The sequence below is a fragment of the Marinobacterium lacunae genome, assembly GCF_000705555.1.
In the GTDB taxonomy this organism is placed as follows: Bacteria; Pseudomonadota; Gammaproteobacteria; order Pseudomonadales; family Balneatricaceae; genus Marinobacterium_D; species Marinobacterium_D lacunae.
On the sequence record NZ_JMQN01000057.1, the window covers coordinates 1 to 115343 of the forward strand.

Genomic DNA, 115343 nt, shown 5'->3' on the forward strand with positions numbered 1-115343 from the left:
ACCTCCTTTTGCCTAACGCCGCACACAGGGGCCGGCAAATAAGCGCAGCGTTTTGGCGGTCCCAGCGACCAACGGGAGCGACTGCTGTGCCTTGTTATGGGTGTACTTGCACCCAGTCTGTTTCTTCATCATGGAAACCCCAAGAGCTGCTTTCTTTTTCTTTTATAACGCAGGCACCACATTTGCTACCCAAAGCAGACGCGAAATCACTTACGTTTTTATTCTCTGGCCCAGGATACCCGCCGAACGAATGAAAAAACACAAGCTCAAATCCTTGAGTTGAAACCTGTTTAATCGAGAAATAATATACCTGTCCTTTACAGTAGCCTATGCCATCATCACAATGGTTGTAACCAAGCTCATTGGCTGTCTCTTCAATTATTTCATTTGAGACATTCTCTGCTTTAACTGATTTATTTTCATATTGCAGGTGTTTATAGAACTGTGCCTCACCACATCCGGCAAGTAACAATATGAAAAAAACTATTAGCGGTTCTCTCACTCTAATTTTACCCATAACAGCCTGTTAATGGGGCCTTCGGCCCCATAATAATTATTAGGGGGTAAACCCCTTTAGTTCCTGATTAATTTTGTCTGGAATTAGTAACCCTCTGATTCCACAATCAAATTCAATATCCATAAGGCCGCTCATCCTCTCGCGGGGTATTCCCTCTCGACGTCCACCCTTCCAGAGGGTATAACGTCCCGCACACATTTCATGGATGAGGTGTTGCACATGGCGAGGTCGCCTTTTCTCAGATTGGTCGAAGATTTCATGCGGGTACAGCGCTACAGTCGACGGACGATTGATTCCTATCTGTACTGGGTCAAGCTTTTCATTCTGGTCTGCAGTAAACGTCATCCATCTGATTTTGGTGATGACGAGACCAAGCGTTTTCTCACCTATCTGGCAACCGAATGAAATGTCTCGGCAGGTACTCAGGCCTTGGCGTTGAATGTAACTGTATTTTTCAAGACTAAGTTCCTGGGGTAAACAGTAGGCGACTTGTCGGGTTTTAACCGCTCCCCGCGACAGCGCAAACTGGCTGTGGTTTTGACCGCTGCTAAAGTTACGGCTTTGCCGTCGCAGCTTAACGGCCTTTATTACCTGATGGCGGCGCTTCTGTAAGGTTCGGATTTGCGCCGTATCAAGCTGGTGCGTCTGCGAATCAAGGATATCGATTTCGACTACCGACAGATCCGGGTGATGTTTGGAAAAGGCGGCAAACACCGGTTGGTGACGCTCGCTGAGGAGTTGCTGGTTCCCTTGCGAGAGCAGGTGAAAATGGTAGAGGTGGTTTTTCCGCGCGACATGGTGATCGAGAACTATATCGGCGTCTGGTTGCCGGATGCATTGGCCCGCAAATATCCCTCTGCGCCTTTTGACCTTGGCTGGCATTATCTCTTCCCTGCGTCTCGTCTGAGTGTCGATCCTGAAAACGACCGTCTACGGCGACACCGCTTCGATGAGCATAACCTTAATAAACTCGTGAAGAAAGCAGCTCAAAATGCAGGGATTCGAAAGGCGGTATCCTGCCATACATTGCGACACTCCTTTGCCACTCATCTTCTGCAGTCAGGCGCCGATATTCGGACAGTACAACAACTGGGCCATGCCGACGTAAAGATAAAGGAGATCTACGCTCATGCGCTTAAGTCAGATGCACACCCTGCTCATCCTGAGTGATCCGTCCTGCCTTCATAAGCGAGCCAAGCGCCATCTTGTAGGCTTTCTTGCTCACGCCGAAGGTGTCGCGGATCGCGTCTGGTTCGCTCTTGTCGCCTAGGGGGCAATGGCCGTTGTGGGCTTCGAGGTAGTCGAGGATCTTCTGCGCGAGCGGATCGACACGGGCGTAGCCCGGTTTATCCAGCATCACATCAATCTTGCCTTCGGGCGTTACCTGCTTGATAAAGCCAGTGAGTTTCTGGCCGGCACGCACGTCGCGGAACAGGTCTTGATGGTGCAGCAGGCCCTGATAACGGTGATCGATAATAACCTGATAGCCGAGATCCGTACGGCGCAGTATGAGCAGCTCGACAAGCTGCCCCACGCTCAGGTCGGTCGGGCTCTTTTCAAGGAAACGTTCGGTTTTCGCCGAGGCGGCAATGCGGTCGGTGTTATCGATATAGAGATAAACAGTACACCAGTCGCCGACGGTGAGCGGACGTAACTGTTCGCCATACGGCAGGAACAGCTCTTTGGGCATCCCCCAATCCAGAAAGGCACCAACCTTGTTCACATCGGTAACCTTGAGGCTTGCAAACTCACCCACCATCGCTTTCGGCTTGCGGGTTGATGCAACCAGGAAATCGTCCGAATCCAGATAAACGAACACCTGCAATCGGTCGCCCAGCTGGCACCCTTCAGGCACCTCGCGCTTAGGCAGCAGGATGCCACCGGCATCGCCGCCATCGAGATAGACGCCGAAGGGTACTTCGCGCACAACTTTGAGTCTGTTGAGTTTTCCAATCTCGATCACGTATCTGTCTCTTTCGCGGGTGGGCATCATTGGGGCGTTACTGTAACACGGCATAATCCTCGCCACGAAGGGCTGGCGATCTAAAGCAGTGAGCGCAGGTCGAAATCAGGATTGGCGGCATCGTCCGGTTTGGGCGATACACCGGCCTGAATCAGCCGCCGGGCGATCATGTGATCAGCCGGTGCGTTGAGTGTTTCAACGGCCACGAGTTGCTTCTGTGCATAGCAGAATACGGAAAACCGGCCGCTGTGCTCGTCACCCCGAATCACTTCAAGGTCATGATCTGCCGACAAGCCGGCAATCTGAAGTTTAGTATCGTACTGGTCACTCCAGAACCAGGGCACTGCACGGTATTCGTCACGCATGCCCAACAGGGTGCCTGCCGCGTGCTTGCCCTGCTCAACCGCATTTTGGATCGACTCCAGTCTAACCGAACGGTTGTACAATGGGTGATGGAAACGGGCTATGTCCCCAGCGGCGACAATATCGGGGTGTGAAGTTAGACAGTACGCATCTACCTGAACCCCGTCACTACAGGCAAGGCCGGCCATCTCTGCCAATGCCACCTCTGGCTCGACACCTATCCCTACCAGCACTATATCTGCTGCGAAAAACTGACCGTCATCCAGCCGCACCCCGCTGACCTCTGCGTTGCTGACTGCAATTTCGGTAACTCTTGCCCTGTTTTCAATCTGCACGCCCTTCCCGCTGTGCAGTTGCTGCAGGTAAGACGCAACAGGCGTACTGGCCGAGCGTGATAGCAGTGTATCGGCCCGATCAAGGAGGGTTACCTGTTTTCCGGCGGAGGCAAACGCGCAGGCGGCCTCCAGCCCGATAAAACCACCGCCGATCACCACGATGCGCCTGGCCTTAGTCATCGCCTCGCGCAACGCCAGGGCGTGGTGAAGCGAATGCAGGTAGTAAACGCCTCTGGCATCGCTACCGGGCACTGCCAACCGGCGCAGCCTCGAGCCCATGGCCAGTGCCAGTTTTTGCCAGTGCAGTTGGGCGCCGTTTTCAAGGCTGAGTGTGTGCTGCGCGGGGTCTATGGAGATGACTTTAGCGCTGCTAAGCCGCTCAATACGCTGTTTGGTATAAAACCCGGCATTGCGCTGGACAAGACGCGCTTCATCCCACTCCCCTTTTAGAAACTGCTTGGACAGTGGCGGGCGCTGATAAGGAAGACCGGCTTCGGCGTTTAATAGCTGTAGTCGGCCTTCATAGCCTTTTCGCCGCAGCGCCTCGGCGATGCTTAATCCTGCGTGGCCGCCACCGACAATGACGATGCCCGCATCGGTCATATCTGTGTATCCGGCAGGTTGATCACCATGCCGTCAAGCTCCGATGTCAGCTCTATCTGACAGGACAGCCGGCTGTTCGACCTGCGCTCGGCGGCCGTACATTCAAGCATCTCGTCTTCTGTTGCACTGGGCTGTGGGACTTTGTCGATATAGCGCTCGTCGAAATAGACGTGACATGTCGCGCAATTGCACGCACCGCCACACTCGGCCTCGATGCCTTCAACGCCATTTTGAAATGCCGCTTCCATCAGGCTCCAGCCCTCCGGCGCTTCAACTTCGTAGCGGCGTCCATCTGCTTCAACGTACGTGATTTTGACCATCTTCTCATCCTGTCTGGTGGGTGTGCCGTCACGTTCGGGCACAGGTCCGCAACAATGCCAGGAAAGGCATCTGTTATACCTTAGAAGATAGAGTCAGTAGGGCCGGTCTGTCCATTCCGGCCCCACTGGCTACGGCGATTAACCCTTAAAAATCAGGGCTTTTCGTTTGCGAGGAAGAACCAGGTATCAAGTACCGAGTCCGGGTTGAGCGACACGCTTGAGATGCCTTTCTCCATCAGCCAACGGGCCAGATCAGGATGATCTGACGGTCCCTGACCGCAGATACCGATATATTTTCCGGACTTGCGGCAAGCGTCGATCGCCATGCCCAGCAACTTCTTGACTGCCTCATTACGCTCATCGAACAGGTGCGCGATGATGCCGGAGTCACGATCAAGGCCAAGCGTCAGCTGGGTCAGGTCGTTTGAGCCGATGGAGAATCCGTCGAAGTGTTCCAGGAACTGTTCAGCCAGCAAGGCGTTGGACGGTATCTCGCACATCATGATCAGGCGCAGACCGTTATCACCGCGGCGCAGACCATTGTCGGCCAGCAGATCGACCACCTGCTTCGCTTCTCCGGGTGTGCGCACAAACGGCACCATGATTTCGACGTTGGTCAGTCGCATCTCGTCACGCACACGCTTGAGTGCGCGGCATTCGAGTTCGAAGCAATCGCGGAAGTCGTCGGAGATGTAGCGCGCCGCACCGCGGAAACCGAGCATCGGGTTCTCTTCGCTGGGCTCGTAACGATCACCGCCGATCAAATGGCCGTATTCATTGGATTTGAAGTCAGACATGCGCACGATCACCTTCTTCGGATAGAAGGCGGCGGCCAGCGTCGAGATACCTTCGACAAGCTTGTCGACGTAGAAATCCACCGGGCTTGCATAACCGGCGATGCGACGTTCGATGATCTGTTTTACATCACGGGGTTGATCGTTGAAGTTCAGCAGTGCCTTGGGATGTACGCCGATCATGCGGTTGATGATGAACTCAAGACGCGCAAGGCCAACACCGGCATTAGGCAGCGCCTGGAAGTCGAAGGCACGGTCTGGGTTACCGACGTTCATCATGACGTGGAACGGCAGGTTCGGCATCGACCCGACACTGTTGGTCTGGTGTTCAAAAGCCAGCTTGCCTTCATAGGCGCGGCCAGTATCGCCTTCCGCACAAGATACCGTCACGTCCTGGCCGTTGCTCAGTCGTTCGGTCGCATCACCACATCCGACGATAGCCGGAATACCCAACTCACGAGCGATGATCGCTGCATGGCAGGTGCGCCCGCCACGGTTGGTAATAATGGCGGCCGCACGCTTCATGACCGGTTCCCAGTCCGGGTCGGTCATGTCGGTGACCAGTACATCACCGGGTTGCACTTCGTGCATCGCATCCAGTCCGCTGACGATGCGCACGGGGCCCGAGCCGATACGATGACCGATGGAACGGCCTTCAACCAGAATCTTGCCTTTTTCCTTCAGCAGGTAACGCTCGATTACCGTTGCGTTGCCCTGACTGCGCACGGTTTCAGGACGCGCCTGAACCACGTACAACTGGTCGTCATCGCCATCTTTGGCCCACTCGATATCCATCGGACGGCCATAGTGCTTTTCGATGATCACGGCGATGCGTGCAAGCTGCTCCACATCGGCATCAGAGATACAGAAGCGCTGACGGTCTTTCATCGGAACATCGACGGTTTCAACCGCGCGTCCCGCAGCGCCATCGTCGGTGTAGATCATCTTGATCGCTTTAGAGCCCAGGGTGCGGCGCAGAATTGCCGGAGTTCCCTGCGCCAGCGTCGGCTTGTAGACGTAAAACTCATCGGGGTTTACCGCACCCTGTACGACAGTTTCACCAAGGCCGTACGCGGCGGTGATAAAGACAACATGCTGGAAGCCTGACTCGGTATCCAGCGTAAACATGACGCCGGATGCGCCGGTTTCGCTGCGCACCATCTGCTGAATACCGGCAGAGAGTGCCACTTCAGCGTGGGTAAAGCCTTTATGTACACGGTAGGAGATCGCTCTGTCGTTATAGAGGGAAGCGAACACCTCTTTGATAGCGTGCTTGATGTTCTCAAGCCCGCGAATATTCAGGAAGGTTTCCTGCTGACCGGCGAAAGACGCGTCCGGCAGGTCTTCTGCTGTAGCAGAAGAGCGAACGGCAACTGCCATTTCAGGGTTATTGGCGGACATTTCAGCCCAGGCCTGTTCGATCTGAGCGTCCAGCTCGGGCTGGAATTCGGCATCCATGATCCAGCGGCGGATCTGGCTGCCGGTCTCGATGAGCGCGCGGGTATCTTCCGCATCGAGCTCATTGAGTGCCGAATTGATTTTGTCAGCGAGGCCACCATGTTCGAGGAAATCCCGATACGCCTGTGCAGTTGTCGCGAAGCCACCCGGCACTCGCACACCTGCATCACTCAGCTGACTGATCATCTCTCCAAGGGAGGCGTTTTTACCGCCAACCTTTTCTACATCCCCCATGCCTGCTTGATCCAGGCGCAGTACGTATTGCCGCAAAGCCGTTTCTCCTGAGTTGAACGTCTACCTGAATAATTATTGTTATTTTTACTGAAGGCATGGATGATAACCTAGCTGAAAACAAAAATCGCCGGTTCGAAAAAATGTAATTTTTTTACAAAAATCGCCGAACCTGCCGCCAAAATACCCGTACAGAACTGATCGGGATTTGACCGATTTTGAGCCTCGCAACATGAAAAGAACTGCGTTTTTTATCTCCGATGGAACCGGTATCACCGCCGAAACGTTAGGTAACAGCCTACTCTCCCAGTTTGAAGGCATTACCTTCCATAAAATCACCCTGCCCTATATCGACACTGTGGAGAAAGCACAAGCGGCGGTTGAGAAGATCAACGCTGCCAGCGAATCGGATGGCGAACCTGCCATCGTGCTCGACACCATCGTTAATGAGAATATTCGTGATCTGCTAGCCAGTAGCAACGGTTTCAAGATCGATGTGTTTTCGACCTTCCTCAAGCCCCTGGAGAAAGAACTCAAGACGCACTCCTCCTACACCGTCGGCAAGTCTCACGGCATCATCGAGATGAACCGCTACAAGGACAGGATCGACTCGGTGAACTTTGCGCTCGACAACGACGACGGCGCACGCACTCAACAGTATGACCGTGCCGATATTATCCTTGTCGGCGTATCCCGCTGCGGGAAAACGCCAACCTGTCTCTATATGGCATTACAGTTCGGCGTGCGCGCGGCCAACTACCCGCTCACCGATGAAGATCTTGAATCACCCAGGCTTCCTGATGTGCTGCAAAAGTACCGGCACAAGCTCTACGGCCTGACAATCGATCCGTTTCAGCTAGCCGCCATCCGTCATGAACGCAGGCCAAACAGCCGCTATGCGTCGCTTGATCAGTGCGATTTCGAGGTGCGCACAGTTGAGCGCTTGTTCCAACAGCAGGACCTGCCGTTTATCAATACCACCAACTTCTCCATTGAGGAGATATCGACCCGCATCATCGCCCATACCGGGCTGATTCGCCGGCTTAACTGAGCCCTCTTTCGCATCTCATGTCGATATGCGGGATCCCGTCTTCATCGTAGATCCCGCTTATTGCATCAAATCCAAGCGATGCATAAAACGACTGGAGGTGGGCCTGGGCCGAGACCAGAATAGCCTGCCCCGGCCACCGCGCCTCGCACTCAAGCATGGCCTGCTGCATTAATATTCGCCCAAGCCCAATCCCGCGAGCGTCCGGCGCCACCACCACCCGCCCTATGCGGCTTCCGCTGATCCCCTCAGGTGCAAACAGACGTGCACCGGCGACCAATCGGTCTTCGTCGTAGCCGCAAAGATGCAGCGCCTGAGCGTCGCGGCCATCAATGTCCGGATAGGGGCAATTCTGCTCTACTACAAATACCTGCTGTCTTAGCGCCAGCCACGCCTCAAGCTCATGAAGGCTAAATGCACTGTACAGGCGCACCTGCCACTGAATTGTTGAATCAGGCATTTATACTGTTTCCATAATGATGCAATAGAATACAAAACCTTATCGATCCCTTCTGGCATAATGACGGGTTTCTAGAACAGTCTACAGGAGTCCCTATGCCCCTGTCCGAGCCGGTCGAACGCACCCTTTCTCATACCCGCCAGGTTAGCTGCCGGGGTTATAAACGCACAGACGGCCTTTGGGATATCGAAGCTTACCTGCTCGACACCAAGTCCTACGATATGGAGATGCATGAAGGCGGACTGCTGCCTGCCGGTCAGGCACTCCATGAAATGGCGATCCGAATCACCGTCGACCTGGACCTCAACATACTCGAAGCCGAAGCAGTTATGGATCACACACCCTTCAGGATGTGTCCGTCTATCGCCGAGCGTTTCAGCCTACTGAAGGGTTTGCAGATAGCACCGGGGTTTACCCGTAAAACCCGGGAACTCTTTGGCGGCACGCAGGGCTGTACGCATCTGCTTGAGCTGCTGGGGCCGCTCGCCACCACGGCCTTCCAGTCGACGCATCAAGAGCGCCAATACCTTGAGGACTGGCACACAGGCTCCACACCGCCGCCGATGCTGAACAGTTGCCACGCTTTCGCTCAAGACTCGGATGTCGTCAAGTCGTATTGGCCCATGCACTATGATCCGAACAAGAACGAAGGCTAAGCTTTTATTGTTTTAAGGAGATAACACGATGCTGATTCATCCCGATCGATCGCTGCTCCTGTTGGTCGATGTGCAGGAAAAGCTGGTGCCGGCCATCGATGACGCCGCACACCTTATCGATAACTGCGGCTGGCTGACCGATGTGGCCAATCGACTGCACATACCGGTTATCGCCACCGAACAATACCCCCAAGGCCTGGGCGGTACGATTGAAGTACTGCGCCAGCGCGTACCGCAAGAGCAGATCTTCGCCAAGATGGCGTTTTCATGCGTGTCTGAGACGGCCTGTGCCGACGCCATCAACAGCGTGAAAGCCGAACAGATAGTAATCGCGGGTATTGAAGCCCATGTGTGCGTACTGCAAACGGCCATGGAGCTCAAGCAGCAGGCCCGTGAGGTTTTCGTGGTCGAGGATTGCGTCGGATCGCGCAGCCCCTCAGACAAGGCCGCCGCCCTGGCCCGTTTGCGTCAGAACGGCGTACAGATCGTGACCCGTGAAATGGTCGCCTTCGAGTGGCTACGCAAAGCAGGCGATGATCGCTTCCGCCAGATCAGCCGCGAGTTTTTGCGCTAGAACACCTCAGGCACACAAAAGCCCGCACCGGCAGAACCGATGCGGGCTTTTTAATGAAGGCGTATCAGGAGACCTCTGCGCGCTCTTTCGCGGGCGACTCCTCCGCTCCGTCGGCGAATATCACCTCATCTTCAGGTGCATGCTTGCCAAACAGCTTAGGACGCTCAATCAGGAAATACAGGATCAATCCGATCGCCACGGCATACACAGTGGACTTAGGATCCGGCATGGCGAGGGTAACCGCCACAATGCCGGCGACACCGCGCTCGGTCGGGTTCTTCAACTGCTCCATACCCACCATGATGCAGATATACGCCGTCAGTATCAGCGTTAGCGACAGCGCGATGGGCAACACCGGCTTGAACAGCGTGACCAGCGGCAGAATGAACAGCGCTACGAAACCGGTCACCCAGAAGGAGCCTCCACCGCTGTAGATCGAGTCCATCGCCTTGCGACCCATGGCGTAGCGCTCGGCAACGGTCGCATGAGCGGCTGTCCATAGCGGCCCGGCCAAGCCTGGCCAGGGTGCCAAAAATGCGTGCAGCAGGTTACGCAATGCAGTCACAAGGTGAACACGGTCTACGCTGCCGTCGATCTTCTCATCGGCACGCAGGTGGTCGATTCGCTTAACCAACGTAAAGCCGACAATGATGTCACCGAAGGCAATAACATAGGCGATAACCGCCGTCGGTATCGCCAGCAGGAACACATCCCAACCCGGAAAGCCGACAGTGAAGGTCAGGTACTGCCACATCAAGGCGAAATCGGGCTGAGTGATACCCCACTCGATATTGGGCGTCGCGTACTCGCCAGAGGTCCAGCCAATGACCATGGCAATAACCATCCCCGGAATCATGCCGAAGTTGGCGATGCGCTTGGCCAGCGGGCTTGCGTTTACAACGTTTTTGAACGAGAGCGAGAACAGAATATACGCGGAGATGATCGCGCCCAGCAGTAGAGAGATCGGTGTGGAGTCGATACGCCCGCCGGTTTTCAGCTCACCCATCAGTGCAGCGATACCAGCGCCGATGATAATGCCCGATTTCAGTGAGTTGGGTATGACATCGACAAGCTTCGAACCCAAACGGGTCACGCCCAGAAAGAGGAAGATCAGCGTCACTTCAAGCTGCAGCGCAAACATCGCTTTGATCGCCTCAGGCCCCGGTTCAAATCCTTTGAGGTACAACAGCACCACCGGTATTGCAGGTGTAATCCAGCCCGGCACCAGCGGTACACCCAGCAATGAAGGCAGGATATAACCCAGGCCTGCTATGAACGTGAAGGCCAGCGCCGCCTCATATGGCATGCCCAGATAGGTTTCCAGCAGCGGGATCATGGCCAGGCCGACCACAAACATGATCAAGCCCTGAATCACTTCGGGCATCTCGAGGCGGTAATGGATAAGCGGTAATCGTACCTGGAATGGACCGAGCGGCCAGTACGGCTGCTCCGCGCCATGTTCGCGGTTCAGAATCGGCATATTGGTTTTCCTTTATTCTTGTGTATGCGTTTAGCGGAGTACAGCGCTAGTAGACCCTCTGAATGCGTCGCAAATTTTTCGCAATCCCAACGAAATGTAACGGCTCCACGCAAAAAAACGGGCGCGATTAGCGCGCCCGAAAGCAGCCAGGAATGGGGTGCCTGGTCATCACCATGAGTCCGTGAACCCTTACATCTCTTTGGTCCGATTGCGCAGCATGAACTTCTGTATTTTCCCGGTTGAGGTCTTGGGCAGTTCACCAAATACGATGGTCTTCGGCACCTTGAAGTGCGCCATGTTTTCACGACAGAACTGGATAATCTCTTCGGCCGTAACCTCTCCGTCCGCCGCTATAAACGCACAGGGGGTTTCGCCCCACTTCTCGTCGGGCTTGGCGACAACAGCGGCCTCCCGCACTTTCGGATGGCGGTAGAGGATATCCTCGACTTCGATACTGGAGATGTTCTCGCCGCCGGAGATAATCACATCCTTGGAGCGGTCCTTGATCTCGATGTAGTGATCGGGGTGGCACACCGCCAGATCGCCGGAATGGAACCACCCACCTTCAAACGACTCTTCAGTGGCAGTCGGGTTTTTCAGGTACCCTTTCATCACCAGATTGCCACGCATCATCACCTCACCGATGGTAACGCCATCGGCCGGTACCGGCTCAAGCGTCACGGGATCAGCCACCATCAGCCCCTCCATCACCGGCGCCTTCACACCCTGACGGGATTTCAAGCGCGCGCGCTCGGTCAGGCTGCGCTCGTCCCACTCATCCTTCCATGCGCAGATTACACTGGGGCCGTAGGTTTCAGTCAGGCCATAGACATGCGTAACCGAAAAGCCAAGCTCCTCCATACCTTCGATAACCGAGGCTGGGGGCGCAGCTCCTGCGGTCATCACTTTAACCTTGTGCTTAATCGAAGCCTTCAGCGCCTCGGGCCCTGAGTTCAACATATTCAACACAATCGGCGCGCCGCAGAAGTGGTTCACCTTCTCATCGCGAATCAGCTCGAATATTGGCTCGACACGCACCTGACGCAGACAGACGTTGGTGCCGCTGATCGCCGCAATTGCCCAGGGGAAACACCAGCCGTTGCAGTGAAACATCGGCAACGTCCAGAGATAGACAGGGTTATCACTCATACCCCATGACACGATATTGCTCAGCGCATTCAGGTAGGCACCGCGATGGTGATAGACCACGCCTTTTGGGTTGCCTGTGGTGCCCGATGTGTAATTGAGCGTGATGGCACGCCACTCATCATCCGGAGGCAGGTAATTGAAACTCTCGTCGCCCTTGTCGAGCAGTGCGTCATAGGTCATCTGGCCAATCAGCTCCCCCCCTTCATACTGAGGGTCGTCGATATCGATCACTATCGGGTGGCGCGACATCAGCTTGAGCGCACGGGAGACAACTTTCGAGAATTCGCGATCCACCAGCAGTACACGGGTTTCCGCATGCTCCATGATGAAGGCAACCGCCTCAGGATCCAGTCGCGTATTGATGCTGTTAAGCACAGCGCCACTCATCGGTACGCCAAAGTGAGCCTCATAATGCTCAGGAATGTTGGGCGCGATGATCGAAACGGTCTCGCCAGGATTGATTCCCAAACGCTGAATCGCACTCGCCAGACGGCGGCAGCGCATCCAGGTCTCGTGCCAGGTGCGTCTCACGTCACCGTGAACGATGGCGGTGCGCTGGGGGTGCACTTGAGCGGAGCGCTCAAGAAAGCTGACAGGCGTAAGCGTGGCGTAGTTTGCGTTATTCTGATCGAGCTGCTGATCAAAGATACTCGTGGTCGTTGCAGACATATGTAAGAACCTCGTTATTGTTATCTCTGCCGGCGTACTGGAATTGAGGGGTGGGGCAAGATAGGGAAAGACACTAGGACAGGAGTTTTTCGACACTTTTGCCGAATTCTAACGAAATGTATCAAGCCGCTTTTCAGGGGTACAAACTGGGATAATATGGTGCGATACGGGCAGAAAACGCTTCAGGGCAAACCCTGATAGCCACTATAACAACCGCCGTGGATCTGTACGTGCTCAAATCCAGCCTCACTCAACGTTTCTTACTGGTCATGTTCGCCATCATCGCGGCGATCATTGCGGCGTTCTATCTCTACTCTGTCCCCCTGATCAAAAGCAAAGTGTTCGAAATCGAGCGAAATGCCAGCCGCATTGCGCTCAATAACGTATTCGAACTGGCCGATAAGATGTATTCCAGCTCCGAGGAATACCGCCAGCAGGTGCTGGAATCCCACCGTCAGCGCCTGCGGGCAGTGGTCGACTCCGCCGCCTTTTTATATTCAAAGCAGTACACACTGGCCACGCAGTCGGGCATGACGGACGTACAGGCGCGGGACTATGTTTTCACCCAGCTGAGCGATCTCACTTACGGCGATGACGATTACGTTTGGGTCGCCGATGAAGACTTTATGCTGGTGTCACACCCAGACCCTGCCTACCGCGGGCGCAGCGTTTACGAATTCGTCGACGAAAGCGGTCACCCGATCATTCCATCCGTACTGAAAGCGGCTATCGCCGACGGAGAAGGGTTTTATAACTATCGATGGAACCGCCTGAACGAAGAGCGCAAGCTGGAGAAGTTCTCGTATGTGAAGTATTTCCCTCAGTGGCACTTCGTGCTTGGAGCAGGCGTCTACATAGACGATGTTGAAGCGGAGGTATCGGCGCGTCGCGAACGTGCGCTTGCCGAACTTCGCGAAGCACTCGCCGAGATCAAAATCGCCAGCACAGGCTATCTGTTTATATTCGACGGTAGCGGCCGCATGCTGGTACACCCTAACCAGAACATCGATGGCGCGATGTTCCGTACACTTAAGAATCCGGTAACCGACAACACCATCCTGCAGGAGCTGATTTCGGTCGCCGAGACAGGCAAAGAGCTGTACTACAAATGGGACAGGCCCACCGATCCCGGCAACTACATCTATGAGAAGGTTTCGCTGGTGCGCTACCTGCCGGGGTTCGACTGGTATATCTGCTCAAGCATCTATCTGGACGAGCTGCAGGCAAGCTCACAGGTGCTAACTGATCGCATCATGGTGATCGCGACCATCGCCCTGCTTGCGGCCAGCATTCTCGCCTTTGTCTTTGTCAACGTTGTCACCCGCCCCATACGACACTTGTCGGAAACCGCCTCACGGATCAGCAGTGGCGAGATGGATGCCACCACCAAAATACATCGCGATGACGAGATCGGTGTTCTCGCCAGGGCCTTTGATCGCATGGTGGACCGGCTTCGACAGAACATCAGCCAACTGGATGAAAAGGTCGGCGAGCGCACCCGGGAACTGGACCAGCGTAACCGCCAGTTGAGTCAGGCGATGGACGATATAAGCGCCGCCAGTCAGAACCTTAAACTTGTCGAAGAGCGCCAGCGCTTAATACTCGATGCGCTGCCGGCGCAGATCGCCTACATCGACAACCAACAGAACTATATCTTTGTGAATGAGGGGTATGTTGCCGCGTTCGGCCTGTCCAAGCAGGACGTCATCGGCAAACACCTGCGTGAGGTTATCGGCACACGCATGTATGAAGACATCATCCCGCAAGTTCAAAAAGCGCTGCACGGTACAACCAGTACCTTCGAGTATCCGCTTGAACTGAACGGTGAAACACGCATCACCAAACGCACCCTGATGCCGTTCGATCCTGAGCCCGGCAAGGTGCTCGGCCTTATCAACCTGTCACTGGACATCACCGCAGAGCGCGAGGGAGAACGCCGTCTTCAGGTCGCCCAGCGCATGCACACCGTTGGACAGCTGGCGGGCGGACTCTCTCATGATTTCAACAACTTGCTATCCATACTTCAAGGAAATCTTCTCGCCATTCAGGACAACCCGGCAACGCCAGCCGAGCTTCTGCGCCATATAGAACCCGCCATACGGGCCACCCGCCGAGGGGCCGACATTACACGACGGCTTCTCGCCTTTGCTCGACGCCAGCCACTCTCGCCGAGCCGGATCGACCTGTATGCACTCATGACCGAATGCACGGCACTGATCGGGAGTTCGCTTCCCTCTAACATCACGCAGATGATGGTCGCCGATAAGGACCTACGGCAACCGCTTGCAGACCCGGGCCAGCTTGAAGATGCACTGGTAAACCTCGCCTTCAACGCCCGTGCAGCGATGCCGGATGGTGGCGAAATCCGTTTTCACCTGTCCAATCGCAGTGTCACCACCACCCTGCTGCTCGATGAACAGGTCGACTTTGGCGAGTATGTCGAGATTACCGTCTGCGATACCGGATGCGGATTCAGTCAGGAGGCGATGGAGCGGGCGTTCGAGCCCTTCTTTACCACGCGCAAGATGGAAAACTCATCAGGCCTTGGCCTGAGCATGGTGTATGGTTTCGTCAAGCAGAGTAACGGCTATATTGCCCTCTCCAACCACACAGGAGGCGGTGCCTGCGTGACGCTGCTATTGCCAGCCTCTGCTCCCGTCAAGCAGGCCATGCCGGCATCCTCCGACACGCCAAACGATGAGAGCACTAGAAGCAAGGGCCTGATACTGCTTCTCGATGATGAAGACGACGTCCGCGAAGTCATACGGGACCAGCTCTCGGGACTCGGCTATCAGGTCATAGAGTGCCGCGACCCGACTGAAGCCTGCGAATTGATCGACACCCTTCCTGATTTGAAAGGCGTCGTCAGTGATATAGTGATGCCCGGCGATCTGAATGGATTCGATGTTGCCAGACACCTGCGCATGTCACACCCCGACGCGGCTGTGGTCCTTGTCAGTGGTTTTGCCTCCCGTCATGACGAGCGCCCCGACGACTGCAACATGCTGCCGATGCTGCGCAAGCCCTTCACCCGAGAGCAGCTTGGGCACGCCCTGCAAAGCCCCAAAGCACGCCAGCCCCTAAAGATGGGCACTGATAACTAGAGAGACCAAGGTGCAAAAGAAACTCGTCTACATCATTGATGATGAAACCGATATCTGCGAGCTGATCTCGGCCGAACTCATCCGCCACGGCTACGACACCCGTACATTCCAAACCGGCGCCCAAGCAACCCATGCGCTCAATCGCCGCAAACCCGATCTATGCATCATCGACCTGGGATTACCCGACATGGACGGCATATCGATTGTGCGTCAGCTGTGCGACTCGCTGGGGTTGGGGGTCATCATCATTTCGGGCCGGGACAGTACCAGCGACCGCGTACTGGGGCTTGAGTTCGGCGCGGACGACTACCTGATCAAACCGTTCGACCCGCGTGAACTTGTCGCCCGGGTTAACAGTCTGTTCAGGCGTCTGGAGCATATCGAAGCCGCCGCCAGTCGCAGCGACAAGTCACGCAAGGCGATGTTCGCAGGCTGGCTGTTTGATCCGAGCACGCTCACCCTAAGGCACCATGATCAGGGCAGAAACGAAATACTCTCAGCCTCGGAAGCAGCGCTCCTTACGCTACTTCTGCGATCACCGCGACAGATACTTTCGCGCGATCAACTGCTGCAGGGGTATGCCGATCCGTTCGACCGGAGCATTGATGTGCGCATGTCGCGCATTCGGAAAAAAATCGAGAAAGAACCGCGCCACCCCACCATCATCAAAACGGTGTATGGCGCCGGTTATATTCTGACATCTGAGGTCGAGTGGCGTAGCGAGTAATCATCACAGCGTGGCGGTACGCGCTAGAAAATCGTCAGGGTCAATCACACCAACCATCGTCATATCAGGCCGCTGCTGACCGGTTTTATCGTAAAAGAAGAGTACCGGCGGCCCGAAAACCTGATAACGCTGATTCAACGCCTTGGAATCGGCGTCGTTCGCCGTCACGTCGACCTTGATCAGTTTAAAGCTGCTTAAACGTTGCTGCACACCTGGGTCGGCGAAGGTGACATATTCGAGCTCAACGCAGCTCACACACCAGTCTGCGTAAAAATCGAGCATGACTGGCTGCCCGGCGCTGCGCGCCTGCGCCAGCAGTGGCTCAAGTTGCTCTATCCGCGTCACAGTCGTGAAGCCGAGTTCGGAGCGCGCACGTCCTACAGCACTCGACTGTCCACCCTGACTGGCAGCAAACCCCTGTAGCGGGTAGACAAGGCTACGCCCGCCGGCCAGCAATCCGATCAACAGCGCCGCACCGTATACGAGCAGGATCATGCCAAAGCCTTTCCAAAGTCGGTGCCAACCGTTGGCATGCTCACCGAGACGCTCGAACACGTTCAGGTACACCGAACTGATAATCAGGATGACACCAACCATCACCATGGTGACCTGAACCGGCAGAATGCGATCGAGCATCCAGACCGCCATCAGAAGCAGTACTACGCCAAACGCGGCCTTGACGCCCTCCATCCAGCTACCCGCCCGAGGCAGCAGTTTGCCCGCTGAAGCTCCCACCACTAACAGTGGCACGCCCATACCCAGCGACAGAACAAAGAGTGCAGCGCCACCCATGATCGGGTCACCGGTTTGGCCGATATAGATCAGTGCGCCAGCAAGTGGCGCCGCCATGCAGGGGCCGACAATCAATGCCGACAGAAGCCCCATCACGGCGACACCCCAGATCGAACCGCTCTTTTGGTGCGAGCTCACTTCGCTCACGCGGCTCTGCAGCCACTTGGGCATTTGCAGCTCGTAGAACCCGAACATCGACAGCGCCAGCAGTACAAACAAGCCCGCAAAAACCGATATTACCCAAGGATTTTGCAACGCCACCTGCACATTGGCGCCGAACAGACCCACTACCACACCGGCCACCGTGTAGGTCAGTGACATCGCCAATACATACACCAATGACAGCAGGAACGCGTGTGCGGTGGTGATCTTGTGGCCGTGCCCGACAATGACACCAGAGAGGATGGGTATCATCGGGAAAACGCAGGGCGTCAAAGACAGCGCCAGCCCCGCCAGGAAGAACGCGCCCAACACCGCAACAATGGAGGTGCCAGCCAGCAGGTCGGCGAACACGTCCTGCTCGGATACAGGGATAACCGGCGGTGAAAGTGTGCTTGCGGGCTCGGCAGTATCGGATTGCTCAGGCAGCGCCCCGTCATCATCGGACCAGCGCAACCCAGAGGCCGCCACCAGATCCGTCACTTCGACGGTTTTCGTGACAGGCGGGTAGCAGATGCCGCCCTCCCAGCAACCTTGATAGGTAACCGTCAGTTCGCCCTGATCCCGCGCGCCTTCCGTTCCAAGCAGCAGACTTACCCGCGCCTCGTCGTAATAGACTTCGACCTGACCGAAAAGTGGATCATCCTTGGTCACCGAGGGTGCATTGCGGCGGTCGACTACGGAAATACCCTCGCCGGGTGTCACCACGACCTTATCGAGGTACAGGTAATAGTCCGGCTCGATCTCCCAGACCAGATCTACTTGCCCCGGTCCTTGTGCGTCGGCGTGCAGTACGTATGCTTCCTCCACCGGCAGGGGCTGGGCGTTGCTGCTTTTGATCGAATCGAAAAGCCCCGCGTGTGCCAGGGTCGAGATAAACGAGATGACACTGAAGGCAATCAGGCTTGCCAGTCGAAACATGATCGAACGACCCATCGTTGTCATAGCACGCAAACGCTTATTCCTTATTCCACCCAAAAAGATCGATGACAATATGACCCTGAAGCTTTGTCAGGGTTCGCCTCGGAGGCTCGACAAGTTTACCACTGATCCCCTGCGCAGGCGTGAGGTACATTGCCGCAGCACATAAATGCGACCGTTAATGTTATATGAAACCGGATTCGACCGAAGGAGACCTGTAATAGCGCCGTGGATATGGTAAAAAGATTCACCTCGGTGTCAGATGACGCCTTACCTTATTGCCGTCAGGATAGGAACATGACAGATATACGCGTAGAAGACCTTAACATCGAATCGACAACGGCACTGGTAACTCCGGATGAGCTGAAGGCGAAGCTGCCGCTTAGCGACAAGGCCGCCGACATGGTCATGAATGGACGCCAGGTGATCAAGAATATCCTTGATCACGAAGACAAGCGCCTGATTGTCGTTGTCGGCCCCTGCTCCATTCACGATCCGGAAGCAGCGCTGGAGTATGGTCGTCGCCTCAAGGCGCTGGCTGACGAGGTCAAGGATACGCTCTATCTGGTGATGCGCGTGTATTTTGAGAAGCCACGCACAACCGTGGGTTGGAAAGGTCTGATCAACGACCCGCACATGAACGACTCCTTCGATATCGAGGAGGGTCTTCATATCGCGCGCAAACTGCTGCTCGACCTGACCGAGATGGGTCTGCCCCTTGCCACCGAAGCGCTTGATCCGATCTCTCCGCAGTATATTCAGGACCTGATCAGTTGGTCGGCCATCGGCGCCCGCACCACCGAATCGCAGACTCACCGCGAAATGTCGTCCGGCCTCTCATGCGCCGTAGGTTTCAAGAACGGCACCGACGGCGGACTCGATGTGGCGGTCAATGCCATGAAGTCGGTCAGTCATCCGCACAGCTTTCTGGGCATTGATGCCGAGGGCAAGGTGTCCATCCTGCGCACCCGCGGTAACCAATACGGGCACGTTGTTTTGCGCGGCGGCAATGGCAAGCCGAACTACGATTCGGTCAGCGTTAAACTGTGCGAACAGGCGCTTGAGAAAGCCAAGCTGGTTCAGAACATCATGATCGATTGCAGCCACGCGAACTCCAGCAAGGACCCGGGCCTGCAGCCGCTTGTCGCCGAGAATGCGGCAAACCAGATCCTAGAAGGCAACCGCTCGATCATCGGCCTGATGATCGAGAGCAACCTGGAGTGGGGCAACCAGTCCATTCCTGAAAAACTGGAAGATCTGAAGTATGGTGTATCGGTTACCGATGCCTGCATCGACTGGAAAACTACCGAGAACAGCCTGCGAGAGATGAGCAACAAACTCGCAGAGGTGTTGCCCAAGCGTTAACACACCCGGGGCCTGCACCCTGCGGGCCCCTCAACACCCCGCCCGCTCCGCAGCCCCACCCGACCCAACCAAATCCGGACTATAAAAATGACAGCTTCAACCAGCCGTCAGCACGGCATAATACTGGCCACCGTCGGCGTATTGGTACTCAGCTTTGATGCATTACTGATCCGTTTGGCACACGCCGACGGTGCCGATGTCGGTGTATGGCGCGGCACACTTGTAATGCTCTCCGCAGGCTTTATCTGCTTCCTGAGACGCAGGTCCATTCGATGGCCCGACAGCCGGCGACTTTGGTTAGGCGCATTCGCTGCGTCACTGCTTTATGGCGTGAGCTCAGTACTGTTTGTACTCTCAATAAGCCATACGCAAGTGGCCAATACGGTGGTAATCCTCGCGAGTTCCCCTCTATTCGCAGCCGCAATCCCCTGGATCCTGTTTCGTGAGTCAACCTCGAAACGCACGTTAATCTCGATTCTTGTGGCTATCGCAGGGGTGCTCTGTGTGTTCTATTCATCGCTCGGTCAGGCGGGCCAACTAGGCGATCTGCTTGCCCTATTGCTGGCATTTGTCATGGCTTCGGCGCTGACACTGTTGCGGCGTATGCCAGAACTGCCTCGACTACCACTGGTCGCAGGCTCAGGACTTGTCACGGCACTCATGTGTCTGCCCGTCTCGACACCCTTTGCACTGGAGCCATCAAGCTACGGTTGGTTGGCGCTGATGGGTTTGCTGCAAATGCCGCTGGCCTCGCTCCTGATATTCAGCGCCACGCGCCACTTACCCTCAGCAGAGGTGAGCCTTTTTCTTCTAATTGAAACCGTTTTAGGCCCGGTGTGGGTATGGTGGATTCTCGGAGAGTCGCTGCCTGGCCCGACCCTGCTTGGGGGCGCTCTTATAGTAGGCGCTATAACGATTAATGCCGTGTTGTCGCTTCGTCAGCAAAGAGGTGTGCAAAAAGCCGCATCGCCGACAGTATAAATAGATGAGTTTAATTCAATAAATCACCGACAAAGCATCATTTGTCGCCGGGGGCATTCGACTTTAGGATAACAAGCATTCGGAAGGGGCGTGCATCCTGTTGTTGTTGTTGGGGTACACGCGCGGATGTAAGGATTCGATCCCGCGCTCCTTTCGGTTTTTTTTGCTTTTCCTTGCGTTTATCTCTAGTTATCGTATCGCCGCACACACTGTGCGGCTTTTTTTTGTCCCCCCTCCACCGCACAGTTCACACAAGCGCTTATTCGACAAAGCCAACCTTCTGCTTTTGCTCTGCTTTGCGATCATACATTCTGTCATCCGCAATCATGATCAATTTGTCGACGGTATCCGAATCGTTCGGATAGATCGCCACACCGATGGCGGCTGATATTTCGACCGGGCTGAACATATATTGAAAGGGCTCTGCCAACGCTCTTTCGATCTTACCGATAACAGACTCAGCAGCGGTTACTGACTTGACCCCAGGCTGAAGCACCATAAATTCATCACCGCCGGTGCGCGCTACCGTGTCCGATGAACGCACTATGTTTTTTAACCGCCGTCCAACCTCAATCAGAACAGCATCGCCCGCAGAGTGCCCCAGATTGTCATTGATCTCTTTAAATTTGTTGAGGTCGATAAAATACAGCGCAAAACTGATATCGGTTCGCTCGTGCAAACCGGCCAACTGGTTGATCCGCTCAATCATCAGGCGCCGATTGGGCAGACCGGTAAGGTGATCGTGCATCGCCTCCCCCTCACTGGCATGGTAAAGCCTAACCAATATGATCAGGAGTACCGTAAGGACGATGAGGAAACTGTATCCGACAATCCGTGCGACATACTGCCCCATCCAAAACGCCCCAGACGTAGCATTAGGCTTGGCTGCGATAATCCAGTGACCATTCGGGAAGGAAATTCGCATTTTCGCGATGGCCTGATCATAGATGTCAGCACTGCCAAAGACCATATCGCCCGACTCCCCAGCCCCATCGCGTCCCTTTATCGCGATAACGTAACCGGAAACATCGTTTTGGATACCCGACGAACGAAACAGCGAGTCGGCATCAAGCACAACGGAGGAAAGCCCCCAGTATCGAGACCCCTCGACTCCCTCTGGGTGGGTAAAGATCGGCGTGCGCGCAATCAAGCCCAACCCGCCCTGAACCAGCTTCAGGGGGCCGGCCAACACCATGCCGCCAGAATCGATCGCTTTTTTGACCGCCGGCCACTGCTTCTCGTTTTTACGATAGTCGAGCCCCAGAGCAGCTTCATTTCCATGGAGGGGGTACACAAAACTGATCACGTTATCCGGTGCCAGTCCTATATTGCGCACATGCTCCGTGCCCCTGACAATCTCGGCGGCCAGTGCCTTCCACTGTTCTGGGTCATTACGGGGCTGAACCGTCACATAACTGATAAGGCCACTGCTGAGGTAGAGCACACTGTTGATTTCAGACTCCAGCTGGGCCCGAAGCTGAGATATCACGCCGAACGCTTCGGTGCGTTGCAATTGGAAGGTACGATCGGTAACGACTTTTTGCAGCGATTCGGTAATGCCAACACCAACCAGAATCAAAAGTGCAATCACAGCATAAGGAATGAGGCGGTGTCGTCTTTGGCTATAGTTCAACGGCAAGTAACTCCTACCCAGCGATCCTGCCTGTGAATCAAAAATGTAACAACCTGGCTACTATATTAACCCTAAATACATACCGCTCAACTAAAAAAGCCCGCATACGCGGGCCTAAAGCGAGCCGGTAGAGCTGACAGGGACCCTCCGGCTCAGGGAATACGCCGTTAAGATAGCCGGCAACTCCCAAAAATGTGTAACGCGGACCTGTCTGTCGCTTAAGTCCTCAGAACGTATCGCCCGGGATGCGTACCCAGCCTTCCATCAAGACGCGCGCACTGCGGCTCATCACCGCTTTGGTAGCGGTCCATTCTCCATTGACGACCTCTGCCGCCGCCCCCACCCGCAAGGTTCCTGACGGGTGGCCAAACGTTACCGCATCGCGCTCGCCCCCTCCGGCAGCCAGATTGACCAGTGTTCCCGGCACCGCCGCCGCTGTCGCGATTGCCACAGACGCGGTACCCATCATCGCATGGTGCAACTTGCCCATGGATAATGCTCGCACACACACATCGATATCGTCCGCGGCAATCTGCTTGCCACTCGATGCTTCATAGGCTGTCGCGGGTGCTACAAAGGCAATTTTCGGCGTGTGTTGACGGGCCGCCGCTTCGTCAATGTGGGCGATGAGGCCCATTTTCACAGCCCCATACGCGCGCATTGTTTCGAACCGTGCAAGGGCTTCGCCGTCTGAATTGATATCCTTTTGCAGCTCGGTGCCGCTGTACCCTATATCGGCGGCATTGAGGAAGATAGTCGGGATACCGGCATTGATCATCGTTGCCTTGAACGTACCGATGCCCGGCACTTCAAGGTCATCCACCAGATTACCGGTTGGAAACATGGAACCCTCTCCATCGGCCGGATCCATGAACTCGATCACAACCTCCGCAGCCGGGAAGGTCACACCATCCAGCTCGAAATCACCGGTTTCCTGCACTTCTCCATTGGTGATCGGTACATGGGCGATGATGGTTTTACCGATATTTTTCTGCCAGATCCGTACCGTGCAGATACCGTTTTCCGGTATCCGCTGCTGATCGACAAATCCGGAGGCAATGGCAAATGCACCGACCGCCGCCGTCAAGTTCCCGCAGTTGCCGGACCAGTCGACAAACGCCTTGTTAACGGCCACCTGTCCAAACAGGTAGTCCACGTCATGATCCGGCTGCGTACTCTTATCGAGAATGACCGTTTTCGAGGTACTGGAGGTTGCCCCGCCCATGCCATCTATCTGCTGGCCATAGGGGTCAGGACTGCCGATCACCCGCATCAGGATTTTGTCGCGAGCCTCACCCGGCTCTCTGGCGGCTTCCGGCAGATCCTGACGACGGAAGAAAACGCCTTTTGAAGTGCCGCCACGGATGTAGGTAGCGGGTATTTTAATCTGGGGTACACGCGCCATAACACTCTACCTTTCTATTGGGCTTACGGCTCCGCCGCCAATGGCAGCGAAGCCCCCCGTTGCTATTTACGCCTGGCCCAGGAAGTCCTTGGCGAATCGCTGCAGGACGCCACCGGCGTTGTAGACACTCACCTCGGCTGCAGTATCCAGACGACAGGTGACCGGCACTTCAACCACCTCACCGTTGCGACGGTTGATCACCAGTGTGAGATCGCAACGCGGTGATATATTGCCTTTGATGTCGTAGGTTTCTGTACCATCGAGGCCCAGTGTCAAACGTGTCGTACCCGGCTTGAATTCAACCGGCAACACGCCCATACCGACCAGGTTGGTGCGGTGTATGCGTTCAAAGCCTTCCGCCACGATGACTTCAACCCCTGCCAGACGCACACCTTTTGCCGCCCAGTCACGGGACGAACCCTGACCATAATCAGCACCGGCAACGATAATCAGGTTCTGTTTGCGGCCCATGTAGGTTTCGATAACCTCCCACATGCGCATCACCTTGCCTTCCGGTTCGAGACGCGCCAGCGAGCCCTGAATAACCTCGCCGTTCTCATCCCGGCACATCTCGTTGAGAAGTTTCGGGTTTGCAAGGGTCGCGCGCTGGGCGGTCAAGTGATCACCACGGTGGGTCGCGTAGGAGTTGAAGTCCTCCTCCGGCAGGCCCATCTTGGCCAGATACTCACCGGCTGCACTGCTGGCCAATATAGCGTTTGAGGGCGACAGGTGGTCAGTGGTGATGTTGTCCGGCAGCACAGCCAGCGGCAACATGCCCTTGAGTGTACGCTCTCCGGCCAAAGCACCTTCCCAGTAAGGCGGACGGCGGATATAGGTCGACATCGGACGCCATTCGTACAGCGGGCTCTCAGCCTCTTCCACTTCGCCAAGATCGAACATCGGGATATAGATCTCTTTGAACTGCTCGGGCTTAACAGACGACGCAACGATGGCATCAATCTCTTCGTCCGTCGGCCATAGATCCTTCAGCGTCACCGGATTTCCGTTCTTGTCGGTACCCAGTACATCCTTCTCAATATCGAAGCGGACGGTACCGGCAATTGCATACGCCACAACGAGCGGCGGCGACGCGAGGAACGCCTGCTTGGCATAGGGGTGGATACGTCCATCAAAGTTGCGGTTACCGGAAAGTACAGCGGTGGAGTAGAGATCACGGTCGATGATCTCCTGCTGGATTTTCGGGTCAAGCGCGCCTGACATGCCGTTACAGGTCGTGCAGGCGTACGCCACGATACCGAAGCCGAGTTTCTCAAGCTCAGGCAACAGCCCCGCATCTTCCAAGTAAAGCCTTGCAACCTTGGAACCCGGCGCAAACGAGCTCTTGACCCAAGGCTTGCGAACCAGCCCCAACTCGTTGGCTTTCTTGGCTAAAAGGCCCGCGGCGACTACGTTACGGGGGTTGGATGTATTCGTACAGGAGGTAATTGCGGCGATGATGACTGCACCATCCGGCAACAAGCCCTGCTCTTCCTCTTTGCGCGCCGCAGCGAGCATCGCTTCGTCGGCAATACCGCGCTCATGCAACGCAGTCGTCGGCAGACGACGATGCGGATTCGACGGCCCCGCCATGTTACGTACGACGGATGACAGATCGAACTCAAGCACACGCTCGTATTCAGCACCGACCAGCGCATCAGCCCAAAGGCCGGTTGTCTTGGCATAGTTCTCAACCAGCTCAACCTGTTCAGGCTCACGGCCGGTCAGCGTAAGGTAGTCGATCGTCTGCTGATCGATGTAGAACATCGCCGCCGTCGCGCCGAACTCTGGACACATGTTGGAGATGGTTGCGCGGTCGCCAACGGTCAGGCTGGCGGCGCCGTCGCCGAAGAACTCTACATACGCACCCACCACACGCTCCTTGCGCAGGAACTCGGTCAACGCCAGAACGATATCGGTGGCGGTGATGCCCGGCTGGCGTTTGCCTGTGAGCTTGACTCCGACAATATCCGGCAGGCGCATCATAGACGGATGCCCCAGCATGACGGTTTCAGCCTCAAGGCCGCCCACACCGATAGCGATAACCCCCAACGAGTCCACATGGGGTGTGTGGGAGTCAGTACCGACACAGGTATCGGGGAAAGCAATGCCTTCACGCGCCTGAATCACCGGAGACATCTTCTCCAGGTTTATCTGGTGCATGATGCCGTTACCGGCCGGGATTACATCCACGTTTTTGAATGCGGTCTTGGTCCATTCAATAAAGTGAAAGCGGTCTTCGTTACGACGATCTTCGATGGCGCGGTTCTTCTCGAACGCTTCCGGATCAAATCCCGCAGCTTCTACGGCCAGCGAGTGGTCGACAATCAGCTGGGTTGGCACCACAGGGTTGACCTTGGAGGGGTCACCACCTTGTTCTGCGATCGCATCGCGAAGGCCGGCCAGATCCACAAGCGCCGTCTGCCCAAGAATGTCGTGGCAGACCACACGGGCCGGATACCAAGGAAAATCCAGATCGCGCTTGCGCTCGATAATCTGCTTCAATGAGTCGGTCAGCGCCTCGGGTTCACAACGACGCACCAGCTGCTCGGCCAGTACGCGGGAAGTGTACGGCAGTTTTTCATAAGCGCCCGGCTGGATCGCTTCAACTGCCGCTCGGGTGTCGAAGTAATCCAGCGAACTGCCGGGAAGGGCTTTGCGAAATTCAGTATTCATAGCGTCGGGAATCCATCGAAGTCGTAGTGTGAGATGAGAGGCGGACAAACTGCTGCCCACCTCTTCCCTTGTGCATGTTGCCCCTGCGGCTCGAACGGCCGCTTGGGTTCAGGGGATTACGCGCGTTGTTCGATCGGCACCCATTCAGCCGCTTCAGGACCTGTGTAGTCTGCCGACGGACGAATGATGCGGTTATTGGCACGCTGCTCGATCACATGCGCGGTCCAGCCGGCTACGCGCGAGCATACGAAGATCGGCGTAAACAGTTCGGTCGGAATACCCATGAAGTGATAAGCAGACGCATGGAAGAAGTCGGCGTTGCAGAACAACTTTTTCTCACGCCACATAACCGCTTCGACACGCTCGGATACCGGGTAAAGCACGGTGTCTCCCACCTGCTCAGACAACTGCTTCGACCATTTTTTGATAATGGCATTACGCGGGTCCGAGTCACGGTAAATCGCGTGACCAAAGCCCATGATCTTCTCTTTGCGCTCAAGCATGCCCATGATTTCGGCTTCCGCCTCATCAGGTGATTTCCAGTCCTGGATCATCGCCATCGCCGCTTCGTTGGCACCGCCGTGCAGCGGTCCACGCAGGGTACCGATTGCACCGGTCACGCAGCTATGGATGTCCGACAAGGTCGAGGCACACACACGGGCAGCAAAGGTAGACGCGTTGAACTCATGTTCGGCATAGAGAATCAGCGAGGCATGCATCACGCTCACGTGCAGTGGATCGGGCTTGGCGTCGTGCAACGTCCAGAGGAAATGCTCGCCAATGGAGTCGGCGTCGGTCTCGGTATTGATACGCTTGCCGTGATGAGCAAAGTTGTACCAATAGTTAATGACCGACGGGAATACAGCCAGCATGCGGTCGATCTTGTCGTACTGCTCACTGAACTCCTGTTCTGTCTCCAGGTTGCCCAGCATAGAGCAACCGGTGCGCATGACATCCATGGGATGAGCATCAGCGGGAATCTGCTCCAGCACTTTTTTCAGTGCGTCGGGCAAACCGCGCAAGCCCTTAAGCTTGGCCTTGTATGCGTCGAGTTCAGCCTGATTCGGCAGTTTGCCGTAGATCAGCAGGTACACGACCTCTTCAAACTGCGCTTTGTCAGCCAGTTCCTTGATGTCATAACCGCGGTAGGTGAGCCCCGCGCCGGTTTTACCGACAGTACACAGCGCAGTTTCACCCGCAGACTGGCCACGCAGCCCAGCCCCACCCAGTTTCTTCGCTTCAGCCATGGTTATCTCCTAATGCTTTCAAAGCGTCTAACGCGCTTTTTAATATTCGACGCCGTCTTTACTTGTTTTTGCCTTCGGCAAAGAGCGCATCCAACTTCTGCTCGAAGTCGTGGTAGTTGAGGAAATCGTAGAGTTCCATGCGCGTCTGCATGGTGTCGACAACGGCTTTCTGATCACCGTCCTTGAGCAGGTGCTCGTACACGTTCAAGGCAGCCTTGTTGGCGGCGCGGAAGGCGGACAGTGGGTACAACACCATGGTTGCGCCGACCTCACCAAGCTCACGCTTGTTGAACAGGGGGGTAGCACCGAATTCGGTAATATTGGCCAACAGATGGGCACCGTTGATACCGCTTGAGAAGGCCTGATAGTCGTCCAGGGTATGGACAGCTTCTGCGAAGATGCCATCGGCACCCGCCTCAAGACAGGCCTGGGCACGCTCGACAGCAGCGTTCAGACCTTCCATCTGGAACGCATCGGTACGCGCCATAATAAAGAAACTGTCATCGGTTTTGGCATCAACGGCCGCTTTCACGCGATCAACCATCTCATTCAAGGAGACGATCTCTTTGTTGGGGCGATGCCCGCAACGTTTTTGAGCAACCTGGTCTTCGATATGAACAGCAGCGGCACCGCCTTTGATCATCTCTTTAACGGTGCGCGCGATATTAAAAGCACCACCCCAGCCGGTGTCGATATCGACCAGCAGCGGCGTGTCGACAGCACTGGTGATGCGACGCACATCTTCCAACACATCGTTCAACGATGTCATGCCAAGGTCTGGCAGGCCATATGAAGCGTTGGCGACGCCGCCACCAGACAAGTAGATAGCCTGATGTCCCACGCGTGAAGCCATCATTGCATGGTAAGCATTGATGGTACCAACGATCTGCAGCGGCTGGTTCTCAGCCAACGCTTTACGGAAGCGCGCACCCGCAGTCAGTTTCTCAGCCATTTTGTTCCCCTTGAGGTTGCTCTTTAGCATTCAGCTTCTCCTCAATGTTCTGGCGTGCGGCACTGATATGCCGGCGCATCAACATCTCGGCCAACTCTGCATCCCGCGCTTCAATCGCATCAATGATCTGACGATGCTCCTTAAGCGCACGCTTGGGACGCGAGCTGGATACGCTGAACTGGTAACGGTACATGCGTACCAGGTGGTATAGATCGGCGCCCAGCATCTCTTGAAGCTTGGCGTTCTTGCTGCCCTGAACAACGCGGTAATGGAAATCGAGATCGCCCTCTTTCTGAAAGTAGGACCGTCCCTCGCGCTGTTCAATGGAGAGTTCGTGGTTGTCGAGCAGGGATTTGAGACTGTCGATCTCTTCCTGCGTCATGTGTTCCGCCGCCAGACGGCAAGCCATGCCTTCCAGCGCTTCGCGAACCCGGTAGATCTCGATCAACTCCTCGGCCGACAGCTTGACCACGCGGGCACCGATGTGCGGTTTGCGCTCAACCAGACGCCAGCCCTCAAGGCGTCGAATCGCCTCCCTCAGAGGGCCACGACTGATGCCGTAGGTACGCGCAAGCTCCGGCTCGCTGATTTTCTGTCCCGGTAAGAGATCACCTTTAACGATGGCCGTTACAATCTGCTTGCAAACCCTGTCTGCCAGCGTCCGGCTTTCTTGATCGATCTCGAGGACTTCGCTTTTTTTAACGTCGGTATTCATCGCAACCCTTTCAAGATTGTCGACAATGTTTGAATGACGCCACCTTACAGGCGTAAAAAATGACCGTCAACCGAACTTGTCGTATAAATTGTCAACATCAGACAAAAGTATGATGGTAGGAATTATGGCCCATAGGGGGACAACTTACACGTTTTGTAAGTGTTTAAATGCAGGCTTTAACAATAGAACGGCCACTCCCGCCAAGCGGGAACGGCTCGTCGCACGCTTATCCTAAACGAGAGGTAAATCGCTCAAGCTCTGCATTCATGATGCGGGCTATCTGGCGGGGCTTCTGAAAAGGCAGGGAGTGATCGGTGCCGGCAACATGAAAGTAGTGCCAGTTAGGCATGCCATCGGCCAAATGCATATGAAGCTGGTGCATGAGCTCTACGCTCTGCCCGCCTATAAAACTGCTGACATCGCCTTGCGCTGCCAGTACCGACTCACGATCAACATCGCGGATCGCTTTCGTGACGGCATCCAGCGCATTGGCGAAGCCTTCGGGTCGCTGGCCAAGCCGGGCAATTGTCAGACGCTCGGTCTGCTCGGTAATCCGGCGATTCGGTGAAATGGTGTCCAGAAACTGCCGTATACCGGTTTCCCGGTTGTCGGTGCGCAGGTAAACAGCAGCGTCAGAATAACGCTCCCGCAACTGGACAGTTGATTGCCAGTCAGGTCGATCAAGCGCTGCAGACTCCAGAAGGAACTGCTTTTGCACCCTGTCCGAGTGCTGCTGTTTATATAGCATCGAAACAAGTCCGCCCAGCGAGTATCCGCCCAGATCAAACTCCCACCATCCCAGGTGATCAACCAGCGCACCCAGATCAGCAACCAGCTCCTGAACCGTAAAGGCATGCTCCTGCTCATCGGCGTAATGAGTTTCACCGGTACCGCGCATATCCGGCACAAGAATCTCGGACCAATGGGTTAAAAACGATTGCAGCATTTCCCAGGTATCACGGCCACCGACTCCCGCACCGTGAACGAGGACAAGGCGGCGCCCACTCTCCACTGCGGGATGACGGTATAGCCGATACGTCAAATGCTGATCGGCCAGCTTAAGTATTCGCTGTTCTACGTTGAATTGCGGCGCTTTCATCTACCCTCAATCTCATTCGGCCTACATCTCGGTGCGCCATTATAGCCTCCCGAGGCGACGACAGGGTCGCATGGTGACTATGGCAGCGTTAAAATCAATCTTTTACGTTGGAATCATGCCGCGTGATCAACAGCTACCCTCTACCCTATCCTCTTGACCCCTTCTCGGTATTTGAGCGCGTGCGCTCGCTTGGCGACCCCGTAATGCTGGACAGCGCACACCCGGTCACAGACTCGCGTTTTGGGCGCTATGACATTATCGCCGCCTCACCCGATGTATTGGTGCGGTATACACGAGGGGAAACGTCGATACGCCGACAAGGGCTTTGGCAAGCGGTAGCCGGCGACCCCATTACGTTGCTAAAACAGCTGCAGGCGGAGATAGCTCTACCACCTGACAGTGCACTGCCAAGCTTCAGCGCAGGCCTGATTGGCCATTTCAGTTATGATCTCGGCCGGGCGTTCGAGCGGATGCCGAACACCGCTCAGGATGACCTTGCACTTCCTGAAATGCGCGTCGGGCGCTACCTGTGGTCCGTTGTTATCGACCACCACGAACGCAAAAGCGCTCTAATGGCACACGATAAAGCCGATGCGCGGCAAGTGACCCTTTTGCGTAAACTTTTACAGGAGCCCGCTTCCAGCGAGTCAACGACACCTTTCCGGCTTACATCAGACTTCGAGAGTAACCTCCCGGCACCTCAGTATCGCGAGGCTTTCGATCGCATTCAGGCCTATATCCGGGCCGGCGATTGCTACCAGATCAACCTGACCCAGCGTTGGAGCGCGGCCTGTGAAGGCGATCCTTTCAATGCGTACAAGGCGCTACGACAAAAAGCAGCAACCCCTTTCGGGGCGTATATAGAGTCAGACGACGGCACAATTCTGTCACTCTCGCCCGAGCGTTTTCTTAAGGTATCGGCACGTGGCGAGGTAGAAACTCGCCCTATAAAGGGCACACGCCCGCGTGGAACCACACCTGATGAGGACAAACTTCTTGCCGACGAACTGGCCTGCGCAGAAAAGGACCGCGCCGAGAATCTGATGATCGTCGACCTGTTGCGCAACGACCTTGGCAAAGTCTGCGCGGCGGGAAGCGTCAAGGTTCCTGAGCTGTTCAAGATCGAAAGCTATCCCAACGTCCATCATCTGGTTAGCGCTGTAACCGGTCAATTGGCTCAGGGCTACACAAGCCTGGATTTATTACAGCACTGCTACCCCGGCGGCTCGATAACCGGCGCACCGAAGATACGTGCCATGGAAATTATCGATGAACTAGAGCCCCATCGCCGGGGTATTTACTGTGGCTCAATCGGGTATATCAACGCCGACGGCGCCATGGACACCAGCATCTGTATTCGCACACTGCTGGTAGAACACGGGAAGATCTATTGCTCGGCTGGCGGCGGAATCGTGGCGGACTCCGATGCCGATGCCGAGTATCAGGAATCGTTCGACAAGGTTAACAATCTACTGGATACATTAAAGGGGCTCTAAAGCCCCTTTAATGTATTCGTTCCAAGCGAAGCGATTACAGCGTCAGATCCCGATTACTGGCCTTGAGGAACTCCTTCTTGAGGTCTTCATAGCTATGCACAGCCGGGAACTGAGGAAACTCCGCAATAACGTTATCCGGCGCATGGAACAGGATCCCCTTCTCCGCCTGTGCCAGCATGGTGGTGTCGTTATAGGAGTCGCCTGCCGCAATAACGCGGTAGTTGAGCAGCTGGAAAGCCCGAACCGACTGCCTCTTGGGATCTCGCTGACGCAAGGTGTAGTCAGTAATGCGCCCATTACCATCCACTTCCAGCTTGTGGCACAGCAACGTGGGGTAACCCAGCTGCTTCATGAGCGGAGCCGCAAACTCATAGAACGTGTCCGACAGAATGACAAGCTGAAAGCGCTCGCGCAGCCAGTCAACAAACTCTTTCGCCCCTTCCAGAGGGCTCAAACGGCTTATGGTGTCCTGAATTTGGGGAAGCGTCAGACCATGCTGATCAAGAATGGAGAGCCGCTGCTTCATCAGCACATCGTAATCAGGTATATCACGCGTTGTGGCTTTAAGCGCCTCGATGCCGGTCTCTTCGGCAAACGCAATCCAAATCTCAGGAATAAGAACACCTTCCAAATCAAGACAAGCCAGCTCCACGCTCATTCTCCGCTCTAATTAAAAACAGTGGGCCACTCTACCCCGAAGCGTGTTGTGCTTTCAACGCAGGTAATCGATTGCCACAATACCGGCCAGATGGGAGTGCAGCACAACGTTTCCATATGCGGGATTTGGTTATCCAACCCGCACCGACTCTCAGCACGCCCCAATTCCCTTAATATTGCATATTGAAAACGGACCGGACGAGAAGCAATGAAACTTTGCAAACTAACCTGCGACACAATTTTGGCTCGTGCGCTTGAGGCTGCCTCGAAAATGGATTGCGCCATGAGCATTGCGATCTGCGATGCCGGTGGCCACCTGCTCCAGTTCTGCCGGATGGACGGTGCCTTTGTAGGCTCCGCCGATATCGCCATGCGTAAAGCCAATACATCAGCAATGTTCAATGCACCCAGCGGAGTGTTGGGCGAGCTTGTGCGCAAGAAAGCACTCACCGGATTCGAGCTTAGCAATGACGGCCTTATGCTGTTTGGTGGCGGCCTGCCTATCCGAATTGATGGAGAACTGATTGGCGCTATCGGTGTATCAGGCGGATCCGCGGAGCAGGATGTGGATGTTGCTACCGAAGCACTGGAGGTCCTTCAATGAGCCGCACACTCAGGGTAGGTGTGGTAGATCAGTCACCGATTCATGATGGCAACCCTGCAGAACAGGCGTTGAGAAACAGCGTCGCGCTTGCCAGACATTGCGAGGAGCTGGGGTTCAGCCGCTACTGGATCGCTGAGCATCACAATACCCCAAGCTATGCGAGCCCTGCCCCCGAAATACTGATGGCTGCGATTGCAAGCCAGACCCGATCCATTCGCGTGGGATCTGGCGGGGTGATGCTGTCTCATTACAGCCCGCTCAAGGTCGCGGAAACGTTCAGCTCTCTGCAGGCGCTTTTCCCTGAGCGAATCGACATGGGGATCGGTCGTGCACCGGGCGGCAGCAGTCTGTCTACTCACGCACTCGCGTATCCGGGATACCCTGCCGATGGCGAGCTTTATCCAGAACAGCTCAGCGATCTTCTGGCACTTGTTCGTAATGCCCTGCCTCACGGGCACCCCTATCAGGGGCTTCGCGCCATGCCCGGCACCCGGACGCCCCCCGCACCCTGGGTGCTCGGATCAGGTAGTGCCAGCACTCAACTGGCCGCCTCGTTAGGCGCAGGTTTTGTCCTGGCTCTTTTCATCGGCACCGAGTACCGCTCGCCAGACATTATTCGAAGCTATCGAGATGCCTATCGCCCGGGCGGGTTTGACTCGAAGCCCAATGCAATGCTGGCGACCGCAGTTATCTGCGCCGACTCCCTGGAAGAGGCACGACACATAGCCGCCACCCATACGTACTGGAAGGTCCAGGCATTCTTGCATGGCAACCGAGAACCGTTACGAGCACCTGAGCAGGTCCACAGCCTCTACAAACAGCTGAGTCCGGCTGACCAGGCCTACTATGACGAAACGCTGAATTCGATGATTCTCGGCACGCCCGAACAATGCCGCGAACAGCTCGAAGCGTTGTCAGCGCAATATGATGTGGACGAGATTCTTGCCATCAATGTGACCTATCGGTTTGCCGACAGACTCAAGAGCTATGAATACCTGTCCAGCGCAATGGAGTTAAGTCAGCACAAACAGACTACAAAGGCGCTCAGCTGCGCGAGTTAGCCAGGCAGCCGGTCTTACATGACCGGCAGTTCAAGACCTTCGAAGAGCGCATCGACCTCAGCCCGGTTATCGCAGGCCTGAACCTGACGTACCACATCGGGAGTGAGGTGCGGTGCGAACAGACGGATAAAGTCATACATGTAGCCGCGCAGGAACGTCCCTTTGCGGAAACCGATTTTTGTCGTACTGGCCTCGAACAGGTGGCTGGCATCCAGCGCAACCAGATCGTCATCCACCCCAGCCTCGTGCGCCATGGACGCCACGATACCGACACCCAGTCCCAAGCGGACATAGGTTTTGATCACATCCGAGTCCACCGCGGTGAACACCACCTTGGGTTCAAGGCCGTGATGACGGAACGCATCATCAAGTTTGGACCGCCCGGTAAACCCGAACACGTATGTCACAATCGGGTACGCCGCCACATCTTTGAGCGTCAACTCCGACACCTGCGTCAGCGGATGTCCTTTCGGCACCATGACCGAACGGTTCCAGCGGTAACAGGGCATCATGATCAGGTCACTGAAGTGCTGCAGCGCTTCGGTCGCGATGGCAAAGTCTACCGTGCCATCCGCCGCCATCTCCGATATCTGCATCGGCGTGCCCTGATGCATATGCAAGGACACGTCCGGATACGCCTTGATAAACTCGTTAATGGCACTCGGCAATGCATAGCGAGCCTGAGTATGCGTTGTCGCGATAGATAGACTGCCTTTCTTCTCGTCGCTGAACTCCTGCGCAACCTGCCGAATACTTTCGACCTTTTGCAGAATCTCTTCCGCCACAGAAAGGATTGCCTGACCGGCTGGCGTTACACGCGTTAGATGCTTTCCACTGCGGGCGAACACCTCCACACCCAATTCATCTTCAAGCAGACGTATCTGCTTGCTGATGCCGGGCTGAGATGTATACAGACTCTGCGCGGTAGCGGACACATTCAGATCATGTCTTGCCACTTCACAGATGTATCGCAATTGCTGAAGCTTCATTACAGCGCATCATCCATTTTCTGTAATCAAAAGAACATTTTCATATAACAACAAAGAATATGTATAGCAGCGCGCTGTCGCAACGTCTATCTACACAGCTTTCACTCAAAGACGTGCGCTAAGGCGCCTTATCTCTTCATCCTGAGTTACGAGGCGCTTTTCCAACGCAGTGATACGTGCCTGCGCTTTCATCGCTGCCTCTTCACGCTCTTTCAGCTGTGCTCTCAACGTATTTTCACGGCGCGCAGCATCACTAGCGCTGGTGAGAGAGCGCTGACTTGCACGCTGCAACTCCTCATTAAGCTCTTTAATCTTATCTTCCAACCTTTTGTTTTTGTTAGTTTCAGCCAGAAGAGAGCTGCTGGTTTTCGTCAAATCCCGATGCTGAGATCCTACATTTTGCTTGATTGCGTTAAGCTCTGATTCCAATGCCTTGATCTGACTCGCCTGCGTTTCGATCTTGACATCCTTGCGGGCCAGCTCGCCTTGAAACTCGTGCACGTCCCGCGTCAGCGCCGCTTCCTTACGCCCAGCTTCATCCCTTACCTTGTCCAGCATGCCTCGGTAGTGACGAACCTCGACTTCAGCCTTGGCATGAGTCTCCACACCTTTACGCTGCTCATCCTTCATGCGCTGTTCGGCACTGCGACGATACTCTTCATACTGCTTGCGTAACTGGCTGAGCTCATGCTCGAGATTAGCGCGCAGCTGCTCCTCACGCTTACGCTCGTTCGTCTCCGAAGCCAGCGAGTTCTTCAGCACCGCGATCTCCGCCTCCAGAGACTTTCCATGCTGTTCGGACTCTTCCAGACGGATACCCAGTTCGCGGTAGCGCGCTTCAAGCTCCTGATAGACGCCCTGAGACTGACGCAGCGCCTCTTCATTTATGCGCCGACTCTCCTCTTCACCAACGTCATACTGCTGGCGGTCACGGTTCACGTTCGCGTTGGCTTCCTGTAACGCTTGCTGCCAGACACGCAAGAATGACTGAGCCAGAGAATCAGGAACATCCATGAAAGCTTTGGAATTTCGATTACCGAGTTGGACACGCCCCGGCAGCCCCTGCCACCAGCGCTCAAGCACTGTCTCAACGTGGTTTTGATCCAGATCCAACTGCGCAGCAATCCCTGCCACATCGGGACGGGCTCCATTCATGAGCATATGGTCAGCCGCGGAAAAAATGCGGGACTGATCACGTTCGTTCACATTCAACATCCTGATCCTGTTTATCTCTGTTCCTGAGCCTCGGCGCTGGTCACGAGCTTTTCAAGCGCTTGCGCAACTTGAGCGTCCAACGCCGCCTCCACCTTTAGAGGTGTACCATCCGGTAATTTCAATTCAAGTGCCGCCGCGTGCAGCATCAGGCGACGGAAACCCAATTCACGATACTGCTGATTGATGGCATCGACACCATATTTCGGATCGCCGATGATTGGATGCCCGACAAACTGCGTATGCACACGAATCTGATGCGTACGGCCAGTTCGTGGACGGGCTTCGATAAGCGTAGCCGAGGTGCCATAACGCCTCAATATACGAAAGTCGGTCTGAGACGGTTTACCTTCGGCATCGACCCTTACAAAGCGCTCACCCGATTTAAGCTCGCCTCTAAGTAACGGAGCGTCCACACGCTTGTCTTTGCTCTCCCAGCGCCCCTGGACCAGCGCATGGTAAATCTTCTGCACCTTGTGCTGGCGCAGCAGCTCGTGGAGATAGCGCAACATTGATCGCTTCTTAGCGATCATGATGCAACCGGAGGTGTCGCGATCCAGACGGTGGACCAATTCAAGAAATCGCTGATTCGACCTTAACTGCCGAACCGCCTCGATAAGCCCAAGATTCACGCCACTTCCGCCATGAACCGCGAGCCCCGACGGTTTGTTAATTACCATCAGCGCATCGTCTTCGTAGACGACCGCGCTTTCGAGATGCTCAAGCAGCTTATCCCCGACCACAGGCGCGTCACCTTTTTCAGGCAAGCGCACCGGTGGCACGCGAATGAGGTCCCCTGCCTGTAACTTGTACTCGGGCTTGATCCGCTTTTTGTTGACTCTCACCTCGCCCTTGCGCAGGACTCTGTAGATCAGGCTCTTCGGCGCGCCTTTAAGTGCGGTGCGTAGGAAGTTGTCGATCCTTTGCCCACCCTGATCCTCTTCAACGGTAATAAACTGCACCCCTTTCTGGATGCCTGTACTCTCATCTGCCATCAGTTACTGATACGTCCGTTCGTTGATGCTCTTAGGGTTAGCTGTTATATTCTAGCGATGCCGCAGGCGGTTGGCTTTAGCTATTTTTGAATCCAGGTCGCCGGCCCCTCACCCACACCTCGAAGCGTGGCCGCGCACGATCCGATCGGCGGCAGAGATTGATGGTTTCTCACGAAATCAAACCTTATTTTACGTAACGCTTTCACGGCCTTCGCCTGATATCGAAGGCCCAGTTGAAGGTGGAGACGCACGCTGACCCGGAACCTGCCTATCAGGCAGCCACAGCCAGCAACTATAACGACAGAGGTCTGCGTTTCCTCCACCGCCGATATAAGAGCAGTCGCCAAGGCGGCCGCCCGCGCGCGTTGCCCGGACTACCAATAGCCCGGACAGCCGCCGCGATCAGAAAGACTGGGCATCATCTTCACACTCCGGTGCAGCAACCGGCGGTGGCAGCGTTGCGTGTTGCTGAGAACGCATAACAACATGAAGAGAATGCTCATTAACGCAACTCAACCCGAAGAGTTGCGCGTGGCTCTGGTCGATGGCCAGCGCCTATTTGACCTGGACATCGAGTCCGACAGCCGCGAACAGAAAAAGGCCAACATCTATAAAGGCCGTATAACCCGAGTAGAACCAAGCCTTGAAGCGGCCTTTGTCGATTACGGCGCCGAGCGTCACGGTTTCCTCCCGCTCAAAGAGATCTCCCGCGAATACTTTAGTAAGCAGCCCGAACGCGGCCAGCGTCCCAACATCAAGGACATGGTCAAGGAAGGCACTGAAGTTATCGTTCAGGTTGATAAAGAGGAGCGCGGCAATAAAGGCGCGGCACTGACTACCTTTATCAGCCTGGCGGGCCGTTATCTGGTACTGATGCCCAACAACCCGCGTGCAGGCGGAATTTCACGTCGCATAGAAGGCGACGAGCGCACGCAGCTGAAAGAGGCGCTGGCTGGCGTCAATATTCCCGATCAGATGGGCGCTATCGTGCGCACAGCAGGTATCGGTCGCAGCAGTGAAGAGCTGCAGTGGGACCTGGATTACCTGATCACCCTCTGGGATGCGATTACCGCAACAACCGGACGCTCTGCGCCCTTCCTGATTTACCAGGAGAGTAATGTCGTTATCCGTGCGATTCGCGACTACCTGCGTTCTGACATTGGCGAGGTACTGATCGATGATCCGATCGTTTACGATCAGGCTCTGCTGTTCGTCCGCCAGGTAATGCCGAGCTACGAAAACCGCATCAAGCTCTACAAAGAGCAGGTTCCGCTGTTCAACCGCTTCCAGATCGAAACTCAGATCGAAACCGCATTCGAGCGCGAGGTCAAACTCCCGTCCGGCGGCTCTATCGTCATCGATCCGACCGAAGCCCTTGTCTCTATCGATATCAACTCGGCCCGCGCCACCCGTGGCGGCGACATCGAAGAGACAGCGCTCAATACCAACCTTGAAGCCGCTGAAGAGATCGCTCGCCAGCTGCGCTTACGCGACATCGGCGGCCTGATCGTCATCGACTTCATCGACATGACGCCGATCAAGCATCAGCGTGAGGTCGAAAAGCGTCTTGGCGATTCACTCAAGCTTGATCGCGCCCGCGTTCAGATGGGCCGCATCTCGCGCTTCGGTCTTCTTGAGATGTCACGCCAGCGACTGCGCCCCTCTCTGGCGGAGTCTCGCGGCCATGTATGCCCGCGCTGTAATGGCCAGGGTACTATCCGCGATACCGAATCCCTGGCGCTCTCGATTCTCCGACTGATCGAAGAGGAGTCCGCCAAGGATCGTACCGCGCAGATCCGCGCAATCCTGCCAGTCAGCGTCGCAACCTTCCTGCTCAACGAAAAGCGTCGCGAGGTTCACGCAATCGAGCTGCGCAATGAAGTGCAGGTTGTTATTGTACCGAACCCGAATATGGAGACCCCGCACTACGAAGTGGTTCGCCTGCGCGATGACCACAGTGTCTCCACAACACACGATCCCAGCTATACGCTTCAGCCCGAAGCCGTTGAGGAGCAGCCCGAAGCTGTAGCTGCCCCGACAAAACGCGAAAAAGCAGCTGTTCAGGCCGTGATTCCGACTGCTCGTGCACCGCAGTCTGCAGCAGACAATACACCGGCCGAACAGGCTGAAGCAGAACCCCAGGCCCCCGCTCCCGTAACCCTCTCGTTCGGCGAGCGTGTCGTTGCGACCCTTGGCCGGCTGTTCGGAAAGAAAGCTGAAGAGCCGAAGCCCGAGCCGAAGAAGGAGAGCGAGGACGAGAAACCCGCCAAGACAAGCCGCGACAACCGCAGCCGCAATAGCCAGGGTAAATCACGCCGGCGCAGTGACGATCGTCGAGGTGATCGTGGCGAACGCGGAGACCGCCGCCGCTCCCGCGACAACGACGAGATCATTACGATCGAGCAAGAGAAGGCGCTGCCGACAATCGGCGAAAAGAGCAACGAGGACACCGCCGATCAGGATAAAGGAGACGGCACCGGTCGCCGTCGCCGCCGTCGCAGCCGCCGTCGCAGCGACAACGACTCTGCCGCCCAGTCCGACAATCAGGATCAAGGCAACCAGAGCAAACAGGCCCTGGACGTTGACAACAGCTCAACAGACAACAAGCCCGCTGATGCTGCAGCGAGCGAAGGTGACGAAAGCCGTAGCCGCCGCCGTGGTCGCCGTCGCCGCAAAGGCGACGAACGCACAGCTCTGCGCACCCCGATAGAGGGTCAGGAAGAGATCGTAGCAACCGCCAGTGCAGACACTTCATCCAACGATGAAGAACAAACCGCTGAAGCAAAGACTGATGTAACCAGCTCGCCCGAGACCGCTTCAGAGCAGACCGAAGCGCAGTTAGCGGCCGAACCTGAGGCAGCGACTGTCGGCGAAAGCGAAGGCAAGCTGCCGGAATCTCCCGTGGACACTCCAGCACCTGATGCAGCGGTAACCGACGTGGTTGAGGCAGAAGCGAAAGCCGAAACCGCCGATCAGGCAGCTGCTGAAACTACAGAACGCTCAGAAGCTACGGACGGCGTCATTGCAGAAGATGATTCGACCTCTCCCGCAGAGGAGACAACCGAAGCCGTTATCGAACCGTCCGAAGCTCTCGAAAGCGAAACACGCGAAGAAGCGGTAGTGGCGGAACAAGCAGCTAAAACCAGCGAAGAAGCGGACCAGGCTGTCGCTGAGACAACTGTCGAAACTGCGACTGTAGCCGCTGATACTGCAGAGGACGAGAAAGCGGAAGAGACTCTTGAGCAAGCTGAGCTGGAAGAAAAGCCTGCATTGACTGAAGAGCGCGCAGAACCCGCTTTAGAAACAGCGGACATCCTGCCTGTCTCGGATGAGAGCCCGACCAAGCAGCCTGAGCAGAACGAGAGCGACGCTGTCGCGACCGAAAGCGCTGAGCAGGAAGAAGCTGCGACCGAGGCCGCACAAGAAGAGGGACAGCCTGCACGCCGGCGCAGAAGCCGTCGCGCGCCTAACGATCCTCGAGAAGTGCGTCGCCGCCAGAATCAGACAGAGGCTGAAACCGCCGACTCCGATTCAAACAGCGAAAGCTGATCTCGGAAAACGCACTAAAAAGCCCGCCAATTGGCGGGCTTTTATGTTTTAACGCGTTATGCAGACAATTGAGTTAGGCTTCAGCGCTTTTTACGGGTAGAAGCGTGGTTCAATCTCAAGCTGCACACCGAAATGCACCTGAATATCCTCACTGATCATTCCCGCCAGCGCCTCTATCTGACGACGATCACCCTTACCGTAGTTGACCAATACCAGCGCCTGGTGCTCGTGGACACCAACACCCTCTTGCCGGAAACCCTTCCAGCCTCGCTGATCAATCATCCAACCCGCTGCCAACTTGAAGCCATCGCCCTCGGCGTATGCAACGATATTGGGGCATTTCGCCTTGAGCGTTTCATACTGCGACATCGAAACAACCGGATTCTTAAAAAAGCTCCCGGCGTTTCCCAGAACCACCGGATCCGGCAGTTTTTCACGCCTAATACGACAAACCGCATCGAATATCGCTTGCGGTGAAACCTCAAGCCCCGTCTCGATAGCATCCCGCAGCGGCTTGTATGTCACCACACATTCAGCTACACGGCTGAGCAGGAAACGGACTCGGGTAATTAAATACCGGTCATAGTGGCGCTTGAATACACTGTCTCGATAGGCAAACTCACAGTCTGCATTTTTCAGCCAAAAACAGCGGCGCTGCTGCCAGTCATAAACCTCGACAGCTTCGATTCGGTCTTTCACCTCAACGCCATAAGCACCTATATTCTGTACCGGCGCCGCCCCCACACAGCCAGGTATAAGCGCCATGTTTTCAAGGCCATAGATACCCTGACGCAACAGACTCTCTATCGATGAGTGCCACTCCTCTCCCGCTCCGAGCGTGACACGCACACGATCACCGCCCAATTCTTCACACTCAATGCCAGCAATGGCGACCTGAGCGACCACGCCTGGCACCTGACGCCCGAGTACGAGATTACTCCCCCCGCCAATCAACAACAGCGGGCTGGGATTTTCGTCAAGACTGGCGTGAAGGGCGTGTATATCGTCCACCGACTCAAGACGGACGAAACGTTCGGCTATAGAGTCAAAGCCAAAGGTATTCAGTGCCTTTAGGGGAACATTCCGCTGAAACACCAGACTCAACCGAGCAACTCCTCGCGCAAATGACCCAGAAGTCCATCTGCTGCAGCCTCAACAAGATCCAACACCTGCTCGAAGCCTTTATCTCCGCGCGTATAGTAAGGGTCCGGCACCTCGGCATTTTTCATACCGGCAAAATCAAGAAATAACCCGAGATGGCCATCAAAATCTGCGGGACAAATCGACTTCAGGTTATCCAGATTCTGCTGATCCATTGCGAGAATGTAACGGTAGCGGGAAAAATCTGCCTGATCGACAGCCCTCGCCCTCAATCGGGAGAGGTCGTATCCCCTGCGCGCCGCGATAGCAGCGCTGCGCGAGTCCGGCGGATTGCCGACGTGATAGGCAGCCGTTCCCGCCGAATCAACGACCAGCATCGAAGCCAGATCCTCATGCTCCTTGAGCTTTGCATCAAAAACGCCTTCGGCCGTCGGAGAGCGGCAGATGTTGCCCAGACAGACAAAGAGTACGCCCGTTTGGCTCATCACGCCCTCTCCAATAGCTTCTGCAGCCGTTCCAGATCTTCGGGCGTATCAACCCCAGTTGGCGGCGCTTCGAGCGCCTCCTCAACGTGTATACCAGCACCGTTATAAAGTGCACGTAACTGCTCCAGGCACTCGGTCTGTTCCACAGAGGCCGCAGGCCAGGCAACGAAGTCGTTCAGTAGCTTTACACGGTACGCATAGAGACCGATATGCCGCTGCCAATTGAAGCCTTCCGGCAGATGATCAAGCTTTTCACCTTGAGCAAGCGCGGCGTCACGCGGCCAGGGAATAGGTGCACGACTGAAGTAGAGCGCCATACCCCGGTGATTGGTGACAACCTTGACCACATTCGGATTCATCAACGCTTCGACACTTTCGATAGGCTCAGAGAGGGTCGCGATACTGGCTTCAGGTACTGCTGCCAGATTGTGGGCCACCTGATTGATGATCCTCGGCGGAATCATCGGCTCATCACCCTGTACGTTAACAACGATATCGTCAGCGTAAAAACCGAGCGTTTTCACCACCTCCTGCAGACGATCCGTTCCAGACGGATGATCAGGCCTCGTCATGCAGACCTCGGCTCCGAACTGGGCGGCAGCCTGGGCTATTCGCTGATCGTCCGTTGCGATGACAACGCGTTTGGCTTCGCTTTCACAGGCACGCTCGTAGACATGCTGGATCATAGGCTTGCCAGCAAGCTGCGCCAGCGGCTTACCCGGGAAACGGCTGGATGCAAAACGAGCAGGGATAACGATGGAAAAGCTCATGGTTGATCTCACTTTTTCTCAGGCAAGCGCTCTTCAGCGGTAAGGGTGCGCGCCTCGCTTTCCAGCATAACCGGAATATCGTCGCGAATCGGGTATGCAAGTCCGCTGGTACGGCATATCAACTCATTGGTCTCGCGATTCAATTCGACCGGCGCCTTGGACACCGGACAAACAAGTATATCAAGCAGTTTCTGGTCCATTACGGACTCCCATATTTCTGTTTCAAACTATTCAACCGGCTATCCAGCCATGACTCGAATCCATTATCGAATTGAGCCTCTACGCGCAATGACCAGCAACCGGAAGGCGCCCAGCCTCTGCATTTAACTGCGTCTTTCTCAGTCATGATAAGCGGTAGCGCAGGACTCAGACGCAACTGCTCGTGAGAGAGTTCCGCATGATCCGCCAATGGATGTTCAATTGGATCGAAACCCAGTGCACGCAGGGTATCGAAAAAACGTGCCGGATGCCCGATACCGGCCAACGCGTGCACCTTTCGTGATTCGCTCCACTGATCGGGCGAAACCTTCTGCCCGCTGGCCAATTCAATCAGGCAAGCAGGTTTAAGACGCATCTGCGTGGCACCATTAAAAGCAAATGCCCCTGCCCCGTTGAGTATAACGCGATCAACCTGCAATAAGCGCTCGGGAGGCTCTCGCAGCGGCCCCTCTGGCAGACATCGACCATTGCCAAGCCCGCGTCCGGCATCAATAACCGCGATCTCCACATCACGTGCCAGCGCATAATGCTGAAGACCATCATCGCTGATTACAATGTTACAGTCGCCGCTCTCAAGCAAAGCGCGCACGCCAGCCGGTCTGTCAGGGTCAATAAAGACAGGCACACCTGTGCGCTGAGCAATCAGACAAGGCTCATCTCCCCCATCAGCGACTGAGGTTTCCGGCGTGACTGGATATGGATAATAGGGTGCCTTGGCACCATACCCACGACTCACCACTCCGGGCCGGTAGCCCCTTTCTCGAAGCATCTCGATAAGCGCCAGCGTTACCGGGGTTTTCCCGCTACCGCCGACCGTAATATTGCCTACTACGATGACAGGCACTGGCGCACGCCACTGCGCAGCTGTTTTTGACAACCGGCGCCTGGCAGAAAGAAATTGGAATAAAAGAGAAACAGGCCGCAGCAGTTTCAGCCAGCCTGCGCCCCGGTACCAGCTGTGCTCAAGCGACATCAGCGTGATTCCGGCACTCGGGTCGTGATACTAAGTTTTGAAAAGCCAAGCTGCCCTGCCACATCCATGGCCGTCACAACCGACTGATGCGAGGTACTTCCGTCCGCTGTAATCACAAACGGCAGACTTCGATCATCCCCCGCTATCTTCTGAATAGCCCGTTTGAGCGTAACGGCCTGAGTATTGACCAACGGTTGTCCATTGACGCTGTAATTACCCTCGGCATTGATCACCACATCAACCGACTGCACGTCGGATTGCGCCTGAGCGGCAGACGCCTCGGGAAGGTCAACCTCCAGATGAGTTTCCTTGGTAAACGTCGTGGAAACCATAAAGAAGATCAATAGGAGAAATACCACATCGATCAAGGGCGTGAGATTAACACTCACCTCTTCTCGACGTTGACGCTGGAACCGCATTCAGACCCCCACCGATCCAGAATCAACGAAAATCGACATCGCGCTCACCGTGAACGATCTCTACCAGTTTTATCGACTCCTGCTCCATTGTCAGGACGAGGGTATCGACCTTGCGCTGGAAATATCGATGTAATACGAGAGTCGGTATCGCGACTGACAGACCCGCGGCAGTGGTAATGAGCGCTTCTGAAATACCCCCTGCCAGTACGTTGGCATTACCCGTACCCTGAATCATGATCTCAGTGAAGACCTTGATCATTCCGATAACGGTACCCAGCAGCCCCAGCAAGGGCGTTATTGCCGCGATGGTGCCAAGACTGTTTAAAAAGCGTTCAAGTTCATGGACTACCACTGTAGCGGCTTCCTGAATGCTCTCTTTCATCACTTCCCGGCCATGGGATGAGCTATTAAGGCCGGCCACAACAATCAAGCCCAGCGGGCTTTCCTGCTTGATGATGCGCATTCTTTCGGGTGTCATCTCGCCACTGCGGACAAGCTCCCACACCTGAGCCAGCAGCCCCCTGGGCACTACGCGAGAATAGCGAAGGGTAATAAATCGTTCGGTGATGATGGCCAGCGCCAGTATTGAACTGCCGATTATCGGCACCATCAACCAGCCACCTGCCTGAATCAACTCAAACACTGCGCATCCTCCTGACCTGAAGAGGCCCTACTTTACCACAGCGCCGCCAACCCTGAGTAGGGCGTTAACCCGCTGTCCAGTAACGTTTTTTCACCTCTCGCCAAGCATCGCTCCGACAGGATTCCTCCGCGTGGATAATCACAGCACCATCGGTCGCCGTATCAAGCACCTGGGCACCGGCATGGCGAACTCGATCAACCACCTCCGGCGCAGGATGGCCGAAGCGGTTAAACATCCCGCGGCTGAAAATAACCGTCTCCGGCTTCAAGGCTTCCAACCAGAGCCCGGAGGTGGAGGTCTTGCTGCCATGATGGCCCGCAATCAGCCAATCGACTTTCGGCAACTGAGCCCGGGCAACAAGATCACGCTCCCCAATCTCTTCGAGATCACCGGGTATCAACAGCACACAGTTACGACCTTCAACCACCACCACACACGACTGACCGTTATCGTTCACCCTCGCACTTTTGGAGGCTTGCATGTAACGAAAGCGAACTCCTCCCATAAGGAGATCCCCCTTCTCAGCGCAGCCTTCAGCACTCATGCGCTCCTTCAGCGGCTGGCCGACCACTAGCGCTTCATAATCATATGCGCTCACATAAGCCGACAGCCCCCCGCTATGATCCAAATCGTCATGGCTGACCACCAACTGCTCCACCCCTTCGAGATTCCGGGCGCGCAGAGACGGCGCTATTGCGGAATAGAAAGCCGCCCCCCCGCCGAAATACCCAGGCCCCAAGTCGTATATGACTCGACCATCACCGGTCTCGACCAGTACCGCCAGCCCCTGCCCCACATCGAACACAGTCGCCGTAAAATTCCCCTGAGCAGGCAATTGAGTCTGTGATGCCAACAAAGGTGCCATCATGCAAAGCGATAGCCAGCGCCATTTGAGAGGCAACGGCAGCAGCCACCAGACGACGGCAATCACGGCCAATACCGTGGCGCCGATGCCCACCTCAGGAAGAGCCAAGTACAAGCCCAGGTCCTGACGCATCGATGCAATTACAGCCCAAAATAACTGGACTCCCCACTCGATCAATTCAGCAGACCACTGAACCCCAGAGAGTGCAGTCGGTAGCAGGAACGGTAGTGCCATCACCAAAACCGACACGCTTGGAAGCGCGATGAAATTCACCATCGGTGCCAGAAAACCAACCTGATGAAAAAGCACAGCTGTAATCGGCAGCATCCCGACAAACAACTGGCCTTGCATCCTCCACCATTGCGCCATCCGGTGACGCCACTCTCCCCCTACCTGAACCAACCATATCAGGATTGCAACCGCTGCAAATGACAGCCAAGCCCCCGCTTCAACAACCGCCAGGGGCTGCATTAGCAATACGAGTGCTAACGCAAGTCGCCATCGTTTCCACGCGCCGAACGGATGCAGCCACCACTCGCCTGCAATGAACGCAATCACCATGATCAACGCTCGCTGCACGGGAAGCCCCATACCCGCAACACCCGCATAGGCAACGCACAAAAGTAGCGACAGCACCAACCCGACGTGTCGTGCATACCTAACGTTGAAACCGGCAAGCATCGGCAACACCAAGAGCACGCGCCCCAGGAGCAAGCCCACCCCCGCCATTACCGCCACATGCAGCCCACTTACAACAAGCAGATGAGCCGTTCCCGTTTCGCTCAACAGGCGCCACTGATCAGGCGTCAAGGCGGAGCGGTCGCCCAACGTAATGGCACGCAAGGTAGGTGCAACATCCGGCGTAAAACACCGGTCGATGGCATCTGCGATGTACTGACGTATAGCCGCTACAGACAGTCCTGATGCCTGTCGAGCGACAAGTTGTCTGATATAGCCGCGTGCATCGATCGACTCACTCAAGTAACGCCTCTCGGCATCAAAAGAGGATGGGTTACTCAGACCCCGGGGAGGAAAGAGCCTTACAACCGCCTTCAGGCGGTCACCCGCTTTTAACAACTGGTGCGCATCATAATAGGACAGATGGATACGCCTTAACCGCTGCAGCCGCGGATCATCGCTGTCCACCTCAACCACACGAAGCGTAAAACGTTGGCTGCGTGTTTTGGCGACCGGAAGTTGATCGATGATCCCTGTAATGCCCACATCGACACGAACCAGAGCATCGGGTAGACGGTGGTACAATTGCCATCCGCCCCACAAGGCGGCCAGCAGTACCCCAAATAGAAAATGTGCGGTAATCACCCTAGCGCGGCGGATAACCGCAAGCATTGCCGCAAGAAATAGAACAGGCGTATATGAGAGATCAGGCAGCCAAGCGACTGCCAGCAATCCACTGATAAATGCGATCATCCTTGATCTTCACTGTTGGCTTACGCAATCACTGTCGGCATAATTGCCCCACAAAATGAGTGAACGCCCTAATATGCCGCGCAAAATATTCAAGAAATACATGCCGGATCAGCACAAGCTACGTGCCCACCCGTCCCTGCGCTGGCTCGGCGACCATCTTCACAACCCCAACCTCTGGCACCTGACCCGCAAATCCGTGTCACGGGCCTTTTTGGTCGGAATTTTTTGTGCGTTTCTCCCGATTCCGGGACAGATGCTGGTTGCCGCCGTGCTAGCACTTTTGATGGCAAGCAACCTCGCCGTATCCATCGGTTTGGTGTGGCTTACCAATCCCTTAACGATGCCACCCATCTTTTACTTCACCTATCGAATCGGCGCCTGGCTTCTGGATACCCATATTCGGGATCGCATCAATTTCCACTGGGATCTGGCATCCCTCCAAACGGAAATTGCAGCGATCTGGTGGCCCTTACTGCTGGGCTCGGTCCTGACCGGCGTTGTTCTGGCACTGCTCAGCTATGTCTGCATCCAGTGGTTCTGGATCTGGCACGTCAACCACCACTGGAAGAAACGAAAGCCCGGGCGCTTTCGTCAAAAAGACGATCAGGCTGACTGATCGCTCCAGTGCTGCAGCTTACCGTCAACAATCTCCACCGCTCTGTCCATCCGCCGAGCAAGCGCCAAGTCATGTGTCACGGTGATGAACGCAATACCAGACTCTTTGTTGAGCTTATCGAGGTACTTTTCCACCTCTTCTGCAGTATGTCGGTCGAGATTACCCGTAGGCTCATCCATCAGCACGCAGGCCGGCCGGCATACCAGCGCACGCGCGATCGCCACACGCTGACGCTCACCGCCGCTTAACTGGCCAGGCTTATGCTTCACTCGGTGGCTAAGCCCCACCCGTTCGAGCAACATCTGCGCCTCTTTTCGCGCATCGCTTGCCGATTGCCGAGCAATCAGCAGCGGCATAGCTACATTCTCCAGCGCAGTAAACTCATTAAGCAGGTGGTGAAATTGATACACAAAACCAAGGTACCTGTTTCGAAGAGCAGCTCGACGCACCTCACTAACCTGGAACAAGGCTTCACCCGCCACTTCCACCTCTCCACCATCAGGCTTATCCAGGCCACCGAGAATGTTAAGCAACGTGCTTTTACCACTGCCCGATGAGCCCAGAATTGCCAGACGCTCACCAGCGGCGACTCTCAGATCAACGCCCGAAAGCACCGGCACTTCGCTACTACCATCACGGTAGCTCTTATGCACTCCGGAAACGCTCAAAACCGGATTACTCATAACGCAACGCCTCCGCCGGCTGTGTCCTTGAAGCCCGCCATGCGGGATAGATAGTGGCCATAAAGCTTATCGCCAGAGCCGACGTTGTGATCAAACTGACGTCACTCCACTGAAGTTCGGAAGGCAGATAACTGATGAAATAAACGTCAGCCGACAAGAACTGAATCCCGAATACGTGCTCTATCCACTCGACAAGATCGGTAACGGTCAGCGCCAGAGTGATCCCAAGCAGCACACCCAACAGCGTTCCGACAAATCCAATCACCACCCCCTGCACAATGAAGATTCGCAGTATGGTGGCAGGCGTCGCGCCCATCGTTCTCAAGATCGCGATATCCGCCCTCTTGTCCGTCACAACCATGACCAGTGTGGACACTATATTGAACGCAGCCACGAAGACGATCAAAAACAACAACAGGCCAATCATGCGCTTCTCTAGCTGGATAGCCTGGAACAGGTTGCCATGGGTACGCGTCCAGTCACTGGCGCTAAGCATCCTCGGTTGCGCAAGTTTTCGCACCAACTGCGGAGCCTGAAACAGGTCTGAATAGCGCAAACGAAGCCCGTCCACGGAACCGGGCTCCATGCGCTTGAGGCGCGCAGCGTCATCCATATTGATATAGGCCAGATTGGCATCAAGCTCGGCACCTACCGAGAATATGCCACTTACCGTAAAGCGCTTCATGCGCGGGGTAATTCCGGCCACACTCACAGAGGCTTCGGGTAATACCAGTGTCACCTTGTCACCCACCTGCGCGCCAATATAGCGGGCCAGCAAATCCCCCAAAATAATCCGGTACTCGCCCTGCTCAAGGTCTTTAAGACTTCCGCGCTTAAGATGATCGCCGATGATCGAGACCTTCGGCTCCTCTTCGGGACTTATGCCGTTCACGAACACACCCTGCACGCGCCCTGCATGCGTCAACATTCCCTGAGCCTGTATGAACGGGGCAACACCCTCAACACCTTCACTTTTGGCAATATCGGCCTCGAGCGCCTGCCAATCGCTTAATGGTTCACCGTAATTCCCCACGGTGGCATGAGGCACCATACCCAAGATGCGCTGCTTCAATTCTCGATCAAACCCGTTCATCACCGACAGCACCACGATGAGAGCAGCAACACCCAGCATCAAACCAAGCATTGAGACCAAAGATATGAATGAAATGAAATGATTGCCACGTTTTGCAGCGGTGTAACGCAGACCGACAAACAGCGATAGCGGTTTATACATTGAACGCTCTTTATACCCGCTGTCGGCTAACAGGCCGACAGAATATTTGTTTATACTCAACGGCGACGAACCGAGAGTCATAAGGAGCCCGCTGTGGATCAGGACCGCCGACAATTCTACCGCATCGACCACCCGGTCGTATTGGATTATAAAATCGTATCCGAGTCGGAGGTCGCAGGCTCTTCGCAACCCTACCAGTTCAACGTCTCACCCTATTTTCTGCTTCAGAGCCAGCTATCGAGCATCGACGCCGAATGCCAGCATCTGGTCTACAAAATCGCAGAGTCTACCCCACATTTGGCAACGTATCTCCAGCACCTGAACAAGAAAATAGATTTAATCGGTCAGGCACTGTCTGACAGCCAGATTGAATTCGATCCCGTTAAATGCCAGACCATCAACCTGAGCGAGGGCGGACTCTCCTACACTAACGAACAAGCACTGGAGATCGGCACGCTTCTGGCTATAAAGCTTGTGTTCCCCGAGAACAGCCTCGGACTGCTCCTGTACGCGGAAGTTCAGCGCTGCGAGAAAAAAGAGGAAGCCTTCGATATCGGTATCGCCTTCCGCAAAATGCCGGAAAGCTGCCGCACCCTGCTGGCACGCCTGATCATTGAAGCACAGTCGCGAGAACGCCAGGCTCAACTCAATGACTAAATCTAAACCGTCAAAAAACAGCGTTCTCCATCACTTGGGTGTTGCTGTTGGCTTAACAGGCCTTGGCGCCTGGTTTATGGCGGGTCGCGAGCTCGGGTTTCTGGACTGGGCTACACGCGTCGCCCCTGATGGTTATTCTGGAGCCTCACTGATGCTGGCGATTATGGTGATGATGGCGCCTGCCTTTGGCATCTGGACGCTCTTTAATCGCTGGCTGGAGCGACGGCTGGACATAAAGGGCCGCTACATGGAGGATGAATATTATCGCTCGGACGAAGCATCGCCCCCCCGGGATGGCCGCTGACAGCAGAAGTAAAAAAGGGGCGTAAGCCCCTTTTTAACACAAGTAAACCCTTACAGGTTTTCGATGCGGTTCAAGCCTGCAATGGCAGCGACACGATACGCCTCAGCCATTGTCGGGTAGTTGAACGTTGTGTTGATAAAGTATTTAAGGGTATTGGCACTGCCTTCCTGATGCATGATCGCCTGCCCGATATGAACGATCTCGGATGCCTGATCGCCGAAGCAGTGAATACCCAGAATAGCCAGCGTCTCGCGGTGAAAGAGTATTTTCAGCATACCGACCGGCTCACCTGAAATTTGGGCACGTGCCGTGTCCTTGAAAAAGGCCTGCCCCACTTCGTAAGGCACGGCTTCAGCCGTAAGCTCCTCTTCCGTTTTACCGACTGAGCTGATCTCCGGAATCGTATAGATGCCGGTAGGCACCTCATTGATATACCGAAAGTCTTCACCGTTGAGCATATCGGCAGCCGCAGCACGCCCCTGGTCCAGGGCTGCCGAAGCAAGACTTGGCCAGCCCACAACATCACCAACGGCATAAACGCCTTCACACTCAGTGCGATAATGATCATCTACCGCAATCTGGCCACGGCTGTTGGCCGTCAAGCCGATCTTCTCGAGCCCAAGGTGAGCGGTATTACCGGTACGACCGTTACACCAGAGGAAAGCATCTGCCCGGATGCGTTTACCGGATTTAAAGTTGACGATCACACCGTGAGCATCGCCCTCAACCGACTGATACTCCTCGTTGTGACGGATCTTAACTGCGTTGTTGCGCAGGTGGTAACTCAATGCGTCAGATATTTCGCTATCCAGGAACGAGAGCAGACGATCACGTGTATCGATCAAGTCCACCTTCACGCCAAGCCCGCTGAAAATCGACGCGTATTCACATCCGATAACCCCAGCACCGTAGATCACAAGCGTGCGTGGCGTGTGGCTGAGCTTGAGAATAGTATCGGAGTTATAGATGCGCGGATGGTTGAAATCGATGTCATCCGGCGAATAAGGACTGGAACCCGTCGCAATCACGACGTTCTTCGCGCGCAGTACCTCACGCGCCTCGGAGCGCCCCTCAATTACAATCTCACCTTTGCCACTGAACTGGGCACGTCCGAAAAAGACGTCGACACGATTGCGGGCATAGAAGTTCGTACGCAGCATGACCTGATTAGAGATCACCTTCTCTGCGCGGTTCAACACCTTCGGGAAAGAGAACCAGCGAGGCTCTCCGATATCGCGAAACATGGGGTTGGTGTTGAATTCGATGATCTGCTTGACTGAGTGTCGCAGCGCCTTCGACGGGATCGTGCCTTTGTGCGTACAGTTACCGCCAACGGTATCCTGCTCCTCTACAACGGCCACACGCCTGCCTTTTTTAGCAGCGCTCATCGCCGCCCCTTCTCCGGCAGGTCCCGAACCGATAATCACGACATCATAGTCATATACAGCCATTCAACTCCCCTTCTACGATCTGCAATGCCAACCCGGCACCAAGATACACCTTGCCACCGGGTGAGCCCATTACGCTTTGGATTTATAGATATAGTGTTTAGGTTCTTGCTTTTACTTCGTAAGCCAACTCATCGTCTACAGGCTGAGCGGCATCAGCACCCTTTTGACGCTTCTGTTCCTTCTCGCAGCGCGCCTTATCCCCCCCGCAGATATCGCACGCGGTCTCCATTCCCAGTGCACTCATGCCCCCGCATGAACCGGCGATAGGCTTGCGCCCCATCAGCACGCCGATCGACATCGCACCGATAATGACCATCAATGCAACAAAAGTCAGAATCATGATATCCATTACTTAACCTCCTTCAGGAAAGCTTCAAACTCTGGCGTTGATATCTCCCTGAACCCGTCATTTTCTTTGACAATAAAAAATGCCGCAATCTTCCTTTCTCGGGCAAAACGAAGACCTTCGTCCTCACCCAGCACCATCAGCGCCGTTGCCATAGCATCAGCGTCCATACACTTGGGCATCAACACGGTGACAGACGCCAGTCTGTGACGAATAGGATAGCCTGTTCGTGGATCGATCGTATGAGAAAATCTCACGCCATCCTGCTCAAAGTAGTTGCGGTAGTCTCCTGACGTGGCGATTCCGATATCCTTGACCTGAATGACACGCTCAACCTCGCGCACACCCTCGACAGGGCTCTCTATAGCCACCCGCCAATCACTGCCATCTGGCTTAACGCCCCGTGCACGCAACTCTCCACCGATCTCGATCAGGTAACTTGAAACACCGTTCTGCTCCAGCAACTCAGCGACCTGATCCACCCCATAGCCTTTCGCGATGGATGACAGATCCACATATTGCTCACCGGACTTGGTCAATTGGCCATCCTGCGAAAGCGTCAGCGCATGATAGCCGACCCTTGCGCGTAGCGTCTCAAGATCGGCCGGCTCTGGGGCTTTCACAACACGCCCATCAGGCCCAAACCCCCACAGATTCACCAAAGGCCCAACCGTCACGTCGTAAGCACCGCGCGTTTCTTCACTAAGTGTGAGTGCTGCACGAACAACATACGCAAGGCCACTGGAAAGCTTGACCTGACTCCCGGCTGGAGCCTGATTGAACTGCGAAAGCTCAGAGTCGGGAATATAGGTCGACATGTGCTGATTGACATCTTTGAGCAACGCACCAACTTTCGGTCTAAGCTCCTCAACCCTGTCCTGATTGGTATCCACCCAGCGCACGCTGAAACTGGTACCCATTGTCAGTCCGTCGAAACCGATGACCTCAGGTCCTGGCTTACCCTGACAACCCGTAAGAACGAAAACGGCCAGCAGCAACGCTGCTGGCCATCCCAGACTGGATATAAGTCTGCGCATCCCTATCAACCACCGAAGTCGTCAAGCAGGATGTTTTCACGCTCCACGCCAAGATCCAGAAGCATCTTGATCACGGCGGCGTTCATCATTGGCGGCCCACACATGTAGTACTCGCAATCTTCAGGCGCATCGTGATCCCTCAGATAGTTTTCGTACAACACGTTATGGATGAACCCTGTATAACCGGTCCAGTTATCCTCAGGAAGCGGATCGGACAAGGCCAGATGCCACTTGAAGTTCGAGTTCTCTTCCGCCAGCTTGTCGAACTCATCCACATAGAACGCTTCACGCATGGAGCGAGCACCATACCAGAAGGAGATCTTACGCGTAGAGTTCAAACGCTTAAGCTGATCGAAAATGTGAGAACGCATCGGCGCCATACCCGCACCGCCGCCGATAAACACCATCTCGTTATCAGTTTCACGAGCAAAGAACTCACCGAACGGTCCGTATACAGTGATTTTGTCACCCGGCTTAAGGCTGAAGACGTAAGAGGACATCTGACCCGGCGGGATACCCTGGCTACCCGGAGGCGGAGACGCGATACGGATGTTGAACTTAACAACACCGCGCTCTTCCGGATAGTTCGCCATCGAGTAGGCACGGATTACCGGCTCATCGACCTTGGACACATACTGCCACAGGTTGAACTTGTCCCAGTCACCACGGAATTTCTCTTCGATATCGAAATCCTTGTAGTGAACCTCATGCACAGGCGCTTCCAGCTGAACGTAACCACCGGCACGGAAGTCCACGCTCTCACCCTCTGGCAGACGCAGCGTCAGTTCCTTGATGAAGGTCGCAACGTTAGGGTTGGACTCAACTGTACATTCCCACTTCTTCACACCAAAGACATCGTCTTCAACGTGAATCTTCATATCCTGCTTGACTGCAACCTGGCATGAAAGGCGCCAGCCTTCCTTACCTTCACGCATGGTGAAGTGCGACTCTTCGGTCGGCAGCATGGAGCCACCACCATCCAGCACCTGACATTTGCACTGTGCGCAAGTACCGCCGCCACCACACGCAGACGCCAGGAAGATGCCTTTGTTGGCTAGGGTCTGCAGCAATTTGCCACCCGCCGGTACGGTGATCGATTTTTCCGGATCATTGTTGATCTCGATCGTCACATTACCGGAGCTGACCAGTTTCGCGCGTGCAGCCAGAATCACGGCGACCAGTGCGAGCACCATCACCGTGAACATGACCACACCTAGAATGATTTCTGCATTCATAGGTTTATCCCATCCTTAAACTGTTCATGCCCGCATTACAGCTGGACGCCGGAGAACGACATGAAACCCAGCGACATCAGACCCACAGTAATGAAGGTGATACCCAGGCCACGCAGACCTTCCGGCACGTCGCTGTACTTCAGCTTCTCTCGGATACCGGCCAGTGCGGTAATCGCAAAAGCCCAACCAAGACCAGCACCCGCGCCGTAAACCACACTTTCACCAAAGGTGTAGTCACGCTCCACCATGAACAGTGCAGCACCCATAATGGCGCAGTTTACAGTGATCAACGGCAGGAACACGCCAAGCGCGTTGTACAAAGCCGGCACGAACTTATCGAGGAACATCTCGAGGATCTGTACGATCGCCGCGATAACTCCGATGTAGGAGATGTAGCCCAGGAAGCTCAGATCGACATCCGGATAACCAGCCCAAGCCAGTGCGCCTTCACGAAGAAGGTGGTTGTAGATCAGGTTGTTGACCGGAACGGTGATGACCAGCACCACCACAACAGCAACACCCAGGCCGATAGCCGTCTGAACCTTCTTCGAGATCGCCAGGAAGGTACACATCCCGAGGAAGAAGGCCAGGGCCATGTTTTCAACAAAAATCGCCTTAACAGCAAGGCTGATATACTGTTCCATAACTTACACAGCCTCCTTAATGCTGGGCGCCTTTGGTGTTCGGTGCCAGAGTGTACTCAGGCTTCTCGACCTGCTCCGGTTTCCAGGAGCGAATGATCCAGATGAACATACCAATGATGAAGAACGCGCTCGGCGGCAACAGCAGCAGGCCGTTACCCTGATACCAACCGCCATTGTTAACAAGCGGCAGGATCTCGATACCGAACAGTGAACCTGAACCGAGCAGCTCACGAATGGTGCCGACGAACATCAGAACGAGGGTATAACCCAAGCCGTTACCGATACCGTCCAGGAAGCTGATGCCCGGCGGGTTCTTCATCGCGAACGCTTCGGCACGCCCCATTACGATACAGTTGGTGATAATCAAACCAACGAATACCGACAGCTGTTTGGAAATCTCATAGGCAAAAGCCTTGAGGATCTGGTCGACCACGATTACCAGAGAGGCGATGATCGTCATCTGCACGATGATACGAATATTGCCCGGAATCTGGTTACGGATCGCCGAGATAAACAGGTTTGAAAACGCCGTTACCAACGATACGGCGATACCCATTACCAAAGCAGTCTTGAGGTTGGAAGTCACCGCGAGTGCTGAGCAGATACCAAGGATCTGCAGCGCAATCGGGTTGTTCTTGACGATTGGCCCTATCAGGACCTCATTTGTCTTGGACATCTGTTAGGCCTCCCCTGCACGCAGGTTATTCAGGAACGGCGCATAACCATTTTTACCCATCCAGAACTGGATGAGGTGGGTCACGCCGTTACTGGTCAGCGTTGCACCGGACAGTGCATCAACCTTGTACTCGGCTTCCGGCGCAGACGGATCCACACCACCCTTGACCAGATGAATTTCAGGATCGCTGGTATCGGAGCCGTAGACTTTCTTACCCGGCCAGAGCCCTTTCCAGATCGGGTTATCGACTTCACCACCCAGACCCGGCGTCTCGCCATGCGAGTAGAAGCCAAGGCCGACCACTGTATTCAGGTCACCTTCCAGTGCAAGGAAACCATACAGCGTAGACCACAGACCGTAACCGTGAACAGGCAGGATCACCTTTTCAATATTGCCATCGCCGGATTCGATCAAGTAAACAGGCATAACCTTTGCCTGATACTTAATTGACGCGATATCTTCGCTACGGCTGAGTTTCTCACCCAACTGAGGATCCTTGGCAGCCTTTCTGACATCGTAGTTAGCAACAGGCGCTTCTACGAACTTGCCACTATCCAGATCGACATAGCGCGTAGTGATCTGCTTGAACAGCTCATCCACGGACTTGGAAGGATCTGAAATGCCGGCAGCTGCCAAGATATTGGACTTACGGTCCAGATCCTTGTTTGCCACCTGTTTGGGCTTGAGCATAACCGCTGCAGCGGACACGACCACGGAGCAGATTACGCAAAGCAGGATCGTAACGGTAAGCGTTTTACCGATAGTATCGTTATTAGACGACATTGCGCTTCATCCTCCGTTTGATATTCGCCTGCACCACAAAGTTGTCGATCAGCGGGGCGAACAGGTTGGCAAACAGAATCGCCAGCATCATCCCTTCAGGGAAGGCCGGGTTCACAACGCGGATGAGTATCACCATCACACCGATCAGGGCACCGAATACCCATTTACCGGTGTTGGTCATCGAAGCGGAGACCGGATCGGTTGCCATAAAGAACATACCGAAGGCGAAACCACCCAGCACCATATGCCAATAGAATGGCACCGAGAACATCGGGTTGGTGTCGGAGCCAATCATATTGAACAGCACCGACATGCCTACCATGCCGAGGAATACACCGGCAACGATACGCCACGCCGCGATACGCGCAAACATGATGATCAGACCGCCGATCAGGATCGCCAAGGTAGAGGTCTCACCGACCGAACCCTGAATCGTACCAATAAAAGCGTCCATCCAAGTAATGTTGTTGGCTAGAATCTGGTCAACGCCACCTGCGGCTGCAAGGCCCAGCGGCGTCGCACCGGAGAAACCGTCAACAGCCGTCCAGATCGCGTCGCCGGACATGTTGGCCGGATACGCGAAGAACAGGAACGCACGCGCGGTCAATGCCGGGTTCAGGAAGTTCTTGCCGGTACCGCCAAAGACTTCTTTACCGATAACAACGCCAAAGCTGATGCCCAGCGCCACCTGCCACAGAGGAATTGTCGGCGGCAGAATCAGCGAGAAGAGCACAGAGGTCACGAAGAAACCTTCGTTGACTTCATGGCCGCGCTTCATGGCGAACAGCACTTCCCAGAAACCACCCACTACGAATGTAGTGATATAGATCGGCAGCCAGTAGACCGCGCCGTGAATGATGTTGTCCCAAACACTGTTCGGATCAAAACCTGTCAGGGCAGCCGCAATGGCACCGCGCCAGCCAGTAGACTCGGTCAGACCGAGATCTGCCATAGCCGAGTTGGCCTGCAAACCAACGTTGTACATACCGAAGAAAATCGCCGGGAATGTACACATCCACACCAGAATCATGATGCGCTTGAGGTCAACAGCATCACGAACGTGAGCTGCGCTCTTGGTCACCTTGCCCGGCGTATAGAAAATGGTATCGACCGCCTCGTAAAGCGCGTACCAGTTCTCGTATTTACCGCCCTTGTGAAAGTGCGGCTCGAGATTATCCAGAATAGATCTCAAACTCATGGCCTGCCTCGCTTACGCTTCTTGCTCGATGCGCGTCAGGTTGTCACGCAGGATAGGACCGTACTCATACTTACCCGGGCACGCGAAGGTGCACAAAGCAAGGTCCTCTTCATCCAGCTCCAGACAACCGAGCTGCATCGCTGTCACGATGTCACCTGTCACCAGTGCGCGCAGCAACTGGGTCGGCAGGATATCCAACGGCATCAGTCCTTCGAACTGACCGACAGGAATCATGGCGCGCTCTGAACCGTTAGTGGTGGTCGTGAAATTGAACTTCTTGCCCGGTGATAGCATGGAGGCAAACATGTTCAACACCGAGAACTTCTCAGCACCGGGCGAGACCCACCCCATGAACTCGCGTTTTGAACCCTCTTCCAACACGCTCACCTGCGTGTGGTAGCGGCCAAGATACGCCAGCGGGCCTTCAGCGCTCGCACCGTTCCAGACTGAACCACTGATAACACGGTTGTTATCACCCTGGGCACGACCAGCGACAACCTGATCGAGAGAGGCGCCAAGGCGCACTTTTAGCAGGGCAGGTTTGTCGACCTGCGGGCCGCCGAGTGCAATGACGCGCTCAACCGACAATTTGCCTTCGACAAACAGCTTTCCGATTGCGATGACATCCTGATAACCGATTGTCCACACGATTTTTTCGCGCGAAACCGGATCAAGGAAATGAATATGCGTACCGGCGTTGCCTGCAGGGTGAACACCTGCAAACTCTTCGGTTTTTACGCCATCGACCGATGGCAAACCTGCGCCCGGAGCGGTACAAAGAAATACATTCTTGGCACCGACACACGTCAGAACCTGAAGCCCCTGCGAAAACGCATCCGCCTGCTCTTTTATTACAACAGCCGGATCCGCTGCCAACGGATTGGTATCGATGGCGGTTACGAAGATAGAGTTGGGAGTGGTACCAACCTGAGGCACTCGACTGAAAGGCCGAGTACGAAACGCTGTCCAGAGACCGGACTGCACGAGTGTTTCCTCAACCTGCTCACGGCTCAAAGAACCGAGCTTATCGGCCGAAAAACTCGGGAACTCTAACGCTTCTTCCTGGTCATCCAACTCGATCACAACGGATTGCAGGACACGACGCTCACCGCGATTGATTTCGCGAATCACGCCTGCACCCGGTGCGGTGTATTGAACCCCTGGTGTTTTTTTATCGGTAAAGATCACCTGACCGAGCTTGACCCGGTCTCCCTCTTTAACCGCCATAGACGGCTTCATGCCGACATAGTCCGGTCCTACAAGGGCTACAGAACGCACGGCGACAGTGTCGGAAACAGTCTGCTCGGGTGCACCTGTAATAGGTAGATCCAGACCTTTATTGATCTTGATCATACGCCTCACCTAATCGAATAAACTTTACTGGCGCCTGAAATCCGCCCTGAACGCTCCCCCCTGTCCGATACACACATCTGGATGCGCGCTTCGGAACGTCTAGCGCTGCTTTTTCAGGCCCCACCCAAAAATCCGCACAAGTATACCTGAGCGTCCTGTCATTTTTCTACAAAGTACCTTTCCGATCAGGCACTTTCAGTGGCAATTATCCAGCCCCTTACGACCAAAAGACGCAAGTTTAGAACCAATCAATCTAATAGCGTTTAGCTTTCCTACCTGCCGCCCCACACACAAAAAAACCGCCCGAAGGCGGTTTTTTCTATTTTTCAGTGGCGTACCCGATCACGCTTCGATCGGATAGGCCGGCAAGGTGCACTTAGCGATACGCTGCGCCAGACGGACGACCTGGCAGCTATAGCCAAACTCGTTGTCATACCACACGTACAGTACACAGCTCTTGCCGCTGGTAATGGTAGCAAGACCGTCTACAACACCTGCCGCACGTGAGCCAACGAAATCGCTGGAAACAGCTTCCGGAGAGTTGCTGTAGTCAACCTGCTTCTGCAGCTTGGAGTGCAACGCAATGTTGCGCAGGTAATCGTTCAGCTCCTCTTTCTCGACCTCTTTTTCGAGATTGAGATTCAGGATCGCCATCGATACGTTCGGCGTCGGTACACGAATTGCGTTTCCGGTCAGCTTACCTTCCAGCTCTGGCAATGCCTTGGCAACCGCCTTGGCAGCACCTGTTTCGGTCAACACCATATTCAGACCAGCCGCGCGACCGCGACGATCACCTTTATGGTAGTTGTCGATCAGGTTCTGGTCGTTGGTGTAGGAGTGAACGGTCTCGACATGACCATTGGCCACACCGTACTTGTCGTTCATCGCCTTGAGAACCGGCACAATCGCGTTAGTCGTACAAGACGCTGCGGACAGAATCTTGTCAGAGTCGACGACATCGCTGTCGTTAACACCCATGACGATATTTTTAACGCCCTTGCCAGGTGCAGTCAGAATGACACGCGCAACACCCTTGGACTTCAGGTGCAGCGAGAGACCGGCCTCATCGCGCCACTTACCGGTATTGTCGATGACCAGCGCATTGTTAATGCCGTACTGGGTGTAGTCGATATTGTCAGGCGAGTCGGCAAAGATAACCTTGATCAGGTTGCCGTTTACGATCAGAGACTGGCTCTCTTCGTCAACAAGGATGGTTCCCTTGAACGATCCATGCACAGAGTCGCGGCGCAGCAGGCTGGCACGCTTCTCCAGATCATTGGCAGCAGAACCCTTACGTACAACAATCGCCTTGAGACTCAGCGAATGACCTGCACCAGAGCGGTCGATCATCAACCGAGCCAACAGACGACCGATACGGCCGAAACCGTAAAGCACAACGTCAGTAGACGGTGTATCGCTGTCAGGATCGCTGGCACCTTCAAGTTCAATTTCAAGGAACTCTTTAAGGGCACGGCCATTGCCTTCGGCGCGGAATTTGACCGCCAGCTTGCCGATATCGATATGAGCGTTATTCACGCCCATTTCACTGACCGCCTCGAGCACCGGAAAGGTGTCGACAACAGACAGTTCTTCGCCTTCTACCTGGCGCACAAAGCGGTGAGCTTTGAGAATATCGATTACGGAACGCTTGACGATCAGTCGACCGAAGATCGAAATTTCTACATTGCGGTCACGGTAAAGACGACCAACCAGAGGTACCATCGCTTCAGCGATCGCTTCACGGGCATTCCAGTCGGCTAAAATCAGTTCTTGGGTCACGGGCGGAAACTCCGAAATTGTGTCAGCTCAATTTGGGTGCGCGTATTATCCCTGTTTACGGGGCGCTGGGCAAACAACGCTGGCTAGACTTTTGTCCCACAGGACCATTTAACCCTTAGTGCTTTCGAATCAAGTGCCTTTCGGGCTGCGATTTAGCTCGCGCATCGCTAGAATAGTGCGCTCATCAAAGGGTCGTTCATTAAAGGAGTTAAGCGTGCCCAGCCGCATCCAGCCCCCACTTCCCCATAGTCCCGGTGACCTCAAGCGCATCGGCAACGTGCTGGGCAGTGCAACGGGATTGCTCGTCCGCGCACTCAGCGAACAGCACAAGGGTCCCATTCTGCTGGTCTGCCGTGACAGCGAAAGCGCCTCAAGAGCCCGCAGCGAGATCGGTTTCTTTTGCGATACCGGATACCCGGTACATCTGTTCCCCGACTGGGAAACCCTCCCTTACGATAATTTTTCACCGCATCAGGATATTGTATCAACCCGTATAGAAGCGCTTTATAAATTGCCGGAGATGTCGACCGGCGTGCTTGTTGTGCCAGCCCCGACGCTGATGCAGCGCATCGCACCGCCAAGCTTCGTTAGCGGCAACTCGTTATGGCTCGAGCGCGGGCAACAAATTGATCCCGAGCAGATGCGTTCACGGCTCGTCGACGCTGGCTACACCCTTGTCGACACTGTTTACGAACATGGCGAATTTGCCATCCGCGGCGCACTGATCGACCTGTTTCCGATGGGCAGCGACACACCCTATCGCATCGATCTGTTTGATGATGAGATCGACACACTGAGGACATTCGACCCCGAAAACCAGCGATCGATCGAGCAGATAGACCGCATCCGGCTGCTGCCCGCCCGTGAGTACCCGTTTAATAAAGATGCGATAAACCACTTTAAGCAGCGCTGGCGTGAGCAGTTCGATGTTGATTACACCCGCTGCCCGGTTTATCAGGATGTAGCATCAGGGCTTACACCCGCCGGTATCGAGTATTACCTGCCGCTGTTCTTTGATCACTGCGCCACATTGTTCGATTATTTGCCTAACAATACGCTTCTCGTCCAGGAAGCAGGCCTGAACCAGGCCGCTCAGCAATTCTGGCAAGAGGTTGAGACCCGTCACAACGACCGCGCCTGGGATCTCCAGCGGCCCGTGATAAAACCCGAGCGGTTATTCTTGCCGCCGGAAGCGCTCAACACTGCTTTAAAAGCCTACCCGGCCATTCGCCTCACGCCGGATGAAGAGGAGCGCCGTCCGGGTCGTGACAACCTGCCCTGCGAAACACCCCCAAACCTCACAGCTGGCCAGGGTGCCGACGACCCGCTTTCTTTGTTCAGAAAGCTGCATGAGGAATCCGGCCAACCCTTGCTGCTCTGCGCCGAATCGGCAGGTCGCCGCGAGGCACTGATCAGTCTGGCAAACCGCAGCGGACTCAAACTGCGGGAGTACAGCGGGTGGAGTGATTTCCTCGCCTCCCCGACGCCTCTGGGCATTACGGTTTATCCGCTTGAACAGGGGCTTAATCTTCGAGATTCGCTGCAGGTCATTACCGAAACCCAGCTTTTCGGTCAGCAGGTCTTTCAACGACGTCGGCGCGAGCGGGAGAAAACCGACAGTGAACAATCTGTTCGCCACCTGTCCGAACTCAACATAGGCTCGCCGGTCGTTCACATTGACCACGGAGTCGGTCGCTACCTTGGCCTTCAAACCATCGAGACAGAGGGCGAGGTCAATGAGTTTCTGACTCTCGAATACGCGAATAACGCCAAACTGTATGTGCCTGTCTCTTCGCTGCACCTGATCAGCCGTTACTCCGGTGCGTCGGACGAGGCCGCGCCTCTGCATCGTCTGGGCACAGAACAATGGAGCAAGGCCCGCCGCAAAGCCGCCGAAAAGGTGCGCGACAGCGCTGCAGAACTGCTCGACATTTACGCCAGACGCGCCGCGCGCGAAGGTCGAAGCTTCGACTGCCCCGAAGAGTCCTACCGCCAGTTTTCCAGCGGTTTCCCGTTTGAAGAGACCCTTGATCAGGCCAACGCCATCGATGCCGTCGTACAGGATATGCGAGCCCCACGCCCCATGGACCGCCTGGTGTGCGGGGATGTTGGCTTCGGTAAAACTGAAGTAGCCATGCGCGCGGCTTTCGTTGCCGTGCAGGCTGGACAGCAGGTTGCGGTTCTCGTACCCACCACCCTGCTCGCCCAACAGCATTTCGACAATTTTCGGGACCGTTTCGCCGACTGGCCTGTCAACATCGAACTGATCTCGCGGTTTAGAAGTGCCAAACAGCAACAGGCGATCGCACAGGACGTCAACGCCGGCAAAGTCGATATATTGATTGGGACGCACAAGCTGCTTCAGGGCGATCTACAGTTCAAATCACTTGGGCTGGTGATCATCGACGAGGAGCATCGATTCGGCGTTCAGCAGAAGGAGCGGCTGAAATCGCTTCGCGCAGAAGTGGACATTCTGACACTGACGGCAACACCGATCCCACGTACGCTCAATATGGCCATGTCAGGCATTCGAGATCTTTCGATTATCGCCACTCCGCCTGCGCGCCGACTTTCGGTCAAGACATTTGTACGCGAGTCGGACAAACCCCTGCTCAAAGAAGCCATTCTGCGTGAGCTTCTGCGCGGCGGTCAGGTTTACTACCTCCATAACGAAGTCAAAAGTATCGAGCAATCGGCTCGTGCTGTGTCGGAATTAGTGCCCGAAGCCCGCGTTGCCGTCGGTCACGGCCAAATGCGTGAACGCGAGCTTGAACAGGTAATGACCGACTTCTACCACAAACGGTTTAATGTACTGGTCTGCACAACGATTATCGAAACTGGCATTGACGTCCCAAATGCCAATACCATCATCATCGAGCGTGCCGACAAGTTTGGGCTTGCCCAACTGCACCAACTGCGCGGCCGTGTCGGGCGATCGCACCACCAGGCGTATGCCTACCTGCTTACCCCGCCACCGAAATCGATGACACCGGACGCCGTAAAACGACTTGAAGCGATCAGCCAGTCGAGCACGCTCGGGGCCGGATTCACACTGGCCACCCACGACCTGGAGATTCGCGGCGCCGGTGAACTGCTTGGCGAAGAGCAAAGCGGACAGATACAAAGCATCGGCTTTAGCTTGTACATGGAGATGCTTGATCAGGCGATCAAGGCCATTCAGGACGGCAAGACGCCGGATCTCGACAAGCCGATGCATCACGGTAGCGAAATCAATCTGCGTATACCGGCACTGATACCCGATGATTATCTGCCTGACGTACACAACCGACTGATCATGTATAAGCGGATATCAAATGCTGAATCCGCCAAGGCGCTTGATGAGCTTCAAGTCGAAATGATCGATCGCTTCGGACTCCTGCCGCCTCAGACACGTAACCTGTTCCGCCTCACGGCAATCAAATTGCGGGCCGATAGACTGGGTATTGAAAAACTGGAGGCTAACGACCGCGGCGGACGACTCGAATTCAGCAGCGACACAAATGTCGAACCGCTCACACTGGTCACACTGGTACAACAGCAACCCAACCGTTATAAACTGGATGGCGCCAGCGCGTTGCGCTTTACATTGCCCATGTCGAAACCGGAAGATCGCTTCCACTGTATTGAAGGGCTGCTCAGCCAGCTGACACCCAATGAGGGAGACAAATGATTACACGATTCAACGCCCTGCTTGCTGCTTTGCTGATGGCCTGCGCATTTTCTGCCCAGGCTGCACAGGGCGATTACACAGTCGAAGTGTTGATTTTTTCGCAGAGTGGTTATGGCGATGGTGCCGCCCCGTATGAGCTGATGGACGCCAACTCCCCCCCTCCTGCCATCGCGGAATCGAGCCAGCCGAGCCCCTACAACGGACTGCCGTTCAGCCAGCTTGAATCACTGCCGCGTGATCGATTTCAACTAGGGGACGACGCCGCTCGCCTGCGCCGCGAGGGTTACCAGATTCTCTGGCACGGCGGCTGGTATCAGAACGTCAGCACCGGCCGCAATCCGTATGTTCGAATTCAATCAGGGGATGGTCGAGTCGATGGCGTTATTAAGGTTGACCGCGGACGCTACCTGCATTTCAAGCCTGACCTACTGCTGAGCCGCTCCGCCGCGGCCGAAACTGCGTCACCGCGCTATCGCTTCAAACAGTCTCGGCGCATGCGCTCCGAGCAACTGCATTACCTCGACCACCCGCACTTCGGCATGCTGGTGATCATCAATCCACTACGCTAACGATTCATTCACCAGCTCAAACCACTAGAGTGATTTGAGCTGGTTGATCCGACTTTCGACATCCGCCAGAAGCACTGGAACGCTACCCTGCTCCAGCACCCGCCCCTGATCCATCAAAATTACCTTGTCGAAGCGATTGAGTGCCGAGGTATGGTGCGTTATAAACAGCACCGTCTGCCCGTCTCGATAGTTCAAGACCAGATCCAGAACAGCCTCTGCACTGTCCCGATCCAACCCTTCGGTCGGCTCGTCCAGCAACAGTATAGGCGCCTCTCTCAACAGGGCTCTTGCCAACGCCAGTCGCTTGCGCTGGCCACCCGATAAACGCGAGCCCGCCTCACCAACCTGATAATCAAGCCCTTTGCCGTCCAGCGCCTGAGCCAGACCCAGACGTTCAAGCAAATCCATCATCTGCTGATCAGGCGCTTGGTCATTTCCCACCTTCAGATTGTCACGAACAGTGCCGGCGAAGAGCTGGACCGGCTGTCCCATTACGCTCACCTGGCGACGCAAAGTCTCTTCGGTATAGCGCTCGATCGCTTCCCCCCCCAATTGGATGACGCCAGAATCAGGATCCCAGAAGCGCACAAGGAGATTGATCAAAGAACTCTTACCGCTGCCGGAGTGCCCCATGATCATGACCTTTTCACCAGCCTCAACATTGAAGCTCACACCATCGAGCGCCACGCCATGACCATATCCGAACACTACATCAGCAAACTGTATAGCTCCGGGGCTCGATGGCGCAGGCCCGCTCGCTGGAAAGAGGTTTTCCGGCTTACTCTGCGCAACAACAGCCAACCGCGCGGCCGATTCCCGTGTTTTCCCCAAGTATTGATAAGCTAGCGGCAAAGGCGACACCGCCTCGAATGCGGCCAAAACACAAAACAGCAGCATCGCAAGCTCAATGGCCTCCAGCGCGCCCTCATGAACAAGCGACACACCTACAACCAGAACGGCAATCAGCGTTCCACCGGCGATCAGCAGAATGAGTGCGTTTACCAGCGCCGTGATTCTACCCATTCTGACCTGAGTACCCAGGTAGCTCTGCTGGCTTTCCTCGACACTCGCCTGGGCCCGCGCCATCCCACCATAGATGCGAAGATCAGCCATACCCTGTATCAGCGTGATAAGACGCAGCCGCAACTGTGACTGATAGCGGGACTGCTGGGCACCGGGCACAGCACCCAGCGCGTAGCCGACCACCGGCACCAGCAAACCGGCCAACACAAAGCCTGCCAGTGCGATCAGTGCCAGCGCACCGCTATAGATCGAGACAAAACCACAGACAAACGCTACGACCACAATCGCGATCAGGCTGGGAGAGAGTATCCGCAGATAAAGGTTGTCCATGGCGCCGATATCGGCAATCAGCCGACTGAGTAGCTCGGCGGAACCTATAGCATTAAGACGTGCAGGTCGAAGCGGCTCCATGCAGCGGTAAAACCAGGTGCGTAATCGCGCAATAAGGCGGAATGTCGCCTCATGCGAGGCCAGACGCTCACCATAACGGCCGGCCGTGCGCAAAATAGCAAATCCCCTGACGCCCGCCCCCGGGGTGAAATAGTTGAACCCCGCCGCCACACCGGCAAGCGAAGTCGCCGTTATAAACCACCCCGACAGCGTTAACAGTCCAATGCTGGCGACCAATGTAAGCAAGCCCAGCGCCGAGCCGAGTACAACCCACCCGATATGGGCACGCATTTGACGGATGTATGGCCAGAGTAACTTCATTGCACGCCCCCCTTCCGGTACGGAACCAGGCACCCATCGACCAGCTCAAGAACACGATCCGCATTCAACTGAGCCGCTTCCCGGTGAGTCAGAATCAATACCGTACGTCCCTGACAGAGGCGATTGAGCGCCTCCAGCACCAAGGCTTCGCTCTGCACATCGAGATTGGCCGTGGGCTCATCCAGCAACAGCACCGGCGCATCCTTCAGAAATGCTCTGGCCAGTGCTATTCGCTGTATCTGCCCTCCCGACAGCCCCAGACCCGCCTCTCCGATCTCAGAGTCGAGCCCGCCGGGCAAACGCTCGAGAAACTCAGTGACATGGGCATCAGTACAGGCCTGCAGCAACTCCTCCTCGGTGGCAGATGCTCTTGCCAGCCGGAGATTATCCCTCAACGTTCCGGCAAAAAGCGTCGTCTGCTGGCTGACCCATGCGATCGAATGCAGCCATCCATCACGGTCAAGCCTATCAAGAGACTCCCCATTGACGGACAAAACGCCTCCACTGACCGGATAAAATCCCAACAGAAGATTCATCAGTGAGGATTTTCCGGCGCCACTTGGACCACGAACTGCTATGCGTTCTCCAGCGGCCAGCGTCAGGTTCACGCCCTTCAGCACCGGCTGTTCGCGGCCGGGGTAGATCAACTCAACATCACGAAACGTAATCGTCACCGGAGCACCGCCCAGCGCAACGTTTCCCGTTTCTTCTTGCTGCTCCACTTCATCCAGAAGTGTTTTCAAACGCTCGCTCGCCGCCATCGCTTCCTGCTTGGCGTGATAGTGTGTCCCGAGCTCTCGTAACGGCAGGTAAAATTCAGGCGCAAGCACGAGGATAAACAACGCCTGATAAAGCGTGACCGGATCACTCCAGGTTCCGAAGTTCAATTCGCCGAGAAAACTGAAGCCTAAATATACCGCGGTGAGCGCGATAGAGACTGAGGCAAAGAACTCAAGCACCGCCGAAGACAGGAATGCAAGCCTTAACACCTCCATGGTGCGCACACGAAACGCGTCAGACACCTCACTGAGCACCTGCGCTTCACCCTGACTGCGCTGAAACAGCTTCAGCGTAGCAAGGCCCTGTACCAAATCGAGGAAATAGGCCGACAGGTTTGCCAGGGCCTGGAAGTTTCGCCTGTTGGCAGCCGCCGCTTTCATCCCGACCAAGGCCATAAAGAGCGGCACGAGCGGTGCCGTGACAATGAAAATCAGCGCAACAGCCCAGTTCAACGGAAGAATGAACAACAGAATAACCAGCGGCAGCCCCAGGGATAGCGATACCTGGGGCAGATAGCGCGCAAAGTAGCCATCCAGCGCCTCTACCTGCTCAAGAAGCAACGCACTTAACTCGCCGGTCAGGTGCCGCTGACAATACCCGGGGCCGAGCCGGTCAAGCTTGGCCAGCAACTCGGCGCGCAAACGCTGCCGTATGCCGATAGACGCCCTTTGACCACTCACCTCGCGCACAAATGCCAATACTGCCCGCAATACAACCGCAAGCAGAAGCAACCCCAGGGCTGAGGCGTACGCACCCAGCTCCGCCTCCCCACTGACGACGCCTGCCAAAATGGTCGCCAGTTGGTCAGCCTGCAACACCATGGCGACACCGCCAGCCAAGCCCGACATGATTGCCAGCATCAACCAACGCCGCTCGACACCCACACGCGACTTTAACCAGCGAGCACGATTTCGACTCTCAGTACGTGAACTCACGCGTCACGCCCCCCTTCAATCAAGCGCGGGTCTCAATTGCTTCGTCCTGAGGCACATCCGCCATAGCTGGCACCTGCCCTTGCAGATGCACCGTCGTTGTCGGAAACGCGATCTCGGCGTCCAACTCATCAACGATGTCGATAATACGGAGCATCACATCCTCGCGTATTGCGAGGTATTTCCCCCAGTTCGTTGTGTGAGTAAAGCAGTAGATCATGATGTCGAGTGATGAGGGACCAAAACGGTTCAACTGCACAAACAGCGTATCCTGCTCATCAATCTCCTCGTGTGTGGTCAACATCTCGCGAATCCGATCCACCACCTGCTTTACGACACCCGCATCGTCGTAGCGCACGCCGACGTATTCAAAAATACGGCGGTTGGTCATGCGCGACGGATTTTCGACCGATATGTTGGCAAAGGTAGCGTTCGGTATATACAGAGGCCGTTTGTCGAAGGTGCGAATGACCGTTAAACGCCATCCAATCTTCTCCACGACGCCTTCTATCTCCTTGTCGGGAGAACGAACCCAATCACCAACCTTGAACGGACGGTCGAGATAGATCATCAGGCCGCCGAAAAAGTTGGCCAGTAGATCCTTGGCAGCGAAACCAACAGCCAAACCACCAATGCCACCGAAGGCCAATATTCCGGAGATGCTGTAACCAAGATATTGCATCAGCACCAGCGCTGTGAGCACAACGATGATGAGACGCAAGAGCTTGCAGATCGCGTCCGCCGTGGTGCGATCGATACTGCTGTCGCGCTGGAGAATCGCCTCCTCGGCCCGCGCAATGAACCGGATCAGCGTCCAGCTCAGAAGCAAAATAAAGCCCACCTCGCGAACACGGTCAGGCAACTCGCTCGCGACCAGTTTAAGATGCGGAGCAGACAGTTGAAGCGAGAATGTCAGCGCCAGCATCAACACCAGCATTATCAGGGGCCTGCGCAAGGCATCGATCAGCAGGTCATCCCAAACAGGCGATGTCTTCGACAGGGATCGCACCAGATAGCACAGTAAGCGATCGACTATAAGCGCGAGGATAAGGGAGCCGAGTGTGACCAGCAGCACGGCGAACTGCCAGTGGTAGTCCTGCATCGCTGGAAAGTAGGCAATCAAAGGCTCCAGCCAGCCGAAAAGCACCTCTTCATTCATAACTCAAGCCCCTTCCATCAGGCCTGCCGCTATAACGCGCGCCTTTTGCAGTCGTTCGGACGAAACGTCACGCCCTTCGCCCCCACGCATCCTCGCAAGGCGCGGTGATACTTCAACCTGATTACGACTCAGGTAGTCCAGCACCTCAAGCGCTCCTCCCCGGTTGTTGCATACCAGTATCATATCGCAGCCGGCATGCAGCGCTTTTTCCGCACGAGCCGGAAAGCCGCCAGCCACGCTGGCGCCTTCCATTGTCAAATCATCGCTGAAGATAACGCCCTCGAATCCCAGACGTCCTCGCAGCTGATCACGCAGCCAATACTCGGAAAAGCCGGCAGGCTCCTCACTCATGTGCGAATAGATGACATGTGCAGGCATAATGGCATCAAGCCCCGCATCGATAAGATGAGCGAAAGGCCGGATATCCTGCGCTTCGAGCTGATCCAGTGAGCGCTCGTCCACCGGAATATCGAGATGGGAATCAGCCCTTACCCAACCGTGTCCGGGGAAGTGTTTGCCGGTAGCCGCCATACCCGCCTCATGCATACCCTGCATAAAACCGGTTGCCAGTGCCGCTACGCCTGCCGCTGTATTGGAAAAGGCCCGATCACCGATTACACCACTGCGAGCCCAGTCGATATCAAGAACCGGCGCGAAACTGAAATCGATCCCGAAAGCCCGCAACTCGGTTGCCATGAGCCAGCCGAGCTCTACCGACTCCGCGACCGCCCGTTTCTGATCCTGCTGCCAAAGGTGCCCAAGAGCTGCCATCGGCGGCAGGCGGGTCGCCCCCTCTCTGATTCGCTGCACGCGCCCACCTTCCTGATCGATGGCCACCAAAATATCAGGCCTGACCTCGCGCACCTGGCGCATCAACTCTGTGAGCTGGACTGGAGAAGCATAGTTGCGTGCAAAGAGTATGAGACCACCCACTTCGGGTTGCGACAAAAGCTGTTGCTCGTCGGTCGTCAATTCAAGACCGTCCAGGTCCAACATCAGGGATCCGGTTGTCATAACTCCCTCATTCGAAAATTTCGACAGTCGTACCGGGCTCAATCCGGTCGTATAGTGCGATCAAGTCTTGATTTCGCATGCGGATACATCCATGCGAGCGCGGCACGCCCATCGGTTCGGTATCGGGTGTGCCATGTATATAGATAAAGCGACGCAGTGAATCGCGATTACCGAGCCGGTTAAAGCCCGGCTCGCTGCCACACAGCCATAGAATTCGGGTGAGAATCCAGTCACGTCCGGGGTACGCTTTCGCAAGGGCCGGACTGTAAATCTCGCCCGTTGGGCGCCTGCCGACAAAAACGGCGTTGGGAGGCTCACTACCCCCGATACAGGCGCGGATATAGTGCAACCCTCTGGGTGTGCAGCCGCTGCCATTCAGTTCACCGGCCCCATTCGTTGCCGTCGACACTGGCCAGCATCCGATTTCCCGGTCCTGCTCAAAAAGCTGAAGCCGCTGCTCCGAGATTGAAATCTCGATTCGCAACACACCTACACCCTACAAAACCACGTTGATTCACCACGCGCTTGAAAGCCCGCACTAATGACTGGAATCATGCGGTGAAGTGTTCTTTCGATATCAGCAGCAGCCTCACGCCCTTCGTTCGAGAAGGCGCTTAGCGTTGCATAGTTGGACAGCGTAAAGATCATCGCACCCAGCAGGAAATGAAGCCGCCAGAAAAACTCATCGGATTCGAGAGGTGCGGCGTTTTTACGCACCAACTCGATCAGCGGCCGTACCCGTTCACCGTACCCCTGAATCAAGAACTCTCGCAGCTCCTCCTGCCCCGGCGCGTACGCAAGGTCAAGCAGACGCATGAATAATGAGAGCGCATGCGGGTTTACATCTTTAACCACGAGCAGCGCGCGCATAAGCGTATCCAGCAGCTCATCGACGCTGGGAGAGACACTGTCATCTCCTTCACGCTCGGCAAGGCGCTGATCAAGCTGCGCGCACAACGGATCCAGAAAGCGCTTGGCGACAGCTTCGATAAGCCCACCTTTGGAGCCATAGTGGTAATTGACAGCAGCCAGGTTGACGTCGGCACGCGTCGTTATCTGCCGCATGGTGGTTTCGATAAACCCCTGATCGGCAAACAGCTCTTCGGCGGCCAATACTATCCGTGTCGCGGTATCTGATTCCTGCATTCTTCCAACACCTCAGTTGTAACCCTCCAGGGTAGATGACACCCTTGCGGAGTCCCTGCTTCAGCGAGACCAAAAACGACTGTTATACAGCTTCTGGGACAGCCGATTCACCGTACGATCAGCAACCTGCACCGTCAGTTCGCTCAAGCGTTCTTGCAAACCCTTTTTTAGCTCATATCGAACCTGATAAACATCCGCATTCTCGCAAGCCTCAAAAAGGTAGTCATCACTGGTGCCGAGACCGTCAATGAGACCCACTTCGAGTGCCCGCCGACCAAACCAGACTTCACCTGTGGCGACTTTTTCAAGATCAAGTTCCGGTCGATACTCACTTACGAACTCCTTAAACAGTCCGTGCGTATCTTCCAGCTCCTCTATGAACTTTTTCCGCCCGTGTTCGGTATTCTCGCCAAACAGCGTTAACGTGCGCTTGTATTCGCCCGCGGTATACACCTCGTAATCGACATCGTGCTTCTTGAGCATACGATGGAAATTGGGTAGCTGGGCCACAACACCGATCGACCCCACGAGGGCAAAAGGCGCTGCGATCAGCTTATTACCGATACAGGCCATCATATAGCCCCCGCTTGCAGCCACCTTATCGACACAGATTGTCAGCGGTATGTCACGCTTGCGAATACGCTCAAGCTGAGACGCAGCCAAACCGTAGCCGTGCACCAGTCCACCGCCGCTTTCGAGCCTGACGACAACCTCGTCCTCTTTTCGGGCAAGCGTCAGAACGGCACTGATCTCTTCACGCAGCCAGTCCACCTGAGATGCATGCAGGTCGCCGTCAAAATCGAGCACGAAGATGCGCTTGCGCTCCGGAGCAGGCTCTTCCCCTCTTTTGAGGGCCTTCTTGCGCTCTTTCGCCTCAAGCTTATCTTGCTTTTTCTGCTCTTTGTGGAGTTGTTTTAAACGCTCCTCATCAAGAACCTCATCCTCAATGTCCTGCTGCATCTCTTCGAGGTGCTGATTGAGATTCTTGACTTCGACGTGCCCGTCCCGCCCCTCCTTGCGCCGCGCGACCACCGAGCCAACGCCCGATAACACAAGCAAAATGCCGATAATAACGGTCAATGTCTTGGCCAGGAAAAGGCCATAATCAGCAAGAAATTCGGTCACTATCATCTCCTGTCTCACAGCACACGGTATTAGCGCTGCGGGGGCGCGTACTGTAACATAACCGACGATTAAAACACGGTTTTCGAACAGGGTTTACGCCGCTCATGAGTACGTCCATCACTGTAGAACAGATCATCGACAAACTGCCTTCGCGCTTCAACCCTGATCAGGCTGGATCGCTCTGCGCCACCTTCCAGTTTCGACTGAGCGACGCCAAGCCTTTCTATATTTCCATTGCCGATCAACAATGCCTGGGCTGCCCCGGCGAGCATCAGGATCCGGACATCACGCTCCACATGGATGAAGCAACCCTTATCCGCGTGGTAACAGGCGAACAGGACGGCATGAGCGCGTTCATGAAAGGCCAGCTGCGCGCAGAAGGCAATGTGATGTTGGCAACCCGGCTGGGTAAGCTGTTCAGTGGCGGCAAATCCTAAGACTCAGCCGCCAAGGCTAGATCTCAATGCCTCCCGTGTAAGAAGCGCTCGATCAACTGGTACGAAATAGAAAAGCGTGGCGGCAGATCAGGTAACGACTCACGCGTGAACCATCCGGCTTCAGTAATCTCGACCCCGTCGGGTTGTAGCGCGCCGCCAGCATAGTCGGCAATAAAACCGAACATGAGTGAGTGCGGGAAGGGCCATGACTGACTTTTTACGTAGCGGACATTAGAGACTTCCACCCCTACCTCCTCGCGAACCTCTCGCGCCACGGCAGCTTCCGCAGTCTCACCCGCCTCGATAAAGCCTGCCAGCGTGCTGAAGCGGCCCGGCGGAAAACGCGGATTGTGCCCCAGAAGGCACCGATCGCCATCGACAACCAGCACAATAATGCACGGTGAGATTCTCGGGTAGACACTTAGGCCACACTGCGAACACACCTTCGCAAGCTCAAACTTATCTGGCTTTGCAGGGGTTCCACAACGACCGCAAAAGCGGTGCTGATCATGCCAGACTGAGATCTGGGCCGCGCGCGCAAGTACCTCGAACTGATCAGCATCGGATTGCGACAGTGATGCGCGAAGATCTAACGGCTCATGACCGTCAGGCGTTGACGCCAGTACCAACAACTCAACGCCGTCGACTACAGGATATCGAGCCTCACATTCATCCTCGATCAATGGGGGCTTCTGGAACAGCGCAACGCCGTTTTGATCAGACAAGAGTCTTCCCTGATGGCTTACCATATATTTCACGTGAATCTCCTCTAACTTCACGGACACGTTAGCATAGCTTCCTCACTTTGCGATCAACTGCTAGGATTGGGCCGCACTGCAGCGGGCGTTACCAGCCCTCGACAAATAGTTGTCGTGGCGCAAGTAGGCATATCGCCGGGTATGGGATACTTCCCGCCCCGCGCCAACCGATGCGTCCCCGGGTCTCATTAAACCCATTACAAACGACCTTGGTGCAGGGCGACCAAGAAGAAATGCATAGGAACCCATACCTGATGAGCCAAACCCTGACACAGGCGCTCATGCGCAACTTTCTCGGCAACTCTCCGACCTGGTACAAGCAGGCTGTTGTAGGATTCCTGATCCTGAACCCCATTTTGCTGTACACGGTAGGCCCCGCCATCACTGGCTGGCTACTGATTTTCGAGTTTATTTTCACCCTGGCCCTGGCGCTCAAATGCTATCCACTGCAGCCAGGCGGGCTACTGGCAATCGAAGCCGTGTTAATTGGCCTTGCTTCCCCCGAATCGGTCTATCACGAAGTCGCCGGCAACCTTGAGGTCATCCTGCTCCTTATGTTTATGGTGGCCGGCATCTATTTCATGAAGAGCATGCTGCTCTGGGTATTCACTCGGATTCTGCTCAAGGTTAAATCGAAGTCGACTCTCGCACTTCTTTTCTCCCTCTCTGCTGCATTTCTATCCGCATTTCTCGACGCGCTTACCGTTACCGCTGTTCTGATCAGTGTTGGTGTCGGATTCTATGCCGTCTACCACAAAGTTGCATCGGGCAAGCAGATGGAGCTAATCGAGCACGATCATTCTGATGATGGCCAGGTACAGGATGACAAACGCAACGATCTCGAAACGTTCCGCGCGTTCCTGCGCAGCCTGCTGATGCACGGCGCAGTCGGCACCGCTCTGGGCGGCGTATGTACACTTGTAGGCGAACCTCAAAACTTGCTTATCGCGCAGAAGGCCGGGTGGGATTTCGTCGAATTCTTCAAGCTGATGGCGCCGATTACGATGCCGGTATTGGCCGCAGGCCTGCTGACGTGCGTGCTTCTGGAAAAAACTCGATTGTTCGGATACGGCGCACGTCTGCCGCGTTCCGTGCGCAATATACTGCTGGAATACGCCCTCGAACAGGACAAGAAGCAGACCAAAAGGGATCACGCCATTCTCATCATCCAGATGCTCGTGGCCGCCTTCCTTGTACTGGCGCTTGCGTTCCACCTCGCCGAGGTTGGCCTCATCGGCCTTACCGTCATTGTTTTACTGACGGCGTTCAACGGCATCACTGAAGAGCACCAGATCGGCCATGCATTTGAAGAAGCGCTGCCGTTCACCGCGTTGCTCGTCGTGTTCTTTACCATTGTGTCAGTTATACATGAGCAGCACCTGTTCCAGCCGATCATCCATGCCGTGCTAGCGATGGAAGAGTCCCAGCAACCTGGCTTATTCTTTGTCGCCAACGGCGTACTTTCAGCAATCAGCGACAACGTCTTCGTGGCGACGGTTTATATCAACGAGGTGCTTGATGCCTACAACAGCGGCAGCATCAGCCGTGAGCATTTCGACAGTCTTGCCATCGCAATCAACACAGGCACCAATATACCCAGTGTGGCGACACCCAACGGCCAAGCCGCATTCCTGTTCCTGCTTACCTCGGCACTGGCACCGTTGATCCGCCTATCTTACGGTCGCATGGTATTGATGGCACTGCCATACACCATCGTCATGAGCGGCGTGGCTTTTATGATGGTACTTATCGAACTGCATTAAGCAGACTCCCATATAAAAAACGCGGGCCCAGCCCGCGTTTTTTATTCATCTGTTGCCGCCTACTCCGAAGAGGCGCTGCGCCAAAGACAGCTGCCACCTACCTTTTTGTCCAGCAGATCGAGAAACGCTTCATGCGCTGCCAACTCATCCTCAGAGGCGCTCACTACCGGAAGATCATCAGCGTTCGCCACCCGCCTTAAAGGCTCGCCATTTCCGTCATCGCCGTTACTGCCATCCTGTCCGAGCTGCAGCGATGTCTGACCGCCCGTCAGCGCAAGATAAACATCCGCCAGTATTTCGGAGTCGAGCAAGGCCCCGTGAAGTTCTCGGTGGGAGTTGTCAATCTCGTAGCGTCGACATAAGGCATCAAGGTTGTTCTTCGCACCCGGATGCTTGCGCCGAGCCAGCGCCAAAGAGTCTGTGATAGTACAGATATCGGCCATGCGCTCTTTGTAACCGTTACGCTCAAGCTCCTTATCGAGGAACCCGATATCGAACGACGCATTATGGATAATCAGCTCAGCGCCACGCACAAACTCAAGAAACTCATCCGCTATATCAGCAAACGAGGGCTTATCGGCGAGAAACTCATTACTGATACCGTGAACCGCAAAAGCTTCAGCATCCACCTCACGATCAGGCCGAATATATTGGTGATATGTATTCCCGGTAAGGCGGCGACGCTCAAGCTCAACACCGCCAATTTCGATGATGTTATGCCCCTCTTCCGGCTCGAGACCCGTGGTCTCCGTATCCATCACGATCTGCCGTGTACTCATCGCTTACCAAACTCCTCTACGCCCTTGTTCGCCAGCTGATCGGCGCGCTCATTCTCGGGGTGACCGCTGTGGCCCTTGACCCATTTCCAAACAATCTCGTGCCGGGAAACCAGCTCATCCAGCTTCTGCCAAAGGTCGGCATTTTTAACCGGCTGGCGCGACGCCGTCTTCCAGCCTTTACGCTTCCAACCGGCCAACCATTCGGTAATGCCTTTTCGCAGATACTCCGAATCCGTCGTCATCGTAACCTTGCACGACTGATTAAGCGCCTCAAGCGCGGCAATGGCTGCCATCATTTCCATGCGATTATTAGTGGTATGCGCTTCACCACCGTACAACTCTTTTTCATGCTGACCACTGCGCAGGATCGCCCCCCAGCCGCCTGGCCCCGGATTTCCTTTACAGGCCCCATCGGTAAATATCTCAACCACTTTCAAATCTAAACAATCCTTAAAGAAAAACTATCGACGCCGATTGCGCATATGCCCCCTGGCAGTCGGCTTTGGCTCTATTACGGGCAGGCTGATCAACTTGCGCCGCCAAGGCGTTCGCAAGGGTGTCATTCCAGGAACGTCCTTTCGTGCCACAACGATCAAGGCAGCCCCCGAATGGGCTGGGGCACGCTGCGCCAGCGTATGCAACCACGAGCAACGTTGACGTCGCCTCAAGTTCTCAAAAGGCGGCATATAAAAACCGGACAGTGAGCGCACTTCCGTCAGCTCCAGTAACCCCAGCCAATCTTGAAGCCGTCCATGCCGGATAAAATGTCCCGACCAAGGCACCAGCTTACGTCGGCGAAGAAAGCGCGCTATACCCCATGTGCTGGCCGGATTAAACCCGACCACAACCATATGGCCACCGGGTCGCAAGACTCGCGCGGCCTCCCTCAACACCTGGTGGGGATTCTCGGCGAAATCAAGCGCGTGATGCAGCAACACCACATCAATCGTATCACTCTGCACCGGCAGCTCGCTGTTCGACGCCACAATAGAGCGCTTGTCCATACCCAACTCCAGACTGGGGCCGAGTAGGATACGGTGCGGAACAGGACTTGCGCCGAACATCGGTTTTCGACTATCCACGCCGATCTGAAGCAGGTGGTAACCGAAAAGCGTAGGCAAGACCTGCTCAAGCAAACTCTGTTCGACTTCGATAAGTTCCTGGCCCAGTGCAGAGTCGAACCATTGCATTATTGCAGGCGTTAGCTGGTTGACATCAAGACGCTGATGAAAGGTCATATCTGCTCTGCTGTTGCGAACCCGAGATTAACAATCATTGACATTATAAAGTACCCTAGAGGTCCGAAGCACAAGTCTATAGCGTACAGGCGAGAGCATAAATGCCTGTACCGGAGAAGCTTCTCTATCAGGGGCAACACAGCCTTTTGAACGCTTCGGACAAGATGAGGCAATGCACGATGTACAGCGTAACTCCCATTCCAGCTTTTCGCGATAACTATATCTGGGCACTTCAGGGCCCCAACCCCGACACGGTCGTTGTCGTTGACCCTGGCGATGCAGAACCCGTCGAGCGCTATCTGAAAGAAAACGGCCTTACGCTAAACGCCATTCTTATTACCCATCACCATGCCGATCACACCGGCGGCGTGCCCGAGCTGACCTATTCCAGGGATATACCCGTTTATGGACCTGCGAACTCGCCATTCAACGGTATTACGCATCATCTGGAAGACGGTGACAGCATCTCGATCCTGGGTCACGTGCTCGAAATCAAAGCAGTACCTGCCCACACCCTCGATCACATCAGTTATCTGCAGGCTCAGGATCAGCCCCAACTGTTCTGCGGCGATACGCTTTTTCTGGCGGGATGCGGAAGACTCTTTGAGGGCACCGCTACACAGATGCATGAGGCCATGGAGTACTTCGCCTCTTTACCCGACGCCACACTCGTCTACTGCACTCATGAGTACTCGCTCTCCAACCTTGCATTCGCGCAAGCTGTAGAACCGAACAATAAGGAGATCGCAGCAACAATCGACAAATGCCGGGCCCTCCGCGCTCAGGACACACCCACCCTGCCCTCCGCGATTGCCAGCGAAAAGATGATTAACCCCTTCATGCGCACAAGCGTCCAGAGCGTCATCGAATCCGCCGAGCGACATACAGGGTCGTCACTCAGCACTTCTGTTGAAGTACTGTCGGCACTCAGGGAGTGGAAAAACCAGTTTTAAATGATACGCCTCAACTGGGAAATTCAAACACACGGCTAACCGCACGGTTAAGTTTGACGCGTCTGTAACACCCCCATAAAATGCGTCGGATTATTTTGCATTTCAGGGGGTTGGTGGTTTGAAGCCGGGGATTCAAAACGTAGCAGCTGCGCTCATGTGCGGGCTCTTACTGGCAGGTTGTCAAACAGCAACCACCAAAAATCAGCCCGCGAGTATGGCGGAGCAACGCAGAGACAATCCGGGCACCGTTCGGTTTGAACAATGGCGTCAGACACACCGCAAAAACCAACCGAACACCCTCGTAAAAAGCCAGCACCCGAGCGACTTATGGTCGCTCACTCGTGACAACCTCCAACTCGAACCGCATATCGATCAAGCCAGCGTCGACACCCAGCTGGAGTGGTACCTGAAGCACAATCGCTATATGGAGACGGCATCAGAGCACGCTGCCAATTACTACTATTTTGTTCTCAATCAGGTTCTCGAGCGTGACCTGCCTGCCGAAATTGCGCTTTTGCCCTTCATTGAGAGCGGATACAACCCCCTGGCACTGTCACCAAGCCACGCCGCCGGGGCCTGGCAATTCATTCCGGGCACTGCGTCGATTTTCGGACTCAAAAACACCTGGTGGTACGACGGCCGACGCGACATTATCCAATCCACCGAAGCCGCTCTGGATTACCTCCAGTATCTCAATGAGCGGTTCGAGGGCGACTGGCTCCTATCACTGGCCGCCTATAACTGTGGCGAAGGCTGTGTGGCACGCGCAGTTAAACGCAACGCAGACGCCGGAAAGCCGACGGATTACTGGAACCTGTCGCTGCCCAGGGAAACCCGCCGCTACATCCCAAAATTGATTGCCGTTGCGCGACTAATCAAAGAGGCTGACCAACTGGGCGTTAAGCTCCCTCCTTTAGCCAACAAGCCCTACTTCGCTATTGTCGATATCGACGGCCAGATCGAGCTGGCGAAAGCAGCGAGTCTTGCCGAAGTCGATATCGAAGAGATCAAGCGCCTGAATCCCGGCTTTGGCCGCTGGGCTACAGATCCGGAAGGCCCTCACCGCCTTCTAGTGCCGATAGCCAACGCCGACAGATTCAGAGATAGGCTGAAGCAATTGCCGGCATCTGAACGCGTACGCTGGGCCCGCTACAAGATCCGCGCCGGCGATACTCTTTCGCAGATCGCCGACAGGTTCGACACCAGCGTATCGGTCATACGTAAAAGCAACAACCTGAACTCGAACCGTATTCGTGCCGGCAACACGCTACTGATCCCCTCCCCAGCCAATACCGGCACGGTGGTGGCAACCGCCGACAAGACTCTAGGCCACAGAAAGGTTCACCGCGTCAGCACTGGCGACAACCTTTGGAATATTGCGCGACGCTATGGCGTCAGCACCGAGCAACTGGCAGACTGGAACAGCATCAGCGATGTCCGAAGCCTCAGGCCCGGACAAGACCTGATTCTATATCCTGACAGTCGTGACCCGGGTTAATGAAATTGGACGCTCTGAGTCTATTTATCATCGCCGTTTCGGTCGTATTGGCCGTGCTGTTCAAATGGTATCTGTTTCGTCGTATTCGCAACTGGATCGATCAGGACCTGATTCGCGGATTGGCCGGACAGAATACAGAATTGCACATGCACCTGGTTGAGGCAGATCTCTCACTGCGTGAGTCGGGCGTCAAGCGTTCCGAACGCCACCGCAGACTGGAGGCGCTTGCCCAGGCATTTGAACCCAAAGGCTAATCGACTGTCTCACCTGATCAGTAAGAAGTTATCTGTAAGCGGCTGATATCACAGGGAGTATGCAGTGTCCCATCGCAAATCACGATCCATTATCCGCGCTCTGATCCTATCCTTGGCCATGACATTGCCAAGCGCATATGCGGCAAGCGAGATGCCAGCAGCCTCACACGGTATCGCCATGCACGGCGACCTCAAGTATCCACCAGACTTCACCCACTTCGACTACTCCAACCCCGAAGCCCCCAAAGGCGGTGATGTGCGCCTATCGGGCTTTGGCACTTTCGACAGCTTCAACCCGTTCATCATCAAGGGCACGGAAGCTAGCGGTATAGGAATGATATATGACAGCCTGACCGAAAAATCTCAGGATGAGCCGTTCTCAGAGTATGGCCGCCTTGCAAAGGCGATCTACCTTCCCGAGGACAGGAGCTGGATCGAATTTGAGCTGCAGGATAACGCGAGATTCAGCGATGGTGAGCCGGTACAGGCCGACGATGTTATCTACACCTTCAAGCTACTGAGAGAACAGGGCGCCCCTTTCTACCGGGCGTACTATGCCGGAATCTCCGATATCAAGGCGTTAAGCCCTACCCGAGTACGCTTTGAATTTGGCGAGACCGACAACAAGGAACTGCCCCTGATTGTCGGAGAAGTACCGATACTGCCTAAACATTATTGGGAGAACCGGGACTTCACCAAACCGAGCCTCGACATCCCCATTGGATCCGGTCCGTATGTAGTCGAGAGCTTTGATGCCGGCCGTTCAGTTACCTACAAACGCAACCCGGACTACTGGGGCCAGGATCTTCCCGTTAATCACGGCCGCTTTAACTTCGACCGAATCACCTACGACTATTACCGCGACACCACCGTCGCGCTTGAAGCGTTCAAAGCCGGAGAATACGACTTCCGGCAGGAGTACACCTCCAAGGACTGGGCTACCGGTTATACCGGCGCCCCGTTTGACGATGGGCGCATCATCAAGAAGAGCGTTCACAACGAAAACCCGGCAGGCATGCAAGCGTTCATCATGAACACGCGACGCCCAATGTTCAGTAATACCCGCGTCCGCGAAGCACTTGCCTATGCTTTTGACTTTGAATGGACCAATCAAAATCTGTTTTACAGCGCCTACACGCGCAGCAACAGCTTCTTCTCGAATTCGGAAATGGCGGCCACCGCTCTACCAACGCCGGAAGAGCTCGAAATTCTGGAGCCGATACGTGATCAGGTTCCACCACAAGTTTTTACCGAAGTCTACAAAGCCCCCAGCACCAATGGTGATGGCCAAATTCGAGGCCAGTTACGCACCGCACTTCGACTGCTGAAAGAGGCAGGCTGGGAGCTGGATAATGGGGTTTTGAAGAATAAGCAGGGCGATACTTTCGACTTCGAAATCCTGCTTGTACAAAAAGGCTTCGAACGTGTTGTGGCGCCGATGATTCGAAATTTGGAACGCATGGGCATCACGGCTCGCATTCGTATTGTCGATGTCTCCCAATACATCAACCGGTTGCGCCAGTTCGACTTCGACATGATCGTCAGCGGGTTCGGGCAATCCAACTCCCCCGGCAACGAGCAGCGCGAATACTGGCACTCCAGCACGGCTGATCAGGTCGGCAGCCGCAACTATATTGGTATCAAGAATCCGGCGATCGACTATCTGGTTGAGCAGATCATCCAGGCACCGGATCGGGAACAACTCGTACTGCGCTGTCGCGCGCTTGATCGCGTTCTTCAGTGGAACCATTATGTGATACCGCAATACCATTTGAGCGCTTATCGCATCGCCTACTGGGACAAGTTCGCTATGCCTGAGCGCTCACCGCTCTACGATCTCGGATTTGACACCTGGTGGATCAAGCCCTGATGGCAGCCTATATCTTTAGACGCTTACTGCTCATGATCCCGACCCTGTTCGGCATCCTGCTTCTTAACTTTCTTATTGTGCAGTTTGCCCCAGGCGGGCCCGTCGAGCAGACAATCGCCCACCTTCAAGGGCTCGGCGTCGATGCCAGCAACCGCATCGGTTCAGGCGTTCAATCTGATGTCGCAGCCGCTCCTGGCAATAACAGCGGCACTGGCAGCGGATACAGAGGTGCACAGGGGCTCGATCCCACTCTCGTCGCACAGATAGAAGAGATGTACGGATTCGACAAGCCGGCCCATGAACGCTTTTTCAAGATGCTGGGCGATTATCTAAGCTTTGATTTCGGCCGAAGCTTCTATAGCGACAAAAGCGTGGTTGAACTGATTATCGAGAAGATGCCGGTTTCAATCTCGATTGGCCTCTGGACAACACTGCTGACGTATCTGATTTCAGTGCCGCTGGGCATACGCAAAGCTGTGCGCGATGGATCGTCCTTCGATGTCTGGACAAGCAGCGTCGTTATTCTGGGCTATGCCATTCCCAACTTCCTGTTTGCGATTCTGTTGATCGTCGTTTTCGCCGGAGGGACCTATCTTGAGTGGTTCCCGCTGCGAGGCTTGACCTCACCGGGATTCGACGAAATGACCCTTGGTGAGCAGATTCGCGACTATTTCTGGCATATCACCCTACCGGTGCTGGCATCGGTGGTCGGCAGCTTTGCAACCCTCACGATGCTGACCAAGAATGCCTTTCTCGACGAGATACACAAACAATATGTACTGACCGCCCGAGCAAAAGGGCTCACTGAGTCAGGGGTCCTCTACGGTCATGTCTTTCGTAATGCGATGCTGCTGATCATCGCCGGAATGCCGGCCGCACTGATCGGAATATTTTTCACCGGCTCCATGTTAATAGAGGTTATTTTCTCGTTGGACGGGCTTGGCCTGCTGGGCTATGAAGCCGTTATCAACCGAGACTATCCCGTTATCTTTGGCACGCTTTACATTTTCACGCTTATCGGCCTGATCATGAAACTTGTCTCCGACCTCACCTACACCTTCGTCGATCCCCGCATCGATTTCGAAAGCCGGGAGGTGTAAGCGGTGAAACTGACGCCCATCCAACAAAGACGTGTGCGCGCCTTTACGAAAAACCGAAGAGGGTATTGGTCTCTTTGGATCTTTCTTGCATTGTTTTTAACCAGCCTCGCCGCGGAACTCATCGCAAATGACAAACCGCTTTTGGTCAAATTTAACCATGAGCTCTATACCCCCTTGCTGTTCGATTACTCGGAGCTCTCATTCGGAGGCGAATTTGACACACCGGCGGACTACAAAGACCCCTATATACAAACGTTGATAACAGACGCCGGTGGATGGATGCTCTGGCCACCCATCCGGTTCAGCTATGACACCATTAATTACGATCTGCCGGTACCGGCACCCTCCCCGCCCTCCTCGACGAACTGGCTTGGTACCGACGATCAGGGGCGGGACGTTCTTGCCCGCGTTATCTATGGCTTTCGTATATCGGTGGTGTTTGCCTTGGTTCTGACGCTGATAAGCTCGGCGATCGGTGTCGTTGCCGGTGCAACACAAGGCTATTACGGCGGGAAATTCGATCTCCTGTTTCAACGCTTTATTGAGATCTGGTCGGGACTGCCAGTTCTGTTTCTGCTGATCATTCTGGCAAGCTTGGTCGAGCCGAACTTCTGGTGGCTACTCGGCATTATGCTGCTGTTTTCCTGGATGAATTTGGTCGATGTGGTACGGGCAGAGTTCCTGCGCGGCCGCAATCTGGAGTATGTGCGCGCCGCACAGGCACTGGGCCTTAGCAATCACCTGATCATGTATCGGCATGTGCTGCCCAACGCCATGGTCGCCACGCTGACGTTCATGCCGTTTATTTTCAACGGCGCGATTGTAACGCTCACCGCTTTGGACTTTCTCGGGTACGGCCTGCCTCCGGGTTCGCCCTCCCTTGGTGAGCTCGTTGCTCAGGGCAAAGAGAACCTGCAGGCTCCCTGGCTTGGCATCACCGCGTTTGTCTCGTTATCTCTAATGCTGACGTTGCTGATTTTTATTGGCGAAGCGGTACGCGACGCTTTTGACCCAAGGAAGACCCTATGAACCAGACCCTGTTCTCAGTCAAAGACCTCTCGGTCGGGTTTGGTAATGCCGCCCAAAGCACACCGGTGGTGAAAAGTGTCAGCTTTACGCTCGAGCGCGGTAAAACTCTCGCCCTGGTTGGGGAATCCGGCTCCGGAAAATCAGTCACAGCCCTGTCAATTCTGAAGCTCTTGCCTGCACACCAGACCTTCTACCCCAGCGGACAGGTTATATACCAAGACGAAGACCTGCTACAGGCAAGCGAGGCGCGCTTAAGAGAGATACGCGGCAACAGAGTTGGCATGATCTTCCAGGAGCCGATGACTTCACTCAACCCGCTACACAAGATCGAACGTCAGATTACCGAAACACTTCGATTGCACCGCGGGATCAAAGGACCAGCCGCTCACGCCCGTGCGCTGGAGTTACTGGAGCTCGTTGGCATCGATAGCGCCGAGGAGCGCCTCGGCCACTACCCTCACGAACTCTCCGGTGGCCAGCGCCAGCGTGTGATGATCGCCATGGCTTTGGCCAATGAGCCCGAGCTTCTGATCGCCGATGAGCCGACCACCGCACTGGATGTAACCATTCAGCAGCAGATCCTCGAACTGCTGAAAGATCTGCAGCAAAAGCTCGGGATGTCCGTACTGCTGATCACGCACGACCTTAATATCGTGCGTCGTTATGCCGACAATGTCTGTGTCATGTACCAAGGCGAAATTGTCGAGCAGCAACAGTGCGACCAGCTTTTTGAGGCGCCAGCCCACCCCTATACGCGAAAGCTGCTTGATGCAGAGCCTCAAGGCCGCCCTGCCATACTTAACGACACCCCGGCACCTCTACTCAGTGTCGATCACCTGCGGGTATGGTTTCCGATCAAGAAGGGACTGTTTAAGAAAACGGTTGATTACTTCAAGGCGGTTGACGGAGTCTCGATAAAGCTCCAGAGAGGCGAGACGCTCGGCGTCGTCGGCGAGTCCGGCTCGGGTAAAACAACCCTCGCCATGGCGCTTTTGCGCCTGACAGCATCTCAGGGAAAGATTCGATTCAAGGATCAATCCGTCGACCAGCTCAAGCAGTCCGAAATCAAACCCCTGCGTCAGCAGATGCAGATTGTGTTTCAAGACCCCTACGGAAGCCTGAGCCCGCGAATGCCCATTGCCGACATCGTTGCCGAAGGTCTGGGTGTACAGGGCATAAAGGATAACGAAGAGATCGAAGCAAGAGTCATACAGGTCTTGCGCGATGTGGGCCTCGACCCCGATGTTCGCCACCGCTATCCCCACGAATTTTCCGGCGGACAACGCCAGAGGATCGCCATCGCACGCGCACTGATTTTAAAACCTGAGCTGATCGTGCTTGACGAACCCACATCGGCGCTGGACCGCACCGTTCAGAAACAGATCGTGGAACTGCTGCTTGACCTGCAGCGGCGCTATCGACTGAGCTACCTCTTCATTAGTCACGATCTGTCAGTCGTGCGTGCACTAAGTCATAACGTCTTAGTCATGCACAAAGGCAAGGTTGTCGAAAGCGGGCCTGCAGACGCCATTTTTTATACGCCCCATCACCCCTATACCCGCGAACTACTGCACGCCGCGGGGCTTAAGGAGCAATAAAAAAGCCGGCTAGATAGCCGGCTTTTTTCTGAACACAGCACCCGATACTAGTTGATCTCGACTTCCGCGCTCTTGCGCAGTGCGTCAGAATGCATCTGGTAGATCTGCTGCCCACGCTGATTGGCGATCACGGTAGAAAGAGACTTCTGCTCATCCTCACTCAGTTCATCCGAACCATCTGTCACCGCATTGAGTGCCACAATCGCACGCGCCCCGTTCATCGCAACGCTGTCGTAGCGAGCAACGCCCTCTGCCGGGCGCGGCATCGAGAACGCCGTACGCACAACAGCGCTCGGCAGTGCCTGAGCACCACGTTCAACACCAGTGACAATTTCCCAGGAAGCTGTGGCATCGATATCAGCAAGTGAGCGTCCCTCACGCAGGGCAGCCAACCAGCTGTCCGCTTTCTCATTCAGTGCTTTCGCGGCCTTTTCACCGCGCAGCTGTGCCTCAAGACGATCGCGCACCTCATCAAGGGCCAACTGATGCGGCTCTTTGTGGTCTCTCACATGAAGCACCAGAGTACGACCGGAATCCAGTTCGATCGGATCGCTGTTCAAACGCTCATTCAACACCTGATCGCTGAATGCGGCATCAATCGCCTTCTGCGAGGTACTGACTAGATCAGAACCGCCTGCACGTGAGAAGAAGTCGGTGGAGCGAATCTTCAGACCCAACTCCTCTGAAGCAGCCTGCAGATCATTGGATGAGAACGCCAGGTCCGAGAGTCGCTCAAGCGCTGCGACATAATCCTGCTCGGCGTTCGCCTGAGCCACCTGCTCGCGCAAATCAGCTTCAGCTTCAGCCAGTGTCGGCACTTCGGTTTCCTTCACGTCTTCAAGCTTGATCAGGTGATACCCGAACTCAGTACGGACCGGCTCTGAGACCTCTCCCTTTTTAAGCGCAAACAGAGCATCTTCGAAAGGCTCGACAAATACACCGCGGCCGTTAAATCCGAGCTCGCCCCCTTCCTGGGCCGAACCAAGATCCGCCGATTCGCGCTTCGCAACCTCAGCAAAGTCGGCTCCTGACTCTATCTCATCGCGCAACTCACGGGCGCGCCTCAAGGCCGCATCCGCATCACGATCACTGTTGATATCGATCAGAATGTGACGCGCAGAACGCTCCTCTTCCGACTTGAAACCGGCAACCATCTGGTCGTATGCGGCCTTGATATCAGCCTCGGTCACCTGCTCAGGCTTGGCCAGTGCTGCGCGATCCAGAAGGACATAGTCGACCGCCACCTGTTCCTGGGTGACCATAGAGGCCGCCTGAGCGTCGTATTCGGCCTGTATTTCGTCTTCGGTCACATTAACGGCTTCCGGGTCGGCCTTGAGCGTAACGTACGCCAGATCGCGTGTCTGGCGGTCCAGAGCGATCAAGCGTTTGAGTTCTTCTGTGGTCGCAAACTCAGACAGCACATAACCTGCTTGAGCCTGCTGAATAAGTTTTTCCTTGCGAATCAGATCGCGGTACATCAGCGGAGTGAACCCGGCGCTGCGCAATACCGCCTCATACTGATCGCGGTCGAACTTACCGTCGACCTGGAACTGGGGTGTGGACACGATTATCTGATCGACCATCTGGTCAGACAGGTGGAAACCCATATCCTTTGCAGACTGCAAAAGAACCTTCCGCGAGATCAGGCTTTCGATAACCATCTGCCTAAGCATGTTTTCATCGATCGCCGACGGGTCTGCGTTTTCGCCCATCTGGGCCAACAGCTGACGGCGCTGAAGCTCCATCCCCTGAAACAGTTCCTGCTTGGTAATGTCTTCGCCGTTAACCTCAGCTGGCGCGGGCTCTTTGTTGGTCAGGCTGACCAGTGACTCAACGCCCCAAAGCGCGAACGTCAGCACGATCAGGCCCACAATCCCTTTAGCGATTATGCCCTGAGAGTTTTCCCTGATGGTTTGAAGCATTGTCTGCAATAACCCTGTTTTGGTTTGATGCTCTGAATTGATCTAAAAATCCGGAACAGGTTCAACAAAAAAGCGCATTCAGGTTGAATGCGCTTTTCTCGATCTGGCGGAACGGACGGGACTCGAACCCGCGACCCCCTGCGTGACAGGCAGGTATTCTAACCAGCTGAACTACCGCTCCCGAACCTGATCAGCAAACGGAGCGATCTGTTACTTGTTAACAGCGTCCTTCAGAGCCTTGCCAGGCTTGAATGTCGGCAGAGTGGCTGCCGCGATTTCGATCGGGTTACCGGTCTGCGGGTTACGGCCGGTACGGGCAGCACGTTCCTTCACTGAAAAGGTACCGAAACCTACCAGCGCAACCGATTCACCTTTCTGCAGAGCACCTGTAACAGCTTCCAGAGCGGCATCCAGTGCACGACCAGCTGCTGCCTTCGGAATATCGGCCGAATCGGCAATTGCGTCGATCAGTTCAGACTTGTTCACATTGTTCCCCTTTTAATGTATCGAGTCGTTATTTTGTATAACTGAAATTCTTACCCAGCGTGTAGTCAGGCACTTTATACCAACTGCCCAAAACGGGTGTCAACTGGCCGCAGCCCTTTTATTCCGCGGCCTGTGGCTAATGAGTGCTCAATTGACCAGACTCACTCTTCCCGTTCGACGCCTCCCCCGCAACCACTTTATCCTCCTCCTCGGTCAAGGGTTTCGGTTGGTAGGAGAGCGCTATATCAAGCACCTCGTCGATCCATTTTACCGGCTTAATGTCGAGATCGGCTTTGATATTGTCCGGAATCTCCTTAAGATCGCGTTGATTCTCGTCAGGGATTATCACGGTTTTTATGCCGCCCCTGTGCGCCGCTAACAACTTCTCCTTGAGCCCGCCAATTGGCAACACCTGCCCGCGAAGAGTGATCTCACCGGTCATCGCAACTTCTGAACGTACCGGGATCTGAGTCAGTGCAGAAACCAGCGCAGTGCACATTCCTATACCCGCACTCGGACCATCTTTGGGTGTAGCACCTTCCGGCACATGGATGTGCAGATCATGCTTTTCATGAAAGTCGGAACGAATACCCAAGGTACGTGCACGGCTTCTGACGACCGTCATGGCCGCCTGAATCGACTCCTTCATCACATCGCCCAGGGAGCCCGTATGGGTCAAACGTCCCTTACCAGGCACCACAGCGGCTTCGATAGTGAGTATATCGCCGCCAACCTGTGTCCACGCCAATCCTGTGACGTGGCCGACAAGATCCTGCTCTTCCGCCATGCCGAACTTGAACTTGTGAACACCGCAATAGTGCTCAAGATCCTCGCCCGTCACGCGCGGAGCCTTGGCTTTACCGCCCAGCGTGATCTCCTTGATCACCTTGCGGCAGACCTTGGCAATTTCTCGTTCAAGGCCACGCACGCCCGCCTCGCGGGTGTAGTAGCGAATAATATCGATAACGGCTGAGTCGTCGATATCAAGCTCGTTTGCCTTCAGGCCGTTTTGCTTCAATTGCTTCGGTATCAAGTACTTACGCGCAATATTGAGTTTTTCATCTTCGGTGTAGCCCGGAATCCGGATGATCTCCATACGGTCGAGCAACGGCCCCGGAATATTCATCGAGTTCGATGTACAGACAAACAGCACATCGGACAGATCGTAATCCACCTCAAGATAATGGTCGTTGAACGTGCTGTTCTGTTCAGGATCCAGCACTTCAAGCAGTGCCGAAGCCGGATCACCGCGATGATCCATGCCCATCTTGTCGATCTCATCAAGCAGGAACAGCGGATTCTTGACGCCGATCTTGGACATCTTCTGAATCAGTTTGCCCGGCATCGAGCCGATATAGGTCCGACGATGGCCGCGAATCTCAGCCTCATCACGCACCCCGCCGAGCGCCATCCGAACGTATTTGCGGTTGGTTGCGCGTGCGATCGAGCGGCCAAGAGAGGTTTTACCCACCCCTGGAGGGCCAACAAGACAGAGAATAGGGCCACGCAGCTTCTTGACTCGCTTCTGGACTGCCAAGTATTCGAGGATACGCTGTTTGACCTCTTCGAGACCGTAGTGATCTTCGTTGAGAATCTTCTCGGCCCGCTTCATATCCATGCGAACCTTGGTCTTCTTGGTCCAGGGAATCTGCAGCATCCAGTCGATATACCCACGAACCACGGTAGCTTCCGCGCTCATCGGAGACATCATTTTCAGCTTGTTGAATTCCGCCAGGGACTTGTCCAGCGCCTCTTTCGGCATGCCGGCAGCTTCGATCTTGCGCTGCAGCTCATCAAGATCACTGCCGCCGGACTCATCCATGTCACCGAGTTCTTTCTGAATCGCCTTCATCTGCTCGTTCAGGTAGTACTCGCGCTGGCTCTTCTCCATCTGCTTTTTAACACGGCCACGGATCCGCTTTTCGACCTCAACCAGATCGATCTCGGCCTCCATCAGTGACATGAGGTGCTCAAGGCGCTGGCGAGCACTCAGCATCTCCAAAAGGTTCTGCTTTTCGTCGAGTTTGAGCGCCATGTGCGCCGCCACAGTGTCGGCTAAACGGCTGACATCATCGATGTTCTGCAACGATGCGAGCACTTCCGACGGGATCTTCTTGTTGACCTGAATGTATCGCTCAAACTGATCAAGCGCTGTGCGCTTATACACATCAGTTTCGGACTCACCGATATTGTCGATGTGGAGCACTTCAACGATGGCCGAATAGTGATCTTCACGATCAGCCATCTCGATAACACGTGCACGCTCTTCACCCTCGACAAGCACTTTCACTGTGCCATCCGGCAACTTAAGCATCTGCAGCACGGTGGCTACGGTACCGGTCTTGAACAGATCGTCAAACGAGGGCTCATCATCTGAGGCACTGCGCTGGGCGATCAGCAGAATCTGCTTGTCGCTTTCCATCGCAAGCTCAAGTGCTTGAATAGACTTTTCCCTACCGACAAAGAGCGGGATGACCATGTTCGGGTAGACGACCACATCGCGAAGTGGAAGTACTGGAAGCTCTACGGTCACCGCTTCGTTTGCTTCATGTTGATCCATGATGAGTGCCTCTTTGCAGCGCACCAGCCTTGGGGCGGATGCATAAAAATCTGGATTTGATCCTTCTATGGGGGCCGATCACGATATTGCAACCGGTAGGGATCAATTTGCTTTACGGCGGGTAGAGGTGGGTTTATCTGAAGTTATAACAGCTATGCGACAGCCCCACAAACATCACAACGTGAATATTGGAGCAGCATAAGCGGTTTTCATTTGACCGCGACGCCAAGTGATATGTGACGTGTCGCAACGTGGCAACAGCAGGCGGAGCGATCGCTCCGCCTTAAATGTGTACTACTTGTAGTATGCGTTGGTGGTTTCGGTATGGTCGGTCACATCGCGCACGCCTGCCAATCCAGGCACCCGCTCAAGAAGCGTCCGCTCAACGCCGTCTTTCAACGTCAGATCGACGGCACTGCAACCCTGACAGCCGCCACCAAAACGCAGTATAGCGATTTTTCCGGCTTCAGCTTCGACCAACTCAACCAGCTTTACTTCACCGCCGTGGGCCGCAAGGCCAGGATTGATATCCGAGTAAAGAATATAGTTAATCTGCTCGTCGATAGGGCTGTCCGCCGATACCTTGGGGACCTTGGCATTGGGTGCCTTGATCGTCAGCTGTCCACCCATGCGATCCTGAGCGAAATCGATAGTCGCCTCTTCCAGATACGGGATGCTGATTCGCTCAATGTAGAAGCGCAACTGCTCGAAGTCGAGAATCTCATCTTCAGGGTTAACCTCGTCGGGACGGCAATATGCCAGACAGGTTTCGGCATAGGGTGTACCGGGCTGGGTCACGAACAGACGTACTGCGATCCCCTCAACTTCCTGCTTGGCCAGTAGCTCGGCCAGGTATGATTCAGCGCCTTGGGTAACGTTGATATCCATCATTCACAAAACCTATCAGTACAATTCGAACAGCGCCCAGCATACACCTTTATTAAACCCGAGTAAATTTATAAGGTATTACAACAACGGCTGCAGCGCCCGCCTGTACTCTGATAAACTGAGCCCCCAGCAGTAAGGAGACTGAGCATGGCTGAGCATTCGGTTGTTTTTTCGTTTTTCCTCATTTTTAGTGGGGCGGCCATTCTAGCCTCCATCGCGCTTTACACCCGACAACCGCTACTCGTCGCCTATGTCGTGCTCGGAGCGGCGCTGGGTCCTTGGGGCATCGGGGCCGTATCCGATACCAACCTGCTTGCCGATATCGCACATGTCGGCATCATATTCCTGCTATTTCTGCTTGGCCTGGATATGCAGCCCGCCCATCTGCTTCATATGCTGCGCAAAGCCACGCTGGTCGCAATCGCAAGCTCTGTCGCCTTTATGGGTATCGGCTATGGTGCCGGTATCGTCTTCGGATTCTCGCAGATCGAATCCCTTGTCATGGGCGCGGCACTGATGTTTTCCAGCACTATTATCGGCATTAAGCTATTGCCGACGACGGTGCTTCACCACCGTCACACCGGTGAGCTCGTTGTAGGCCTTCTGTTGCTTCAGGACGTTGTCGCCATTCTTGTACTGCTATTGCTCAATAGCGGCGGGGAATCGTCCTCAACCGACATAAGTGCTGGCATGAACTTCGCCCGCTCCATGCTGGCCCTGCCGCTTTTGGCCCTCTTTGCCTGGGGCTTTGTACGCTGGGTACTGCTGCCACTGCTGCAGCGCTTCGACCGCTTTCACGAGTATATATTTCTGGCCGCTATCGGCTGGTGCCTGGGGCTTGCAGAGGGCGCGGTGTATGTGGGACTTTCCGCCGAGATGGGCGCGTTTATCGCAGGCGTGGCACTGGCAACCAGCCCTATCTCACAGTACATTGCGACTAGCCTGAAGCCACTTCGCGACTTTTTCCTGATTCTGTTTTTCTTCTCGGTCGGTGCCAGCTTCAACCTCACGTTGATTGACGACATCCTTCTTCCGGCACTGGCACTCACCGCCGCAGTCCTGGCATTAAAACCAGTGATATTCCGGTACCTGCTTCAGGGCATCAGCGAGTCTGCCGATACCGGATGGGAGATCGGTTTTCGCCTCGGACAGATCAGCGAGTTTTCTCTGCTGATCGCCTATCTGGCATTTGCCAGCGGACTGATCGGCACAGAGGCCTCTCATGTTATTCAGGCTACCGCTATTCTTAGCTTCCTGCTCTCGACCTATGTGGTGATTTTCCGTTACCCATCACCCATCGCGGTTTCGGACAAGCTACGCCGGGATTAAAAACGTCGGCGGTCCCGAGCCTCCCATCGCTCACGCGCCTGCTCGATCAGACGGTCGGTTTCGACCGGCTGATCCGGCTGCAGTAGACGCAACACCATGGCCAGCGTCGATATAACCGCCCCCTCACCATAAGGATGATTCAGCTCGCCGCGCCAGAGTCTCAGAAGATCCTTTGGATCAAGCTGCTCATCCTTGACCAGTCGCTGAGGGTACAACCGGGGCCAGACGCCCGTTCCCAATTCACCGTTAATGATCCAGTGCAGCTCACAATCACTATCGGGTTTGACCTCAGCTTCGCCACCATCGCCTCGTACCGTGACAGCCTGATGGGTCCCGAGTAACTGAGCAGTCTTCTGGTGCATAGGTGCGTAGGGGGGGTGAAACACGCCGTCGATGGTCACTTCAGCATCGAGTGGGTTCAGCATGCGGCACAAGGTATGAACCGGCGATCGCAACCCCAAGATGTTACGTAACTGAATAATCTCGCCAAGTGGCGGGCACAGGCGATCGATCGACATGAATGCGAACCCTGTATGCTCAAGCGCACGATCAACGTCCCCCCAACTGGCACACGCCTCTATGCCAAAGACACCCAGCATATCTTCGCTATACAGTCGTCCGGCCGTATGACCACGCGCACCGTGCATAAAGACCGGGGTACCCTGTTCCGCCAACACCAATGCCACCAACATGAACCAGGGAAGATGACGTTTTTTACCCGCATAAGTGGCCCAATCCACCGTGGCGGATATACCCTCCGGCGGCTGATAACGGCTTCTGACCGCATCGGCAAAGCCCGCCAACTCTTCCGGGGCCTCCTCTTTGACACGTAACAGCATGAGAAAAGCGCCCAGCTGCTCCGGCCGAATGCCGCCATCCAGAATCATACCCATCGCATCACGTGCTTCGTCCCGGGTGAGCGAGCGACTACCCTTCTTGCCCTTCCCCAAAATCCGAACATACTGAGCGAATGGATGCTCCTGAGCCATACAGACTGTCCTCCAATGAATAAAATGGCCCACTAGGGGCACTGCATGTGTCTATTCTACAACAGCACTCTGTGACTGCGCAGACGGTAAAATGCCCGTTGCGTGACAATAGTTAACGGCAACTTTAGAATGCCCAGCTATTTTTGCGGGATTACTCCGATGAGTCGAAAGCGTGTCCGATTCGGTGGCCCTGTACGCCAAAGCGCTACCGCCACACCGAGCCAACTGGAAGTGGATGTTCAAGACCTCAGCCTTGAAGGCCGCGGCGTTGCCAGACCTGAAGGAAAAACGCTCTTCGTTTCGGGTGCTCTGCCCGGTGAACGGGTTCTGGCTCGCATTGTCAATCGCCATAAGCGTTTCGACGAAGCGGAGGCGCTTGAGATAATCAGCGCAAGCCCTGAGCGACAAATACCGCCTTGCCGTTATGTCGATCGCTGCGGTGGATGCCAACTGCAACACCTGAACGCTGAAGCCCAAATTCAGTACAAGGAGAAACTCGTACTCGATCAACTGAAGCGTTTTGCCCACATCGAGCCCGAGCTTATCGATACTGCCCTTCACTCACCCGAATTCGGATACAGAAGAAGCGCGCGCATTGGCGTCAACCAACGGGCCGATGGCGAACTCCTGATCGGGTTCCGCCGGCAAAACAGCAATAAGCTGATCAATATCGATCACTGCCCTGTTCTTGAGCCTCGCATCAACGAACTGCTTGCAGCACTGGGTTCCCTGTTGCGCGAAGCAGGCAATCTCAAGCATTTAACCCATATCGATATCAGCTGTGGCGATGCATCCGGCGCACTTACATTGAGAATCACCCGAGCGTTGAACGATACGTTAGTTGCTGACATTCAAACGATCTGCAATCGTCTGGGTTTCAAACTGTTTCTTCAAAGCAATCGGGAAACGCTGGAAGAGATCCCGACATCGGCACCAGAGCTGAGCTACTCTCTCGGCGCTCAGGGTCCTGAACTACGCTTTGCGCCGGGCGACTTTCTGCAGGTCAACGCCCATATCAATCGGCAGATGGTGTCTCGGGCGCTTGCGTGGCTCTCCCCGCAAGCGGACGAGCGCGTGCTGGATCTTTTCTGTGGATTGGGCAACTTCACTCTACCTCTGGCGACTCACGCACACGAGGTGGTCGGTGTCGAAGGCTCAGCCGAGATGGTGGAACGTACAAAAAGCAATGCCGCCTCCAACGCCTTGCAAAATATCAGCGTCTACAAAAGCGATCTCAGTCAGGATATTCGCGACACACTCTGGTATCAGCAAGCCAGTCGCAAGGAATTCGACCTTATTGTGCTCGACCCGCCACGCGCAGGCGCCGAAGAGTGCGTTCGCCAGCTGCGAAACTATGGTGCACGCGCGGTACTGTACATCGCCTGCAACCCCGCATCTCTGGTTCGCGATGCACAACTTCTGGTCGAAGCTGGATACCGGATGACTCGTTTCTCGGTGATGGACATGTTCCCACACACTGCCCATGTCGAATCGATGGCGCTTTTTGAATGTTAGAGATAAAGCCGTCCTGCCCGGAAGTCCTCTATTCAGACGATGACATACTGGTCGTCAGCAAGCCCGCCAATCTGTTATCGGTACCCGGCAAAGGGCCCGACAAGCAAGACTGCCTGTGGAAGCGCGCACAGCGTAGCCATCCAACTGCACGCATCGTCCACCGTCTGGATTATGCAACCTCAGGGCTGATGGTCCTCGCGCTCACCGCCGAGTCTCACCGCGCCTTGAGTATTCAGTTTCAGGAAAGACAAACCGATAAGCGTTATCAGGCTATCGTGCATGGCGCGCCGGATCAGGAAAAGGGAGAGATTAATCTTCCGCTTCGGTGCGATTGGGAAAACCGACCGCTGCAGATCGTCGATCACGTTCAGGGCAAAAACGCTCTCACGCGTTGGCATAGACTCGAAACCAACGACTTGGGAACGCGCGTATTACTCTACCCGGTCACCGGGCGGTCCCATCAGCTGCGCGTCCACCTGCAGGCGATTGGACACCCAATTCTGGGTGACGCCTTTTATGCACCCGAATCCGTGCAGAACCTCAGCACTCGACTACTGCTCCACGCGGAATACCTCAGTCTGAACCACCCCGCAACCGGACAGCGCATGGCGTTTTCCTCTCTCTGCCCGTTCTAGGCCTATCACCCTTGTCAGAGATTTACACAACGCACCCTTCGACCGTCCAGATAGGCATGAATGTTTTCAGCGGTCTGCTCAATAATCCGAGAGCGTGCCCCGAAGCTACCCCACGCACAGTGAGGCGTCAGGATCAGATTGGGTATATCGTCTGCGAACAGCACGTTGCCGTTGCGTGGCGGCTCTTCAGTAAGCACATCCACTGCGGCACCGCCAAGATGACCTGAGCGCAGCGCATCTGACAAAGCCTGCTCATTTACGATTCCACCCCGTGCGGCATTTATCAAAAACGCACCAGGCTTCATCCTCGCTAACACATCCGCATCAAACAGGTTACGCGTGTCGTCATTCAACGGGCAGTGCAGGCTGATGACATCGGCTTGCTCAACCACGTCACCAAACGCTACGCGCCCCTCAGGGACATCATCACTTCCTATCCGAGCAGAGACAATGACCCTCATGCCCAAGGCTTCTGCCAACCGCCCTACAGCCTGCCCCAGCGCCCCGTGCCCCACTATCCCAAGCGTGCGCCCTTCCACTTCTACGATCGGATAATCCAGCAGGCAAAACTGCGTTGCACGGGCCCAATCCCCTGCCCGTACTGCACGGTCGTAATCGATTATGTGCGTATGCAAGGCAAGCATCTGGGTTATCACATGCTGTGCAACCGATGTGACGCCATACCCCTGTGCATTGCACACGGGGATATTACGCTCACAGGCAACCTTGATGTCGACATTGTTGACCCCTGTGGCCACAACACAGATCAGCTTAAGGCCGTCAGCCGTGGCGATCGACTCGCCCGTCAGGACAACTTTGTTGACGATCACCAGCTCAAAACCCGCTATGCGCTCATCCACCTGATCGGGCGATGTGCCCCTGTAGCAAACCAGCTCATCCACGCAATCGCGAATAGGGCTCAGATCAAGATCGTCCAGGCTTTCGGTATCCAGAAATACAGCTCGCATCGGTCACTCCATAACAAAAAAGGGGTGGACCTACCGTCCACCCCTCTACTTTAACCGATACTGCGGCCCTGCTCGACACAGGGCTGCAGACGTATCAGCTGCTGTGAGCCAGCTCCACCAGCTCGCGAATTGCGACTGCGAATACAGCACTGTCGGGTTCGCTGACGGAGCTCAAATCCGCAAGGATTTGATTCCAACGTGCAAGCAGCACTTGATTGGCCTCGAGCCAACGTTCAACGCACACCTGACTGGACTCCTTGCCCTCGGCATCTTCGTCAACACCGCAAGCACGTGTCAGTACGCTAAACGTGATAGCGCGCTGCTGAGTGTTGAGCTCCTCGCGGAACCCATCTCGCGCCAGCGACTTCCAGTGACTGTCCTGCTTCATGGCCTTGATCTGGCGATCGACACGGTAAAGTTCCAGACGATCACCCAACATGAAGTAGACATCCGCCACACGATCAAGCGGTTCTCCGGTCTGCTGCTCGGTCGCAATAATACCCAGCAGGGTGTACAGGCTATCGAAAGATGCGGCCTGCACCGCCAGATCTGCCGGAACGCCCTCTTTCACCAGCTCATCATGGCGTGCCTGCCAGGCTTCAAGCGGCTCACCGGTCAGTCGCTCGGCCAGCTTCAGCGCCATGGCTTCAACGCCGGGACGGAACTGGTTCACAAGCTGAGCAGGCTCAAGCTGCTGGCGATAGGTGTTGAGTATCCAGTTGGCGGCACGACGCACAAGACGCTGCAGATCGGACATCATGCCCTGAAGCATCTGCGCAGGCACCCGGTTATCGAGCTCTTCCATCTGATCCCAGAGCACATTCATGCCGAAAATATCCCGCGCGGCTATATAGGCAGCGGCAATATCGGCCACGTCACGTCCGGTTGACTGCTGCATCCGCAAAGGATAAGTGATACCCATCCGGTTGATCATGCCGTTGGCCACCTGGGTCGCCAGAATTTCGGCCCGCAAACGATGGCTATTGACCTGCTCGCCATAGCGCTCAACCAGCGCGGATGGAAAAGCACCCTGCACCTCACGCGCAACGTATTCATCACTGGGCAGCCAGCTGCTGGTGAGCACCTCTTTGAGCTTGGCTTTGACATAGGAGATCAACACCGAGAGCTCTGGACGTGTCAGGTTATCGCCACGCTCGTGTCGCTCGACAATCACATCGTCTGTCGGAATAAACTCCAGCGCACGAACCAGTCGGCCATCGCTTTCAAGCTCATTGATCAAACGGCGATAGTCATCGACTGAGCGACGCACCTGATCCTGGGCGATACTGATCGCCAGCGCCTGGCTGTAGTTGTTTTGCAGAACCAACTGAGCCACTTCATCGGTCATCTCCCGAAGGAAGTTGTTGCGCTGTTTTACGGTGAGATCACCATTGCTGACAACCTCATTGAGCAGGATCTTGATGTTAACCTCATGATCCGAGCAATCGACCCCGCCGGCATTATCGATAAAGTCGGTATTACACGCCCCGCCCTTGAGGGAGAACTCGATTCGACCGAGCTGGGTGAAGCCGAGGTTACCACCCTCGCCAAGCACCCGGCAGCGCAGATCGCGGCCGTCAATACGCAGTCCGTCGTTCGCCTTGTCACCAACATCAGCGTGAGACTCGAAGCTCGCTTTGACGTAGGTACCGATACCACCGTTCCAGATCAGATCAACCTGCGAACGCAGCAGCGCCGAGATCAGATCATTGGGCGCAAGACGGTCTTCTTTGATGTCAAAACGCTTTTTCATCTGCGGTGAAATGTCGATCCACTTGGCAGCCCGCGAGAAGATGCCGCCACCGGAGGAGATCAGTTTCTCGTTGTAGTCTGCCCAGCTTGAGCGAGGAAGGTCGAACAGTCGCTTGCGCTCGGCAAAGCCGGCCGCAGCATCCGGCTGGGGATCAATGAAAATGTGCAGGTGGTTAAACGCCGCAACTAATTCGATATGTTCAGACATCAGCATGCCGTTGCCAAACACATCGCCCGCCATGTCGCCGATACCCACAACCGTGAACGGTTGTGTCTGCGTATCAATACCCAGTTCACGGAAATGCAGTTTGACCGATTCCCAGGCACCACGGGCCGTTATACCCATTTTCTTGTGGTCATAACCCTGAGATCCGCCTGATGCAAAGGCATCGCCCAGCCAGAAGCCGAACTCTTCGGCAATGGAGTTCGCTATATCGGAGAAGGTTGCAGTACCCTTGTCTGCCGCTACCACGAGGTATGGATCGTCCTCATCATGGCGCACCAGTTCAGGCGGAGGCACCACTGCACCGTCAACATAGTTGTCGGTCACATCGAGCAGACCTCGGATGAAGGTCTTGTAGCTATTGATACCCTCTTCCAGAATCTCTTCCCGAGAGCCATTGGTCGGCAGTTGCTTGGCAACAAAACCACCTTTTGCCCCCACCGGCACGATCACCGCGTTTTTGACCTGCTGCGCCTTCACCAGACCCAGCACTTCGGTGCGGTAGTCCTCCCGGCGATCAGACCAGCGCAGACCGCCTCGGGCGACCTTGCCGCCTCGCAGGTGCACACCTTCTACACGTGCCGAGTAGACAAATATCTCGAACATAGGCCGCGGCAGTGGGATGTCCGCTATCTCGTGCGGATTTAACTTGAATACGAAGTAATCCTTCGGCTCACCCTCGGCATTGGTCTGGAAGTAGTTGGTGCGCAGAGTAGCCCTTATCAGCTCAAGGTAACGGCGCAGAATCTTGTCGTCGTTAAGGTTATCAACCTTATCCAACGCATCTATGATGCTGCCCGCAATACGCTCGGCCAGTGCCTGTACTTTGGCGCTACTCTGTCGCTCCGGCTCAAAACGAGCCCTGAACAGCGCCACCAATAACCGGGTGATATACAGATGGCGAGACAGGGTATCGGCGATGTATGGCTGACTGAAACCAAATCGGATCTGCTGGTTGTACCGCGCGTACGCCCGCAGCATCGCCACTTCTCGCCAGTTCAGGCGAGCACCGATAACGAGCCTGTTAAACTCGTCGTTTTCAGCCCGACCGCTCCAGATATTGAAAAACGCCTCCTGGAAGATCTGTTTAACCTCTTCCAGATCGACAGTCTCAGAGCTGTTGTAATACAGCGTGAAGTCGTGAATCCAGAAGCGTTCACCGTCATGTCGGCGAACCATATAAGGATGCTCACCGACCACACGCATCCCGAGGTTCTCAAGCAGCGGGATGATGTCGGACAGCACCAGAGGATCGGTACGGTTGAACAGCTTGAACTTGAGGAGATCCCGGGATTGCTCTATCTGACGATAGAAACTCATGCTGATCCGCTGTCCCTGATCGAGACGCTCTATATGCTCGACATCGAACACAGCGCTGCTGGGAGTGAAATGCTCTCTATAGGCGGATGGGAATGCGTTGCGGTACCGGTTGGCCAAATGATTGCCACGCTCCTCGCCCGATGCGTCCACCAGTGCGTGGTGCAACTCATCCGACCAAGAGCGGGACAGTTCAGCAACTTCCGCTTCAAGCTCGGCAAGATCGAATTTCGTTTCGCTATCCGGATCAACCGGCAGCACGAAATGCACACGTGTCAGAACCGACTCGCTGTAATAGGTTGTAAACTCGGAATCCCGCGCTCCCAGTCGATTAACCAGCAACTCCTGTACCTGAGTACGCAGTGCGGTATTAAAAATATCCCTGGGCACATAGTACAAGAGCGTATAAAACTTACCGCAGGCATCACGACGCCCCAGAAGACGCACCTTGCGGCGCTCCTGGAGGTTAAACACGCCCATGGCATTATTGAACAGTTCAGCCGGCGTCGACAGCAGCAACTCGTCACGAGGCAGATCACTCAGAATCTGAGCCAGAGACTTGGCACTGTTTCCGCCTGGCGTAAACCCAGCTTTACTCAGCACATAATCAACCCGTCGGCGCAAGACGGGAATATTCTGGGGCAACTCGACGTATACCGGAGACGTATACAAACCGTAGAAGCGACATTCGCCCGTCACATTGCCCTTTGTATCGAAACGTTTGATAACAACGAGGTCACGGTATGCAGGCCGGTGAACGCGCGAGCGCTGATCGTCCTTGGCGAACATAAGCGGCTGAGGCGTCAGCAGGAAGCAGTGCTCCTGCGACCGCGGTACGACCTTGTCTCGCTTCTGTAGACGACATACACCCAAAGCGCTGTCGCTTAGATGAACAACCTGCAACTCCTCGCCACTCCCGTCGAACTCCACCTCCTCGTAACCCAAGAAGGTGAAGCGATTCTGCAGCATCCACCCAAGAAACTCAGACGCCTCTTTGCAGGCATCTTTATCCGGCGTTGAGAGTTTTGACACCTCTTTGCGCAATACATCTACACGCTCACGCATGGCATCGAAGTCTTCAACAGCAACCCTGACCTCTGCCAAAACCTCCGCCAAACCGGATTCGATGCTCTTGAGTTCGTCAGCATTGCTGTGGCGATCAACTTCGATATAGATAAGCGCTTCACGAGAGGCCTTATCACCGCTAGCCGTCACCCTGGCATCTTTCTTGTCACGCTCTACGTTGATAACACCACTGTGAACGACATGGATCGACAGTCCACGACGGTTTAGCTCCATACGTACAGAGTCGACCAGGAAGGGCATATCGCGGTGCAGAATCTGGATGACAGTGTGTCCGCAATGCCAACCATGGCGTTCAAGATCCGGGTTAAACACATGGACTTTCTGGTTTTCGCCATCCCACTGCTGGAGATGCTCCCAGCAGGAGAGCGTCGCACCATAAAGGTTGTCGAGGCTGCGCTCGGCAAGCTCTTCAACGGGCGAGACTCGGTAATACTGTTGCATGAAATCAATGACGGGGTGTACGTCCCGCTCGGGAACGCGGGTGGTGATCATCTCACCGAGCTGGTTCAATATCTTATTTTTTTGTTCTGTGCGCCGTTCTGACATCTGCCTCTCTCCGTCGGGCTTAGATTTCCTCCTCCTAAAGCTAGACCAGGGCTCGGAGGATTGCGATGCAATGATGATACTGAACCATTCATTTTTCCACATGAATACGCCTTATCAGGTAAAAATATTTTACCTTTTGGCAACCTGTAAGTAATTTCTTACAGATATATCCCTTTTAAACGCAAAAACCCCGGCTATTGCCGGGGTTTTTCAGTCATCGCGCCTTGCGCACGGAACCAACAACGACCTTAGCCGAAATTGATACCCAAGCGCTGACCTACCTCTTCATAGGCCTCGATTACACCACCAAGGCCCTGGCGGAAGCGGTCTTTGTCCAGCTTCTTGCGGGTTTCCTTATCCCAGATACGGCAACCGTCGGGAGAGAATTCATCCCCCAACACGAGCTGGCCATCGGACATGCCAAACTCAAGCTTGTAATCGACCAGCAGCATGCCCGCGTCATCAAACAGCTTTTTCAACACGTCGTTCACCGCGAAGGTCAGCTCCTTCGCCTTGGCAACCTGCTCCTTGGTGGCCCAACCAAATGACTCGATGTGGTAATCGTTTACCATTGGATCGCTGAGTGCGTCATTCTTGAGGAAGAACTCGAACGTCGGCGGATGGAGATCCATCCCCTCCTGCACTCCGTAACGGCGGCAGATAGAACCGGCGGCAACATTGCGTACAACACACTCGATTGGGATCATCTCAAGGCGCTTTACGAGGCTCTCGTTATCCGATAACAGGCGAACGAAATGAGTCGGGATACCGGCATCTTCAAGCTTCTGCATGATAAAGGCGTTGAACTTGTTGTTCACCATGCCTTTACGTTCCAGCTGTTCGACCTTTTTACCGTCGAATGCAGATGTATCATTCCGGAACTCCAGTACCATCAAGTTAGGATCGTCTGTACTGAAGACCGACTTGGCCTTACCACTGTAAAGCTCTTCTCGCTTTTCCATCAATTTCTCCAAAAAACCTGAACCACAGTCATTCAAAAAGTGGATCTTACTCAACTGTCGCTCTGCGGCAGGTGGTCTTTAAGGGCCCAGAGGATCTCCTCCGCGACCAAATCGGGGGCAGCCAAGCCCTGATCAGTCAATACCGACAGGAAGACTCCATTACGCGTACGGTTAATCTTCAACTGGTAACGACCGGTATGTTCATACGCATTAGTCTGCGAGTTGAACACGCCCTTCTCTTTGCCACCGAATACGTACAACACCTTGCCACCGAACCAGATCTTATACCCTTCCTGGTTAGCAGGGTTGTTCGGATCAGCCAGGTCAGATGCGGCCAACTCGCCATCAGCACCCTCGCCATCAGCAGAAGTCGATTTGCCGGAGCTGTATTGAATCGCGTTCGGATCGTCTTCGTCTTCACCCAATCCCAAAGCCGACTCCACCACGCTGGTGTCGAGTTTGATCTCCTCTCGATCGGAATGTAGCCACTCGAAGAAGCCCATCCGTTCTGTATCGTCCACCGGAGTCGTCGTCGTGTATGTCAGGTACACCATGCCAGCATTCTGATCACGGGTACCGACATCGATATCCGTCTTATCAAGCGCAACGTTCAACTGATCCCAAGACTCATCGATCGGCGCTGACATGCGCAACACGGGATGACCACGTGAATCGCGTCCAAGCTGCGCGCCAGTACGCTTCTTGCTCTGCATCGCGAGCAGACTCTGGGCATCCGGTTCGGTGGACTTGCTCAGGAAGCGCAACATCTCGAACATCATGTCCGCCTTATATTCCACGTCACGCGCCTGATTATCCCAGTCAATTGAGCTAACCTCCTGCGCGAGCGGAAATTTCACATGTTGCATGCGAACAGAGGTGCGTTGGTAGTTTTCAGGGTCCGGACGCAGAGTTACGCGCAACTTGTTACGGCTGTCACCCTCGATGTCCTGAAAGGTCAGTCGTTTGATCCAGCCGTCAACAAAGCTGTAGCTGTCACCCTCAAGCGTTATCCAATCGGTTTCCATCACCCCCTGACGGGGGTCGACGCGGGAAAGGACGATATTGTTGAATGCCCAAAACTCCTGAAGCTTTACCCAAACATCAGCGATCGGTTCATCCACGACGAGAACGCGTTCACCATCCTCCCGTTTGAGATTGACTTTATCGGTACCCGCCTCAACGTAGAAAAATTCCGGACGCGGCACTTCGAAATCCCCCTGACGAGAGGACGCTGTAGTCGCCACCTCCGGTACCGTCAGTTGATCCTGCGTCTGGCGCGCACGCATTCCCGGAGGCAGCTTCAAACGCTCACGGGCATTTGCCTGCTCGTAATCTTGGCCACGGTCACGCACCAGACCATTTTCACCGTAGATCGGGTTGTCTTCCAGCATGCTACAGCCGCTCAACGCGGCTGCAAGGCTCAGCGCCAGTAAAGTGTGAGAAACCTTTTTGCTCATGTCCCTGCCTGTCAGATGACGCCGCTTTCGCGCAGCGCGTTACGAACTTCCTCATGAAACTGCTCGGCCAATACCGTCAAAGGCAGGCGGATACCACGCTCGATCAGACCCATTTCATACATCGCCCACTTGACCGGTATCGGGTTGGGCTCTACGAAAAGCTTTGTGTGCAAAGGCATTAACGTCTGCTGCAACGCACGCGCTTCTTCTGCCTTGCCCTCAAGACCCAAACGGCAGAGTTCAGCCATCTGACCAGGTGCAACGTTTGCAGTTACGGATATATTGCCTTGACCGCCGAGAAGGATCAGTTCGATGGCGGTGGCGTCATCGCCGGAGTAAACGGCGAAATCCGAAGGAACATTGCCAATCAACTCGCGAGCACGCTGCAGATCCCCTGTCGCTTCCTTGATGCCAACGATGTTGGGATGGTCTGCAAGGCGGAAAACCGTTTCCGGCTTCATGTCGCAGCCTGTGCGGCTCGGAACGTTATAGAGTATTTGCGGGATGTCGACAGCATCAGCAATCGCTCGGAAGTGTTGATACATGCCTTCCTGAGTCGGACGGTTGTAGTAAGGCGTTACCAGGAGGCTGTAATCGGCACCTACACTTTTGGCCCGCTGGGTCATTTCAATCGCTTCGCGAGTCGAGTTGGCACCGGTACCGGCCACAACCGGCACTCGTCCGGCAACACGCTCAACGGTGCGCTTGATCACTTCAAGGTGTTCGTCGTAGTCGAGGGTTGCTGACTCCCCTGTCGTCCCCACGGCCCCGATAGCCGCCGTGCCCTTCTCCAGATGGAGGTCGACCAGCCTGTCCAGCGCGTCCCAATCGACATCGCCGTTAGCATGCATAGGGGTCACGAGCGCTACAATACTGCCGCGAATCATCTGTCTCTCCATCAACTTGAGCCCGAGTATGGTACTGTCGCCTTGCCGAAGGAACAACCGCGCGACCGATTGAGATCCGACAGGCTTTTGATATCGTAAAAGGCTGGCATTTTAAACGAATTAGCGCTTGCTAGCGTAGTGGGTCGCGCCACTTTTCACAACAGATCGATCATTCAAGGAGTAACAGGATGCTTGAAGCAGGACAGCCAGCCCCGGATTTTAATGCTGTGGACCAAAATGGAGACCCCATTACACTGAGCCAGTTCCGCGGCCAAAAGGTCGTGCTCTACTTCTACCCCCGCGACAACACCCCCGGATGCACCGCACAGGCGTGCGACCTGCGCGATAATTACGAGCGCCTGCAGTCCCAAGGTTACCAAGTCATTGGCGTGAGCACGGACAACGAGAAAAAACATCAAAACTTTATTGCCAAATACGACCTACCCTTCCCCCTGATCGCCGACACCGACAATGCAGTACACGAACTGTACGGGACCTGGCAACTCAAGAAGAACTACGGCAAGGAGTACATGGGCACAGTTCGCACCACATTCGTGATCGACGAAAATGGCACGATTACCGATGTCATCAAGAAGGTAAAGACCAAGGAGCACGCAGCTCAGATCCTGGTCGACTAATCTGCCCAGCGTCCTGGAGCACACCCTCAGTTGTGGCTGTGCTCCAGCCTCTCGGTCTCCCTAACGCTCGGCCAAGCATTGAAAATAGCCTTCACCAGGGTAGCCAGCGGAATTGCGAAAAACAGCCCCCAAAACCCCCACAGACTGCCAAAAATCAGCACCGACACGATAATTGAGACCGGATGAAGGTTAACAGCCTCCGAGAACAGCAGTGGCACAAGAACATTCCCGTCAAGAGCCTGAATAACCGCATAGGCGACCATTAACCACATAAACTCCGACCCCCAGCCCCACTGGAAAAAGGCGATCAAAGCTATCGGCAAAGTCACTAACGCCGCCCCAATGTAGGGAATCAACACCGATAGTCCAACCATCAGCGCCAACAGCGCTGCATAGTTGATACCCAGTAACACGAAGGTTATCCAGGTAACCCCACCCACTATCAAAATTTCGATCGCTTTACCGCGCACATAGTTTGCGATCTGAATATCCATCTCATGCCAAATACGCGTCATCATTTGACGTTTGTCAGGCAGAAATGCAGAAAACGAGGACAACATGGAGTCTGAATCCTTCAGAAAGAAGAACACCAGAATCGGCACCAGAACCAGGTAGATTGCCAAAGCGGCAATACCGGTCAACGAGTTTAGCGAAAAGGTGACAACCCACTGCCCAAGGCGACTCAATTCGGTCGCGGCGACGCCGATCAACTGACGAATCTGATCTTCAGACACCAGGTTAGGGTACTTTTGGGGCAGAAGCAGAAGCAGGTTCTGCACCTGCCCTACCATTCTGGGCAACTCGTTGAACAGGTTAACCAGCTGCCGCCATGCAATCGGCATAACAAAGAGGAGAAAAGCCGCCACGAACCCGACAAAGACAAGAAACACCAAGATGACCGAGGGCAAATGTGGAAGACCACGACTTTGCAGCCAGGTCACCAGCCCTTGCATCAGGAACGCCAGAATTAAACTGGCAAAGACCGGAGCCAAAGGCGCACCGAGGAACACCACGACCCCCAGACTCGCAACCAGTATGATGAAAAGAAACAGCGCCTCTTCATCGGAAAAATACTGATCGATCCATTTGTTGAGAATTTTACGCATTCGGCGTTTTGCCCCCTACCCGAGCAGATGGTCCGCGCTTTATAACATGGATGTAATGTTCGCCATCAGTGAACGAATCCAGCATTTGATGGTCGCTATGCTCTACATAGACACGAAAATCCCTTACGGATCCGGCATCAGTTGCGATAACCTTCAACACTTCGCCGGGTGCCATCTGGTTAAGCGCCTGCTTGGCCTTAAGCAGCGGAAGCGGACAACTTAAGCCGCTGGCATCAAGCACGCGGGAGATATCCGAATCAGCGGGAATTGGCTGTACCAAACTTACTACCTCCGATCGATGAAGAGCTTTATGCGACGCACTTTATACCAGATTCGACGTCAATTTAATGCAGCCAAGTTTCGCGGCGCGAGCACCTCTTGCTTTATAACCGCCGCACTTGCAGTATCGCTAATTCTTCCACCTCAGTCCGCGCAAGCCGATACAGCGCTACCGGTGCTGACGGACTCAACCTCCAGCACACTAAGTCTTGAGGACGAATATAGGCTGGGCCGCAGTTGGGTCAGAACTCTGCGCGGACAGGCCAAACTACTCAACGACACCGTCGTAAAGCAGTACCTTCATGATCTGCTTTGGCAAATTGCAGCCAACAGCCAATTGAGTGATCGACGGCTCGAACTGGTCGTGCTCGATAATGAAAACCTTAACGCGTTTGCCGTACCCGGCGGCGTTATCGGAATCAACGCAGGCCTTATCATGGCAGCGGAATCCGAAGCCGAAACCGCCTCTGTAATCGCCCATGAACTTGCTCATCTCAGCCAGCGCCACTATGCCCAACGGCTGGAAGAGAGTCGCAAAAACCGGCCACTGATGCTCGCAGGCGTGCTGGCCAGCATTCTCCTCGCTTCTGCCGATGGTCAAGCAGGTACTGCCGCTCTGACGTCGACGTTGGCCGGATCAGCATCCGCCCAGCTGGCATTTAGCCGCCGAAACGAACAGGAGGCCGACCGGATCGGTATGCAAACTCTGCTCGCAAGCGGCTATGACCCTTACGCAATGCCTGGTATGTTTTCAAGGCTGCAAAAGTCATATCGTTTCGCAGGACAACGTACCCCCGAATTTTTGCTCACCCACCCGGTCACCGAGTCCAGGATCGCCGACTCGCTAAACCGAGCAGCGACACTGCCTAAACCTTCCGCCCTCCATGAAGGCTTCATCTACGATCTCGTAAGACAGCGTTTGCGCGTGCACTATTCCCAAAATCTTGGCCAGCTGCACGAACAGTTCAACGATGATGTCAAACAGGAAGGCAAACCCAAGGACTACTTCGGCGCCCTGCTCACCGCGATAGCACTCAACAAGCCCAAGGAGGCTCGTAGCGCACTTAAGGCCCTGCCCAACAATTGGCGTCAGCACCCTTATGTGCGCCTTAGTGAACTTGATCTTCTGTTAAGTGAGGGAGACACCCCCAAAGCGCTATCGCTTGCCGAGGAGCTCGTGGCGCTCTATCCCGACAGCATGCCCGTTCGTTACCGATACGCACTTACCGCGCGTCAGGCTGGCCAATACCAGAAAGCAGTTAATGTCCTGCGAGAGCTTACACAAGACTTCCCCAACGACGTCGATTTCTGGTTTCAGCTGGCGGAAACCGAGGGCCTGAACGGACAGATCAACGCGGTCCATTTGGCCAGAATCCAATACTTTATGTTGACCGGCCAAATGGACCTTGCGTTAAGACAAGTAGAGTTCGCGCGACGTGAGCGCAACCTCAGCCATATTGATCAGGCCAGACTGGATCAGAAAGAGCAGGAAATCAAAGCCGTGCGCCGGGAGATGAAAGACACCCTATCCTGAATCCGGTAAAGAAAAAGCCCGCCAGAAGCGGGCTTTTTTAACTACACGCTTTTAACGTGCCTGAAAATCCAACATTCTCTGCAAAGGCAGCCTGGCGCGCTCGACCAGATCTGATGACACCTCGATCTCGTCTCGACCGGTTTCCAGTGCCTGCAGGATATTATCCAAGCCATTCATCGCCATCCACGGACAGTGAGCGCAGCTCCGGCAGGTTGCACCACTGCCACCCGTAGGGGCCTCAATAAAGGTTTTTCCGGGAGCCGCCTGCTGCATCTTGTAAAAGATTCCGCGATCTGTCGCCACGATGAACATCGAGTGCGGCAACTCCTGTGCAGCTTTGATCAACTGCGACGTCGAACCAACCGCATCAGCCAGCTCAATAACCGATTCCGGTGACTCGGGGTGCACAAGAATACCGGCATCCGGATAGACCTGCTTGAGGTCCTTGAGCCCTTTCGCCTTGAACTCTTCGTGAACGATACAAGCGCCGTCCCACAGCAGCATTTCAGCATCAGTCTGTTTTTGAACGTAGGCGCCAAGATGCTTATCAGGTGCCCAAATGATCTTTTTACCCTGATCGGCGAGATGCTCGACAACCTGCAATGCGATGCTGGAGGTCACGACCCAATCCGCCCGGGCCTTAACCGCCGCCGAGGTATTGGCATATACCACAACCTCATGATCTGGATGCTCGTCACAGAAGGCTGAAAACTCCTCAATAGGACATCCCAGATCAAGTGAGCAGGTAGCCTCGATAGTGGGCATCAACACACGCTTCTCAGGGCTCAAAATCTTGGCGGTTTCGCCCATAAAGCGAACACCTGCCACGATCAATGTACTGGCAGAACTACGTGCCCCGAATCTCGCCATCTCCAGCGAATCGGCTACAAGACCGCCGGTCTTCTCTGCAAGCGCCTGAACCAGAGGGTCGGTATAGTAATGCGCCACCAAACAGGCATCTTTCTCTTTCAGCAACGACTGAATGCGCTGAGTGTAGGACTCGATCTGCTCGGGACTCAGAGCTGATGGCATATGTTCCTGGGCGAAATGCTCCTGAACGAGTATTCGGTCGTCAATTTCAGGCTTGGTCAACATAGGCTCTTTCTTCGTTTAACTAGAGTAACTGAGCGGAATTTCGGAGAGGCGCAAAGTATACCACAACAATACGTTAGACAGACCGCCCCAAAAACGATTCCCTTTGGTGGTACAGCCCAACCCGAGTTAATGGAAAATCGAAAAAATGGTGGGTCGTATAGGACTTGAACCTATGACCAATTGGTTAAAAGCCAACTGCTCTACCAACTGAGCTAACGACCCGCTGCGGACAACAGGCGAACGGCCTGTTTTAAGGCAGGAAATGGTGGGTCGTATAGGACTTGAACCTATGACCAATTGGTTAAAAGCCAACTGCTCTACCAACTGAGCTAACGACCCGCCGTAGGGCTGCGCATTTTACGCAGACAGGCGCGAAAGGCAACCCCTAAATTCAATTAAACGACATATGGTGTAGGATCTTCGACCCTTGCATCAGCGAACCCTTTAGCTCGCAGGCGACAACTGTCGCAATGACCACAGGCGCGCCCCTGATCATCCGCCTGATAACAGGACAATGTTTTGCTGTAGTCGACGCCCAGCGCCAACCCAGCCTTGATGATTTCAGCCTTGGTCAGGTCTATCAATGGCGTTTCGATATGGATCGGTTCACCACTCACGCCGTTGCGTGTGGCAAGGTTAGCCATCTTTTCAAAGGCTTCAATAAATTCCGGGCGACAATCCGGGTATCCCGAGTAATCGACTGCATTTACACCAATAAAAATGGCTTCTGCATGCAGTACTTCAGCCCAACCCAACGCCAACGAAAGAAACACGGTGTTGCGGGCAGGCACATACGTCACCGGTATGCCTTCTGTTTCCCCATCAGGCACATCAATGGAGGTATCGGTCAGTGCCGAACCACCGAAATCTTCAAGATTCAGACGCAATACACGGTGTTCTGTAACGTCCATATCCTGCGCGATACTGCGCGCTGCATTCAGCTCGGTCTGTGATCTCTGGCCGTAATCAAAGCTAAGTACATGGCAGCTGTAGCCACGTGATTTCGCAATGGCCAGCGCCGTTGCTGAATCGAGACCGCCGGATAACAACACCACGGCTCGTTTCTGCGAGTCTTTCATCGAATAACCTGTTTTAACGTGACGAGTAATTCCGCGCGAGGCCCGCAGCTGAACTCTGTGGATACAGTTCGATCAGGCGTTGAAAAGCCTGCCGCGCAGCTTCGATATTCCCCAACCTGTCCTCTACCACGCCCAATTTATACATGGCATCGGGTACTTTGGCATGTTGCGGATACTGGTCGACCACCCTTTTGAAGGCGTTCTTTGCCGATTCCAACGACTGCTGAGCCAAGTCAATTTCACCTATCCAATAGTAGGCATTGGCAGCATTACGACTATTCGGGTAATCGCTTATAAATTGCTCAAAGGCCGCTTTGGATTCGGAGAACTTTCGTTCCCGAACCAGCTGAAACGCACTCTGATAGGCTTCCTGATCGCCAAGTTGCCCAGTTTGCCCAGTTTGCCCGGCAGAAGTAACCGCTTTGACTGACTCAGATGGAGCCGGTACGGGCGTTTCGCCCACGGCCGATGCATCGTCAGGGGCTACTGATCCCGTTGCTGATGTATCACCCGCCATCGGATCGTTCGCCGCGGCTGTGATCAAGGCGCTGACTCTACGATCGATATCGCGGTAGCGGTCACGCTGCTCCCGTTCCATACGGTCAATTTTGTGCTGCTGGGTTTCAACCACGCCACGGAGCTGTCGAACCTCTTCCTGTAGCTGTTGAACCAGCAACAAAAGCTCGCTCTGTCCGGACTGTGAGTATCCACCACGTTGCACCCCACCAGACTGGACTTCAGTGACGGGAATCTGCGTAACAGTGGCGGCAGCCGCTGTGCCTGACGCTAGCGTCAGGCACAGCAGCGATACCGCGGGTATGATTTTTTCAATCATTAGCGAGAAACGTATTTCAACTCAACACGACGATTCTGAGCCCAGGATGCTTCACCCTGACCCATGACTGCCGGCTTCTCTTCGCCGTAGCTGATAGTCTCGATCTGAGAAGCAGAAGCACCGTTCACAACCAACAGGCGCTCTACAGACTGTGCACGACGTTCACCCAGGGCGATGTTGTATTCGCGAGTACCGCGCTCGTCCGCATGGCCTTCAAGGCGAACAGACGCTGACGGATGAGACGCGAGGTAACGCGCGTGCGCTTCCAGATCGGCAAAACCGTCCTGCTTGACAACTGACTGGTCAAAGTCGAAATAGAACACGGTCTGAAGCTGATTTACATCAGTCATATCGCTTCCGCTTACACCCGCACCGTTAGAGCCATAGGCGTTAGCGCTACCATCCTGCCCAGACATACCGGCATCACCGGCATCAGTGGTCGTGCTAGTGGTGCTACAACCGGCCGCCCAGATAACGGCTGCACCGAGGGCGGCTGCTTTCATTACGTTCAACGCTCGCATTTAACTCTCCTAATTAAGGCTAAGGTTTACGACCACACAAATTGTTGATTACGCTAATCTTCGCATTAGCGCTTTGCAAGAGGCGCCAAAACAAAAAGATGGCACCTCAATTCAGCCCCCAAAGGAACGTCTCCCCTGAGCAACAGATTGCAAATTCGTTAGTTCAAATACGGACTCCAGGCAGGTTCTCGCACATCACCGCCCTGATTGGGCATTCTAAACCGTACCTGACCATCCAGAGATACCGCAGACAGCACCCCACGCCCATTTTCCTGAGTCGCATAAATGATGATGCTGCCATTAGGTGCAATACTGGGCGACTCTTCCAATCCAGCCTGCGTCAGTATATCCAGACGCCCTGTTTTCAAATCCTGCACCGCGATAGTGAAATCCGACCCTTGTGGGCGATGCACCATCGCCAGAAAACGACCATCCTGCGTGAGGCGCCCGCGGGCATTATAGTTACCCTCGTAGGTGAGCCTTTCGAGATTTCGGCTGGCCAGATCAAGTTTATAGATCTGGGGCTGTCCACCACGGTCGGAGGTAAACAATATTGCCTTGCCGTCCGGCGTCCATGTCGGCTCCGTATCGATGCTGTAGTGCCGCGTAATACGCTGCAACTGGCGCGTCACCAAATCCAGCACGTATATTTCCGGGTTACCATCCTTGGACAGCACCAGCGCCATCCGGTTACCATCGGGCGACCAGGCTGGCGCACCGTTCAGACCCTGAAACGACTGAATACGCTCGCGCTTACCCGTTGCGAGGTATTGCACATAAATCGCCGGACGGCCCGACTCGAAAGACACATATGCCAGCTTACGACCGTCACGGGACCAGGACGGCGACATGATCGGTTCTTTGGATTCAAGAATGGTGCGAGGACGGGCGCCATCCCAGTCAGCCAGCTGCAACCGATAACGCGCATTCTGATTACCCAACCGCTCGGCCGTGACATAGACGATACGCGTGGAGAAGGCACCTTTCAGCCCCGTCAGTGCTTCGAAAATCTGGTCTGAAATATAGTGAGCGGCATCTCGCAGGTGGTTAACGTCACTCTCGACTCTCTGTCCGATAACACGCTGCTCCTTGAGCACGTTGTACAGTTCGAACTGTATGGCAACGCGCCCACCTTCACCGGGCTCAATGCGACCGATGACGATGTAGTCAGCGCCGGTTACCCGCCAGTCGCGAAAAAACACCTCTGACTGCCGGGTTGGAAACCCAAGCATACTGGTGCGCGGCAACGCCTTGAAAAATCCGCTTCGGGCCAGATCCTGCCCCACGATCTCTGCTACATCTTCAGACAGCGCTTGCCCACCACTCCAACCAAACGGCACAACTGCAACTGGCGTCGGAGCCTCAACCCCCTGGGTGACCTCAACGACTAACTCGGCACGCGCACTGACTGCCAAAAACATCAAGCAGATCGTGATCAGCATCTGTCTCATATTTACCACCTCAGTCCCT

101 protein-coding genes and 3 tRNA genes (1 of these 104 running past the window's edge) are annotated in these 115343 nt (G+C 55.0%); 32 read left to right on the forward strand and 72 right to left on the reverse strand.

Features of this window, described 5'->3' with window-relative positions; all coding sequences use genetic code 11:
- Positions 1-94: 94 nt before the first annotated feature.
- Entirely contained in the window at positions 95-517 is a 423-nt protein-coding gene (locus tag ADIMK_RS18105; RefSeq protein ID WP_036191124.1) for a hypothetical protein, read from the reverse strand.
- Between the two features lie 219 nt (positions 518-736).
- Here ADIMK_RS18105 and ADIMK_RS22235 point away from each other — a divergent pair, with 219 nt between their 5' ends.
- Both ADIMK_RS22235 and ADIMK_RS22240 read left to right on the forward strand, forming a co-directional pair.
- Positions 737-922, forward strand: a complete 186-nt coding sequence (locus tag ADIMK_RS22235) for a phage integrase N-terminal SAM-like domain-containing protein (protein WP_231517084.1) — start codon at positions 737-739, stop codon at positions 920-922.
- 216 nt (positions 923-1138) lie between these two features.
- The gene (locus tag ADIMK_RS22240) at positions 1139-1687 is read left to right on the forward strand and encodes a tyrosine-type recombinase/integrase (protein WP_231517085.1); all 549 of its coding nucleotides are present in this window, start codon (positions 1139-1141) and stop codon (positions 1685-1687) included.
- On the opposite strand, the gene ADIMK_RS18115 is transcribed toward ADIMK_RS22240, so the two are convergent.
- The 4 genes from ADIMK_RS18115 to ppsA all read right to left on the reverse strand — a co-directional run bounded on the left by ADIMK_RS18115 (position 1653) and on the right by ppsA (position 6587).
- Positions 1653-2480, reverse strand: a complete 828-nt coding sequence (locus ADIMK_RS18115) for a CvfB family protein (RefSeq protein ID WP_051693098.1) — start codon at positions 2478-2480, stop codon at positions 1653-1655. The two genes, ADIMK_RS22240 and ADIMK_RS18115, sit on opposite strands and share 35 nt — an antisense overlap.
- 80 nt (positions 2481-2560) lie before the next feature.
- On the reverse strand, positions 2561-3781 hold the full coding sequence (locus tag ADIMK_RS18120; protein WP_036191127.1) for an NAD(P)/FAD-dependent oxidoreductase: 1221 nt from the start codon (positions 3779-3781) through the stop codon (positions 2561-2563).
- A complete protein-coding gene (locus tag ADIMK_RS18125; protein WP_036191128.1) occupies positions 3778-4101 on the reverse strand; it encodes a 2Fe-2S iron-sulfur cluster-binding protein in 324 nt (107 codons plus the stop codon). The genes ADIMK_RS18120 and ADIMK_RS18125 overlap by 4 nt, the downstream gene beginning before the upstream one ends.
- Before the next feature lie 152 nt (positions 4102-4253).
- Positions 4254-6587 (reverse strand): phosphoenolpyruvate synthase, encoded by a 2334-nt coding sequence (ppsA, locus tag ADIMK_RS18130; RefSeq protein WP_051693137.1) that lies wholly within the window; start codon positions 6585-6587, stop codon positions 4254-4256.
- A gap of 229 nt (positions 6588-6816) precedes the next feature.
- Between ppsA and ppsR the strand changes: the two genes are divergently transcribed.
- A complete protein-coding gene (ppsR, locus tag ADIMK_RS18135; RefSeq protein ID WP_036191609.1) occupies positions 6817-7635 on the forward strand; it encodes a posphoenolpyruvate synthetase regulatory kinase/phosphorylase PpsR in 819 nt (272 codons plus the stop codon).
- Here ppsR and ADIMK_RS18140 read toward each other — a convergent pair.
- Positions 7628-8092 (reverse strand): GNAT family N-acetyltransferase, encoded by a 465-nt coding sequence (locus ADIMK_RS18140; RefSeq protein WP_051693099.1) that lies wholly within the window; start codon positions 8090-8092, stop codon positions 7628-7630. The genes ppsR and ADIMK_RS18140 overlap by 8 nt on opposite strands.
- Positions 8093-8187: 95 nt before the next feature.
- On the opposite strand from ADIMK_RS18140, the gene ADIMK_RS18145 reads away from it, so the two are divergent.
- Together ADIMK_RS18145 and ADIMK_RS18150 are read left to right on the forward strand one after the other, a co-directional pair.
- Complete coding sequence (locus tag ADIMK_RS18145; RefSeq protein WP_036191132.1) at positions 8188-8748, forward strand: DUF2889 domain-containing protein; 561 nt, start codon at positions 8188-8190, stop codon at positions 8746-8748.
- Between the two features lie 28 nt (positions 8749-8776).
- On the forward strand, positions 8777-9322 hold the full coding sequence (locus ADIMK_RS18150; protein WP_036191134.1) for a hydrolase: 546 nt from the start codon (positions 8777-8779) through the stop codon (positions 9320-9322).
- Between the two features lie 64 nt (positions 9323-9386).
- Here ADIMK_RS18150 and ADIMK_RS18155 read toward each other — a convergent pair whose 3' ends face one another.
- Both ADIMK_RS18155 and ADIMK_RS18160 read right to left on the reverse strand, forming a co-directional pair.
- Positions 9387-10802 carry a hypothetical protein gene (locus ADIMK_RS18155; RefSeq protein WP_036191136.1) on the reverse strand — a complete coding sequence of 472 codons (1416 nt, stop codon included), beginning with the start codon at positions 10800-10802 and terminating at the stop codon, positions 9387-9389.
- Positions 10803-10991: 189 nt separating this feature from the next.
- Positions 10992-12620: an acyl-CoA synthetase gene (locus ADIMK_RS18160; protein ID WP_036191138.1), complete on the reverse strand. Its 1629-nt coding sequence runs from the start codon at positions 12618-12620 to the stop codon at positions 10992-10994.
- 230 nt (positions 12621-12850) lie between these two features.
- On the opposite strand from ADIMK_RS18160, the gene ADIMK_RS18165 reads away from it, so the two are divergent.
- Both ADIMK_RS18165 and ADIMK_RS18170 read left to right on the forward strand, forming a co-directional pair.
- Entirely contained in the window at positions 12851-15724 is a 2874-nt protein-coding gene (locus ADIMK_RS18165) for a cache domain-containing protein (protein WP_036191140.1), read from the forward strand.
- A 10-nt stretch (positions 15725-15734) separates the two neighbouring features.
- Positions 15735-16451 carry a response regulator transcription factor gene (locus tag ADIMK_RS18170; protein WP_051693100.1) on the forward strand — a complete coding sequence of 239 codons (717 nt, stop codon included), beginning with the start codon at positions 15735-15737 and terminating at the stop codon, positions 16449-16451.
- A gap of 3 nt (positions 16452-16454) precedes the next feature.
- Here ADIMK_RS18170 and dsbD read toward each other — a convergent pair whose 3' ends face one another.
- Positions 16455-18347, reverse strand: a complete 1893-nt coding sequence (gene dsbD / locus ADIMK_RS18175; RefSeq protein ID WP_051693101.1) for a protein-disulfide reductase DsbD — start codon at positions 18345-18347, stop codon at positions 16455-16457.
- A 273-nt stretch (positions 18348-18620) separates the two neighbouring features.
- Here dsbD and ADIMK_RS18180 point away from each other — a divergent pair, with 273 nt between their 5' ends.
- Positions 18621-19688 carry a 3-deoxy-7-phosphoheptulonate synthase gene (locus ADIMK_RS18180; protein WP_036191144.1) on the forward strand — a complete coding sequence of 356 codons (1068 nt, stop codon included), beginning with the start codon at positions 18621-18623 and terminating at the stop codon, positions 19686-19688.
- 87 nt (positions 19689-19775) lie between these two features.
- Complete coding sequence (locus ADIMK_RS18185; protein WP_036191146.1) at positions 19776-20669, forward strand: DMT family transporter; 894 nt, start codon at positions 19776-19778, stop codon at positions 20667-20669.
- A 259-nt stretch (positions 20670-20928) separates the two neighbouring features.
- On the opposite strand, the gene ADIMK_RS18190 is transcribed toward ADIMK_RS18185, so the two are convergent.
- The 7 genes from ADIMK_RS18190 to ADIMK_RS18220 form a co-directional block, all read right to left on the reverse strand.
- A complete protein-coding gene (locus ADIMK_RS18190) occupies positions 20929-22302 on the reverse strand; it encodes a diguanylate cyclase domain-containing protein (RefSeq protein WP_051693102.1) in 1374 nt (457 codons plus the stop codon).
- A 226-nt stretch (positions 22303-22528) separates the two neighbouring features.
- Entirely contained in the window at positions 22529-23707 is a 1179-nt protein-coding gene (gene prpF, locus ADIMK_RS18195) for a 2-methylaconitate cis-trans isomerase PrpF (RefSeq protein WP_036191147.1), read from the reverse strand.
- 66 nt (positions 23708-23773) lie between these two features.
- The gene (gene acnD / locus ADIMK_RS18200) at positions 23774-26380 is read right to left on the reverse strand and encodes a Fe/S-dependent 2-methylisocitrate dehydratase AcnD (RefSeq protein ID WP_036191149.1); all 2607 of its coding nucleotides are present in this window, start codon (positions 26378-26380) and stop codon (positions 23774-23776) included.
- A 116-nt stretch (positions 26381-26496) separates the two neighbouring features.
- Positions 26497-27627 carry a bifunctional 2-methylcitrate synthase/citrate synthase gene (prpC, locus tag ADIMK_RS18205; RefSeq protein WP_036191151.1) on the reverse strand — a complete coding sequence of 377 codons (1131 nt, stop codon included), beginning with the start codon at positions 27625-27627 and terminating at the stop codon, positions 26497-26499.
- Between the two features lie 58 nt (positions 27628-27685).
- Positions 27686-28579, reverse strand: a complete 894-nt coding sequence (gene prpB, locus ADIMK_RS18210; protein ID WP_036191153.1) for a methylisocitrate lyase — start codon at positions 28577-28579, stop codon at positions 27686-27688.
- A complete protein-coding gene (locus ADIMK_RS18215; RefSeq protein ID WP_036191156.1) occupies positions 28572-29294 on the reverse strand; it encodes a GntR family transcriptional regulator in 723 nt (240 codons plus the stop codon). The genes prpB and ADIMK_RS18215 overlap by 8 nt, the downstream gene beginning before the upstream one ends.
- A gap of 226 nt (positions 29295-29520) precedes the next feature.
- Positions 29521-30393, reverse strand: a complete 873-nt coding sequence (locus tag ADIMK_RS18220) for an alpha/beta fold hydrolase (RefSeq protein WP_036191158.1) — start codon at positions 30391-30393, stop codon at positions 29521-29523.
- 122 nt (positions 30394-30515) lie between these two features.
- On the opposite strand from ADIMK_RS18220, the gene pabB reads away from it, so the two are divergent.
- A complete protein-coding gene (pabB, locus tag ADIMK_RS18225) occupies positions 30516-31889 on the forward strand; it encodes an aminodeoxychorismate synthase component I (RefSeq protein WP_231517086.1) in 1374 nt (457 codons plus the stop codon).
- Between the two features lie 34 nt (positions 31890-31923).
- On the opposite strand, the gene thrH is transcribed toward pabB, so the two are convergent.
- Entirely contained in the window at positions 31924-32541 is a 618-nt protein-coding gene (gene thrH / locus ADIMK_RS18230; RefSeq protein WP_036191620.1) for a bifunctional phosphoserine phosphatase/homoserine phosphotransferase ThrH, read from the reverse strand.
- Positions 32542-32754: 213 nt separating this feature from the next.
- Between thrH and ADIMK_RS18235 the strand changes: the two genes are divergently transcribed.
- The gene (locus ADIMK_RS18235; protein ID WP_036191162.1) at positions 32755-33150 is read left to right on the forward strand and encodes a GlcG/HbpS family heme-binding protein; all 396 of its coding nucleotides are present in this window, start codon (positions 32755-32757) and stop codon (positions 33148-33150) included.
- On the forward strand, positions 33147-34211 hold the full coding sequence (locus ADIMK_RS18240; protein WP_051693103.1) for an LLM class flavin-dependent oxidoreductase: 1065 nt from the start codon (positions 33147-33149) through the stop codon (positions 34209-34211). Before ADIMK_RS18235 ends, ADIMK_RS18240 begins: the two co-directional genes overlap by 4 nt.
- Positions 34212-34225: 14 nt before the next feature.
- Here the strand turns inward: ADIMK_RS18240 and cysB are convergent, their stop codons facing one another.
- From cysB to rluC, 3 genes are all read right to left on the reverse strand, one after another.
- Positions 34226-35200, reverse strand: coding sequence for an HTH-type transcriptional regulator CysB (gene cysB / locus ADIMK_RS18245; RefSeq protein ID WP_036191164.1), 975 nt, complete (start codon positions 35198-35200; stop codon positions 34226-34228).
- Between the two features lie 105 nt (positions 35201-35305).
- Positions 35306-36406: a DNA-binding protein gene (locus ADIMK_RS18250; protein ID WP_197027581.1), complete on the reverse strand. Its 1101-nt coding sequence runs from the start codon at positions 36404-36406 to the stop codon at positions 35306-35308.
- Between the two features lie 20 nt (positions 36407-36426).
- On the reverse strand, positions 36427-37407 hold the full coding sequence (gene rluC / locus ADIMK_RS18255; protein WP_036191168.1) for a 23S rRNA pseudouridine(955/2504/2580) synthase RluC: 981 nt from the start codon (positions 37405-37407) through the stop codon (positions 36427-36429).
- A gap of 486 nt (positions 37408-37893) precedes the next feature.
- Between rluC and rne the strand changes: the two genes are divergently transcribed.
- The gene (gene rne / locus ADIMK_RS18260; protein WP_051693104.1) at positions 37894-40956 is read left to right on the forward strand and encodes a ribonuclease E; all 3063 of its coding nucleotides are present in this window, start codon (positions 37894-37896) and stop codon (positions 40954-40956) included.
- Positions 40957-41046: 90 nt separating this feature from the next.
- Here rne and murB read toward each other — a convergent pair whose 3' ends face one another.
- From murB to ADIMK_RS18300, 8 genes are all read right to left on the reverse strand, one after another.
- On the reverse strand, positions 41047-42051 hold the full coding sequence (gene murB / locus ADIMK_RS18265; protein ID WP_231517099.1) for a UDP-N-acetylmuramate dehydrogenase: 1005 nt from the start codon (positions 42049-42051) through the stop codon (positions 41047-41049).
- A gap of 5 nt (positions 42052-42056) precedes the next feature.
- The gene (locus ADIMK_RS18270) at positions 42057-42542 is read right to left on the reverse strand and encodes a low molecular weight protein-tyrosine-phosphatase (protein ID WP_036191173.1); all 486 of its coding nucleotides are present in this window, start codon (positions 42540-42542) and stop codon (positions 42057-42059) included.
- Complete coding sequence (gene kdsB / locus ADIMK_RS18275) at positions 42542-43312, reverse strand: 3-deoxy-manno-octulosonate cytidylyltransferase (protein ID WP_036191174.1); 771 nt, start codon at positions 43310-43312, stop codon at positions 42542-42544. Before kdsB ends, ADIMK_RS18270 begins: the two co-directional genes overlap by 1 nt.
- 8 nt (positions 43313-43320) lie before the next feature.
- On the reverse strand, positions 43321-43512 hold the full coding sequence (locus ADIMK_RS18280) for a Trm112 family protein (protein ID WP_036191175.1): 192 nt from the start codon (positions 43510-43512) through the stop codon (positions 43321-43323).
- On the reverse strand, positions 43512-44504 hold the full coding sequence (gene lpxK, locus ADIMK_RS18285; RefSeq protein ID WP_036191176.1) for a tetraacyldisaccharide 4'-kinase: 993 nt from the start codon (positions 44502-44504) through the stop codon (positions 43512-43514). Before lpxK ends, ADIMK_RS18280 begins: the two co-directional genes overlap by 1 nt.
- Positions 44504-44923, reverse strand: a complete 420-nt coding sequence (locus ADIMK_RS18290) for an ExbD/TolR family protein (RefSeq protein ID WP_036191177.1) — start codon at positions 44921-44923, stop codon at positions 44504-44506. The genes lpxK and ADIMK_RS18290 overlap by 1 nt, the downstream gene beginning before the upstream one ends.
- 22 nt (positions 44924-44945) lie before the next feature.
- Positions 44946-45566: a MotA/TolQ/ExbB proton channel family protein gene (locus ADIMK_RS18295; protein WP_036191178.1), complete on the reverse strand. Its 621-nt coding sequence runs from the start codon at positions 45564-45566 to the stop codon at positions 44946-44948.
- A 64-nt stretch (positions 45567-45630) separates the two neighbouring features.
- Positions 45631-47862: a DNA internalization-related competence protein ComEC/Rec2 gene (locus ADIMK_RS18300; protein WP_036191179.1), complete on the reverse strand. Its 2232-nt coding sequence runs from the start codon at positions 47860-47862 to the stop codon at positions 45631-45633.
- A gap of 73 nt (positions 47863-47935) precedes the next feature.
- Between ADIMK_RS18300 and ADIMK_RS18305 the strand changes: the two genes are divergently transcribed.
- Positions 47936-48478, forward strand: a complete 543-nt coding sequence (locus tag ADIMK_RS18305; protein ID WP_036191180.1) for a DUF2062 domain-containing protein — start codon at positions 47936-47938, stop codon at positions 48476-48478.
- Here the strand turns inward: ADIMK_RS18305 and lolD are convergent.
- Positions 48466-49161, reverse strand: coding sequence for a lipoprotein-releasing ABC transporter ATP-binding protein LolD (gene lolD, locus ADIMK_RS18310; protein WP_036191181.1), 696 nt, complete (start codon positions 49159-49161; stop codon positions 48466-48468). The two genes, ADIMK_RS18305 and lolD, sit on opposite strands and share 13 nt — an antisense overlap.
- On the reverse strand, positions 49154-50395 hold the full coding sequence (locus tag ADIMK_RS18315; protein ID WP_036191182.1) for a lipoprotein-releasing ABC transporter permease subunit: 1242 nt from the start codon (positions 50393-50395) through the stop codon (positions 49154-49156). Before ADIMK_RS18315 ends, lolD begins: the two co-directional genes overlap by 8 nt.
- A gap of 93 nt (positions 50396-50488) precedes the next feature.
- Here ADIMK_RS18315 and ADIMK_RS18320 point away from each other — a divergent pair, with 93 nt between their 5' ends.
- Together ADIMK_RS18320 and ADIMK_RS18325 are read left to right on the forward strand one after the other, a co-directional pair.
- Positions 50489-51052 carry a PilZ domain-containing protein gene (locus tag ADIMK_RS18320; RefSeq protein WP_036191183.1) on the forward strand — a complete coding sequence of 188 codons (564 nt, stop codon included), beginning with the start codon at positions 50489-50491 and terminating at the stop codon, positions 51050-51052.
- A complete protein-coding gene (locus tag ADIMK_RS18325; protein ID WP_036191184.1) occupies positions 51045-51356 on the forward strand; it encodes a hypothetical protein in 312 nt (103 codons plus the stop codon). The genes ADIMK_RS18320 and ADIMK_RS18325 overlap by 8 nt, the downstream gene beginning before the upstream one ends.
- A gap of 50 nt (positions 51357-51406) precedes the next feature.
- Here the strand turns inward: ADIMK_RS18325 and sthA are convergent, their stop codons facing one another.
- The 10 genes from sthA to ADIMK_RS18375 all read right to left on the reverse strand — a co-directional run bounded on the left by sthA (position 51407) and on the right by ADIMK_RS18375 (position 61858).
- Positions 51407-52807, reverse strand: coding sequence for a Si-specific NAD(P)(+) transhydrogenase (gene sthA, locus ADIMK_RS18330; protein WP_036191185.1), 1401 nt, complete (start codon positions 52805-52807; stop codon positions 51407-51409).
- 97 nt (positions 52808-52904) lie between these two features.
- Complete coding sequence (gene nqrM, locus ADIMK_RS18335) at positions 52905-53156, reverse strand: (Na+)-NQR maturation NqrM (protein WP_036191186.1); 252 nt, start codon at positions 53154-53156, stop codon at positions 52905-52907.
- Positions 53156-54190: an FAD:protein FMN transferase gene (locus ADIMK_RS18340; protein WP_036191187.1), complete on the reverse strand. Its 1035-nt coding sequence runs from the start codon at positions 54188-54190 to the stop codon at positions 53156-53158. Before ADIMK_RS18340 ends, nqrM begins: the two co-directional genes overlap by 1 nt.
- Before the next feature lie 5 nt (positions 54191-54195).
- Complete coding sequence (nqrF, locus tag ADIMK_RS18345) at positions 54196-55425, reverse strand: NADH:ubiquinone reductase (Na(+)-transporting) subunit F (RefSeq protein WP_036191188.1); 1230 nt, start codon at positions 55423-55425, stop codon at positions 54196-54198.
- A 35-nt stretch (positions 55426-55460) separates the two neighbouring features.
- Positions 55461-56069, reverse strand: coding sequence for an NADH:ubiquinone reductase (Na(+)-transporting) subunit E (nqrE, locus tag ADIMK_RS18350; protein WP_036191189.1), 609 nt, complete (start codon positions 56067-56069; stop codon positions 55461-55463).
- Between the two features lie 16 nt (positions 56070-56085).
- Positions 56086-56745 (reverse strand): NADH:ubiquinone reductase (Na(+)-transporting) subunit D, encoded by a 660-nt coding sequence (locus tag ADIMK_RS18355; protein WP_036191190.1) that lies wholly within the window; start codon positions 56743-56745, stop codon positions 56086-56088.
- A 3-nt stretch (positions 56746-56748) separates the two neighbouring features.
- Positions 56749-57528 (reverse strand): Na(+)-translocating NADH-quinone reductase subunit C, encoded by a 780-nt coding sequence (locus ADIMK_RS18360; protein WP_036191191.1) that lies wholly within the window; start codon positions 57526-57528, stop codon positions 56749-56751.
- Positions 57518-58726, reverse strand: a complete 1209-nt coding sequence (locus ADIMK_RS18365; RefSeq protein ID WP_036191192.1) for an NADH:ubiquinone reductase (Na(+)-transporting) subunit B — start codon at positions 58724-58726, stop codon at positions 57518-57520. Before ADIMK_RS18365 ends, ADIMK_RS18360 begins: the two co-directional genes overlap by 11 nt.
- Positions 58727-58738: 12 nt before the next feature.
- Positions 58739-60079 carry a Na(+)-translocating NADH-quinone reductase subunit A gene (locus tag ADIMK_RS18370; protein ID WP_036191193.1) on the reverse strand — a complete coding sequence of 447 codons (1341 nt, stop codon included), beginning with the start codon at positions 60077-60079 and terminating at the stop codon, positions 58739-58741.
- 342 nt (positions 60080-60421) lie between these two features.
- The gene (locus ADIMK_RS18375; protein ID WP_036191194.1) at positions 60422-61858 is read right to left on the reverse strand and encodes a glyceraldehyde-3-phosphate dehydrogenase; all 1437 of its coding nucleotides are present in this window, start codon (positions 61856-61858) and stop codon (positions 60422-60424) included.
- Between the two features lie 214 nt (positions 61859-62072).
- Here ADIMK_RS18375 and mfd point away from each other — a divergent pair, with 214 nt between their 5' ends.
- Positions 62073-65528 carry a transcription-repair coupling factor gene (gene mfd / locus ADIMK_RS18380; RefSeq protein WP_036191195.1) on the forward strand — a complete coding sequence of 1152 codons (3456 nt, stop codon included), beginning with the start codon at positions 62073-62075 and terminating at the stop codon, positions 65526-65528.
- Positions 65525-66097, forward strand: coding sequence for a CsiV family protein (locus ADIMK_RS18385; protein WP_036191196.1), 573 nt, complete (start codon positions 65525-65527; stop codon positions 66095-66097). The genes mfd and ADIMK_RS18385 overlap by 4 nt, the downstream gene beginning before the upstream one ends.
- Before the next feature lie 24 nt (positions 66098-66121).
- Here ADIMK_RS18385 and cydC read toward each other — a convergent pair whose 3' ends face one another.
- From cydC to sohB, 7 genes are read right to left on the reverse strand one after another with little or no spacing between them, the layout of a single operon-like run.
- A complete protein-coding gene (gene cydC, locus ADIMK_RS18390; RefSeq protein ID WP_036191197.1) occupies positions 66122-67831 on the reverse strand; it encodes a thiol reductant ABC exporter subunit CydC in 1710 nt (569 codons plus the stop codon).
- Positions 67828-69546 (reverse strand): thiol reductant ABC exporter subunit CydD, encoded by a 1719-nt coding sequence (cydD, locus tag ADIMK_RS18395; RefSeq protein WP_036191198.1) that lies wholly within the window; start codon positions 69544-69546, stop codon positions 67828-67830. The genes cydC and cydD overlap by 4 nt, the downstream gene beginning before the upstream one ends.
- A 19-nt stretch (positions 69547-69565) precedes the next feature.
- Positions 69566-70702 carry a mechanosensitive ion channel family protein gene (locus tag ADIMK_RS18400; protein ID WP_081849862.1) on the reverse strand — a complete coding sequence of 379 codons (1137 nt, stop codon included), beginning with the start codon at positions 70700-70702 and terminating at the stop codon, positions 69566-69568.
- A gap of 3 nt (positions 70703-70705) precedes the next feature.
- The gene (nagZ, locus tag ADIMK_RS18405) at positions 70706-71716 is read right to left on the reverse strand and encodes a beta-N-acetylhexosaminidase (protein WP_036191199.1); all 1011 of its coding nucleotides are present in this window, start codon (positions 71714-71716) and stop codon (positions 70706-70708) included.
- A gap of 7 nt (positions 71717-71723) precedes the next feature.
- Positions 71724-72203, reverse strand: a complete 480-nt coding sequence (locus tag ADIMK_RS18410) for a L,D-transpeptidase (RefSeq protein ID WP_036191200.1) — start codon at positions 72201-72203, stop codon at positions 71724-71726.
- Positions 72204-72205: 2 nt separating this feature from the next.
- Positions 72206-72862, reverse strand: a complete 657-nt coding sequence (locus ADIMK_RS18415) for a TetR/AcrR family transcriptional regulator (protein ID WP_036191201.1) — start codon at positions 72860-72862, stop codon at positions 72206-72208.
- A 60-nt stretch (positions 72863-72922) separates the two neighbouring features.
- Positions 72923-73987, reverse strand: a complete 1065-nt coding sequence (sohB, locus tag ADIMK_RS18420; protein ID WP_036191202.1) for a protease SohB — start codon at positions 73985-73987, stop codon at positions 72923-72925.
- Positions 73988-74091: 104 nt separating this feature from the next.
- Between sohB and ADIMK_RS18425 the strand changes: the two genes are divergently transcribed.
- Positions 74092-74424, forward strand: a complete 333-nt coding sequence (locus ADIMK_RS18425) for an SCP2 sterol-binding domain-containing protein (protein WP_081849863.1) — start codon at positions 74092-74094, stop codon at positions 74422-74424.
- A gap of 23 nt (positions 74425-74447) precedes the next feature.
- Here the strand turns inward: ADIMK_RS18425 and nudC are convergent, their stop codons facing one another.
- A complete protein-coding gene (gene nudC, locus ADIMK_RS18430) occupies positions 74448-75149 on the reverse strand; it encodes an NAD(+) diphosphatase (RefSeq protein WP_231517088.1) in 702 nt (233 codons plus the stop codon).
- A 287-nt stretch (positions 75150-75436) separates the two neighbouring features.
- On the opposite strand from nudC, the gene nhaB reads away from it, so the two are divergent.
- On the forward strand, positions 75437-76945 hold the full coding sequence (gene nhaB, locus ADIMK_RS18435; protein WP_036191203.1) for a sodium/proton antiporter NhaB: 1509 nt from the start codon (positions 75437-75439) through the stop codon (positions 76943-76945).
- 59 nt (positions 76946-77004) lie between these two features.
- On the opposite strand, the gene dnaQ is transcribed toward nhaB, so the two are convergent.
- From dnaQ to ADIMK_RS18450, 3 genes are read right to left on the reverse strand one after another with little or no spacing between them, the layout of a single operon-like run.
- Positions 77005-77724 carry a DNA polymerase III subunit epsilon gene (dnaQ, locus tag ADIMK_RS18440; protein WP_036191204.1) on the reverse strand — a complete coding sequence of 240 codons (720 nt, stop codon included), beginning with the start codon at positions 77722-77724 and terminating at the stop codon, positions 77005-77007.
- Positions 77721-78161, reverse strand: a complete 441-nt coding sequence (gene rnhA / locus ADIMK_RS18445; protein ID WP_036191205.1) for a ribonuclease HI — start codon at positions 78159-78161, stop codon at positions 77721-77723. Before rnhA ends, dnaQ begins: the two co-directional genes overlap by 4 nt.
- A 24-nt stretch (positions 78162-78185) precedes the next feature.
- A complete protein-coding gene (locus tag ADIMK_RS18450; protein WP_036191206.1) occupies positions 78186-78962 on the reverse strand; it encodes a class I SAM-dependent methyltransferase in 777 nt (258 codons plus the stop codon).
- A 179-nt stretch (positions 78963-79141) separates the two neighbouring features.
- Here ADIMK_RS18450 and gloB point away from each other — a divergent pair, with 179 nt between their 5' ends.
- From gloB to ADIMK_RS18485, 7 genes are all read left to right on the forward strand, one after another.
- The gene (gene gloB / locus ADIMK_RS18455) at positions 79142-79915 is read left to right on the forward strand and encodes a hydroxyacylglutathione hydrolase (protein ID WP_036191207.1); all 774 of its coding nucleotides are present in this window, start codon (positions 79142-79144) and stop codon (positions 79913-79915) included.
- Positions 79916-80129: 214 nt separating this feature from the next.
- Positions 80130-81413: a LysM peptidoglycan-binding domain-containing protein gene (locus ADIMK_RS18460; RefSeq protein WP_197027582.1), complete on the forward strand. Its 1284-nt coding sequence runs from the start codon at positions 80130-80132 to the stop codon at positions 81411-81413.
- Positions 81413-81667 (forward strand): hypothetical protein, encoded by a 255-nt coding sequence (locus ADIMK_RS18465; protein WP_051693109.1) that lies wholly within the window; start codon positions 81413-81415, stop codon positions 81665-81667. Before ADIMK_RS18460 ends, ADIMK_RS18465 begins: the two co-directional genes overlap by 1 nt.
- 64 nt (positions 81668-81731) lie before the next feature.
- Positions 81732-83537 (forward strand): extracellular solute-binding protein, encoded by a 1806-nt coding sequence (locus ADIMK_RS18470; RefSeq protein WP_231517089.1) that lies wholly within the window; start codon positions 81732-81734, stop codon positions 83535-83537.
- Positions 83537-84637: a microcin C ABC transporter permease YejB gene (locus ADIMK_RS18475; protein ID WP_036191208.1), complete on the forward strand. Its 1101-nt coding sequence runs from the start codon at positions 83537-83539 to the stop codon at positions 84635-84637. The genes ADIMK_RS18470 and ADIMK_RS18475 overlap by 1 nt, the downstream gene beginning before the upstream one ends.
- Positions 84638-84640: 3 nt before the next feature.
- Positions 84641-85666, forward strand: coding sequence for an ABC transporter permease (locus ADIMK_RS18480; RefSeq protein WP_036191209.1), 1026 nt, complete (start codon positions 84641-84643; stop codon positions 85664-85666).
- A complete protein-coding gene (locus ADIMK_RS18485) occupies positions 85663-87264 on the forward strand; it encodes an ABC transporter ATP-binding protein (RefSeq protein WP_036191210.1) in 1602 nt (533 codons plus the stop codon). Before ADIMK_RS18480 ends, ADIMK_RS18485 begins: the two co-directional genes overlap by 4 nt.
- A 47-nt stretch (positions 87265-87311) precedes the next feature.
- On the opposite strand, the gene ADIMK_RS18490 is transcribed toward ADIMK_RS18485, so the two are convergent.
- The 5 genes from ADIMK_RS18490 to nfuA form a co-directional block, all read right to left on the reverse strand.
- Positions 87312-89186, reverse strand: a complete 1875-nt coding sequence (locus ADIMK_RS18490; protein WP_036191211.1) for a SurA N-terminal domain-containing protein — start codon at positions 89184-89186, stop codon at positions 87312-87314.
- Between the two features lie 104 nt (positions 89187-89290).
- Positions 89291-89367 (reverse strand) — tRNA-Asp (locus ADIMK_RS18495).
- Between the two features lie 29 nt (positions 89368-89396).
- Positions 89397-89672 carry an HU family DNA-binding protein gene (locus ADIMK_RS18500; protein WP_036191212.1) on the reverse strand — a complete coding sequence of 92 codons (276 nt, stop codon included), beginning with the start codon at positions 89670-89672 and terminating at the stop codon, positions 89397-89399.
- A gap of 136 nt (positions 89673-89808) precedes the next feature.
- Positions 89809-92232, reverse strand: coding sequence for an endopeptidase La (gene lon, locus ADIMK_RS18505; protein WP_036191213.1), 2424 nt, complete (start codon positions 92230-92232; stop codon positions 89809-89811).
- Positions 92233-92526: 294 nt separating this feature from the next.
- Positions 92527-93120, reverse strand: a complete 594-nt coding sequence (nfuA, locus tag ADIMK_RS18510) for a Fe-S biogenesis protein NfuA (protein ID WP_036191641.1) — start codon at positions 93118-93120, stop codon at positions 92527-92529.
- A gap of 147 nt (positions 93121-93267) precedes the next feature.
- On the opposite strand from nfuA, the gene ADIMK_RS18515 reads away from it, so the two are divergent.
- Positions 93268-94449, forward strand: a complete 1182-nt coding sequence (locus tag ADIMK_RS18515; protein WP_036191214.1) for a cation:proton antiporter domain-containing protein — start codon at positions 93268-93270, stop codon at positions 94447-94449.
- Here ADIMK_RS18515 and ADIMK_RS18520 read toward each other — a convergent pair.
- Positions 94446-95438, reverse strand: a complete 993-nt coding sequence (locus tag ADIMK_RS18520) for a glycosyl transferase family protein (protein WP_036191215.1) — start codon at positions 95436-95438, stop codon at positions 94446-94448. The two genes, ADIMK_RS18515 and ADIMK_RS18520, sit on opposite strands and share 4 nt — an antisense overlap.
- Positions 95439-95597: 159 nt before the next feature.
- Between ADIMK_RS18520 and rlmD the strand changes: the two genes are divergently transcribed.
- Both rlmD and ADIMK_RS18530 read left to right on the forward strand, forming a co-directional pair.
- Positions 95598-96953: a 23S rRNA (uracil(1939)-C(5))-methyltransferase RlmD gene (gene rlmD / locus ADIMK_RS18525; protein ID WP_081849864.1), complete on the forward strand. Its 1356-nt coding sequence runs from the start codon at positions 95598-95600 to the stop codon at positions 96951-96953.
- Positions 96947-97588, forward strand: coding sequence for an RluA family pseudouridine synthase (locus ADIMK_RS18530; RefSeq protein WP_036191216.1), 642 nt, complete (start codon positions 96947-96949; stop codon positions 97586-97588). The genes rlmD and ADIMK_RS18530 overlap by 7 nt, the downstream gene beginning before the upstream one ends.
- Positions 97589-97602: 14 nt before the next feature.
- On the opposite strand, the gene ADIMK_RS18535 is transcribed toward ADIMK_RS18530, so the two are convergent.
- From ADIMK_RS18535 to dapA, 5 genes are all read right to left on the reverse strand, one after another.
- The gene (locus tag ADIMK_RS18535; RefSeq protein WP_036191217.1) at positions 97603-98556 is read right to left on the reverse strand and encodes a 2-hydroxyacid dehydrogenase; all 954 of its coding nucleotides are present in this window, start codon (positions 98554-98556) and stop codon (positions 97603-97605) included.
- Between the two features lie 94 nt (positions 98557-98650).
- Entirely contained in the window at positions 98651-103480 is a 4830-nt protein-coding gene (locus ADIMK_RS18540) for an NAD-glutamate dehydrogenase (RefSeq protein WP_036191218.1), read from the reverse strand.
- A gap of 248 nt (positions 103481-103728) precedes the next feature.
- Positions 103729-104442 carry a phosphoribosylaminoimidazolesuccinocarboxamide synthase gene (purC, locus tag ADIMK_RS18545; protein ID WP_036191220.1) on the reverse strand — a complete coding sequence of 238 codons (714 nt, stop codon included), beginning with the start codon at positions 104440-104442 and terminating at the stop codon, positions 103729-103731.
- A 50-nt stretch (positions 104443-104492) separates the two neighbouring features.
- Positions 104493-105899: an NlpB/DapX family lipoprotein gene (gene bamC, locus ADIMK_RS18550; RefSeq protein WP_036191221.1), complete on the reverse strand. Its 1407-nt coding sequence runs from the start codon at positions 105897-105899 to the stop codon at positions 104493-104495.
- 11 nt (positions 105900-105910) lie between these two features.
- Positions 105911-106786 carry a 4-hydroxy-tetrahydrodipicolinate synthase gene (dapA, locus tag ADIMK_RS18555; protein WP_036191223.1) on the reverse strand — a complete coding sequence of 292 codons (876 nt, stop codon included), beginning with the start codon at positions 106784-106786 and terminating at the stop codon, positions 105911-105913.
- 188 nt (positions 106787-106974) lie between these two features.
- Between dapA and bcp the strand changes: the two genes are divergently transcribed.
- Entirely contained in the window at positions 106975-107424 is a 450-nt protein-coding gene (gene bcp, locus ADIMK_RS18560; RefSeq protein WP_036191225.1) for a thioredoxin-dependent thiol peroxidase, read from the forward strand.
- A gap of 26 nt (positions 107425-107450) precedes the next feature.
- Here bcp and ADIMK_RS18565 read toward each other — a convergent pair whose 3' ends face one another.
- Both ADIMK_RS18565 and ADIMK_RS21805 read right to left on the reverse strand, forming a co-directional pair.
- Positions 107451-108530, reverse strand: coding sequence for an AI-2E family transporter (locus tag ADIMK_RS18565; RefSeq protein WP_036191227.1), 1080 nt, complete (start codon positions 108528-108530; stop codon positions 107451-107453).
- Positions 108523-108810 (reverse strand): sulfurtransferase TusA family protein, encoded by a 288-nt coding sequence (locus tag ADIMK_RS21805; protein ID WP_231517090.1) that lies wholly within the window; start codon positions 108808-108810, stop codon positions 108523-108525. Before ADIMK_RS21805 ends, ADIMK_RS18565 begins: the two co-directional genes overlap by 8 nt.
- A gap of 30 nt (positions 108811-108840) precedes the next feature.
- On the opposite strand from ADIMK_RS21805, the gene ADIMK_RS18570 reads away from it, so the two are divergent.
- Positions 108841-110343 carry a M48 family metalloprotease gene (locus tag ADIMK_RS18570; RefSeq protein ID WP_081849865.1) on the forward strand — a complete coding sequence of 501 codons (1503 nt, stop codon included), beginning with the start codon at positions 108841-108843 and terminating at the stop codon, positions 110341-110343.
- 51 nt (positions 110344-110394) lie between these two features.
- Here the strand turns inward: ADIMK_RS18570 and nadA are convergent, their stop codons facing one another.
- The 8 genes from nadA to tolA all read right to left on the reverse strand — a co-directional run.
- Entirely contained in the window at positions 110395-111438 is a 1044-nt protein-coding gene (gene nadA / locus ADIMK_RS18575) for a quinolinate synthase NadA (RefSeq protein WP_036191228.1), read from the reverse strand.
- Positions 111439-111584: 146 nt separating this feature from the next.
- A tRNA-Lys gene (locus ADIMK_RS18580) sits at positions 111585-111660 on the reverse strand.
- Positions 111661-111701: 41 nt separating this feature from the next.
- Positions 111702-111777: transfer RNA gene (locus tag ADIMK_RS18585), tRNA-Lys, on the reverse strand.
- A 56-nt stretch (positions 111778-111833) separates the two neighbouring features.
- Positions 111834-112517: a 7-cyano-7-deazaguanine synthase QueC gene (gene queC, locus ADIMK_RS18590; protein WP_036191229.1), complete on the reverse strand. Its 684-nt coding sequence runs from the start codon at positions 112515-112517 to the stop codon at positions 111834-111836.
- A 13-nt stretch (positions 112518-112530) separates the two neighbouring features.
- Positions 112531-113352: a tol-pal system protein YbgF gene (gene ybgF / locus ADIMK_RS18595; RefSeq protein WP_051693110.1), complete on the reverse strand. Its 822-nt coding sequence runs from the start codon at positions 113350-113352 to the stop codon at positions 112531-112533.
- Complete coding sequence (gene pal, locus ADIMK_RS18600) at positions 113352-113873, reverse strand: peptidoglycan-associated lipoprotein Pal (RefSeq protein WP_036191230.1); 522 nt, start codon at positions 113871-113873, stop codon at positions 113352-113354. Before pal ends, ybgF begins: the two co-directional genes overlap by 1 nt.
- Before the next feature lie 158 nt (positions 113874-114031).
- Positions 114032-115324 carry a Tol-Pal system beta propeller repeat protein TolB gene (tolB, locus tag ADIMK_RS18605; protein ID WP_036191232.1) on the reverse strand — a complete coding sequence of 431 codons (1293 nt, stop codon included), beginning with the start codon at positions 115322-115324 and terminating at the stop codon, positions 114032-114034.
- 2 nt (positions 115325-115326) lie between these two features.
- On the reverse strand, positions 115327-115343 hold the 3' end of the coding sequence (gene tolA / locus ADIMK_RS18610; RefSeq protein ID WP_051693111.1) for a cell envelope integrity protein TolA. It continues 904 nt past the right edge of the window; the window shows 17 of its 921 coding nt (coding positions 905-921); its start codon lies beyond the right edge, outside the window; the stop codon is at positions 115327-115329.

What these genes read in the sequence shown, in the direction of transcription:
- ADIMK_RS18105 (WP_036191124.1), bottom strand. Translation starts at nt 517, where the DNA reads ATGGGTAAAATTAGAGTGAGAGAACCGCTAATAGTTTTTTTCATATTG.
- ADIMK_RS22235 (WP_231517084.1), top strand. Translation starts at nt 737, where the DNA reads ATGGCGAGGTCGCCTTTTCTCAGATTGGTCGAAGATTTCATGCGGGTA.
- ADIMK_RS18120 (WP_036191127.1), bottom strand. Translation starts at nt 3,781, where the DNA reads ATGACCGATGCGGGCATCGTCATTGTCGGTGGCGGCCACGCAGGATTA.
- ADIMK_RS18125 (WP_036191128.1), bottom strand. Translation starts at nt 4,101, where the DNA reads ATGGTCAAAATCACGTACGTTGAAGCAGATGGACGCCGCTACGAAGTT.
- ppsA (WP_051693137.1), bottom strand. Translation starts at nt 6,587, where the DNA reads ATGGGGGATGTAGAAAAGGTTGGCGGTAAAAACGCCTCCCTTGGAGAG.
- ppsR (WP_036191609.1), top strand. Translation starts at nt 6,817, where the DNA reads ATGAAAAGAACTGCGTTTTTTATCTCCGATGGAACCGGTATCACCGCC.
- ADIMK_RS18140 (WP_051693099.1), bottom strand. Translation starts at nt 8,092, where the DNA reads ATGCCTGATTCAACAATTCAGTGGCAGGTGCGCCTGTACAGTGCATTT.
- ADIMK_RS18145 (WP_036191132.1), top strand. Translation starts at nt 8,188, where the DNA reads ATGCCCCTGTCCGAGCCGGTCGAACGCACCCTTTCTCATACCCGCCAG.
- ADIMK_RS18150 (WP_036191134.1), top strand. Translation starts at nt 8,777, where the DNA reads ATGCTGATTCATCCCGATCGATCGCTGCTCCTGTTGGTCGATGTGCAG.
- ADIMK_RS18155 (WP_036191136.1), bottom strand. Translation starts at nt 10,802, where the DNA reads ATGCCGATTCTGAACCGCGAACATGGCGCGGAGCAGCCGTACTGGCCG.
- ADIMK_RS18160 (WP_036191138.1), bottom strand. Translation starts at nt 12,620, where the DNA reads ATGTCTGCAACGACCACGAGTATCTTTGATCAGCAGCTCGATCAGAAT.
- dsbD (WP_051693101.1), bottom strand. Translation starts at nt 18,347, where the DNA reads ATGACAACGATGGGTCGTTCGATCATGTTTCGACTGGCAAGCCTGATT.
- ADIMK_RS18180 (WP_036191144.1), top strand. Translation starts at nt 18,621, where the DNA reads ATGACAGATATACGCGTAGAAGACCTTAACATCGAATCGACAACGGCA.
- ADIMK_RS18185 (WP_036191146.1), top strand. Translation starts at nt 19,776, where the DNA reads ATGACAGCTTCAACCAGCCGTCAGCACGGCATAATACTGGCCACCGTC.
- prpF (WP_036191147.1), bottom strand. Translation starts at nt 23,707, where the DNA reads ATGGCGCGTGTACCCCAGATTAAAATACCCGCTACCTACATCCGTGGC.
- acnD (WP_036191149.1), bottom strand. Translation starts at nt 26,380, where the DNA reads ATGAATACTGAATTTCGCAAAGCCCTTCCCGGCAGTTCGCTGGATTAC.
- prpC (WP_036191151.1), bottom strand. Translation starts at nt 27,627, where the DNA reads ATGGCTGAAGCGAAGAAACTGGGTGGGGCTGGGCTGCGTGGCCAGTCT.
- prpB (WP_036191153.1), bottom strand. Translation starts at nt 28,579, where the DNA reads ATGGCTGAGAAACTGACTGCGGGTGCGCGCTTCCGTAAAGCGTTGGCT.
- ADIMK_RS18215 (WP_036191156.1), bottom strand. Translation starts at nt 29,294, where the DNA reads ATGAATACCGACGTTAAAAAAAGCGAAGTCCTCGAGATCGATCAAGAA.
- ADIMK_RS18220 (WP_036191158.1), bottom strand. Translation starts at nt 30,393, where the DNA reads ATGAAAGCGCCGCAATTCAACGTAGAACAGCGAATACTTAAGCTGGCC.
- ADIMK_RS18235 (WP_036191162.1), top strand. Translation starts at nt 32,755, where the DNA reads ATGAAACTTTGCAAACTAACCTGCGACACAATTTTGGCTCGTGCGCTT.
- ADIMK_RS18240 (WP_051693103.1), top strand. Translation starts at nt 33,147, where the DNA reads ATGAGCCGCACACTCAGGGTAGGTGTGGTAGATCAGTCACCGATTCAT.
- cysB (WP_036191164.1), bottom strand. Translation starts at nt 35,200, where the DNA reads ATGAAGCTTCAGCAATTGCGATACATCTGTGAAGTGGCAAGACATGAT.
- rluC (WP_036191168.1), bottom strand. Translation starts at nt 37,407, where the DNA reads ATGGCAGATGAGAGTACAGGCATCCAGAAAGGGGTGCAGTTTATTACC.
- rne (WP_051693104.1), top strand. Translation starts at nt 37,894, where the DNA reads ATGAAGAGAATGCTCATTAACGCAACTCAACCCGAAGAGTTGCGCGTG.
- ADIMK_RS18270 (WP_036191173.1), bottom strand. Translation starts at nt 42,542, where the DNA reads ATGAGCCAAACGGGCGTACTCTTTGTCTGTCTGGGCAACATCTGCCGC.
- kdsB (WP_036191174.1), bottom strand. Translation starts at nt 43,312, where the DNA reads ATGAGCTTTTCCATCGTTATCCCTGCTCGTTTTGCATCCAGCCGTTTC.
- ADIMK_RS18280 (WP_036191175.1), bottom strand. Translation starts at nt 43,512, where the DNA reads ATGGACCAGAAACTGCTTGATATACTTGTTTGTCCGGTGTCCAAGGCG.
- lpxK (WP_036191176.1), bottom strand. Translation starts at nt 44,504, where the DNA reads ATGTCGCTTGAGCACAGCTGGTACCGGGGCGCAGGCTGGCTGAAACTG.
- ADIMK_RS18290 (WP_036191177.1), bottom strand. Translation starts at nt 44,923, where the DNA reads ATGCGGTTCCAGCGTCAACGTCGAGAAGAGGTGAGTGTTAATCTCACG.
- ADIMK_RS18300 (WP_036191179.1), bottom strand. Translation starts at nt 47,862, where the DNA reads ATGATCGCATTTATCAGTGGATTGCTGGCAGTCGCTTGGCTGCCTGAT.
- ADIMK_RS18305 (WP_036191180.1), top strand. Translation starts at nt 47,936, where the DNA reads ATGCCGCGCAAAATATTCAAGAAATACATGCCGGATCAGCACAAGCTA.
- lolD (WP_036191181.1), bottom strand. Translation starts at nt 49,161, where the DNA reads ATGAGTAATCCGGTTTTGAGCGTTTCCGGAGTGCATAAGAGCTACCGT.
- ADIMK_RS18315 (WP_036191182.1), bottom strand. Translation starts at nt 50,395, where the DNA reads ATGTATAAACCGCTATCGCTGTTTGTCGGTCTGCGTTACACCGCTGCA.
- ADIMK_RS18325 (WP_036191184.1), top strand. Translation starts at nt 51,045, where the DNA reads ATGACTAAATCTAAACCGTCAAAAAACAGCGTTCTCCATCACTTGGGT.
- sthA (WP_036191185.1), bottom strand. Translation starts at nt 52,807, where the DNA reads ATGGCTGTATATGACTATGATGTCGTGATTATCGGTTCGGGACCTGCC.
- nqrM (WP_036191186.1), bottom strand. Translation starts at nt 53,156, where the DNA reads ATGGATATCATGATTCTGACTTTTGTTGCATTGATGGTCATTATCGGT.
- ADIMK_RS18340 (WP_036191187.1), bottom strand. Translation starts at nt 54,190, where the DNA reads ATGCGCAGACTTATATCCAGTCTGGGATGGCCAGCAGCGTTGCTGCTG.
- nqrF (WP_036191188.1), bottom strand. Translation starts at nt 55,425, where the DNA reads ATGAATGCAGAAATCATTCTAGGTGTGGTCATGTTCACGGTGATGGTG.
- nqrE (WP_036191189.1), bottom strand. Translation starts at nt 56,069, where the DNA reads ATGGAACAGTATATCAGCCTTGCTGTTAAGGCGATTTTTGTTGAAAAC.
- ADIMK_RS18355 (WP_036191190.1), bottom strand. Translation starts at nt 56,745, where the DNA reads ATGTCCAAGACAAATGAGGTCCTGATAGGGCCAATCGTCAAGAACAAC.
- ADIMK_RS18360 (WP_036191191.1), bottom strand. Translation starts at nt 57,528, where the DNA reads ATGTCGTCTAATAACGATACTATCGGTAAAACGCTTACCGTTACGATC.
- ADIMK_RS18365 (WP_036191192.1), bottom strand. Translation starts at nt 58,726, where the DNA reads ATGAGTTTGAGATCTATTCTGGATAATCTCGAGCCGCACTTTCACAAG.
- ADIMK_RS18370 (WP_036191193.1), bottom strand. Translation starts at nt 60,079, where the DNA reads ATGATCAAGATCAATAAAGGTCTGGATCTACCTATTACAGGTGCACCC.
- ADIMK_RS18385 (WP_036191196.1), top strand. Translation starts at nt 65,525, where the DNA reads ATGATTACACGATTCAACGCCCTGCTTGCTGCTTTGCTGATGGCCTGC.
- cydC (WP_036191197.1), bottom strand. Translation starts at nt 67,831, where the DNA reads ATGAAGTTACTCTGGCCATACATCCGTCAAATGCGTGCCCATATCGGG.
- ADIMK_RS18400 (WP_081849862.1), bottom strand. Translation starts at nt 70,702, where the DNA reads ATGAATGAAGAGGTGCTTTTCGGCTGGCTGGAGCCTTTGATTGCCTAC.
- nagZ (WP_036191199.1), bottom strand. Translation starts at nt 71,716, where the DNA reads ATGACAACCGGATCCCTGATGTTGGACCTGGACGGTCTTGAATTGACG.
- ADIMK_RS18415 (WP_036191201.1), bottom strand. Translation starts at nt 72,862, where the DNA reads ATGCAGGAATCAGATACCGCGACACGGATAGTATTGGCCGCCGAAGAG.
- ADIMK_RS18425 (WP_081849863.1), top strand. Translation starts at nt 74,092, where the DNA reads ATGAGTACGTCCATCACTGTAGAACAGATCATCGACAAACTGCCTTCG.
- nhaB (WP_036191203.1), top strand. Translation starts at nt 75,437, where the DNA reads ATGAGCCAAACCCTGACACAGGCGCTCATGCGCAACTTTCTCGGCAAC.
- dnaQ (WP_036191204.1), bottom strand. Translation starts at nt 77,724, where the DNA reads ATGAGTACACGGCAGATCGTGATGGATACGGAGACCACGGGTCTCGAG.
- ADIMK_RS18450 (WP_036191206.1), bottom strand. Translation starts at nt 78,962, where the DNA reads ATGACCTTTCATCAGCGTCTTGATGTCAACCAGCTAACGCCTGCAATA.
- gloB (WP_036191207.1), top strand. Translation starts at nt 79,142, where the DNA reads ATGTACAGCGTAACTCCCATTCCAGCTTTTCGCGATAACTATATCTGG.
- ADIMK_RS18460 (WP_197027582.1), top strand. Translation starts at nt 80,130, where the DNA reads ATGGCGGAGCAACGCAGAGACAATCCGGGCACCGTTCGGTTTGAACAA.
- ADIMK_RS18465 (WP_051693109.1), top strand. Translation starts at nt 81,413, where the DNA reads ATGAAATTGGACGCTCTGAGTCTATTTATCATCGCCGTTTCGGTCGTA.
- ADIMK_RS18475 (WP_036191208.1), top strand. Translation starts at nt 83,537, where the DNA reads ATGGCAGCCTATATCTTTAGACGCTTACTGCTCATGATCCCGACCCTG.
- ADIMK_RS18485 (WP_036191210.1), top strand. Translation starts at nt 85,663, where the DNA reads ATGAACCAGACCCTGTTCTCAGTCAAAGACCTCTCGGTCGGGTTTGGT.
- ADIMK_RS18490 (WP_036191211.1), bottom strand. Translation starts at nt 89,186, where the DNA reads ATGCTTCAAACCATCAGGGAAAACTCTCAGGGCATAATCGCTAAAGGG.
- lon (WP_036191213.1), bottom strand. Translation starts at nt 92,232, where the DNA reads ATGGATCAACATGAAGCAAACGAAGCGGTGACCGTAGAGCTTCCAGTA.
- nfuA (WP_036191641.1), bottom strand. Translation starts at nt 93,120, where the DNA reads ATGGATATCAACGTTACCCAAGGCGCTGAATCATACCTGGCCGAGCTA.
- ADIMK_RS18515 (WP_036191214.1), top strand. Translation starts at nt 93,268, where the DNA reads ATGGCTGAGCATTCGGTTGTTTTTTCGTTTTTCCTCATTTTTAGTGGG.
- ADIMK_RS18520 (WP_036191215.1), bottom strand. Translation starts at nt 95,438, where the DNA reads ATGGCTCAGGAGCATCCATTCGCTCAGTATGTTCGGATTTTGGGGAAG.
- rlmD (WP_081849864.1), top strand. Translation starts at nt 95,598, where the DNA reads ATGAGTCGAAAGCGTGTCCGATTCGGTGGCCCTGTACGCCAAAGCGCT.
- ADIMK_RS18530 (WP_036191216.1), top strand. Translation starts at nt 96,947, where the DNA reads ATGTTAGAGATAAAGCCGTCCTGCCCGGAAGTCCTCTATTCAGACGAT.
- ADIMK_RS18535 (WP_036191217.1), bottom strand. Translation starts at nt 98,556, where the DNA reads ATGCGAGCTGTATTTCTGGATACCGAAAGCCTGGACGATCTTGATCTG.
- ADIMK_RS18540 (WP_036191218.1), bottom strand. Translation starts at nt 103,480, where the DNA reads ATGTCAGAACGGCGCACAGAACAAAAAAATAAGATATTGAACCAGCTC.
- purC (WP_036191220.1), bottom strand. Translation starts at nt 104,442, where the DNA reads ATGGAAAAGCGAGAAGAGCTTTACAGTGGTAAGGCCAAGTCGGTCTTC.
- bamC (WP_036191221.1), bottom strand. Translation starts at nt 105,899, where the DNA reads ATGAGCAAAAAGGTTTCTCACACTTTACTGGCGCTGAGCCTTGCAGCC.
- dapA (WP_036191223.1), bottom strand. Translation starts at nt 106,786, where the DNA reads ATGATTCGCGGCAGTATTGTAGCGCTCGTGACCCCTATGCATGCTAAC.
- bcp (WP_036191225.1), top strand. Translation starts at nt 106,975, where the DNA reads ATGCTTGAAGCAGGACAGCCAGCCCCGGATTTTAATGCTGTGGACCAA.
- ADIMK_RS18565 (WP_036191227.1), bottom strand. Translation starts at nt 108,530, where the DNA reads ATGCGTAAAATTCTCAACAAATGGATCGATCAGTATTTTTCCGATGAA.
- ADIMK_RS18570 (WP_081849865.1), top strand. Translation starts at nt 108,841, where the DNA reads ATGCGACGCACTTTATACCAGATTCGACGTCAATTTAATGCAGCCAAG.
- nadA (WP_036191228.1), bottom strand. Translation starts at nt 111,438, where the DNA reads ATGTTGACCAAGCCTGAAATTGACGACCGAATACTCGTTCAGGAGCAT.
- queC (WP_036191229.1), bottom strand. Translation starts at nt 112,517, where the DNA reads ATGAAAGACTCGCAGAAACGAGCCGTGGTGTTGTTATCCGGCGGTCTC.
- ybgF (WP_051693110.1), bottom strand. Translation starts at nt 113,352, where the DNA reads ATGATTGAAAAAATCATACCCGCGGTATCGCTGCTGTGCCTGACGCTA.
- pal (WP_036191230.1), bottom strand. Translation starts at nt 113,873, where the DNA reads ATGCGAGCGTTGAACGTAATGAAAGCAGCCGCCCTCGGTGCAGCCGTT.
- tolB (WP_036191232.1), bottom strand. Translation starts at nt 115,324, where the DNA reads ATGAGACAGATGCTGATCACGATCTGCTTGATGTTTTTGGCAGTCAGT.